The organism is Citrobacter sp. Ce119, assembly GCF_030334525.1.
GTDB classification, from domain to species: Bacteria; Pseudomonadota; Gammaproteobacteria; order Enterobacterales; family Enterobacteriaceae; genus Citrobacter; species Citrobacter europaeus.
In genome coordinates this window covers 1-115343 of the sequence record NZ_JAOWDR010000013.1, presented here as the reverse complement: position 1 = coordinate 115343, position 115343 = coordinate 1, and the positions used below count along the sequence as shown (strand labels likewise).

Below are 115343 nucleotides of genomic sequence, written 5' to 3'. Positions count from 1 at the left end.
GAATAGAGAACCTGCAGCTGGCGAGTGTGGGCAGCACGCCGCTGATGAAATTCCTCCATCCGGAAATTATCACCGTCGATCCAGGATACGCTGAAGCCGGACGACAAGCGGCCTCACAGCTGGTCGAGCAGATCAACGGCCGTAGCGAACCACGACAAATCGTTATACCTTCCGCCCTCTCCTGATCGCTTTCTGAGCGTTAATTTGTGATCTTCGCTGCGTTTCGGGAACGTTCCCATTTTTAAAATTTCATCGACGATATACTCTGGCGCCAACAACGAGAGAGTTGCCGAATGACGACGCTACAGCGTCTTTTCCGGTCTACGGGGAACACACATCATCATGAGCAAAATAAAACAAGCAGACATCGACCGGCTGATTGAGCTGGTAGGCGGGCGCGACAATATCGCCACGGTGAGTCACTGCATTACTCGCCTGCGTTTTGTGCTGAATCAGCCTGCGAATGCCAGGCCGAAAGAGATCGAACAATTGCCGATGGTCAAAGGCTGCTTCACCAACGCCGGACAGTTTCAGGTGGTGATTGGCACCGAGGTGGGCGACTACTACCAGGCGCTGTTGGCGACAACCGGGCAGGCCAGCGCCGACAAAGAGCAGGCGAAAAAGGCCGCGCGACAGAATATGAAATGGCACGAACAGCTCATTTCTCATTTTGCGGAGATCTTCTTCCCGCTGCTGCCTGCGCTGATTAGCGGCGGCCTGATCTTAGGTTTCCGTAACGTGATCGGCGATCTGCCCATGAGCAACGGGCAGACGCTGGCGCAGATGCATCCTTCGCTGAAAACCCTTTATGACTTCCTGTGGCTGATTGGCGAAGCGATCTTCTTCTATCTGCCGGTCGGGATCTGCTGGTCGGCGGTGAAAAAAATGGGCGGTACGCCGATCCTCGGAATTGTACTGGGCGTGACCCTGGTTTCTCCGCAGTTAATGAACGCCTATCTGCTCGGCCAGCAGGTGCCTGAAGTGTGGAACTTCGGCCTGTTCAGCATTGAGAAAGTCGGCTATCAGGCGCAGGTTATTCCGGCACTGCTGGCCGGACTGGCGCTCGGATTTATTGAAACGCGCATGAAACGCATCGTGCCGGATTATCTGTATCTGGTGATCGTCCCGGTGTGCTCGCTGATCCTTGCGGTATTCCTTGCGCACGCCTTTATCGGTCCGTTTGGCCGCATGATCGGCGACGGTGTCGCGTTTGCGGTCCGGCATCTGTTGACCGGCAGCTTTGCCCCGATCGGCGCGGCGCTGTTCGGCTTCCTGTACGCACCGCTGGTGATCACCGGCGTGCATCAGACCACGCTGGCTATCGACATGCAGATGATTCAGAGCATGAGCGGTACGCCGGTATGGCCGCTGATCGCACTGTCGAATATCGCCCAGGCCTCTGCGGTGGTCGGGATCATTATCTCCAGTCGTAAACACAACGAACGTGAAATCTCCGTTCCTGCCGCAATCTCCGCTTATCTCGGGGTAACTGAACCGGCAATGTACGGGATCAACCTGAAATACCGCTTCCCGATGCTGTGCGCGATGATCGGCTCCGGTCTCGCCGGACTGCTGTGCGGCCTGAACGGTGTGTTGGCGAATGGGATTGGCGTCGGCGGCTTGCCGGGCATCCTCTCCATTCAGCCGACCTACTGGCAGGTCTTTGGTATGGCGATGGTCATTGCGATTGTTATCCCAATGGTACTGACCTCATTCGTTTACCAGCGTAAATACCGTCTGGGTACATTACAAATTGTCTAACTTTTCTTCGGGGCGCAGTTGCGCCCCAGCGTATTTCCAGGAAACAACCATGAATATTCCCCACTGGTGGCAAAACGGCGTTATCTATCAGGTTTACCCCAAGAGTTTTCAGGACACCACCGGCAGCGGCACCGGCGATTTACGCGGCGTAACGCAGCGTCTCGACTATCTGCAAAAGCTGGGGGTCGATGCCATCTGGCTGACGCCGTTCTATATTTCGCCGCAGGTTGATAACGGCTACGACGTCGCGGATTACATGTCTGTCGATCCGTCCTACGGTACGCTTGCAGACTTTGACGAACTGGTAGCGCAGGCAAAAGCGCGCGGTATCCGTATTATTCTTGATATGGTGTTTAACCACACCTCAACTCAGCACGCCTGGTTTCGTGAAGCGCTGGATAAAGACAGCCCGTATCGTCAGTTTTATCTCTGGCGCGACGGCACGCCAGACAGCCCGCCGAATAACTGGCGTTCCAAATTTGGCGGCAACGCCTGGGGTTGGCACGCCGAAAGCGAGCAGTACTATCTGCACCTCTTTGCTCCGGAGCAGGCCGACCTTAACTGGGAGAACCCGGCGGTCCGTGCCGAGCTTAAGAAAGTGTGCGAGTTCTGGGCCGATCGCGGCGTGGACGGGCTGCGTCTCGACGTGGTCAATCTTATCTCCAAAGATCAGGACTTCCCGAACGATCCTGACGGCGATGGCCGCCGTTTTTATACCGATGGTCCGCGCGCGCATGAATTTTTACGCGAGATGAATCGCGACGTCTTCACACCCCGCAACCTGATGACGGTCGGGGAAATGTCGTCCACCACGCTGGAAAACTGCCAGCAGTACGCCGCACTCGATGGCAGCGAACTGTCGATGACCTTTAACTTCCACCACCTGAAAGTGGATTACCCTAACGGCGAAAAGTGGTCGTTAGCAAAACCCGACTATGTGGCGCTCAAAACCCTGTTCCGCCACTGGCAGCAGGGCATGCACAATCAGGCCTGGAATGCGCTGTTCTGGTGTAACCACGATCAGCCGCGCATCGTGTCGCGTTTTGGCGATGAAGGGAAATACCGCGTTCCGTCGGCCAAAATGCTGGCGATGGTGCTGCATGGCATGCAGGGCACCCCCTACATCTACCAGGGGGAAGAGATTGGCATGACCAACCCGCATTTCCGCCAGATTACCGATTATCGCGATGTGGAAAGCCATAACATGTTTGCCACCCTGAACGGCCAGGGACGCGATGCGCAAGAGCTGCTGGCGATCCTCGCCAGCAAATCCCGCGATAACAGCCGCACGCCGATGCAATGGGATGCCAGCAAACACGCGGGCTTCACCGCGGGTCAGCCGTGGATCGATCTGTGTGACAACGCGGCGGATATCAACGTAGCGGCAGCGCTGAGTGATACCGACTCGGTGTTCTATACCTATCAGAAGCTGATCGCCTTACGCAAAGCGGAGCCAGTTATCACCTGGGGCGACTACCAGGATCTGCTGCCGGACAGCCCGCATCTGTGGTGCTATCAACGAGAGTGGCAAGGCCAACGGCTGCTGGTGATTGCTAATTTGAGCGATACCGTCCAGAACTGGCAGCCGACCCAAACCGACGGAAACTGGCAGGTGCTAATGCACAACTATGCCGAAGTCGCCAGCCAACCTGCAGACATGACGCTACGTCCTTTTGAAGCCGTCTGGTGGGTGCAAAAATAGCTTGCAATTATGTTCTGGCCCGGTACGCATAGCGCTGCCGGGCTTTGTTACATACGCTTAGCTTACCCTTCTGTTTTTGCTGAATAAATAATCAGAATTTTCTACCTACAATTTACAATCGGCTGTACTGCCCGTCATCTGTACGCTCCGATTTTTACTTTGCGCTACATCAAAAAAATCGTAAACATCCTTGATGCAAATCACTACATATAGAACTTAAAATGCACGCCGACCCAATATGTTGTATTAATCGACTACAATTGCTACAACTACAGTGCACCGCTTGACGGTGGAATTGTGGATAAAGTGGGTCAGGATTGCGGGAAGTCATTGGCAATAGAGATGAATAAAGCCATGGCCGCTTCCCCAACCTCTGTGGATAACCTGTTCTTATAAATATGGAGTGATCATGACACCGCATGTGATGAAACGAGATGGCTGTAAAGTGCCGTTTAAATCAGAGCGCATCAAAGAAGCCATTCTGCGTGCAGCTAAAGCAGCGGGAGTCGATGACGCAGATTACTGTGCCACCGTCGCAGAAGTCGTTAGTAGCCAGATGAATGAGCGCAGCAAGGTCGATATCAACGAGATCCAGACAGCGGTAGAAAACCAGCTGATGTCTGGCCCGTATAAACAACTCGCCCGTGCGTACATCGAATATCGCCACGACCGTGATATACAGCGTGAAAAACGTGGCCGTCTGAACCAGGAAATTCGTGGTCTGGTTGAGCAAACCAACTCTGCTCTGCTGAATGAAAACGCCAACAAAGACAGCAAAGTGATCCCGACCCAGCGCGACCTGCTGGCCGGTATCGTTGCCAAACACTACGCACGTCAGCACCTGCTGCCGCGTGATGTCGTCCAGGCGCACGAGCGTGGTGATATTCACTATCACGACCTCGACTACTCTCCGTTCTTCCCAATGTTTAACTGCATGCTGATCGACCTGAAAGGCATGCTGACGCAGGGTTTTAAAATGGGTAACGCGGAGATTGAACCGCCAAAATCCATCTCTACCGCGACCGCCGTCACCGCGCAAATCATCGCGCAGGTTGCCAGCCATATTTATGGCGGCACCACCATTAACCGTATTGACGAAGTTCTCGCACCGTTCGTGACCGAGAGCTTTAACAAGCATCGCAAAACCGCTGAAGAGTGGCAGATCCCGGACGCCGACGGCTATGCGCATTCCCGTACCGAGAAAGAGTGCTACGACGCCTTCCAGTCGCTCGAGTATGAAGTGAATACCCTGCATACCGCCAACGGTCAGACGCCGTTTGTTACCTTCGGTTTTGGTCTGGGAACCAGTTGGGAATCGCGTTTGATCCAGCAGTCCATTCTGCGTAACCGCATTGCTGGCCTGGGTAAAAACCGTAAAACTGCGGTCTTCCCGAAACTGGTGTTCGCAATTCGTGACGGTCTGAACCACAAGTTTGGCGATCCGAACTACGACATCAAACAGCTGGCGCTGGAGTGCGCGAGCAAGCGTATGTATCCGGACATCCTGAACTACGATCAGGTAGTCAAAGTCACCGGTTCGTTCAAAACGCCAATGGGCTGTCGCAGCTTCCTCGGCGTGTGGGAAAACGAGAACGGCGAACAGGTTCACGATGGCCGTAACAACCTCGGCGTTATCAGCCTCAACCTGCCGCGTATCGCGCTGGAAGCCCATGGCGATGAAGCCACCTTCTGGAAACTGCTCGACGATCGTCTGGTGCTGGCGCGTAAAGCGCTGATGACCCGTATTGCGCGTCTGGAAGGCGTGAAAGCTCGCGTTGCGCCGATTCTGTATATGGAAGGTGCCTGCGGCGTGCGTCTGAAAGCGGACGATGACGTGTCAGAAATCTTTAAAAACGGTCGCGCGTCCATCTCTCTGGGCTACATCGGCATTCACGAGACCATCAACGCGCTGTTTGGCGACAAGCACCTGTACGACAGTGAGCAGCTTCGCGCCAAAGGTATCGCCATTGTGGAACGCCTGCGTCAGGCGGTCGATCAGTGGAAAGACGAGACCGGTTACGGCTTTAGCCTGTACAGCACGCCAAGTGAAAACCTGTGCGATCGTTTCTGCCGCCTGGATACCGCCGAGTTTGGCGTAGTGCCGGGTGTCACCGACAAAGGTTACTACACCAACAGCTTCCACCTCGACGTAGAGAAGAAGGTAAACCCGTACGACAAGATCGATTTCGAAGCGCCGTACCCGCCGCTGGCAAGCGGAGGCTTCATTTGCTACGGCGAATACCCAAATATTCAGCACAACCTGAAAGCGCTGGAAGACGTCTGGGATTACAGCTATCAGCACGTGCCGTATTACGGGACTAACACGCCAATCGATGAATGCTACGAGTGCGGCTTTACCGGCGAGTTCGAATGCACCAGCAAAGGCTTCACCTGCCCGAAATGTGGTAACCACGACGCGGCCCGCGTGTCGGTCACCCGCCGCGTATGCGGTTATTTAGGCAGCCCGGACGCGCGTCCGTTTAACGCTGGTAAGCAGGAAGAAGTGAAGCGCCGCGTTAAGCATTTAGGCAATGGGCAGATAGGTTAATTTCCGTTTGCAAAGGCCGTAGGCCTGATAAGACGCAATAGCGTCGCCATCAGGCATCACAATGTTGCCGGATGCGGTGCAAGCACCTTATCCGGCCTACATGCTTTCTGGACATCCTCTATGCAATACCACCAATATTACCCCGTCGATATCGTCAATGGCCCCGGAACCCGCTGCACCCTGTTTGTCTCCGGGTGCGTGCACGAATGCCCCGGTTGCTATAACAAAAGCACCTGGCGGCTCAATTCCGGCGAACCGTTTACCAAAGAGATGGAAGATAAGATCATTGCCGATCTGAACGACACGCGCATTCACCGTCAGGGGATTTCGCTGTCCGGCGGCGATCCGCTGCATCCGCAAAACGTGCCGGATATTCTGCAACTGGTACAGCGTATTCGCGCTGAGTGTCCGGGAAAAGATATCTGGGTGTGGACCGGCTATAAGCTTGACGAACTCAACGCTGCGCAAATGCAGGTGGTGGATCTCATCAACGTGCTGGTCGACGGCAAATTTGTGCAGGATCTGAAAGACCCGGCGTTGATCTGGCGCGGCAGCAGCAACCAGGTGGTACATCATTTGCGTTAACACGCGATCTGGAGAGGCTTTTTCACAGCCTCTCCGTCCATTTGCTCATTCGCGACTGTGCTTTTCCCGTGGCATCAATGGCGCGCCCATCCGGCAACCAGCGTTGCGCCTCACCTTTCATTATCCCCTTTTCATAAGATAAACGCTGGGCAAGCGTGCCGTCCGGGTAAAACTGTTCGCTGAGAGCGTGGCGCAGCCCTTGCTGCCACTGTTCACGTAGCTGCAACTGCCCGAAAGGATAAAAGCTGCGGCATTCGCCGTGCAGTTGACCGTTAAGCCACTGCTCTTCTCGCAGCAATCCTCCGTCTTCAGTGAAGTAGCGGGCAATACCGTCCGGCTTGCCCTCACGATACGCCTGCTGCATGGCAAGCTGGCCGTTAGGATGCCAGCGCTCCATCATCCCGTTCAGCGCACCCTGCTGGTAACGCAGAACCGCCAGCAGGCGTCCGTTTTCTTCAATTCGCGTTTCACCGTTAAGCTGGTCGTTTGCGAAATTTGCCCGCAGCAGGGTGCTATCCTGCCGATACTCCAGCGTATCGCTCATCAGTTGATCTTCACCATCCCGCCCTTAATCATCAGCATCCCGCCGCCATCCACAGTCTGAGTGGCGCTGGCTTTGCTGGTGAGCGTGGCCTTCGCTTCGTGGGTTATCGTCGCGGCCTTTTGAGTCAGCGAGGCTTTCGCTTCACTGGCGATGTTGGTGGCATCCAGCTTCATACTGCCCGATGCGCTGGCGTTAAGACCCGCCCCGCTCTTGATGTCCAACGTTTTGCCGCTCTCCAGGGTTAGCGTACCGCTGACCTTAATCGTCAGGTTGCCGTCGACGTTCAGCGTGTAGTTGCCCTTTACCTTATGCGTCTGGTTGCCGTCGATGGCGTGTTCCTGATCGCCCTTCACCGTGACGCTGCGCTTCTCTTTTACCTCCAGCGTGTCGCTGCCTTTTTCAATTTTCACCGTCCGGTTGCCCTTTTTCAGGTTGACGGTTTCGCTGCCCTCTTCAACGGTACGCGTGCAGTCATTTTTGACGCTGTGGATTTCATCGTGGCTAATGGTGGTTTTGCTGTCGTTGAGCACGGTGAGCTGGAAGTCTTTCTGCGCCTGCATCGCCAGCAGTTCGGCGTCTTTTTTGTCGTCGAAGCGCAGTTCGTTAAAACCTTTTTCACTGTGGGTTTTTATCCCGGACTGGGTTTGATTCGCTGGCAGCGCGTACGGCAACGCATTCGCGCCGTTATACACACAGCCGGTAATGAGCGGTTTATCCGGGTCGCCGTCGATAAAGCTCACCACCACTTCCTGACCGATGCGCGGGATAAACTGCGCGCCAAAACCGTTGCCGCTCCAGGCGGTGGCGACCCGCAGCCAGCAGGAGCTGGTTTCGTCGTTTTTACCCTCTCTGTCCCACGGGAACTGCACCTTCACCCGACCAAGCTTATCGGTCCAGATCTCTTCTCCCGACTTGCCAACCACCGTCGCCGTCTGGGTATGCATAAACGGTACTGGCGTGCTGCTCTGCGGGCGGTATAGCGTGGCTTTTGGAATGGCGGTAAAGCGGTTGCGATAATGTTCACCGTCGTACTCGTGGCTGACGGCGGTGATTAGCCAGTCGATGTTTAGCGCCTTGTCGTCGTGCTCGGTTAAGGTGAACCAGTGCCCGGCCATCAGCGCCGCGCGGTCGCTTTCACCGACCAGCTGTTTGGCCTGCGCCTTCAGGGCATTAACCTTCCACGCCGCCAGCGCGTCGCCTTCGGCTTTAACGCTAAAACGCCCCGGATGCTGATACTGCATCCCGCCCTTCTTCTCCCCGGCCTGTGCAAACAGCGCGGCTTTTGGCTGCTCGTAGTTATAGTCGCTGCTCTGGAAGCCCTGCGCGGTGGCCTGCAGACGCAGCTGTGCTGAACGAATCGCCCCGGTTTCACGTGCGCCGCTTGCTGCGGCCTGATACTTGACCTTTTTATCGCCAGTAATCGGCGGGAAGGCGCTGTTATCATCCGCCAGCACCAGCGTGTGCTTGCCTGCTGCGTGGGTAAAGAACCAGAAAATTCCCTCCTGCTCCAGCAGCCGCGAGACAAAATTAAAGTCGCTCTCGTTATATTGCAGGCAGTATTCACGCTTCGCCGGTTTGCTTTTCAGTTGAAATTTGTAGTCGGTAAACCCGGCGTCTTTAAACACCTTTTCGACGATCTCCTGAACGCTGAGGTTCTGAAACACACGGTTGTTACTGGCAAGCGTCAGCCACCACAGCCACGGACGCAGCACAAACTGGTAGCGATCGGCGTTGCTGGTCGCCGGAAGCTGGTGCGCTTCGGCAATCAGCCCGTCGTAGTCGGCGTTGTTGATGGTGGCGGTCAGATGGGTCGCCAGCGCGGCATCGAGGGTTAGCGGCGCGGAGGTGGTTCCTGCGATGGTGGCGGTGGTCAGGCCGTTAAGCTGTGATTCGTTGTACGCGGTGGCGGCGGTAAGACCGGTTAGCGCCGGGGCGGTGAGTTTGATGATGGTGGAATCTGACATGGGAAATTCCTTTTATATTTGTAGAGTACGTAATGCCCGGTGGCGCTACGCTTACGCGGGCCTACAGCTCGCGCATATGCTGAAGTGAAGTGGTTTGTAGATCGGGTAAGGCGAAGCCGCCACCCGGCAAAACCGCGTCAAAATAGCCTGATTACAGCTCATCTAAGGATATCTTTATCCGCTTTCCGCCTTCGCGTTCATCAGCGATTCGGTTAAGTTCAGCGTCTTCTTCCAACTTAGTCGCCAACACGATCGGTCGGGAATCAGTTTGTACAGTCACAGCCGTGAGATCGGTTAGCGTCGGATTAGTGAATTCTATAATAGCGGTATCGGGCATGGGAAATTCCTTACTCACTCAAAAAAGATAGACTGCACAGAAATAATAAAACACGAAAAATTAACTACACATTTCGATGACTCTTCTCCTTACTTCACTTGCAAAGGCTTTTTCATGCCCGACCTGCAATCCAATATCATTAGGGGTTTGCATATTTACATTTACTACCAATAGCAATCCGTTACCACTAAAAATACTATATCTGCAATTTACACCAATATGTGTTTCACGAATAACGGAGCAGATAATATTCACTGTAAGATTAAACACTCCGCCAAGTGATAACAAAGCATCTTCGACTGCAATCTGCAAGGAATTGGCATTTCTTGTACCTGCAACTAAATTTGATATACTCTGTTCGCCACCATGACTATGGGCCTGTAAGTGACACCACTCATAACCAACATGAATACCTACGTATTTTTTATTCATGTGATCATTCGCACTCTCTCCCATGACGCTATTCTGACCAGTATGTCTGAAAGAACTAAACGCAGACTTTGGCACACAATAAAAAACAGATTTTACATACGTATAACCTGCCTCCCCAGAAGTAAATTCCGGTGAATCAAATGAGATATACGATTTTAAAGCATCTATCTTTGTACTTATGCGCGTTCGTCCCGCTATACCAGAAACACAGCGAGCCCTATGGTAGATATGTGGATTGTCTTTATATCGGTAAATTTTGCTAATTGAAAAATCGACATCCCTACTGGATATATTAAAAAGAATATTTTTTTGAACATAAACTCGGTAAAGAAAAAGGTTTAGACCTATCGTATAACAACCCCTATGAGTAGAATTATGTGGCGAATATATTCCTTTCCGCTCTTTAGCACTCTTGCGGCCAATCATTTTTATTTCAGCAATTTGTTTTTCCAATCGCCTTTTGCTGGCTATTAATTCAACAAGCTCACTTTCAATAACTTTATACTCTGCAGAAAACTTAAATACAGGACACCACATATTCTCTTCCTCAATAATTCATTAATTCCCCATCACTTCCCCAACCACCAGATTCTCAACATCCCTGGCCCCGACTCCCTTACACTTCTCCATCACCCTTTCTACCAGCCCATCCTCCATATTCAACCTCTCTCCCGTCGCCACTAAATATCTCTGTGCTAAATTCTCCAGCTTCGCCAGCACAATTCCCTTCAATATCTCCTCATCCAGTGTGCGATACGCCACCGTGGTCATCCTTGCTAAAAACGCCGGGCGGAAATGGGTTAATAGTTCCTCGCGCAGCGCCTCGTTGAACCGCTCGCTGTTTAATTCCCCCGCAGGCGTGTCGAGAATTAATTCCGCGCCGACGTTGCTGGTCGCCAGCATCACCGTATTTTTGAAATCGACAATCAACCCGGTGCCGTCCTCCATTACGCCTTTGTCGAAGACGTTATAGAACGCCTCCAGCACGTCCGGGTGCGCCTTTTCGATTTCATCGAGCAGCACCACCGAATAGGGGCGGCGGCGCACGGCTTCGGTTAACGCCCCACCGCTGCCGTAGCCCACGTAGCCCGGCGGCGCGCCTTTCAACTGGCTGACGGTGTGCGCCTCCTGGTACTCAGAAAGATTAATAGTGATCAGATTGCGTTCACCGCCGTACAGGGCGTCGGCCAGCGCATACGCGGTTTCGGTTTTGCCCACGCCGGTTGGTCCCACCAGCAGAAACACGCCGACCGGTTTTTGCGGGTCGGTCAGACCACTGCGATAGGCGCGCAGACGTTGGGCGATGGTCTCCAGCGCCGCCTGCTGACCCATTACCCGAGCACTCATCCGTTCAACCAGCGTACGCAGGGCGTGGGCTTCGTCGGTGAGCATCTGCCCAAGCGGAATGCCCGTCCAGCCGCCGATCACCGCCGCCACCGTGGCGGGATCGACACAATCCGGCACCAGCGGCACCTCGTCACGCAGCTGGGCGGCGGCGGTTTCCAGCTTGCCAATCAGCGCCGCGCACTCCACCAGCTCTTGCTCCAGTTCCTCGTCATCGTCCAGCCGCCCGCTGAGATCCAGCATCCGCTGACGCGTCGCCAGTAGTTCGCCGACCCGCTGACGCTCATCCTGCCAGCGCCCTTCCACTTCTCTCGCCTGCAAGCGTAATTTCTCTGCCTGTGCTTCCAGCTCGCACAGCCTGTCGTGATGATCGACGCCCACCAGCAACTCGCGGTTGAGGCGTTCACTCTCTTCTTCGATGGCCGCCTGCTGCTGACGGATCTCCTCAAGCAGGGGCGGCACGTCATGCTGCGCCAGCGCCACTCTTGCACAGGCGGTGTCGAGCACGCTGATGGCTTTGTCCGGCAGTTGGCGCCCGGAGATATAGCGCTGCGACAGACGCACCGCCTCGCGGATGGCGGTATCGAGGATCTGCACGCCGTGGTGTGCCTCGAGCTTGTCGGCCACCGCCCGCAGCATCACCACCGCGCTGTTCTCGTCCGGTTCCTCGATCTGGATACGCTGAAAACGCCGGTCCAGCGCCGGATCCTTTTCGAAATATTTTTTGTACTCCTGCCAGGTGGTCGCGGCGATGGTGCGCAGTTCCCCACGCGCCAGCGCCGGTTTCAGCAGGTTGGCGGCGTCGCTGCCGCCCTCGGCGCCGCCCGCGCCAATCAGCGTGTGGGCTTCGTCGATAAATAAAATGATCGGTTGCGGGGATTTTTTTACCGCGTCAATCACCCCTTTCAGCCGCTGTTCAAATTCACCTTTCACGCCCGCGCCCGCCTGCAACAGGCCGAGATCCAGCGACAGCAGAGCGACATCGCGCAGCGGCGGCGGCACACTTCCTTCGGCAATGCGTCGCGCCAGCCCTTCAGCGACGGCGGTTTTGCCCACCCCCGGCGCGCCAACCAGAATCGGGTTGTTTTGCCTGCGGCGCAGCAGGATGTCGATACACTGGCGGATCTCCGCGTCGCGCCCGATGATCGGATCGATCAGCCCTTCCCGCGCATCACGGGTCAGATCGTGGGTGTATTGATCCAGCACGCCGCCTTCACGCTCCGGGTTTTCTCCCGTATGCGTGTCGCTTAATTCTTCAACGGAGCCACGACACCAGCTCTGCCACTGGCTTTCCATCACCCCCGCCGGAAGCTGCAACAGCAGCGGCATTCCCTGCGCTAGCTGGGCGCGCAGACGTTCTCGGGTGAGTAAGGCTTGCAGCAACAACGCAGAACGGACCTTCAACAGGCGCTGGAAAGCCGCCAACAAAACCGCCCCTTCCAGCAGTTCCACCAGTTGCACGGAAAACACCGGCATCCGCGTGCAGCCCGATTTAAACTGCGCCTGGGCGCTATGGATCTCTTCGCGCAGCGTGTCGACGGAAATCGCCGCGCCGCTCAGGCAATACGCGAGATCACAGTGTTCATCATCGAGTAATGCCAGCAGCAGATGCTCCGGCTCAACAAACCAGTGTCCCTGCGCCCGGCTGCGTTCGGCGGCCTGCTCCAGCGCACGAAAGCAAACCGGATTCAGTCGTTGTACCAGCGCTTTTAAGTCCATGCGTTGTTCTCCTCAAGTTGCTGTTGGCAGTGAAACACGGCGGGTTTACGCCCTGCCAGTTGAGCGGTATAGCCCAAACGCGGCGGCGTATCGCGGCTCAGGCAGTGGTCAAGATTTAGCGTCCCGCGCATCATCAGTTGCAGCGTTATCCCTGGGCCAAACCAGATTTGCCCCAGTTTGCTGAGCTGAAGAAAGGCTTGCCCATCGGATAAAAACGCCCGCCACCGGGTGGGGCTTTCAGCATGCAGGTGCACCCGCAGCGCCGCATGCTGATTCCAGATCCGTCGCCCGGCGACGCTGTTGCGCCCCAGCCGACACCCCGTCCGGCTTATGGATGCCTGCGGCAAAGGCTGCCAGCGGCCGACAAACTCTTCGACATGCACGGTGACGTTCAGTACGGCCTCGACCAGCGCCACAAATCCAGCCGTAGAACGCCTGCGATTCGTCAGGCTGCCGCATTGCATCAGCAGGCTCTGCACCTGCGCAGACTCATGCTTTTCCATAGCATCAAGCCTGAAACCACACAGTGCCCGCATCACCGACAGCCCCGGCGCATTCTCGCGGCGCGCGTAGGGCGTAGCCAGCCGATACAGGCTCAGGCTTCGGGAGTGATGCTGAATAAAACGCTGTTGAAACATAAAGATAAAATCTTGCGGTGCGCTGTTTTTATCCTGCGTCACCTGCTGCAGCCATTCCAGCCAGCCGTAGGGCAGTACGCCATCCGCACCTCCCGGCCCGAGGCTACGCACATGGAGAACGTCGTTGTTCAGCGCGCCGAGTTCCGCAGGCGCAAACGCCAGCCCCAGCTCGCCCCGCAGTTCGGGCGTGTCGCCGCTCGCCTGTAAAATCCTGAGGCACTGCTCCAGCGAAAAGCGCCACGGCTCGCCCTTAAGTTGCGCCATTACGCTATCAGCGCGGTCTGTTCGACGTCTGTCCATAGCGACAGCTCCTCCCCTTCATCCAGCAACACCGTACGTACAAAGCAGTTAGCGGTCGCGTTACGCGCCAGAAAACGGGCGACAATCCCCGCAAACAACAGCCGACTGTTGCCCGTAAATGCCTGTGGGTCGAGGGTCAGCGTCAGCCGAATACCGTTATGCCAGCCGCGCCAGGCATCGCCTCCGCGGTGCTCGCTAACCCGCTGGCAACACATCTCGCGGATGCCATTTATCTGTTGCCAGACGGCGGGTGACGCAGAGGAAGGGGCATACAGCGCCAGCAGCTCTTTGAGCGAGTCCAGAGCCCTCTCTCCCTCGGTCAATGAAAGGTGATTGAGCGCCAGCGAAGAAAGCAGTTTCCAACGCGCATCTCGCTGCAAGGCGGGCGCAGAAGGCGTGGTCGGCGTTCCCAATAAATGCACCTGCGCAACCGGGCCAGGGACTTCAAAGGTCAGAGGCGTTCCCGCACAAAGCTGTGCAGCCTTGTTACCGTTACTGCACCAGAGCGTCGCCGTCAGGCTTGTCTCTTCGTCCGGAGCAAACGGGTCGAAGCGGCTGTCCACCAGGGTTAACCACAGCGCATTGCCCTGCTGGGGGTTGCGCCGCGCATGCCAGAACCAGCGGGACTCGCTATGCCTGCGGGCTGAGTAATATGCAGGCACGCGCCAGGCCTCCTCACGGCGGCTCATCCACAGCGTCTGTACACGGTAGATCTGTACATGGTGATCGTGATGATCGGCCACCAGCCGATGCTCGCTGCGGGTATGCCCGGCGATCAGCGGCTCAGAGGTCCGGGTGAAAAGGTTAACGATTGGCACACAGCCCAGACGAATATCACCCGAGTGAATATGCTGTGCCCCCGGCGGAGCGCGATCGAAAGGAATGCACAAGGTCATGCCTTCGCCATCCTTCGTCGGCGGCAGCGGCAAATCAAAATACATCAGCGCCTGCGGACAGTTCATCCAGGCACTGAGCGCCAGCACGCTGGACTCTACGCCCGGTTCGCAGGGCAAAATCTTTTCGGCATTCAGCAGGCCAATAGGATGTGGGCGCAGCGGCCCGATGACATGGGCGTACAACAAATCAAACAGCGTGGCGTTGGTTTGCGGCGAGCCGCTGAGATGAATGCGCAACTGTGTTACCGCCAACGTTGAAAACTGATGTGGCGGCAGGCAACGTAGCTGAATCCGCAACGCGCCGCGCGCCCGCATCAGCCCGGTTAACTGCCGGGCCTGGGCCGCATCACACCAGCTAACATCTTCAATCTCAATAGGCCACAGCGTTTGCGCCAGCGCGGTACGCCACCAGACCGTCTTACCGCTCTGTGATAAGGCGTACAGCGACGTTCCGGCTGGAAGGGCGTAACCCCGACTCAAATCGCCTGCCAGCGGATCCGCAGTAAAACTGGCGGTAGCAGAGGAAGGAAACGGTCGTATGGCATGGGGAGAAAGCTGCTCCAGTAGCGATTCGCACAGCTCGCCAAAGCCGTCGTCAAGACGCTGATGCAGCCTGGCGCTTTGCAGGGCAAAGCCCTCCAGCAACCGCTCAACGTGGGGATCCGGGCAGTCAAACTCACTCAGCCGCAGCCGGGAGGCTACGTGCGGGTGCCGATGGGCGAACTCCCCGCTGGCTTTTCGCAACCATCGCAATTCCTGCAGATAATTTTCCAGCAATCGATCGTCCATTGATCTCCCCCTTTCGCGGGTTATTGCCAACTGCCGTTTTGATACGCCAGACTCAGCGTCAACGGGTCGTCATCGTTCCACAGCATCGCTTCAATGCGTAGCGCCAGCGTCTGATGATGCGCATCCTTCACACTGATAGTTAGCGCCTGGATCCGCGGCTCGTTGCGTAAAATGGCTGCGCGTAGCCGGCGACAATACCAGCTAAGCACTCGTTCATCGCCCGCGTTCAGTCCATGCCATTCCGGGACGCCCCAGGCAAGCAGCAGCGGCAACGCGTCATCATCCGCAGGAGCGCGGGAGTTGAACAATCGCCTCAGCTCCCGGCACACCGACTCGCGCGGCGTAACACCTTCATCCATCAGTCTGTCGAACAATGCAACCGGGATGGATGATTTCATCATCAACCACCATTTTTATTCATCGCCATATCCCAGGTCGACGCCGCCGCACCTTTCTCCGCCCCTTCTAATTTTTGGGCCTTCAATTCCCATTTAATTTTGCTGAAGTTTAGGGATAGCGTTTCAACAGGTTTACCGCCCGAGCCGCCGCTGACGCTGATATGTGAAATCAATACGTTGTCGAGGGTATAGACAATAAACGGCAGCACCGAATCGCCATCATTGCGACATAGCGTTAAAACAGCCTGCGTAATCATTTTCCCGGAACAACAGTAAAGATTAAGTTCAGGAGTGGAAATATCGACAAATTTGGTCAGTGACATCTCCCCCACATGCGCCCGACCAGACGTACGGTTGGTGTTACTCACATCATTAGTAACCTGCATCGCAACATTATGGCTGAAGGACATAATTTCAATTTGGTCTACATATCCATCAACGTTGCTGTCACCTTTGATCGGATCAATCTTTAAAAAAATAGCATCCATAGAATCTTCCCTTATGTAATTAAGCCGATACAGGCGGTGGCAATTCCGCCACCAGGCGGATAGATGTGGTCAATTCTTCCAGTTGGAAATGAGGGCGCAGGAATACCACCGCGCGATAGACACCAGGTTTGCCGGGAACATCCAGTACGTCTATCCGTGCTTCGCGCAACGGATATTGCGCCTTGATTTCCTGCGGTGCTGTGTCGCTGAGTAGCACGTAACTGGCAATCCAGTTATTGAGGAATCGCTCAACATCTTCGCGACTCAAAAAACTGCCGACTTTGTCGCGCATAATGACTTTCAGGTAGTGCGCAAAGCGGGAGGCGGCAAGGACGTACGGCAGCATCGCCGAGATCCGCGCATTCGCGTTGGCTTCAGGCGTGTTGTAGATTTTTGCCTGGTTGGTGGTTTGCCCGCCAAAAAACGCGGCGGTATTCGTATTCTTTTTATGACACAGCGCGATGAACCCAAGATCGTTCAACTCTTTTTCACGGCGATCGGTAATGGCTACCTCCGTCGGACAGCGCAGACTGATATCACCAGATGGCGTAGAGAAAGTATGCGCCGGGAGACCTTCCACCAGTCCGCCACCTTCTGCGCCACGAATCGCAGCGCACCAGCCATATAAAGCAAACGCCTCGGTAATGCGATTGGCCAGTACCCAGGCGGCATTCCCCCACAGGTATTTGCTGGCATCCAGGCCGTTAACGTCCTCGATAAAGTTTACCCCGTCTACCGGCACCGTATCCGGCCCGTAGGGCAGACGCTGTAAAACGTGCGGCAGCACCAGCGAGACATAGCGCGAGTCGTCGCTTTCACGGAATGCTCGCCATTTGATCATCTCGGTGCTTTCGAAGATCTTCGCCAGATCGCGTGGCACGCTCAGCTCAGCGAACGATCCCATATCAAACAAGCGCGGGCTGGCAGCGGCAATAAACGGCGCATGAGCGGCCGCCGCAACCTGAGATATTTTCTCCAGTAGCGCCACGTCCTGCGGATGACGGCCAAACTCAAAATCCCCCACCAGCACGCTGTAAGGGATACCGCCAAAGGTGCCGTACTCATCTTCGTACAGCTTTTTGAACAGCGTGCTCTGATCGAACTCAACCGCTTTTTCCAGATCGTCCTGCAACTCTTTGCGCGAGACATTCAGCAGTCGTAACTTCAATCGCGTACTGGTTTCAGTGTTCATTACAAACTGATGCAACCCGCGCCAGGAAGACTCCAGCTTCTGGGTATCCGGATGATGCAACACCTCATTCAACTGGGTGCTGATAAGCTCATCGATCTGCGCAATACGGTGGTTGATCATCGCCACAGTGTCGCTTCCGATCGCCATTCCTTCATCGAGGATTTGCGTCGCCAGCTCTTCCAGCATGTCCCGCGCATAGGTTTGTTGCAGCTCATCACGAGCCATCCGTCCTTCCTGAATAATGCGGTCCAGTACGCTCAGCGTAACGGTCTGTCCACCCGTTTCAGTTTGTTCTTGCACATTCTCCATTGCTCTTCTCCTTTTCCGTTACGCGTTTTCAGCTGGTTTTTCTTCAGCAGCAGGTCTTAACGCCTGAAGTTCTGCGTTATCGTTTACCACCTGCTGTAACAACGCATCCAAATCGTCGTTACCATCCAGTTTGGTGAGGAGGTCGCGCAAGCGTTGGCGGGCGAGGAAAAGACGCTGGAGGGGTTTAACCTGATTGATAATATTGAGCGGCGAAAAGTCGTCGAACTCGTTAAAGCGCAGCTCAACGTTCAATTTGCTGCCATCATTAGCCAGACGATTTTCTACCTGAACCGCCAGACGAGGTGAGATGGAGGAAAGCACATCATCGAAATTATCACGATCGATTTCGACGAACCGGCGCTCACGTAATTTAGCGGGTGGGGATGCTGGATGCCCGGATAAATCAGCCAGAATACCAACAACCAAGGGAAGTTCTTTTTTCTCAATCGCCCCACCCGTTTCCACATCATACGTTATTTGTACGCGCGGCGGCCTAATACGGTTGAGTTTATGCTGTATGCTCTCGGCCATATTTAATCCTTTTTTATTGCAATAGTATCCCTGGTACGATATTTGCCGCACCATTATTCGAAAAGTGATATTCATGAATAACTACCTGCAATATAAAAAACATAACAAAAAATAAATATCAACTTAATTTTTTGTTTTTTACACAAAAATAAAACATTTGATAAAAATCAATTAACTTAAAATCAACCAATAAAAATCAACAAGTTACATGAAAAGTTAATTAAAAATAATACTTTGCGCGGGAAATATAAATCACATGAATATTTAAATGTTAACGAATTTTATTACTTCAGATTCGTCCAATAATGATTTAAGTCAAAAACAGAACCGTTGCTATTAATTACCTTCTTAAGGAAGATATAAAAGGATTTTATATGACAAACGGCCTACGCCATCCAGCCAGCATAATATTATTCAGTATTTTAATTTTACTGAGTAGCGGCTGTTCATTGTGGCAAAACCGTGTGGCATTTAATGATGTGGTCATTGAAACCGTAGCAGATGCAAACGATAACACGCCAGTCGCAGTGGATATTGTCGCGGTTGCCGATAACGCGTTGCTGCCAACCGTACAAACGCTTAGTGCAACACAATGGTTTAACGCCAAATCACAACTGCTGCGCGATAGCCCTGACGGGCTGCACGTTTGGTCGCTGGAGCTGGTGCCGAATTCGCGTTTTGTGACCAAAAGCTCCCCTCTGCAGGGCGTTAAGGCAGAAGCAATTCTGCTGTTTGCCCGCTACAGCAGCGCAGGAGAACACCGCTTAAGACTGGATAAAGCAGATTCATTGCATCTGCTGCTAATGACGGATGAAGCAGTCCTGGCCCCCTGAACAAGGAAAGTACTATGAGCACAATTCCGGCAATGGTTTGCTGGTATGAAGGGATGGCAATGCTACCTCAACATTTCCAGTTGCAGGCATTGCGCAATGAAACGCTTTGCGCAGCGCTCACCGGGTGCGCTAATCCGTGGTTTTGGGGCGTCAACCGGCTACAGATTGACGAAGCGGCGCTGTGTGCAGGAACGCTACGTATTTTGCGCCTGGAAGCAATTATGCCCGACGGCACGCCGGTCAATTATGACATTAGCGACGATTTATCACTGGAGTTTGACTGCGCCCGTTTGCTGCCTGCCGCGCCGGACAGTGAGCATATCCTCTGGCTGGCGCTGCCGCCGCTAAACCGTGCCGGACAGTGGCAGTTGATGAATAGCCGCTGTCGATCAGTCAACAGCCCCCCGCTGCCTGACCTGAGTAGCGGTGAATTTCCCGAGAGCATTTCGCAATGGCAGCCCGAACCGCGTCTGGTTTGCCAGCACGATCGCGCCGATTTCGTCTGTCTGCCGCTGCTGCAGGTTGTGTATAGCGAAGGCGGATTTCGTCAGAGCGAGTGGTTTCCCCCCTCTCCTACCGTCAACGAAGAGAGTTACCTGGCGCGCCACACCCGACAACTCTGTCTACAGGCAAGAGAAAAAATTCTGTTTCTGAGCCGGGAAATGCAGTTGGCGCAACACGGGCAGCGTACCAACGACTGGCTATGGCTTACGCTGTCGCTGCAGAGTATCCAGGGCGCATTGCCGCTGGTGGAAAGCTTGATTAGCAGCGGGCGGCCGCACCCACAGGATCTTTACCGCGCGCTGAGTCTCTTTATCGGGCAAACGGCAATACTGACTCAGGATAAAACGCTGCCCCTGCTGCCAGCTTTTGATTATCAGAACATGATGCCCGCATTTGCATCTCTTTTCACCGTACTGAAAAACCAGTTGGCACATATTCATCGCCGCTATCAGCGGCTAAATTTCAGCAAACTGGATAACGCTTTTTCACTGCAACTTCCGCCGGATCTCCACGCCGGAGAGCAGGTGGTGATAGGTCTGCTGATGCCCGGAGGCAACGCCGCCAAAGCAGAAAAATGGTTACAAATGAGCCTTATCACCAGCCATCCCTTTGTACCCGTCCTGCGTCGTCAGCGGATGCATGGAATGACGTTCTCTCCGCTGGCTGCAGAGCAGCGCAGTGACTGGGAAATCGACGGCAATGTGGCCCTGTTTACCCTAACCCTTACCCTCCAGTGGTTCGAAAAAGGGACGCCGCTGGTTATTGCCCCATTGCATGAAACAGAGGATATGCCGCAGCAGATCATGCTCTACCGTCAGGAGGTAAGCCATGACGCCCGCGCATCCTGATATGCCTGCCAGCCATCTGTTTGATGAGATTTACACCCGCTGGCTGGCGCAGTTCGAACGCTGGAAAAGCACTCCGCTACCGCCAGATGAGCTGCATAATCAGGCCGTTGTATATGCCAGTCAGGTGGTAGAAGAGTACAACCGACGTCTGACCCGCGAACTGGGTTCGCCCTTTCAGCAGCAGATTGACGCTGCCGTTTATGCCCTGGTCGCGCTGATTGATGAGTCCGTACTCTACGGCGACTGGCCCGCGCTCTCCCTGTGGCAGTCCTGCCCGCTGGAGTATCATCTGTGGCAAACCCATAGCGCAGGGGATCAGATCCCCCGCAAGATCGCTGCCCTGCTCAATGAACGTAGCCCAGGTAAACGAGATTTAGCCGCGCTGTATTTGCGCTGCCTGACGCTGGGGTTTGGTTCCCGACGTAGCGATTTTAATCTGCAGAATCATCAGGAAACCTGCCGCCTGCTGTGGCATTTTGCCTTTCAGCGTGACGCTCAGCTCAGCGATATAGCCGAACGTATGGAATCGACCGCGCTGGGCACCCCTTTACAGCTTCCGGCGCATCGCCGCCTGCCAGACAATTCGCGCCTGCATCTTATCGCCCTCGTCATACTGTTGGCGCTATTGCTGCTGAGTCAGCGATTGTGGCTGAGTATTGAAGATGCCATTGGCGTAAATACGCTGCCAGATTTTCCGGTAACCCAGTCTTGCCAGGGAGATGATAAGTGACGCAACCCTGGCTTACGCTACTGATTATTATGCTGGTGCTATTGGCGATTACTCTCTGGTGCGTCTGGTGGCAGTGGGAATACCGAAACGATACGTTCAACCGTGCGCAAAAGGAGATCCAGCGAGCCTGCACAGGCCAGGATCCTTACGACAGTATGCGAATCCTGATGCTTGGCGATGAAGAGGATAATCGTCTGCTTTGCCGCAGTTGGTCACTCACCGACGGCCAGGAATACTGGTTCGGGCAATGGTGGTTTAATCCTCAGTGCAGCCTTCTGTGCCTGCCGAAAACGCTACAAACCGTTGGCAAAAAGCGGCTAATTCGCCAGAACGACTGGCAGAAGACGCTGTCTGCACTGGTGAAAAGCCGCCCACAGCGACCGCTGGACGCACTGATTATCACCCTTTCATTAGAGACGCTGTACGACGATGATACCGTCCGCGCCAGCTTGTTGCATAACTGTCAGCAGTTGCAGCAGGTGTGCGGACTGAGTCTGCCAATTTACCTGATCATCAGCGGCATGGAATCACTGGAAGGCACCACCTCTTTACTGGAGCTATTGCCAGAGGATGCTCGCCGCAGTCCTGTTGGCAGCACGATTCCGGTCGCCAGAGAAGCCATCTGGAAACCGCAGTGGATCGACAATGCCCTGGACAATACCCGAACTTCGCTGCGGATGTCCATAACCGAGCTTGGCGCGCTGCGAGGCAACACGCCGGAGCAATTATTCCGCCTGCCAGAAAACTTCCCGCCGCTTGCCGCACCGTTGCATGACGCTTTTGACGGCCTGTTTAACAGTCATGCCCGCGATGAGCCGCCGCAGCTGCGCGGGATCTGGTTTGTTGCACGAACGATGGCGGAGGGCAAACCGCAGATGCAGTTTTGTCAGTCGCTGCTGAGCGGGAAAATTACCGCTGAGCGCGGTCTCGCGCTTCCGGTTCGCCGCCTGCTGCGCCTGAACCTGCGCCGCCATTTCATAACCCTCGCCTGCTATAGCTGCCTTTGCGTTCTCTGGCTTGCCGCCATGACCTGGAGCTGGCGATACCAGCACACCAACGCCGTACTATTGCACGATCGTCTGCAGGTCCTCGCCACAGCCGCCCGAGCCGATATCACGGGTGAGCGTTCCACCACGCTGTACTGGCGGGTTCTCAACGGCATTCCACAGTGGCAGTTTCGTTCCATCGTCTGGCCCGGCTCGCTGTTCAGCCGTACCGATACAAAATTGCGCGAGACGTTTAGCAACGTTACCCTGGTTAGCCTGCTGGTGCCCGCCACCAACAGTATCTGCCTGCAAAATCAACATGAAAGGGGCTTTGAGCAGGACGATCTGCTACCCGAAGAGCGTTACCGGCAAATTCAGCACTTGCTCACTCAGGCAAAACAAATGGAGTCGCGCTATTTGCCGTTGCTGCAATTGATGCAGATGAAGCAACCTACTGTGCAGACGTTGGCAAACGTCAGCGCCAGCGTTTGGGGCGTGACCGTTGACACCGACTCTTTGCCCTCACAGGAAAAGCTCAACGAAATGTTTGCCACGCTCAATCTCTCGCGACTGAAATTACCCGACGCCAGCGAGTTGACTCAGCGCAACAGCGTACTTTTTTCTCACGAAACCATGCGCTGGCTGGAGCAAAACTATGGCAATACCAGCCTGGATAACAACGAAGAGCAACTCGAACAACTGCTGGCGCTATTTGGCAACGGCTCCGGGGTTACCCCGTTGTTCGTCCGCTCGCTTATCCGCCAGGTCAGCCGCTTACAGGCAACGCTGACAACCATCAATAACCTGAGTCGTGACGCAACAAATTCGCCAATCAGACTGCCACTGGATGAGCTGCTCACGCAGGCACGGACCCTTAGGCTTATCGACAACGGCGTGGTTCAGGAGCTGCTTCGCCACGAAACCCTACTTCGCCAACGCTTTCTGGCGCAGGTTGATGGCTCCAGGCTGCACTTCTCCTCACTAACCGAGCAATCCGCGGAAGGGCAATTCAGCGTATCGCCGGATCTTCTGGCATTACAAAAAAGCTTGCGTGATTTACTTAACCAGCCCTTCTGGCAGCAGGGAGCAAGTCAGCCCACCGGGGACCCTGTCGGTTATCCCGGCAATCTGCAACTCCAGCAGGCGCAGGCGCTGTATGGCGGATTTGAGCGCTTTACACAGCAGCTTCCAGACAGCATCTGGCGACCCAAAATCACCATGCTGGCGCGACAGGCGGTGGAAAACGCCATCCGTCAGGCGCTATACGCAGGGACAGCCGGAACCCCAGACAACAGCAATGTCAGCACCGCCAGCGCGGATCAGATCATTGAGGCTTTCAACCAGCTCAATCGTCCTCAGCTTGCTATAGCATTGCGCCAACAAACCGCAGCCCAGGTGATTAGCCGGGTACGTCAGGACGGCGGCGCGTTACTTCCGTCGATTAACCCTCCGGCGGTCAATTACGCTACCACAGAACAGGCTCAGGCTAGCGGGCAGAAAATTGCCGGGTGGGCTAGCGCACAAGCAGAGCAAATCTCTGGCGTCCTGGTCCGCTATCAGCAGGATATTGACTGGCTCGACAAGCAGCGCCCATGGCTAACGGCAATGGATAACCAGCTTATCGTTCGCTGGAGTAGTTCACTGGCGGCCATGCAACGACTGCAACAACAGGATCCTGGCAGTCCGCCGATGCAGATGGCGACCCTTGCCGCCGCGCTGCCGACGCTCTCCGCACAGAACTGCCAGAGTGAATTGGCGCAGTTTCGCAGCGCGGGCAGTAACGATTTTTACGGTCAATCGCTCAACGCGCTGGTAAACGCATCATTGCAAAAATGTCAGCAATTACGCCAACAGGCCAGCATCGGCGCGGTACAGAAGATCTTCAATCTGTACAACACCTGGCTTGCAGGGCGCTTCCCCTTTACCGCCGTGCCAAACGCGCCGGATGCTGATGTCGATCGGGTGCGCGAACTGACCGTTTTGCTCACGCAACTCCCCGCCGAAACGTTATCCGAACAGCCGCCACTGATTCAGCAACTGGCAGCAGCACAACCGCTACTTTCGGCGTTGGTCAGCCCTGAAGGCGTGACGTTACGGGTTATCTGGCGCACCTCACGCAACCATGAGGCTGGCGCGGATCAGATTGCCGACTGGCGACTCGTCGGCAATCAACAATCGATCAGCTACCCCGACGGCTCAACTGACCTGCACTGGCGCAGCGGCGATAGTCTGAACTTTAGTCTGCGCTGGGCAACCAATTCCGCCTGGCGTCCAATGCCAGGCCTGTCACAGACAGGCGTAACGGTAAGCGGCGATACTGGGCGTTGGCGCTGGCAGGGAGCGTGGTCGCTGCTCAGGATGATTGAACAACAGCGCGTCGGTGGCGCGTTGACGCAACCGCTGCCGCTGCGCTTTTCGCTCCCCGTAGGCGATGGTCAGAAGCCATTGCAGTCGACGGTATTTTGGCAGGTCACATTGTTAGATGTCCAAAACAAAGCGCCGCTACCATGGATACCGCTCACCGAGCAGGGATTATCAGGAGGAAAATGATGGAACATATTCAGGCATTACTGGCCCCCATTCAGGCGGATAATCCGTGCGGGGACTCTATCCGTTATTCACCAGAATTCGACCAGTTGGTCGCCGCCCGCCAGCAGGATGACGAAACGCTGCCCACCGGCGTCTGGCAAAGTACGCCGCGCCGTGCCGACTGGGATGAAGTCGCCAAAATCGCCACCGTGCTGACGAAAACGCTCAGCAAAGACCTGGTCATTATGAGCTGGTTGGGCGAAGCATGGATGAGAGCTCGCGGCTTAGCGGCCCTGCCCGATGCGCTGGCATTAGTGACTCTGGCGCTGGAGCATTATCCCGAGGAATTGCATCCCCAAATTAAAGAAGGTGACTATGACTATCGCGCCGCACCGCTCAGTTGGATGGCGCAACACTACGCCACTCTGGTCGCTGAAGCCCCGCTGTTTATCGCTCATGGGGAAACCGTCTCACTGACCCAGTGGCAGCAGGGAAAATTTTCTGATGTTCCGCTGCCAGGCGCAGACGAGTCCACCATAAAATCCCTGACATCCAGCATGGCGTGGCTCACACGTCTCAATGCCGTCTGTCAGAACTGGCCTGCAGCATCTGCACCTTCATTTAATGCACTGGAACAAAAGATCAAAACCGGCCTGCAGGCGTTAGGAGGCAGCGTATTGCCGGTGCAGCCGCAATCTGTCAGCGAGGAAAGCTCCCCAACACTCAGCTATAACGCCACATTTGCCCATCGGGAGGAGGCATATCTGATGATTAAACAGGCCGCAGACTACCTGGCGCGCACCGAACCGCATAGCCCGGTACCCTATTTACTGTATCGCGCCTATGCCTGGGGGCACACGCCACTGCCGGAACTACTCAATGAGCTGATCACCAGCGACGAATCCGCTCGCCGACTGTGGCGGCAATTGGGGGTACTACCATGAGTTGTCCCGGAGTTTGTACCGGCGCATTGCTTCAGTGTTCCTTTGGCATCGCGCCAGGTACGTTGAACGTGCTGCCCACCAGCCGAACAATCGTCGGTAACATGCCGATGGCGAATATTATGGATAACAAACCGTTGGTGAACATTTTGCCGTTCGGCATGTGCAACAGCCTCGCCAACCCGACCGTTGCAGCCGCAACCGCCGCAGCGCTCGGCGTGCTGACGCCAATGCCGTGCATCCCCGCCACACCAGCCCCCTGGATGCCGGGATCACCCACAGTATTGGTGGGAAATATGCCCGCTCTCACCGCTCAGTCGCAGTTGATCTGCATGTGGGGCGGCGTGATCCAGATTAGCTTTCCTGGGCAGCTAACGACTGTTGTGGCGTGATGTTATGCCCTTGAAATTAAGGGTAACGACTGCAGGAGACTACGCTGCAAGGTAATTGCAGCGTCTTTAAAAACGGCTCACGCACTCCATGGCGACCGTTTTGAACTCGGTGAAATTCCGGCATGCGCAGAGCCGCGTCATCGCACGTTCGCGCAGGAAGGTGACGAAAATATCGTAAATGGCCATCGCCTCTTCGTATTCGCTTTTGCTGATGGCGAGCAAGAAGATCACGTGCGCGGTTTCATCGCCCCAGGCGATACCCTGCGGGGCGAGGATGGTGTAGACCACCGTTTTCTTTGCCAGCAGGCCGAGGGCGTGCGGCAGGGCAATGCTGTCACCCAGCATAGTGCTGACGATAGCCTCACGCTCAACCACCGAATCAAGAAACTCCGCATCGACAAAACCTTCATCCTGCAACTGGCGACATAAGACGTTGAACAATGTTTGTTGATCCATTGGCTCATCGATCACACGAAAATGGGCGGCATCGAAGAATTTGTTCAGCATCCATGGACGGGTTCTGTCGACCAGCACCAGTTTGCCAATTTGTTCCAGTTGATAATCGGTAGGGAACGGCGCAATCATCACCACAGGCTTATCTTTTTCACCCACCCGCGCGGTAGAGATGACAAAATCTTCGCTAATGCTTTCCCGCTGTTCGTAGTCGCGCAGCGTTACGGTATCGACGATCTCTATCTGCGGATACTTACGCGCCAGCACCGCTTCAATCATCCGCGCCATCGCATTTCCGGCATCGCATACCAGCAGAACCTTCGGCTGCCTCTGGTAACCAATGTTGTAACTACGTTCCAGCCCAACACCAATATGCAGCACGAGGAAGCCAATCTCATTTTCACTGATGGTGTACGGCGTATATTTTCCCCATCCCGAGACGGCGGCCAGCGTCATGTCCCACGCCATGGGGTAGTGCTGTTTAATATTTTCCAGCAGCGGATTAGGGATCATTATCTGGTAACGCACCCGGGTGATCATCGTCTTAATATGCGTCAGCAGGTCAGCATGCAACTGTTTGTCATTCAACAGGTTGTAGTTGTACTGGCTGTTGATAAACCGCAGGATGTAATTGACCAGCGCTTCGTCATCATCCGCATTAATGGCGCTGGGGGCGATCTCTTGTACCTGGCGGGCGGCGATATGCACCTGCAGCCAGTTTTCTTCAGAAACGGAAAGCGGTTTGTCCGCCAGCCGGTGCAGTACCGTTGTGATTTCTCGCGTGGCCAGGCACACCGATTGCTCGGCTTCTTCTGCGGCAAACTCCGGGAGGGGATAACCTTCGCTAATCCGCCGGACTGCCACCGCGCAGTACAAGCGTAAAAACAGCTCGCCCTCATCGGTCAGGCGAATATGAAAACGGGCGAAAATGTCCTGCAGAACGGGTTGAAGCTGTTCAGGGATCCCGGCATTCAGCGCCTCTTGCGTCACTAACGGATGCTGTGGATCCTGCTGCGCCAGCGTCCATAGCAGATCGGTCAAACAGGCGCGAATCGCCATCTCGCTGCCGAACAGCTTCATGCCGTGACGGGGACGCGTTTCCAGCGTCAGATGATAACGTTGCAGATGCTCGCGCACCTCAGCCATATCGTTTTGCAACGTCGCACGGCTGATAAACCATTCATCAGCCAAATCTTCAAGCTTCAGCGAAAAGGCCGACGTCAGAAAACGAACCACCAGCCAGTATACCCGTTCCTGGCTGGTGCGTGGGATGCGCAGCAACGCGTCGGGCCGCTGCGTTTGCAGGGTGTGATAGCTTGCCGGATCGTCAATCTTGAGTTGATAACCGTTCCCACGGCTGAGGACAAACTGCGCGCCGTACTGGGTGAGCAGCGCGTTAAGCGCGGTGATATCCGCCCGTACGGTGCGTGTGGAAACCGACAACCGCTGCGCCAGCTCGTCCTGTGGAAGCGCTTCGTTTTGCAGCATGCCAAACAGCTGCGCTAAACGTTGGTTGGGGAATCGCACGTCAGTTTCCTCATCTTTCAGTTAGCCTACGCAGGCCCGGGTCATCGCCATCAGTTGGCGTACGTCGTCCGGGCGGGTGTTACCACTCACCTTATCAATAATCGAACTATAGATGTGAGGAATGATTTTGCTCACTCCGGCATCGAGGGCGATCTGCAGGATTTCAGAGAAATTATCCAAATCGATCCCGCCGGTTGGCTCCAGCCAGAAGTCATGACGGGCACAGGCCTGCGCAACCGCGATGTACTCGTCACGGCATTGCAGGCCGCCCATCGGGAAGTATTTAATTGAGCTACCGCCCATGTCTTTGAGCAACGCAATCGCGGTTTCTATCGGTACAATGCCGTCTGGCGTCTGGCTGCTTAGCGGACCGGTGGAGATTTTCACCCTGCCCGAGGTGCCGGTTGGCGAGACCAGACCGTTGACCACTGTCTCCTGCTGGCCCAGCAGCGCGCGACTGGTCGCCACGCCGGTAAAGACCTGATTAACATGCTGGGGCTGCACCTGACGGGAGATTTCACTGACCATCGCCGACTGGTTTGGATCGCCCGCCCCCAGCCCCACGGAGAGCGCATTGTCGATAAGGGCCGCGTATTCACGCATATCCGCTACCGCACTTGCGACATCAGGGTAATTTTTTGACAACACGCCAACCAGAACGTGTCCTTCCGCCGCCGCGTAAATATCCCGGGCATTTTCTTTGGAGCCGGCCAGCACGTTCAGGCAGACGCGGTCGCGATAAAAGTTAGGGGTCAGTTTCATGCGTTTTTCTCCTGCGAAATCACTTCGCCAATTCGACGGGCCACAATCTCCAGCTGCGCGCGATCGACGCTGCGCACGTCGGCTTCGATAATGCCTTCGTTGGCTTTGTAACCACGGAAGTAAATCGCGTATTCCCCCTGCTTCAGCGCATCAACCAGTTCGCCGGTGGCGATCCCGGTTACCGCTTCGTCAAATTTAATTTCCGTGCGCGCTATGTCACGCCCTGCGCTGTCCCACACCACGCGGGCGCTCACGCCGTGAAGCTGGTTTAACGCGTTAATGAACGGCGTCATTTTCTCGACCATCTCCGCACCGCTTTCTTTCTGCGCGTTCAGATACAGTTCAATGGCGCAGGTCAAGCCAAGAATCCCCTCTTTGCCCACCTTCATCGCCCTGCCAATTCCCGCCGTCTGGCGTTTCACCCACTCAACGTACTGGGTTTTACCTATCACCAGACCGCTGGTGGGTCCTTCAATCGCCTTCGCGCCGCTATAAATCACCAGATCCGCACCAACCCGGTAGTAGCACTGCAAATCCTCTTCCGCCGCCGCATCCACGATCAGCGGCAGATTATGCGTACGCGCAACCACCGCAGCCTGCTCCACGCTAAGCATACTTTTCTGTACGCAGTGGTGAGATTTGATATACAGAATGGCCGCCGTACGTGGCGTAATAGCTGCTGCCAGCTGCGCCGCGGAACATTCGTTGGCATAACCTGCCTCCACTAACTTGCCGCCGCCAAGCGCCACCATGGTGCCCACCGGCGCGCCAAAGTTGACGTTGTGACCTCTGGGCAACACGATTTCGTTGTTCTCAATGGGCGCAACGTGCAGATTCTCCAGCAGCCAGTCGCTGTCTTTAACCAGCACGCCAGCCACCGACAGGGCGATTCCGGCCGAGGCGCAGGAGACGACGGTTGCCCCTTCCACTTCCAGCAATTTCGCGATGTAGTCACCGGTTTTATTCACCAGGTCTTTCATCTCAAAGTATTGATTCATCCCGGCCATTGCAGCCTCAACCACCTCTGGTCGCGGCGTGGAAACGCCGAGCGCCGTCATGCGGCCTGATGTGTTAATCACCTGTTTTAGATTGTATTTCTCAAAAATCGAAGGCATGTTCCGCGCTCCCTTGTTCGGTCATATAGCCCTTGCCCGCACGTATTGCGGCAAGCGGCACCAGCAGTTGCTCAGCCTGCAGGCTGTCGTTTTCTGCATCTACCAGCACGGTTGGCTGGCGCTTAAGCGTAAAGAGGGTTAAATCGGCATCCAGACCGACCTGCAGTCGCCCCTTGTGTTTCAGGCGCAGACCATCGGCGGCATTGGCGGTAACGCACTCAATGACCTGCGGAAGCGACATCCCAATAGCGAGAAATTTCGACATCACATTCGCCAGGGAATGTACCGGGCCGCTGATACGGTTGCGGCAATAAATATCGGAGCTGATGGTGTGCGGCAAAATGCCCAGGCCGATCGCGCGTTTTGCCACCGCAAAGCTCAGGCTGGCAGTGCCATGCCCAACGTCCAGACGCACGCCACGTGAAATCGCCCGGGTCACTGACGCCCGTAGCTCGCCTTGCGGCGTCAGAATGCGATTCGGCTTACCGTTGTAGCAGTGGGTAATGATGTCGCCTGTGCTCAGGCGTTCAGCGATATCATCGAGATTCGGCGGGTTGTTGCCGATATGCACCATCAGCGGCAGGTTGCCGTTCTGCGCTTGCATCGCTTTGGCACGCTCCAGCGGCGTGATGCCGTTTTCACCGACTACGCTGCTGCTCATGCGCGCCTTCAGGCCGACGATAAAATCAGGGTAGCGCTTCACCGCCTGGCGCACCGCATCGGCGTCAATATTGGCCATGTTAGCCAGCTCGTTCTGGGCGATAAGCCCAACGCGGGAGATGTTCAGCAGCGCATACACTTCGGTGGCCGCTTCCCGGGTCAGGGTGTAAAAATCGTCGATGTCATCCGCCCCGGTACTGCCCGCATCCACCACCGTGGTCACGCCGGTAGCAATACCGACGCTGTCCGGCTGGTCGTGGTAAATCGGGGATTTCGGGTAGCAGTGAACGTGAGAATCAATCCAGCCTGCGCTGACGTAGCACTCACCGCCCAGCTCGATAGTTTTCAGCGCCGGGCCATCAACGTCGCCCAACGCCGCGATTTTGCCGTCTTTGAGCGCAATATCGCTCAGCGTATCGTCAACGAGGCGCGCACGGCGCAGGAGTAAATCAAACATCGCTCTCTCCTTTGCCGGATGGCGGCGCAACCGCCTTATCCGGCCTGCAAATCAACAGTTAGCTAATGGCAATCGGGAAGAGGGAACCGAGGATCATTGCCCCGAGGATCGCCCCGCCGGTAATCGGTTTTTGCCACAGGTAAAACAGCAGCGCACCCACCAGAGAACCGATTCCGATAGGAATAGAAGCCGTCATCGCGCTGAGGATAATCAACGGTCCGAGGAAGCGGCCGGAGGCGTTACCAGCCCCCATCATGACGTCCGCACCGTAGGTTGAGTCGCTCTGGTTGATGGTGAACTTACGCGCCAGAATGATGATGTAGCCAATCGCCAGGCCAATCACCAGACCGGTAACCAGCGAAGCTGCGAAATTGGCGACCGGGAAGATAATGCCCGCGCCCAATAACAGCGCCGGAACACCTAACCCGACCCCGGTCTGAATCGCCCCGCCAATGTCCAAAATCCCTACCAGCGAACCTTCAATGATGCGGGCAAACAGGAAACTTGCGCCAAATGCCGCCACCGCCCCGTAGGAGCCGGTGTCCATTCCCGCCTTCAGCATCGCCACAAAAGCCACTTCGTTAAATGCGCCAATACCGTACAGGTAGTACATGTGCGTTCCGGCAAACACGCCGGATGAGAGCAGGCCAACGAAGATCGGGAACGACCAGTCAGCGAACCAAAAACCTTTATTCTGTTCCATGATGGCCTCCGTTATTTGCCGCTGAGCGAGTTGTGGATAAGTTCGAGCCAGTTAGGCACGGTCAGATGGAAGGATTCGATCATCTTCATGTCGAAGCCGCGGAAGAAGCCGCTCAGGACAAACAGCGCGACGATAGCCACCATCATCACTTTTGTGACGTGGTTCCAGCCGCTCTCTTCAACGCCTTTACCGATCAGAATACCGAGGACCAGCCCCGGGACGGCGTTGCCCATGATCAGCTGCGCCGCACCGCCAAAGACGGTGGCCCAGAAACCGGATTTCTTACCGGCATCAATCGCCGCCAGCCAGAAAATCACCGGCATCACGGTGTTAACCAGCAGGTTAGCCGCAGGCACCAGCACCTTGACGGCGGTAACTTGCAACGCTTCCGGTACCGATGACGCCGTGAGGTTCAGGAAGGTCACGACAATCATCCCGATAACGCCACAGGCAATCGCCATGCGCTTAGGATCGTGCAGCGTTTCACCGACGTTGCGATTTTTAATCATCAGCGCGGCGGCGCCCCAGTTGGGGATGATGCGATGGTCGACGTCCTGCGTGAACGCCCCTGCCGCAACGGAGGAAGCCCAGGCGTTAAAGAAGAAGCCCAGGCCGAACGAGAAGTGAGAAGCCGGATCCCCTTCGCAGGAATTCAGTTCTCCCAGAGTACGAAACGCGCCCATCCCTTGAGTGGTAGGCGCATGAAACATGCGTGCAGCCCCAGCGCCGACACCGACGCCAACCAGGCCACCGATGATGAGCGATTTTATTAATATTATCAGGAACATAATTATGCCTTTTAATAAAGAATCAGCGTTGCGTAACGAAATCCACCTTGTCGAGATTGATGGCAGTCACGTTGACGGTCACGTCCAGCTCCACGCTGAAGGTGCGTCTTTCCCGGCGTAAAAAGAGGAACAGAAACGCCTCTTTGCGCACCGATTCACGCGCTTGAACAACCTGCACATCCTGTGGCTCAATACGCAGTAAGATATGCGGCGACGCTTTCATCACCGCCGCCTGAACGTGGTTCAGGGCATCGGCAAAGGCGCGCGCTTTGGCCTCGCCCTTGCCAGTGACTCTCACCGTGGTGGTGAATTGTTCTTTCATACTTAAGCGCCGTGTTTCTTTTGCCACGCCTGCACCAGGCGCTCACCGAGCTCTTCTTTGTCCATAAAGCCGAATCCCAGTACGTTGCACCCTTCGTTGATGGCGGTTACCCCTTCATCGACCGAGCGCATGCCGTATTTCGCCTTGTAGCCGTATTTGGTCTGCGCGGTAATCGCACCCGCACCACCGCTGCCGCAAAACGAGATACCAAAGGTGGCGTTTTCCGCTTTCATCACGTCACCCAGCTTCATATCTGCTGCAACGCCCGGCACCACAACCGCACGGCCGCCCGCTTTCTCAACGCCTGCCGCCACTTTCTGGCCTTTACCCAGACGATCGCCAATCACTACGGTAATCTGTTCCATCTTTTGCTCCTTAAAGGTTGTCTTTCGCGACTTCGAAATGCACCGACAGCAGCCAGGCCTCTTCCTCGGGAAGATTGCCAAACTCGGCGACCACGTCGCGGGCAAGCGCCATTGATTCGGCAGAAATTTCATCAAACAAGCTGGCATCGACTTCTGGTAAGGGTTCACCCGTTACCGAGCGGTGCGCCATGGCGCGAACATGCGATGTCAGCATCTGTTCCTGTACGGCGTTGGGAATAATGTGGCGTTCACGCAGCAAGGCATACACCTGCGCCAGCATGCGGTCGGCCAGTTCCACCGATTCCCCCATGTCATTCATTACAGCTCCGTTATTCACTCGTCTTACCCCACTAATGGCTCTGAGGGTAAATTAACGGTGGGGGTTAAAAGTTTGTAGCGAGTTGTTTTCCACTTCGAAGTGGAAAGGCGCGCAGCGATAGTGATCCGTGCCGCAAAAAGGGCCGTGACCACGATTTATCACTGGAAGAATGTGATTGAGATCGCAAGAGTGAGCAGAAAAATGGAAGGAAATGCGAATAATGAATGGACGATAAAAATGAAAAAATGTGATGGGGATAGCGTTTACTTATGGGAGGCAGTAGCGTGATGGCTTGTCCGGCCTACGGTTATGCAGGCCGGAAAGCGCAGATTAGCGGAACTTCTTGTGGTTTTCGTTGCGCGTGGTTTTCAGCTCTTCCGCAACGGCTTTCGCCTCTTTGACTTTACCTTCGTTAGCCAGCTTCAGCGCGCCGTCAATCTGGCCGATCAGCGTGTCAAAACCGTGACGGAAATCCTTCATCTCCGGGCTGTCCGGGGATTTGTTTTCCAGCTTCGGCGGCGTGCCTTTTTGCGCGTCCAGCGCGGCTGCGCGCATTTTGGTTAACGCGTCTTTCAGTTCAGTCGCATTATCCGTTTTTTCGACGATCTTCAGGTTATCGTTGAGGATCCCCATGTCATCTTCGAGATCGGCTGCAAACGCTGAAGAGCCAAAAACCAGCGTTGAAGCCGCGACGATCGCTAACAGGTGTTTACGCATTGCTCACTTCCTTTTTTATTATTAAAAAATAAACAAACGCCAGATACCCTCAATAATTCACACAGCTTGAAGTATGACGAGTATCACTGCCCGGCGATTTTCATCTCCGGTAACAAGACCGAACCACACTGGATATTACTACGCGTTTCAATATCGTTCCCCACGGTCACAATATTACGCCACATCTCTTTTAAGTTACCGGCGATGGTAATTTCACTCACCGGGTACTGAATTTCGCCGTTTTCGACCCAGAAGCCCGCCGCGCCGCGCGAGTAATCGCCGGTAATGCCGCTTACGCCCTGTCCCATCAGCTCGGTAACCACCAGGCCTGTGCCCATCTCTTTGAGCAACTGCTCGAAGCTTAGACCCTGTCCCGGAATTCGCCAGTTGTGGATCCCACCTGCATGACCGGTGCTCTTCAGCCCCAGCTTACGTGCGGAATAGTTGGTCAGCAGCCATTGGGTCAACACGCCGTCTTTAATAATGTCGCGGCGTTCGGTCCGTACGCCTTCGCTGTCGAATGGTGAAGACGCCAGCCCTTTGCGCAGGTGCGGATGTTCTTCAATGGTCAGCCATTCCGGCAGAATTTGTTTGCCCAGCGAGCCGAGCAGGAAGGTGGATTTACGGTACACCGAACCACCGGCGATCGCGCCAACCAGGTGTCCGAACAGTCCAGTCGCCACTTCATTGGCGAAAATCACCGGCGCTTTCATGGTGGACAGCTTACGCGGAGACAGGCGAGATAAGGTACGGCGAGCACAATCTGCCCCCACCCATTCCGGCGTTTGCAGATCGCCCATCGCCCGGCCAATGGTGTAGGCGTAATCACGCTCCATATCGCCATTTTCTTCCGCGATCACACAGCTGGAAAGGGAATGACGCGTGGAGCAGTAGCCCTGCAGCATGCCGTGGCTGTTGCCAAACACTTTGATGCCATAGTGGCTGTTAAAGCTGCCGCCTTCGGTGTTAGTGATACGCTTATCGGCCTGCAGCGCCGCCTGTTCAGCGCGGGCAGCCAGTTCGATAGCTTCGTCAGGGGACACTTCCGCCGGGTGGAACAGGTCTAGATCAGGCGCATCAAAGGCCAGCAGGTCTTTATCTGCCACGCCCGCGCACGGGTCCGGCGAAGTGTAACGTGCAATGTCCAGCGCGGCCTGCACGGTACGGGCAATCGCCTGCGGACTTAAATCGGTGGACGATGCGCTGCCCTTACGGTTCTGGTGATAAACCGTAATCCCCAACGCGCCATCGCTATTGAATTCTACGTTCTCCACTTCACCATAACGGGTGCTGACGCTAATACCCGTGGTCTTGCTTACAGCGACTTCCGCGCCATCCGACTTACCTGACGCTAATTCCAGTGCCGTCGAGACCGCTTCTTCCAGAATCTTACGCTGCGCTTCAACTTGTGAGATTACTTTCATCGCAAATGCCATAATGTAGAGAGAGTTTCTCTGAAGTCTAACAGAGAACCGTTTTTCAGTGCGCATCTTAACTGGTAACATTAGCCTCTTTTTTTAAGGAGCCTGACATGACTAAGCAGCCCGAAGACTGGCTCGACGACGTTCCCGGTGATGACATCGAAGACGAAGACGATGAAATTATCTGGGTCAGTAAAAGTGAAATAAAACGTGACGCCGAGGAGTTAAAACACCTGGGTGTGGAACTGGTAAAACTGGGGAAAAACGCGCTGGATAAAATCCCGCTTGATGCGGATTTACGTGCCGCGATTGAGCTGGCCCAGCGTATTAAGATGGAAGGTCGCCGCCGTCAGCTGCAGCTGATTGGCAAAATGTTGCGCCAGCGCGATGTTGATCCTATCCGTCAGGCGCTGGATAAGCTGAAAAACCGCCACAACCAACAGGTCGTTGTCTTCCATAAGCTGGAGCAACTGCGTGACCGTATGGTTGACGGTAACGATGAAGCTATCGAAGAAGTGATGAACCTGTGGCCTGACGCCGACCGTCAGCAACTGCGTTCGCTGGTGCGTAACGCCAGGAAAGAAAAAGCGGGCAACAAGCCGCCAAAATCTTCCCGCCAGATCTTCCAGTATCTGCGCGAACTGGCGGAAAACGAGGCCTAACCTCTTCGTCTGCCGAAAGTGCCGGATGGCGGTGCAAATACCTTATCCGGCCTACGATCCTTTGTAGGCCCGGTAAGCGTAGCGCCACCGGGCATTTTTTTACTCTTCTTCTGCCTGAGCTTTCTTCGCCAGACCATCCAGCAGTTTTTGATGGATGCCGCCAAATCCGCCGTTGCTCATCACCAGAATGTGATCGCCAGGCTGTGCGGTTTTCACCACCATATCTGCCAGTGCATCCACATCGCCACTCCAGTGTGCCGGCTGAACGCAGGCTTCAGCGACTTCTGCTACCTGCCAGGGAATGTGCGGCGGTTGCAGCAGGAACACTTCGTCCGCACGCCCTAACGACGGCGCGAGGTCATCTTTGCACAGCCCCATTTTCATGGTGTTCGAGCGAGGTTCCAGCACCGCGATGATGCGCGCCGTGCCACCCACTTTACCGCGCAGCGCCGCAAGCGTTGCCAGAATGGCCGTCGGGTGATGGGCAAAATCGTCATACACCGTCACGCCATTGGCTTCGCCGCGAAGCTCAAGACGACGACGGGCGTTGATGAACGAGCCCAGCGCATTGGCCGCATCCGCAGGCACAACGCCAACATGACGCGCGGCTGCAATCGCCATCAAACCGTTGTGCATGTTGTGCTCGCCCACAAGGCCCCACTTCACTTCGCCGACTTTTTCACCGTCCAGCCACACTTCCCACTCGGAGGCATCGGTAGTGAGCTTTTTCGCCTGCCAGTGACCTTGTTCGCCCACCAGCTCTTGTTCGCTCCAGCAGCCCATCGCCATCGTCTGTTTCAGATTGATGTCGTTTTCCGGGTAGATGATGCGTCCCTGGCCCGGCACGATGCGCACCAGGTGATGGAACTGTTTCTGAATAGCTTTCAGATCGTCAAAGATGTCCGCGTGATCGAACTCAAGATTGTTGAGGATCAGCGTGCGCGGGCAGTAATGCACGAATTTAGAACGCTTATCGAAGAACGCGCAGTCGTACTCATCCGCTTCAATCACGAAGAAGTCGCTTTCGCCCAGACGCGCGGAAACCTCAAAGTTGCCCGGAACGCCGCCGATCACAAAGCCAGGCTTATAGCCGCACGCTTCGAGGATCCAGGTCGCCATTCCTGCGGTGGTGGTTTTGCCGTGCGTCCCCGCAACCGCCAGAACCCAGCGATCGCGCAATACAAAGTCATGCAGCCACTGCGGGCCAGACATGTACGGAATGTTCTTTTCCAGCACCGCTTCCACGCACGGATTACCACGGGTCATGGCATTACCGATGATCACCAGGTCCGGCTGCGGGTCGAGCTGGCTGGCGTCATAACCCTGAATTAAATCAATGCCTTGCTTCTCAAGTAAGGTACTCATCGGCGGATACACATTGGCGTCCGAACCGGTTACTTCATGACCGAGCGAGCGCGCCAGCATCGCCAGACCGCCCATGAAAGTGCCACAAATTCCCAAAATATGAATGCGCATACGTCACTATCCTTTTTTAATCTGGGGGCCATTTTACGCACATGTCCGGCAAGTGAGAAACGCATTTCAGGATATTCCGTAGTTTGCTGGCGCGATTCACCTAAGCGCAACAATGGAAATATTTGTTAATATTGTTGCGGTCGCTTTACTCCACATAAATTGCAGGGAAAGTGTTATGAAAACGTTAGGTGAATTTATTGTCGAAAAGCAGCACGAGTTTTCTCATGCTACCGGTGAGCTCACTGCTTTGTTGTCGGCAATAAAGCTGGGCGCCAAGATCATCCACCGCGATATCAACAAGGCCGGTCTGGTCGATATCCTGGGTGCCAGCGGTGCTGAGAACGTGCAGGGAGAGGTTCAGCAAAAACTCGATCTGTTCGCGAACGAAAAACTGAAAGCTGCACTGAAGGCGCGCGACATTGTGGCGGGCATTGCCTCGGAAGAAGAAGATGAAATCGTCGTCTTCGAAGGCTGTGAACACGCAAAATATGTTGTGCTGATGGATCCGCTGGATGGCTCATCCAACATCGATGTTAACGTCTCTGTGGGTACGATTTTCTCTATTTATCGCCGCGTAACCCCAGTCGGCACGCCGGTCACGGAAGAGGATTTCCTGCAGCCGGGCAACAAGCAGGTTGCTGCGGGCTACGTTGTTTATGGTTCTTCCACCATGCTGGTGTATACCACCGGCTGTGGTGTACACGCCTTCACCTACGATCCTTCTCTGGGCGTATTCTGCCTCAGCCAGGAACGTATGCGCTTCCCGGCGAAAGGCAGCACGTACTCCATTAACGAAGGCAACTACATCAAATTCCCGAACGGTGTGAAGAAGTACATTAAATTCTGTCAGGAAGAAGATAAGTCAACCCAGCGCCCGTACACCTCGCGCTACATTGGCTCTCTGGTTGCGGATTTCCATCGCAATCTGCTCAAAGGCGGGATCTACCTGTACCCAAGCACCGCCAGCCACCCGCAAGGCAAGCTGCGTCTGCTGTACGAATGCAACCCGATGGCCTTCCTGGCCGAACAGGCGGGCGGCAAAGCCAGCGATGGTAAAGAACGCATTCTGGATATCACCCCGGAGAGCCTGCACCAGCGCCGCTCCTTCTTCGTGGGTAACGACCACATGGTTGAAGATGTAGAACGCTTTATCCGCGAGTTCCCGGACGCGTAAACGCCATATCCCGGTCTACTGCACGTTGTAGGCCGGATAAGCGAAGCGCCATCCGGCACGATGCGGTGATATTGCCGGATGGCGGCGTAAACGCCTTTATCCGGCCTACAAAATCCATCGTTCGGTTAGGCTGTTTGTAGTTTAAATACGGCCATGGCTTCGATTAGCGCTGAAGACTGCTCTTCCAGCGAACGGGTAGCCGCAGAAGACTGCTGTACCAGCGCCGCATTTTGCTGCGCCGTTTCATCCATCTGAATTACCGCAATATTTACCTGCTCAATACCGCGACTCTGTTCCTGGGAGGCGCTGGCAATTTCACGCATCAGTTTGGTCATGCACATCACTTCATTGGCGATCTCATCCATGGTTTCCCCCGCCTGCTGCGCCAGCTCGCTGCCTTCCCCCACGTGGGTGTGCGAATCGCTGATTAACGTGCGGATCTCTTTGGCCGCCTCGGCGCTGCGGCTGGCCAGATTACGTACTTCACCAGCAACGACCGCAAAGCCCCGCCCCTGCTCGCCGGCGCGCGCCGCTTCAACGGAAGCATTGAGCGCCAGGATATTGGTCTGGAAAGCAATACCGTCGATTACGCTGAGGATGTCGGCGATTCGGCTGGAACTACCGGAAATATCGCGCATTTTCTCGATCACATAACACACCATTTCGCTACCGCGATCGGCGGTATCCGACACCGATTTTGCCAGCTGATGCGCCTGTTCCGCGTTCTGCGCATTCTGTTTCACGGTCGCTGTGAGTTCTTCCATACTGGCGGCGGTTTGCTCCAGCGAAGTGGCTGTCGATTCAGTGCGTTGTGCCAGATGCTGGTTCCCGGCCGTCAGTTCACGACTGCCAATATCAATTTGCGAGCTGGCATCACGTACGCGTTGTACCGAGTCGGCCAGCGCATGGCGCATTTCATCCATCGCTGCGTTCAGGCGGTTGAATTCGGCGCTGGCCGACAGCGCAGCAACCGACGATAAATCTCCCATCGCCAGACGTTCCAGTTGCTCAACTATGTTATCCAGCGGTTTGAGGAACTTATTTCGCAGCATAAACCAAATAACCGCCAGCAATGCGATAGCCGCCAGCATCGCTGCGCTCATAATACCTTGGTAAATCAATGAAGTAATGACACGAGTAGAGGCATATAGCCCCATTCCGCCGGTCAGTAACAGAAGGAACGTCAGCAGAGACAATAACACCAACAAACTTGATCGAATTGAAAGGGATTTTGGCATTGTTATATTTCCGGTTGTAGGGTTAAAACAGACCTGTACAGAACCTATCGACTACAACCGGAAAAAGTTTAGATATTTAAATGTTTTGTGAAAAATCAGGATGTTACTTTGGTGTTGCCGCCGTACCTACTCGGGTAACTGGCGAGCTTTGACGATTTTCCCAAAGCACCGTCAGGCCGCGCTGTAAGGCAATAAAAATAAACAACAAAATACCAATCGCGATCTTCGTCCACCAGGAACTTAATGTGCCGTCAAAATTAATGTAGGTCTGAATCAGTCCTTGAATGGCGACGCCAAACAACGTGCCTAATACCGTCCCGACCCCGCCGCTCAGCAGCGTTCCGCCAATCACCACCGAGGCAATCGCATCCAGCTCGACGCCAACGCCCGCCAGCGCATAGCCCGCCTGGGTATAAATGGAAAAAACAATGCCGGCAAGTGTGGCAAGCCCGGTAGACAGCATATAGATACGAATGGTGGTGCTGCGGGTTGAGATGCCCATCAGGTTGGCAGAGGTGGCGTTGCCGCCAATCGCGTAAACCTGATTACCAAAGCGCGTACGGTGCGCCAGGAATATGCCAATGACGACAACCGCCAGCATCAGCAATCCCATCGCGCTCAGGCGACCACCGCCGGGAATTTTCCATGCCAGGCTTGAGAGCGTGTCATAAACCGGATGGTTAATCGGGATGGATTCTTCTGAGACCAGATAACTGACGCCGCGCAGGAAGAACATTCCCGCCAGAGTAATGATGAATGCTGGGATCTTCAGCGCATCAATCAGTAACCCCATAAACGCGCCAAACGCGCAGCCCATCAGCAAAACCAAAGGGAACGCCAGCAGCGGGGAAATGCCCCAGTAGCCGATGGCTTTCGCCAGAAATACGCCGGTAAACGCGATCACCGAGCCAACGGAAAGGTCGATCCCGCCAGAGAGAATCACGAAGGTCATGCCGACGGCGATAATGCCTAAAAAAGCGTTATCGGTCAGAATATTGCAGATTACCCGGGTGGAAGCAAAAGCGGGAAACTGCGTCAGGCAGTAAAGGTAGCCCAGCACAAACACGCCGAGGGTGATCATCAGCGGTAAATTACGTTTTATCATGACCACGCACTCCTTTTATCAGGCTGATAAAGCGTTGTGATTGCACAATCAGCACACACAACACCACCACGGCTTTGACCACCTGATTCAGTTCCGGCTGGAAGCCCGACAGTAAAATCCCGGTGTTCATGCCCTGAATAATCAACGCGCCGATCACCGACAGCAGCAGATTAAAGCGCCCGCCCATCAGCGAGCCGCCGCCGATAACCACCGCGAGAATGGCATCCAGCTCCAGCCACAATCCGGCGTTATTGGCGTCTGCCCCGCGGATATCCGCCGTGACGATAATGCCAGCGATAGCCGCGCACAGGCCGCTCAGCACATAGGTGAGCATCACGATAATGCGAGTGTTCACCCCGGCATTTTTTGCCGCACGAATGTTGATGCCCACCGCTTCTATAAACATACCCAGCGCCGTTTTCCGCGTCAGCAGCCAGAACACCACCAGCGTGAGCAGTGCAATAATTACCGGCGTGGGGAACAGTAACAGCGAGCCGCTGCCAAACCATGAAAGTTCTGGCGAGTTGAAGGTGACGATCTGCCCGGAAGTGATGAGCTGCGCCACTCCACGCCCGGCCACCATCAGAATAAGCGTAGCGACGAAGGGTTGGATCTTGAGGATGGCCACCAGAATTCCGTTCCACAATCCCGCCAGAATGCCGGAGCCTAAGGCGGCAAGCAGCACCACAGGTAGACTGTGCCCGGCCACCGTCATCGCCGCAGTCGTCGCGCCGGCAATAGCCATGACGGCGCCCACGGAAAGGTCGATACCGCCGGTGGCAATCACCAGCGTCATACCAATCGCCAACAGCGCCACGGGCGCGGCGCGGTTGAGAATATCAATCGGGCTGCCGAACAGCCGACCATCCTGCAAAATCACCTGGTAGAAGTGCGGCGCGACCAGGCTATCCACCAGCAGCACCAGCAGCAACGCCACCAGTTGCGGCATCCCCTTTGGCCAACGGAACCGCCGTTTAGGTGGATTGGATTGAGGGAGAGATTGAGGCATCACCATAGTCTCCTTAGGCCGCAATGGCATTCATGATCGCCGGTACGGACAGTTCAGCCAGTGGGATCTCAGCCACCTGTTTGCGATCGCGCATAATAATGACCCGATCGGCATAACCCACTAACTCTTCCAGTTCGGATGAAATCACCAGCAGCGCCAGACCATCCGCGCACAGCGTTTCGATCAGGCGGATGATCTCCGCATGTGCGCCAACGTCGATCCCGCGCGTGGGTTCATCGAGGATCAGGAACTGCGGTTTGGTCAATAACCAGCGCGAGAGCAATACTTTTTGCTGATTGCCGCCGGAGAGAAATTCGATCGGCTGTTCAGCGTTGGGGGTGCGAATACCAAGCTGGCGAATAAAACGCTCGGCAATCTCGTTTTGTTCTTTCCGTGATACAGGTCGCAGCCAGCCGCGCTGCGCCTGCAACGCCAGAATGATGTTTTCCCGCACCGAAGCGGCGGCGATAATGCCATCCGTTTTGCGATCCTCCGGACAGAAACCGATCCCCAGACACGAAGCCTGATGCGGCGATCGTAAGGTCTGTGGTTTGCCTTTGATCAGCGCAGTGCCGCTGTCGGCGGGTTTAATACCGAAGATCACCTCCGCCGTTTCCGTTCGCCCGGATCCCAGTAGTCCGGCGAGACCGACGATCTCACCGGGACGCACCTGCAAATCAAACGGCGCGATGGTGCCTTTCTTGCCAAAGCCGCTAAATGCCGCCACCGGTTTATCACTCAGCAAGGTGCGTCCCGCACGCTGTAGCGCATGGGTGTCCAGTTCGCGGCCCAGCATCATTTTGACCAGTTCGATTTGCGGTAATTCCCGGGTTTCACGGCAGCCAACGAAGCCGCCGTTACGCAGAACGGTAATGCGATCGCTGACCTGATAAACCTGATCGAGGAAGTGGGTGACGAAGATCAGACTGACGCCCCGATCGCGCAGATGTCGCATCAGGCCGAACAGCATTTCAACTTCCTGGGTATCGAGGCTGGCGGTAGGTTCATCGAGGATCAGCACTTTCGCGGAGAGATCGATCGCCCGACAGATGGCGACGATCTGTTGCATCGCCACGGAAAAACGGTTCAGCGGTTCGCGTACGTCGAGGGAAAAACCGTATGACGCCATCAGCTCCGTCGCGCGTTTTTCCATCTGCTTGCACTGAAGCAGGCCAAAACGCCGCGGCTCACGGCCAATAAATAAGTTATCCGCTACCGACATATTGGGCAGCAGGTTCACTTCCTGGTACACGGTGCCAATCCCCAGTTGCTGGGCATGGGCGGTGTTTTTGGGGGAGATCGGTTGGCCTTCGAGCCAGATAGTACCGCGATCGGCATGGTAAACACCGGTCAGCGCTTTGATGAGCGTCGATTTGCCGGCTCCGTTTTCTCCCAGCAGCGCCATAATCTCGCCACGACGCAAGCTGAAATCCACGTTATCCAACGCTTTGACGCCGGGAAAGAATTTGCTTAATCCTTCGGTGCGGAGGATTTCCTGATATTGGTCGGTGGTCATGGTTCCCCCTGCATCACGCCGGATGGCGCTACGCTTATCCGGCCTACAAAAGAGCGTAATGTAGGCCGGGCAAGCGCAGCGCACCCGGCATTTTCATGAAGGCTTAGTAGCCCATGTTTTTCTTCTTCTCTAACTCTTCTTTCGCCGTATCCGGCAGATAGAGGATCGACTTGGTAATGGTCAGCTTCTCAGGCATCGTGCCGTCTTTTTTGAATTTCTCCAGCGCGTCGAATGCCGGACCAGCCATATTCGGCGTCAGCTCGACGCTGGCGTTGGCTTCGCCGTCAATCATCGCTTTGTAGATATCCGGTACGCCATCGATGGAACCGGTGAGAATATCTTTGCCAGGTTTCAGGCCCGCTTCTTTGATCGCCTGAATCGCACCGATCACCATGTCATCATTGTGGGCGTAAACCATGCAGATGTTCTTGCCGTTGTTTTCCGCTTTGATAAAGCTCTCCATCACTTCTTTCCCTTTACTGCGGGTAAAGTCGCCGGACTGAGAGCGGATAATTTTGATGTTTGGCGCATTAGCGATAGCTTCAGCAAATCCTTTTTTACGATCGATAGCCACGCTGGCCCCGACGGTCCCTTGCAGCTCAACGACGTTACACGGCTTGCCGTCCACTTGTTTAATCAGCCAGTCACCGATCAATTTACCTTCCAGCACGTTGTCGGCGGTGACGGTGGTCATATAGAGAGATTTGTCTTTTACATCGATGGAACGATCGAGCAAAAAGACCGGAATGTCGGCATCTTTAGCTTCTTTTAAAACCGGCTCCCAACCCGTTGCCACGACCGGCGCAATAAAGATGGCGTCGACGCCCTGCGCAACAAATGAGCGGACTGCTTTAATCTGGTTTTCCTGCTTTTGCTGGCCGTCAGCGATTTTCAGAGTAATACCACGCTTTTCGGCCTCGCTTTTCGCGACGTTGGTTTCTGCGGCGCGCCAGCCGGATTCAGAGCCAACCTGCGAAAATCCTACGGTTAAAGGGGCTGCCATTGCCATAGACGACATGGCTGCCGAAACTGCTGTGACTAAAAGTAAGCGCTTCCACATAAGTGCGTCCTCGTAGGGTGATTATTGTTGGTTAATTAACCGTTGCGAAAAAACTATAGACAATTGAGCATGTAACGGATTGCGTTACATCACACTTCAAAAAAGTAAATAAAACGTTAATCACAACTTTGTAATCGCTTTCATCTAGCTATGAAAAATGCGGCTGAAGATATGGATTTTTCTGTCACTACAGAGAAGTAAAAAGAAGAAAATGCGCGCAGAGAAAGCGAAAACAAGCGGAGACATTCAGCGCGAGTTGGCTATAATACCCGCCACTTGTTTGCCATAGCTTATTTAAAGGAAACAGACATGAGCTTACTCAACGTCCCTGCTGGTAAAGACCTGCCGGAAGATATCTACGTTGTTATCGAGATCCCTGCCAACGCAGATCCGATCAAATACGAAGTTGACAAAGAGAGCGGCGCCCTGTTCGTTGACCGCTTCATGTCCACCGCGATGTTCTATCCGTGCAACTACGGTTACATCAACCACACCCTGTCTCTGGACGGTGACCCGGTTGACGTTCTGGTCCCGACTCCGTACCCGCTGGAGCCAGGTTCAGTGATCCGCTGCCGTCCGGTTGGCGTACTGAAAATGACTGACGAATCCGGTGAAGATGCGAAACTGGTTGCGGTACCGCACACCAAGCTGAGCAAAGAATACGATCACATCAAAGATGTGAACGACCTGCCGGACCTGCTGAAAGCGCAGATCACCCACTTCTTTGAGCACTACAAAGATCTCGAAGCGGGCAAATGGGTAAAAGTTGACGGTTGGGACAACGCTGAAGCTGCTAAAGCTGAAATCGTTGCTTCCTTCGAGCGCGCGAAGAAGTAAGTTCGCGTTAGCGTATAGCCCTGAACGCCAGCCTCTGGTTAGTAAGGGTTTTTTAATTCCTACTTTCTTTTCACCTCCCCTTCGCTGTTTTCTTTTTGACCTACCAGAATGGGTAGTCACATTTCATTTATCTTAATTGCGAATGAGATTAGATCTCATTATCATCTTCGGCATGTAAATAAATGTGAATAAAAGTCAATGAACCTCCATAATGTGAAGTCCCTGAAACGCTATTCCTGTGTGGCGCTCGCCACAGCACTGTTATTTACCAGCCTGTCCAGTATGGCGCAGACGCTACCTGAGAAAGATTTTCTGACCCGCGACATCGGTAACGGCGTGTATGAACTGGCGGTTGATAGTCAGCAGAATGCGCTTTTTGCCGCCTCCTCGCCGTCGTTCGATAAAGATAAAACCCGCGGGCTTATCTACAAACTTGACCTGGAGAAGCTCACGACGACTGAAGTCATCGAAACCAGCCGTCGTGCCTTTGCCACTGCCCTGGATGAAGAAAGCCAGGTGCTGTACGTGGGCAACACGCTGGAAGGTTCAGTCACGCTAATCGACACCCGCAGCGGTAAAGAGCTGGCGATACTGCAACTGAGCGAAGCTGAAAATCCGAAAGATATTATCCATACCCGTGAAATGGTGCTCGATAAACAGCATCACCGCCTTTACGTTTCCGGCGTGGCTGAAAAGGGGATTGTCTGGGTAGTGGATACGCAAAAGCGTGAGAAAATCGCCACCCTTGAAAACATGGGCCAGTACCCGACAGGCATGGCCGTCGATGCAAATAAGAACCGCCTGTATGTCGTAAATGGCCGTAACGAACTTATTACACTGGATACCACCAACCATCAAATTATTAGCCGCTTTAGCATTGAGCCAGGCAAAAAACATTTTTTCCTGAATATTGCTTTGGATGCAAAAAATAATCGCGCATTCCTGACCGATCCTGATTTAGCGGATGTACTGGTTGTTGATATTAATAACGGTAAGGTTATTGCACCCATTAAAGTTATCAATTCGCTGGCGGTGATATATAACGAAAAACGCCAGGAAGTTTATATCACCCACCGTAATGCAAAGCGCATCAGCATTGTGGACAGCAAGACTTATCAGGTAAAACAAAGCATTGAAACCAATGCCCTACCTAACAGCCTGGCGCTCTCGGCTGATGCCAACACCCTGTATGTCAGCGTCAAACAGCCGGAAAAAATGACCGGAGTGAAGCCCGACTACGTACTGAAAATCGATCTCTCTAAATATTAATAATTAAAAACGCTTCTTACACCTTGCAGCTTTTCCGGGTTGCAAGGTGATGCTTTTATTTTTTTACTTTTCAGGTGTCTTATATTATGAAAACGCGTCAACTTATTACGCTGACAGGGATCGTTGCATTCTCAGGCGGTGTTATTTTCCCCACTCAGGCAGAAGAACTCACCGAAACCTCACGCAATAATGAAGATGAAATGGTGATCACCGCATCCGGGTTCTCGCAGCAAAAGCGCGAAGCGCCGGCCACCATTTCCGTTATCGATCGTAAAACGTTGGATATTCAGCCGGACCGTAGCATTGGTGAAGCGATTAAAAACCTTCCTGGCGTCTCGGTTACCAACAGCAGCGGCATGAACGCTGGCAGCATTATGATCCGCGGCATGGACCCTTCTTATACCGCTTTTATGGTCAACAGCGTCAAACAAAATACCGGTGAATCTCGTCCTTACGGACATGATATCGGTACTGAAGCCAACTTCTTACCGCCAATGGAGGCCATTGAGCGTATCGAAGTTATCCGCGGGCCAATGTCCTCGCTGTACGGCTCAGATGCCATCGGCGGTGTGGTCAACGTTATTACCAAAAAACCGTACGGCGCAAAAGAGTGGACAACGGCAATCGCCGCCAATACCTGGCTTCAGGAACACCAGTATTTGGGTAATACCAGCCAGATGAATCTGTTCACCATGGGGCCGATTGTGCCCGATGTTCTGGGCCTTAGCGTGGCGGCCGACTGGCTCGACCGTCGCGATGACGATCGCAATAACTATTTCGGCAAACACAACCGTAAATCCGTTGATATGACGCTGGGCCTGGCCGCCAGCGAAAATAACCTGTTTGATCTCAACGTGGTCACCGGTGAGCAGGAGAAAAACCGTACTCAGAAACGCGGCGCACCGTGGTCATGGCTGTTCGATCGTAATGCCGCCACTCTGACGCATACCGGCTGGTATGCAGACGACACCATCGCGACGACCAACTACATAAATTATGAAAAAGGCCGTTCGAAGTACGTTTATGACGGACAGTCGCCGCAGTATGTGCAGATGGAGAACTACGTCGCCAATTCGCAAACTACCTTCACGCTCGACAACCATAAACTGACCGTTGGGGCGAATTTTACCCGTGAAGAGCTGAATGACAGATTTGATGTGGCCAACAAAACGCTGCCCGGATCTGAGCCCGTGACCAAAATCAGCCGTAACGGTTGGGCATTGTTTGCTGAAGACGGCTGGAGCATTGACGATTTTATCCTGACCACTTCAGCCCGTATGGATCAGGATGATAACTTTGGCACGCATATCACGCCAAAAATGTACGGTAACTGGGCCTTCAGCAATGACTGGGCGCTGAAGGGCGGCGTTTCCGCAGGCTATAAAAAACCAGAGCTGCGTGCGACATCCAGTAACTTCGTCACCCCATATGGCTCGACCGTACCTTATCCCTTCCTGACAGTCGGTAACGACGACCTGAAACCTGAACAAAGCGTTAACTCTGAGCTGGGCCTCTACTGGACGGGGGATGCGCTGTCGCTGGATAGCACCGTCTTCTACACCCAGTTCAAAGACAAAATTGCCGAACAAACTATTTGCGAAACCACGTCGACGAATCAGTGCTCCGTGAATGGCTACAAAGCCGATTCCGTCAGTAAATACTTCAACGTTAGCAAGGCGGACGTTTACGGCATAGAACTTAATGCCGACTGGCAGATTAGCGCCGATGTGAAAGCCAACGCTAACTACACCTGGAACCACAGCGAACAGAAAAGCGGCGTGAACAAAGGCTACGCGCTCAATGATTATCCGCGCCATATGGCGAACCTGTCGCTGAACTGGGCGGCAACGCAGAGCCTGGACGTATGGAGTACGGTGAATTATCGCAGCAGTAACCGCAACAGCGGCAATAACTATAAGTACGATGACTACACGATGGTCGACGTAGGCGTACGTTATAAGCTCAATAAGCACACGCAACTGATGGCAGGGGTCTACAACGTGCTGGATGAGGATCCGAAACTGACAACCGCGTGGAATGAATCCGCGCAGGTAGAAGGACGCCGCTATAACCTCGGCGCGCGCGTGGAGTTTTAAGCCTTTAATAAACAACGCCACCCGAAGGCGGCGTTGTTTATTCTCGTAGGCGATATATCAGTACTGGTCTCTGTCTAACCAGTTACCGCTTTCAATCAGCGTTAAGCCATCAACCGGACGTTGGTACACGTACATCCATGCACTTCCGTACGGCGTTTGAATTAACTGGCGTGCGTATTCACCGCCGCGGGTACGCAGAGCGTCAAGCTCTGCCAGCGTGGCGTTATCAATACGATAAACTTCCCCGTGTACTGTCCCATTTCCCGGAACGGCGCCTGGATAGTGGCCCAGGCTGTACAACTGGTAGTTGTCGATACTGAAATTTCCCAGCAACAGGGCATTGGTCATCCAGTGGCTGTTGCCTTGTTTGGTTCGTAAACTGCCGTAGACAAATATTCGCATTGCTAAAACTCGAACTGATAGAGCAAATCAAGTGCCTGATCTACGCCAGACACTGCTTCCAGATATAGCTTAGGCATCAGGCGATAACGTAGCGTGAGTGTCGCTAAGGAGTCAAATATACCCACACCATATTTCACCTGCAGACCTGGCAGTACGTATCCGCTGACAACCACCTGAGATGAGTCGCCCACCCCTTGCGTGTCCAGTGCCAGATTGCTTACGCCAAATGTCTCCCCGATTTTACCCACAACCTGACCACTTTGTGCAACCCCCAGACCAATAAGCATTGAGGTCATCGCCGCGCTGTCGCTCTGTTCGCTATCAAGTCCTTGTCCGCGTAACAGGTAGGAAAGCGCCATTTGCTGCGACATTGCCGGGTCAGAGAAGATCTCCGCCTTCGGTTCATCGGCTGTACCGGTGACGCGAACGCCAGCGATCACGTCGTCTTCGGTGGCATCCGGGTTACGAATTGCCTCGATATTGAGTAACGGCTGATCCGGCGGACCGGAGAACAATAGCTCGCCCTTACGCACAATCAGATCCTGACCATAGGCATGGAAGCGCCCGCTCGGAATATTTATCTGTCCGTTCAGCCCCAGCCCTTGCTTATCCTGCACCACTTTCAGATCGCCCGTCAGACGCGCTTTCAGACCAAAGGCGTCAATACGCACGTTGTTGCCAACGTGGATGTTCAGGTTACTGTTGATCGGAATGCCGGCTGTCTGCGGTTTCTCCGGCTGCAGATTGTTGTTAAGCATGACCATATCGCTGGAAACCCCAACCGCGCTCTCCGGCAGGTCGTGTACGACGATACGCGCCCACGGCACATCCACGTTGCCATCGAGAGTAAACAGGCTTGGCGTGGCTTCAAAGACCACGTCCGGCGATACGTCCAGGCGGACCATCGGCGGTACGGTAATACGTACCCTGCTGCCTTTAGCCGCGACGCGCGCCCGCCAGTTGTCTATTTGACTCCAGTCGGCGTCACCGCTCAGATTGATTTCTCCCTGCTGCGTGCGCACCACGCCCGCCAGCGTGGAGCGTGTTCCGGTGAAGTTAACGGCTAACTGGCTTGGCTGCATGTCAAACGGCATAAAGTTACCGTCGATATCCAGACCGCTCAGTTGCAGCTGTCCGAGCAGTTGCGGGCTTTGCACATCGCCGCCCAGACGCAGGTTGGCGTTGATCGTCCCAGCCGCTTTTTCGCCGCGCGAGAAAATGGGGTTCACCATCGCCAGATTGAAGTTGCGGATATTGACGTTACCGCCCAGGCTACGACGTCCTTGCGGATCCGTTACCTGCACCTGACCGTCAAACTGCCCGTTGTTGGTCAGGCGAATCAGCCAGCCCAGCTCGGCACGGTTATTGTGCAGGTCGGCGGTCAGATTCAGCGTTTCAAACGCCACAGGGAGCGGCGCATCGTTTACGCTTTGCGTGACCTTCACGTTACGTCCGGAAAGCGTGACCTGCCCCTGTGGCAGCCCCTCTTTAGTGGTGTCCCAGCTCACATCAGCTTTGCCGGTGAACACGCCGCTGGCCTGGGTTGTATCCGGCATAAACGGTTTTAACATCGCCAGGTCGAAGCGGTTAAGGTTCACCACCGCGCGTCCCGATGCGCCGGCATCAATGGTTTGCGGTACGCACAGTTCCGCATTCGGGTTGTTCCAGCAGTGCGGCCCAATGCTGATTTTTTGCTCCTGATTGCGGTAATCCAACGCGACAGAACGGTTGAGCGACCACGGACCGACCGGCGTCTGGAAGCGAGTATTGCTTAACGCCCCTTTCCAGCGCTGTTCTTTGCGATCAAAACTCCCCGCAAGGTCCAGTTGACCGGAAACCGGCTCACCCTGAATGCGCAACTGCAGCTCATGCTGCTTTTCACTGCCTTTGGCGTTGAGCGTCACCAGACCAATATTCACGTCAGGTTGTACAATCCGCTCTACGCGAACGTTGAGATTACCCGCGATTTGCTCGGCCGATTTCACGTCGCCTTCGACACGTACCTGAGCGATGGAAAGCGCCTGCCAGCGCAGACCGCGGGCGGTGATATCCGCCAGCAGCTGTGGCGCTTCAACCGTACCGCGAACTTTTACCAGCCCTTTCGCCGTCCCGCCTAATCCCGGTAGCGCGTTATCCAGGCTCGGTGCATCAATCGTCGCGTCGAGATTGAGGTCTTTGACCCCCAGTTCCCCTTTCACGTCCGCACTGTTGCGTCCCAGTTCCAGATGCAGGCCAGGGATCGTCCACTGCAGGTAGCTGTTCCCCTTCAGCGAACCGTTCACATTGACCTTGTTCTGCTTCACGTTGCCGGTCAGCTTCAGCTCCGGAACCTCCATCTGCCAGCTTCCGCCGTACAGACTGCCGCGCGTTTTCACCAGGCCATTCAGTTTTGACGGCCAGTCCGGGATCGCTTTCGCGGTATTGATACCATCCAGCGTTAACTCGCCGCGCCAGCTGATCGCCTGCTGCCAGTCCACCAGCGCTTTCAGCTCGGTTTTTCCTTCCAGCGCCGCAATGCTGAGTTTGTCGAGATTGATCTGCTGTTCGTTGCCTTTGGCGTCCAGCGTGATGGTAGCCGGAGGAATATCCTGCCCTTTCACGGCGGTACGCATCGACAGCGTATAGTCTGTCATCTTGCCGGTTAGTTTGAGCTTGATGTCATCGGCCTGGAACTGTTTGTCGCCGGTAAACGGCCAGTAAACCTGCTTACTCACCACCTCAATGTTGAGCGGCAATCCGGCTTCTGCCAGACGCGTCTGCGCCCGCAGGTCCATATCCACCGGACCAGACAAATTGACGCCGACTTCCAGCTGTTCACGCAGCGCGCCGCCGACCTTCAGCTTCACCTTTTCACCTTTTAACGGGTCGATGTTGAGTGTGCTGGTTAACGTAATATCAACCGGCCATGTGTCGGTGAGTTGCGCCGTGCCGCTGGCTTTTACCGTTCCCTGATTCGAGTCGATATCCAGCGCATCAAGCTTCATGTTGCCGTCAATGCTGCTCACTTTCAGCAGCATGTTATGTACCGTTAAATCTGTATCCCCGGTCACGCGCAACTGCTCGCCACGAAACTCTTCAATGTTGAGATTGAGCGGCAGATGGACATCGGTCATTTCCGGCAGCACCGGTTTTGAGAACAGATCTTTTAGCGTTTCGCCGAGCGGTTTTTCATCCGGCTGCGGGTTTTGAATCTTCGGTTCGACGACCTCTTCCTGCGCCACTTCGGCCACTTTAGGCAGGGCAATCAGCAGCCCCTGTAATGACGTTGGCTTCAGCGTCAGCGTTTTTTCCTGCCAGTTCAGGCCGGAGGTAAAATCCAGCACCGAAACTGTGGTGTCATCGATTTTGATGTTGATGTTGTTCAGCGCCACGCGCGAAAGCGTAATTGGGTAAGGCGTGGAAAGGTTGAGCGGACCGCTCTCTTCTTCTTCAACCGGCGCTGAGGGCGGCATCTTTTTGCTGTCGATCGCCACGTTGATGTTTTTCAGCGCCAGATCGTTGACGCACAGGCTGCTGTCCCACAGGCAGTTAAGCCCCACGGCCAGATGCACTTCACCAGCATTCACCGCCACGCCAGGCTGGTCGTAACGAATATTTTTGAGCGATAGATCCCGCCAGCCGCCGGTGACCTGACCAATTTCCAGACCCGGAACCCAACGATTAGCCGCTTTGAAGATCAGATGCAGGCCCGAGGTGGTGCCAACGAGGAACGCCACCGTGCCTAACAGCAGCAGGATAAAAATCAGCACGCCGAGGCTTATCTTCTTCCATAAACTCATAATTCAGGCCCCAGACCGATGTAAAACTGTAAACCATGTTCATCTTTGTCGCCGACAGGAACGGCAAAGTCGAGCTTGATGGGACCGACCGGCGATTGCCAGCGTACGCCGACCCCGGCGCCGGTTTTGAAATCGCTTTTGCGGATATCGCTGACCGCTTCGCCGCTATCGACAAACATCGCCCCCCACCATTTTCCGGTCACGTTGTACTGATATTCCAGCGAGCCGGTCGCCAGCTTCGAGGCCCCTTTCAGCTTGCCGTCGCTGCCTTCAGGCGAAATAGATTTGTATTTGTAACCACGAATGCTGCGATCGCCCCCGGCGAAGAAACGCAGATCCGGCGGCACTTTGTCGAAGTCGCCGGTTTCAATCCAGCCGAGGTTGCCACGCATCACAAAGCGGTGCCTGTCGTACAGCGTGCGGATCCAGACGTTTTGCGCCTGGAAGACGGAGAAATCAACGTCTGAACCCCAGGCCGTGTTGGAGTAATCAATAGAATAACGCTGAGAATCGCCCCACACAGGCATCAGGCCACCGCGCGAGCGCGTCCGGCTAATCATCACGCCTGGATAGAGCAGCATGGTGGTATTGGTGACGTTACCCTGAGTAAAGTGGTCAAGGCTCCAGCGCAGGTTAATCGCTCGCTGCCAGCCGCTGGAGAGATCCCAGTAGCGGGAAACCGCAAGCGTCGTGGAGTCCTGCTCGGTATCGTTTAAATCGGTACGCTTAAAGCCGCCCTGCACCAGGTAATACTGCTCCAGCGGGTTCTTTAACAACGGCATTTTATAACTGAAATCAAGAACCTGCTCTGGCGCCGAGATACTGGCGCTGGTGGTCAGGCTGTGGCCGTAGGAGTTCATCCACGGCTTTTTCCACGAGGTTTTTACCCGTGGCCCGACGTCAGTTGAATAACCGACCCCGGTTTCGATGGTGTTTTCGGTTCGCGGCGAGACCACGCCTTTTAGCGGCAGTACTTTGGTTTTGCGGGCTTTATCAAATTCCGGCGCGACGACCACAGAATTAAACCAGCCGGTCGCCGACAGACGACGGTTCAGTTCGCCCAGATCTTTCGACTCGTACTCTTCACCTTCTTTAAAAGGCACCAGATTTTGCAGGTACTCGTCGCGAATTTGCGAACCTTCAAAGGTGACATGTCCAAAGCGATAGCGTTCGCCGCTGTTGTAATCGATATCCCAGAACGCCTGGCGGCGCTCAAGCGCTATGCCAAGCTGGCTTTTATTAAATTCACTGTCGAAATAGCCTTTGCGCAGCGCCACGCTGGTGAGTGACTTTTTGAAGTTGTCATAGTCCCCCTGATTCAGCACGGTGCCAATTGCCGGCCGCGTTTTCAGCAGATCGAGATAATCTTTGTCCGTACGCGCGCCACCGCGCAGAATCACCTCGGTGCCGCCAATCAGCACCGGCTCGCCAGCATTCACTTTGGCAATCAGCACCTGACGTCCTTTCGCCGGCGGCGGACGCAGTTCGAAATCAATGGTTGGCTCAAAGTAGCCCAGCGCCTTTAGCCCTTCGCGGATGGCATCATCAACGCGCGCACGAAAGCGTCGGTCCGGAGTGACTTCATCACTTTGAATCGTGGACAGCTGCGCACGGACGTTTTTCTCCAGCGGTCCTGATAATCCTTCGACCTGTAAGCGAACATTCGCGGCGGCGGCGGAGCCACTTAAGCACAGTAATCCCACCCAACATAACTGACGGATATGTGGCACATTTTCTCCTGAATATCCTTTTTTCCCACCCCTGGAAAAAAATACTATGCCGTTCCTCGGCTTAACAAAAAATCAACAATAAGAGTTGAAAAACAGACGACAACCCAAATATTTCTTATGTTTAACTCTAGACGTATTCACGCCGTTTATTGTGGGCAAAGACGCGTCTCGTTACAACCTTAACCCAAATGACTGATTTCGGGAGAACGGCCATGAGTTTATTTGATAGAAAGCATCTTGTTACTCAAGCAGATGCCCTACCTGGACGCAACACCCCGATGCCAGTGGCAACGCTGCATGCGGTTAACCAACATTCGATGACCAACGTGCCCGACGGTATGGAAATAGCGTATTTCGCCATGGGATGCTTCTGGGGCGTTGAACGTTTATTCTGGTCATTACCCGGGGTATACAGCACGGCAGCCGGATACACCGGCGGCTACACCCCTAATCCAACCTACCGCGAAGTCTGTTCCGGCGATACCGGGCACGCCGAAGCGGTACGCGTTGTCTATGACCCGCATGTTATCAGCTACGAACAACTGCTGCAGGTGTTCTGGGAAAATCACGACCCGGCGCAGGGCATGCGTCAGGGGAACGACCAGGGTACGCAGTATCGCTCCGCCATTTACCCGTTAACGCCAGAGCAAACCGCCGCGGCACAGGCGAGCCTTGCGCGTTTTCAGGCAGCAATGACCGCCGCAGGCGACGAGCGCGCCATTACAACGGAAATCACTACGGCAACCCCGTTCTACTATGCCGAGGACGATCACCAGCAGTACCTGCACAAAAATCCATATGGCTACTGTGGAATTGGTGGCATCGGCGTTTGCCTGCCGCCAGAACGTTAATCCGCAATTAACGAGCGACCGTCACCCGCGCGGCATGGCGCGTTGCGTGGGTGACGGTTCCCCGATCCGTCACCTTTCCCTTCAGCAACAGGTTAAATACCGGCGCAGAGGGGCGATTAAGACGGTTCTGCAGCAAATGCACCGCTTCCACGCCCAGCGCCCGACAGGGGATAGTGATACTGGTTACCGCGGCAACGATATGCGCGTCCAGTTCCTGAACATCCGTCGTCATCAGCGACAGCTCACCGGGTATCTCCACGCCAACGTTTTCCAGGATCCGCCGAATGCCCGTCGACATTGACGCCCCGGCGCAGAAAATCACCTCTGGCCATGCTTCACGCGGCGTTTCACGTAGCCAGTTGCCTATAGCCCGCTCTGATTCATCCTCAGAAAACCCTTCCGTCACCAGCAGATCGCGCCCGGTATCAAACGGTATCTGATACTGTCTGTAGACCTCCTTAATGCCCTCCAGACGCCAGTACATCGTTTCCCGGCGCAGGCTGGTGACATGGAGAATACGCCGATGCCCCTGATCAAAAAGGTATTGCACAGCACGGTTGCCAATCGCCCGATGATCGGGAGATACCGCATCCAGTAACCCTTCTTTGTCCTGCGAGTTAATCAACACGCAGGGTTTATCCAGCAGTTGCGCCAGTTTATGCACGGTCGGGTCATCAATGCCGATAAGAATAATGGCATTGATATTCTTATTGTTGGCCTTTTCCTGAAAGACCTTGATGTCCGCGCGTTGCTCATCCAGCCCGCAGTAACTCAGATAGACATCATGCGGCGCTATCGCCTCCGCAATTCCGCGCGTGACTTCAAGATAAAACGCATCGCCACGGGCGGTGAAAGTGCGCAACGGAGCGAAAACGGCAATGCCGTTGATCAACAGTCGTCCACTGGACAGCGAGTCCAGAACACCCAGCCTGCGCGCGCAGCTGACGATCGCCTCACGCGCTTTATCGCTGGTATATGACTTCCCGCTAAGCACCCTCGACACTGTACTCACCGAGTACCCCGTCAGGGCAGCAATTTCATCCATTTTTAGCTTGCCAGACATTCTGTGACCTCACTCGCAATCAATCTTTGCAATTTTTTGCAAACGTAGTTCATTGACTCTAAAACACTTTTTCAATGACCGGATGAACTTCTTTTTCATCCTGCAACCGTTCTCACAAAATCACATTGTCGATATTCCAGGCGTTTCTTATGTTCCGCATATCCCTTATTTCTCATGAAAAAGGTACGACATGAAAAAAATACGCTTTGGCATTATTGGGGTTGGCAACATTGGTACCGTCCATGCGCGCTACCTGCTGGCCGGAACGGTACACGAAGCAGTGCTCACCGCAGTGTGTGATAACAATCCTGATAAACATGCGGCTATCCAACGGCTGGTCGGTGAAGAAGTGACGTTATTCAGCGACGCGCGTGAGATGCTGGAAAGTGGGCTTATTGACGCCGTTATCGTCGCCACTCCGCACTATGACCATCCGGGTTTATCGATGATGGCCATGCGCCTTGGCATCCATACGCTGTGCGAGAAGCCTGCCGGGGTCTATACCGCGCAGGTACAAGAGATGAATGCCTGCGCGCGCGAATGCGATGTGGTGTTCAGCATGATGTACAACCAGCGCCCCAATCCGCTGTATCAGAAAGTTAAAGATCTGATCGACAGCGGCGAACTCGGCGAACTGCGTCGCTCTAACTGGATCATTACCAACTGGTATCGTTCGCAGAGCTATTACAACTCCGGCGGCTGGCGCGCGACCTGGAAAGGTGAAGGCGGCGGCGTGCTGCTTAATCAGGATCCGCACCAGCTCGATTTATGGCAATGGCTGGTCGGCATGCCGGTACGCTTGCGCGCTTTTTGCCAGTTTGGCAAGCACCGCCAGATTGAAGTTGAAGATGACGTCACGGCCTACGCGGAATACGCCAACGGTGCGACCGGCGTGTTTATCACCACCGTCGCCGAAACGCCCGGCACAAACCGCCTGGAAATTGTCGGCAGTCGGGGAAAAGTCGTGGTGGAAGAAGGCCGATTGCGCTTCTGGAGACTACGGGAATCCGAAACCGACTTTAATGCGCGCTGGCAAAACGGTTTTGGTGAGCCGGAATGCTGGGAGGTGATAATCCCTACCGAACCAGAATGCAGCGAGCACTATGTCATTACCCGCAATTTCACCGCCGCAATTCTGCACGGCGAACCGCTGATCGCCCCCGGTCTGGAAGGCATTCGCGGCCTGACGCTTTCCAATGCGATGCACCTTTCTACCTGGACCGATGACTGGGTTGAGCTACCAATCGATGAGCAGCGCTACTTTCAGTTGCTCCAGCAACGTATCGCCTCCTCAGTTGAAAAAACCGCGACCAGCCGCACGCTGGACGCTTCCGGTAGCTGGTAACGCGCAGGAGAAAATCATGCTCAACATTGCCATTGTCGGAACCGGGAATATCTCCCACAACCACATTCAGGGGTATTTACAGTTTGCCGATCGTTGCCGGATTGTCGCGTTGGTTGATATCTACCCGGAGAAAGCGGAAGAAAAGAAATCACGCTACGGCCTGAGCGAAGCGCGAGTCTACCGCAGTCATCAGGCGATGCTGGACGCGGACATTGAGATCGATGTGGTAGATGTCTGCACTCCGCCGTACGTGCACGCAACCATCAGCATTGATGCGCTGCAGGCCGGAAAACATGTGTTGTGCGAAAAACCAATGGCCTCTTCGCTCGAAGAGTGCGATGCGATGATCGCCGCGCAAAAGGCCAGCGGGAAAACCTTATCGATCATCGCGCAAAACCGCTTTACCGATGCCTTCTGGCGGCTGAAAACCGTTGTTGATTCCGGGCTGGCGGGCAAGATTTGCCATGCACAGGTGGATTCATTCTGGTGGCGCGGACACTGCTATTACGATCTATGGTGGCGCGGCACGTGGCAGAAAGAAGGCGGCGGCTGCACGCTGAATCACGCGGTACACCACATTGACGCCATTCAATGGATGCTGGGTTTCCCAACTGAAGTGGTGGCGATGATGACCAACGTCGCCCATGACAACGCCGAAGTCGAGGATCTTAGCGCGGCTATCTTCAAATTCCCGAACGGGGCACTGACGCAGTTGACCGCCTCCGTGGTGCATCACGGTGAAGATCAAAAGATTGTCATTCAGGGTGAAAAAGCGCGTATTTCCGCGCCGTGGCAGGTTCATGCCAGCCAGTCGGCGGATAACGGCTTCCCGCAAACTGACAATAACGGCGAGCTGGAACAGCATCTGGAGACACTTTTTCGCACTACGCCACCGCTGCAATGGACGCTACATACTGGGCAAATCGATAACCTGCTTAATGCCATCGAACAACAGCTCCGTCCCCTGATCGATGGCGAACAGGGCAAGCGCTCGCTGGAGTTGATTACCGCTATCTATAAATCCGCCATCACCCGCACGGTGGTGACGCTGCCCATTCACCACACCGATGCGTTTTATCGCACCGGCGGCCTGATTGACATCGCCCCGCATTTCTATGAGAAATCCGCCTCCGTAAGCAATTTCACGGAAGTGGGCGCCATCCCTCTGGGTAAAGACTTAGATTCAGGAGTTAAAGAATGAACAAGCAAGATGGAATGCACTACGCCCCTACCGGGAAGCCTCAGCCGGTCGTGAAACCTGGCGAGTTTGTCATTGCCGCGGCCTCACTCGATCATGGTCATATCTACGGCATGTGTAACGGGTTGATTGAAGCAGGCGCCACGCTGAAATGGGTTTACGATCCCGACCCGCACAAAATCGATCAATTTCTGCAGCAGTATCCGCAGGCGCAGGTGGCCGATTCGCTGGAGACAATCCTCAACGATCGCGAGGTCCAACTGGTTGCCGGAGCGGCAATTCCTTCCGAGCGCTGTCCGCTGGGACTAAAGGTCATGGCGGCCGGAAAAGACTACTTCACCGACAAGGCTCCGTTAACCACCCTCGCACAGCTTGAAGACGCCAAAGCGATGGTGGCGAAAACCGGGCGCAAATACGCAGTCTATTACAGCGAGCGTCTGCACGTTGAAAGCGCTGTTTTTGCCGGTCAGCTTGTCCACCAGGGGGCAATTGGGCGCGTGATGCAAACCCTCGGCACCGGTCCGCACCGCGAAGGTCACGGGCGCCCGGACTGGTTTTATGACAAACGCTATTTTGGCGGCATTCTGTGCGACATCGGCAGCCATCAAATCGAACAATTTCTGTTTTATACCGGCAACAGCGAGGCGCATATCGTCGCCAGCCAGGTGCGTAACGTCAATCATCCACAGTACCCGCAGTTCGAAGACTTTGGCGATGCCATGCTGGCGGGCGATAACGGGGCGACCGGCTATTTCCGCTGCGACTGGTTCACGCCGCAGGGGCTCAGTAGCTGGGGGGATGGACGCCTGACGTTGCTGGGTACCGAAGGTTACATTGAGATCCGCAAGTATGTGGATATCACCCGGGGTGAACAGGACGTGGTGTATCTGGTGAATAAAGACGGGGAATTCCGCTACCCGGTTGCGGGCAAAGTCGGCTTTCCTTTCTTCGGCGAATTCATTCTCGATTGTCTGAATCGCACGGAAAACGCCATGACTCAGGCCCACGCCTTTAAAGCCGCAGAACTGTGCGTGAAGGCGCAAATGCTGGCGAATGCCCGCGCATAACCGGAGGTGACATGACAACGCTAAATGCCGCCATCATCGGCGCGGGCGCTATTCACCGCAGTCACGTTAACGCCCTCCGGCTTTTGCCGGGGGTCACGCTGCGTGCGCTGGTCGATATTGATAGCGCCACCGGTTTGCAACAGGCCATGGCTTATAACTGCCGCTATTACCAGAATTACCGTGAGATGCTGCTGGATAATGACATCGACGTCGTCCATATATGCACGCCTCATTTCGAACACAAAAACATGATTACCGCCGCGCTTGCCGCAGGGAAACATGTGTTTTGCGAAAAACCGGTGGGCTTGAATTGCACAGAGGTGGCAGACATCGCTAACGCAGCGGCGTCCGCCCAGGGCCTTCTGGGCGTGTGCTATCAAAACCGGCTTAATCCAACCAGTTTACGAATCCGCGATGAACTGGCGAAAAATACGCTTGGCAAAATGCTAAGCGTTAAAGCTGTTTTGACCTGGTCACGCTCCAGGGCTTATTACAGCGAAAGCCCGTGGCGCGGGCGTTTCGCCAGCGAAGGCGGCAGTTTACTGATCAACCAGGCTATTCATACTCTCGATCTGATGCAGTGGTTCGCCGGCGGCGTGACGCGTTTGAAAGGCGTGGTGGACAGCGGTGAACTGGCAGATGTCACCGAAGCCGAAGACAGCGCGATGGCGACCCTGCACTTTGCCAACGGCGCTCGCGGTCTGTTTTACGCCAGCAACTGCAACACCCTCGATTCACCGCTGCTGCTGGAGATCCATTGTGAGCAAGGCATGCTCCAGCTCACGGACAATACCCTGTGGCGCGTTACAGCGGACCGACGCCTGAAACTGGACTGCGATGGTTCACCGGACGGTCACGCCAAAAGTTACTGGGGTCTGGGCCACCAGCAGGCTATTCGTCAGTTTTATCATGCAATTACTCATGGAGGTCAGACAGAATATATCAACATTAATGAAGCCCGCAAATCACTGGCGATGGTTGAGGCTATTTATCACTCATCTAAAACCCGACAATGGATAACCATTAATAATTAAAATTAATTTAACGCTGCAGAATTAAATAACACCAGCCGGATAATACCGGAATACGCATACCCTACATACTGGAAAAATATTATGGTCAAACCAACTGAACGCAGAGTCAGTTATGGTGTAGCGATCGGCTATGGCATTACTGATTTATTTGGCGGCGGTGCTTTCGCCATTATCGGAACATGGCTTTTATTTTTTTACACCACCTACTGCGGTTTAAGCGTGCTGGAAGCAGGCTCAATATTTGCCATTGCCCGCGTGATTGATGCTGTACTTAGCCCAATTATGGGTTATATCACCGATAACTTTGGCGACACGTGGCTGGGCCGCAGATTTGGCCGTCGCCGCTTCTTTTTATTACTCAGTTCTCCTTTAATGTTTCTCTATGCCCTGCTGTGGCTGACCGACATGGGTTACTGGTATTACCTGGGAACCTATTTGTCGATTGAGCTGCTTTCAGCGATGGTGCTGGTGCCGTGGGAAACCCTGGCCGCAGAAATGACTAACCGCTACGAAGAGCGCAGCCGCCTCTCCGGCGTGCGCATGATCTGCTCGCAGCTGGGCGGATTTCTGGCCGTATCGGTACCCGGCATCCTGATGCAGTTTACCGGCAAAGATAATCCGTTTACCTATACGCTAACCGGGCTTATCTTTTCCGTCGTGTTTTGCATCGCGGTGTTCATAACCTGGCGCTGCACGTGGGAGGCTAAAGACGTTCAGGAAGAGACATTCCAGGCTGACCTGCAACGCAATAGCGGGATACTGAATCACCTTAAATATTTGATACTCGATCTGTTCTCGTCTTTCAGGATCCGGGCATTTCGCCTGCATATTATTATTTATATTTTCTCTTTTACCGCTATGGATGTATTCGGTTCAGTATTTACCTATTACGTGGTTTATTGTTTGAGCCAGGATGCCGCCTCCGTTTCTGGCTGGTTAAGCATTGCCGCTTTTGCTTCAGTTTTTGGCACCTATGGATTTATGCTATTACTGAATAAACTCAATATAACCCCATCAGCAGCATTACGCCTCTCTTACACTTGTATATTTAGCGTATTGGTATTTTTATTTGTTATTTATTATACCGAAACTCAGGTATCCAATATTCTGTTCTCTGCGATCTTTATTCTGCTCGGCATGGCGCGTTCTGGCCTTTACTATATCCCATGGAATATCTATAGCTTTATTCCTGATATTGATGAAATGGTAACCCAGCAGCGCCGCGAAGGGATTTTTGCCGGCGTTATGGTACTCACGCGTAAAAGTACGGTGGCAATCGCTATTTTGCTTATCGGCATGGTGCTGGAAGAATCAGGCTTTGTAAAAGGCAGCGGCGCGCAGCCGGAAAGCGCGCTCCACGCTATTATCGGATTGATGATCTTTGCTACCGCGGCGCTGCTGGCGGTGAGTTTTTACGCCACCTACAAATTCAAACTGACTCGCGAAACCCACAAAATCCTGCTCAAAGAGATCGCCCGCCGCAAACTGGGTGGCAACTATCGCGACTGCGATGAAGAAACCCGGGTGGTGATCAAACAGCTCACCGGCTACGAGTACGATGAGGTTTGGGGTGGCAGCGCCACGCAGCGTGCAACGGGACGCGTCAGTCTCTCAGATGCAGAATAAGGAGCGCATCATGTATAACCCATGGAGCAAAGCACGGGCGCAAAGCTGGTATCAACAGCAAGCCTGGGGCTGCGGTTTTAACTACTTGCCGCGCACCGCGGTTAACTGGCTCGAAATGTGGCAAGCAGAGAGTTTCGATAGCAGCACTATCGATCAGGAACTCGGCTGGGCCAGCCAGTATGGCTATAACCAGTTGCGAACAAATTTACCGTTTACCGTCTGGCAGCATGATCGCGATGGGCTGCTCGAGCGCATCGACCTCTTCCTGAGCATTGCCCATAGCCACGGCATAAAAGTGATGCTGACGCTGCTCGACGACTGCGCGTTTTCCGGTGATGAACCCGTTATCGGTCAGCAAAAATCCCCGGTTCCAGGGGTTCACAACAGCCAGGCTGCGGGTAGCCCAGGCCGTGCCTGCGTGCTGGACCGACGCGGTTGGCCGCAAATTGAAGCCTACGTCAGAGATATCATCCGTTACTTTCGCCATGACTCGCGCATCAGCGTCTGGGATTTATATAATGAGCCAGGCAACGGCGGGATTTTTTGTCATACCGGCGAATTTGCCCGCTATGACGACAGACTGGAAATTTACGCCTTAACCCTGATGACCCACCTGTTTAGCTGGGCGCGGCAGGAGTCACCATCTCAACCGTTGACCGTAGCGGCCTGGCATATTGACGATCGCGCGGCATGCGAGAATGCGTTTACGCATCCTGTTGATATAGCCGCGCTGCGGCTTTCCGACGTGATTAGCTACCATGCGTATGTCGATACCCCTGGCCAGTTGTCTCTTCTGTCGCAGTTGGCTGAATTTGGCAGGCCGCTCTTTTGTACCGAGTGGCTGGCACGCCATGTCGATAGCCGAATAGAAGAACAACTGCCGCTGTTTAGCGCCCAGCGCGTTTCCAGCTTTCACTGGGGATTGGTGCAGGGGAAAACGCAAACCTGGCTGCCGTGGCCGGATATCCCGCTTGACGAAACGACGGCGCAACTATGGTTTCATGATGTGCTAAAGCCAGATGGTTCGCCCTATAGCGAAAAAGAGATGCAGATGGTGCGCAGGCTGAATCCCACAGAATAAGGCCAAAAAAGCTCCTCTGGCGACTTTACAGTACCTTACGCTATACTAGCTTCTGAATTTACCGGCTCAACTCCACGAGCCGGTTTTCGCATGGATTTATCAATTTCTCCCTTCCGAGGATCTGGCACAGCGCCGGATAAGATATGTTAAACAGTATTTTAGTCATTCTCTGCCTGATCGCCGTGAGTGCGTTTTTCTCGATATCCGAGATCTCGCTTGCTGCATCACGCAAAATAAAACTTAAACTGCTTGCCGATGAAGGCAACGTAAACGCACAACGAGTTTTGAAGATGCAGGAAAACCCCGGCATGTTTTTTACCGTCGTGCAAATCGGCCTTAACGCGGTCGCCATTCTCGGCGGTATCGTCGGTGATGCAGCATTCTCCCCGGCGTTTTACAGCCTTTTCTCGAAGTACTTCGCTCCAGAGCTCTCTGAACAGTTAAGCTTTATTTTGTCGTTCTCACTGGTTACTGGCCTGTTCATCCTGTTCGCGGATTTAACCCCGAAACGCATCGGTATGATTGCGCCAGAAGCTGTCGCTTTGCGTATCATCAACCCGATGCGCTTCTGCCTGCTGGTCTTCCGCCCGCTGGTGTGGTTCTTTAACGGTCTGGCAAACAACATTTTCCGTCTGTTTAAGATCCCAATGGTACGTAAAGACGACATCACCTCGGACGACATTTACGCCGTGGTCGAAGCCGGTGCGCTGGCGGGGGTTCTGCGTAAGCAGGAGCATGAGCTGATTGAAAATGTGTTCGAACTGGAATCGCGGACCGTACCGTCTTCAATGACCTCGCGCGAGAATATTATCTGGTTCGATCTCCACGAAGATGAGCAAAGCCTGAAGAATAAGGTGGCGGAACATCCCCACTCCAAGTTCCTGGTGTGTAACGAAGATATCGACCACATCATTGGCTATGTCGATTCAAAGGATCTCCTCAACCGCGTACTGGCAAACCAAAGTATGGCGTTGAACAGCGGCGTACAGATCCGCAATACGCTGATCGTCCCGGACACGCTGACGCTCTCTGAAGCGCTGGAAAGCTTCAAAACCGCAGGCGAAGACTTTGCCGTCATCATGAACGAGTACGCGCTGGTGGTGGGGATTATCACGCTCAACGACGTTATGACGACGCTGATGGGCGATCTGGTAGGCCAGGGTCTGGAAGAGCAGATTGTGGCGCGCGATGAAAACTCATGGTTGGTCGACGGCGGTACACCGATTGATGACGTAATGCGCGTCCTGGATATCGACGAGTTCCCGCAGTCCGGCAACTATGAAACCATCGGCGGCTTTATGATGTTCATGCTGCGTAAAATCCCGAAACGCACCGACTCGGTGAAGTATTCAGGCTATAAATTTGAAGTAGTGGATATCGATAACTACAAGATCGATCAGCTGCTGGTGACGCGTCTGGACAGTAAACCTACCGTTCTGGTACCAAAGCTGCCAGATGCAAAAGAAGAGGCAAAGGCGTCGTAACGCCTTACAGAAACATCAACGGCTCCTGTCCAGGAGCCGTTTTTTAACTACCGCATAGCACTTGATCAAGCCATCTCAGTTTGCAGACGCAAGACCTGACGGTTAACTTCGGACATCACAGAAAAATGCAGCTTGTCCTTCACTTTTGGGATAAGAATCTTACCCTTATCAAATTCAAAAGCGCCTACATCCTTGATATATAACCGTCCACGAAACAGGATCTTCACGTACTTCGCCACCTGCAGCGGGTTGTATCGTTGGAAAATTTTCATTGTTGTCTCCTGCTGAGTATTACGCCTTTGCGGTACCACAATCGGTCCGACAATCCTCAGGCGCAAATTTTAATGCCCTATGACTATAGACTATCTCGTTGATGTTTCCAGCGTGTATAAGTTTATTTACCTTCAGGTTACAATTATTCAGAATTATCTTTTCAACGCTTCGCTGTCTTCAGTATAAGCCTTCAATTTTCGCAGGATTTGTGCGCCCGTCCGCAAACTGGCATCGCGCTTGCGGGAAAAAGCAGCAATCGCACATATGATTAAACTCCAGACCCAAGTGGTCGGATCACCTGCAAAATAAAGAAAGAAGGAAAACCTATGACCTTACAAAAACTGCTGGCGCTGTCGTGTCTGCTGCTGCCGATGATTGCTTCCGCTCATAAGTTTGAGACTAACCAGCGCGTACCGCCGGTGGGGATCGCCGATCGCGGCGAACTGATTCTCGATAACGATAAGTTTAGCTACAAAAGCTGGAATAGCGCGCAGTTGCCGGGGAAAGTGCGAATTGTGCAACACATTGCCGGGCGCACCTCCGCCAAAGAGAAAAATGCAACGCTGATCGAGGCAATCAAGACGGCCAAGCTGCCGCATGACAAATACCAGACCACCACTATCGTCAACACGGATGACGCCATTCCCGGTTCCGGTATGTTTGTGCGTAGCAGTCTGGAGAGCAATAAGAAGCTCTACCCGTGGTCACAATTTATTGTCGACAGCAATGGCGTTGCGCGTAAGGCCTGGCAACTGGATGAAGAGAGCTCCGCTATTGCCGTACTCGACAAAGACGGACGCGTTCAGTGGGCAAAAGATGGGGCGTTAACGCAGGAAGAAGTGCAGCAGGTGATTGCCCTGCTGCACAAATTGCTCAATAAATAGAGACGCGGAAGCCGGGGTTGAGGAACGATTCACGTGGGGTGTAATCCAGCGTTTTCCCCTGCCAGTCGTGAACGTGCGCTCCGGCTGCGGCGGCAACGGCGTGGCCCGCGGCGGTATCCCAGACGTTAGTTGGCCCAAAACGCGGATACAGTTGCGCATGCCCTTCCGCCACCAGGCAGAACTTCAGCGATGAGCCAATCGAGGTGGTCTGGTGATCGCCCAACTGTTGCAGATACTCTTTTAACTCATTGTCGGCATGCGAGCGGCTAATCACCACCAGCGGCGGACGCGCGTCACGAACCTGGATTTGTTTGCGCACGCCGCACTCTTCTTTCCACGCTTTACCTTCAGCCGCGCTGTACATCACTTTCATTACCGGCGCGTAAACCACGCCCAGTACCGGTTTTCCCTTCTCGATCAGCGCAATATTGACGGTGAATTCACCGTTACGCTTAATGAACTCTTTGGTACCGTCCAGCGGGTCTACCAGCCAGTAGCGCTGCCAGTGCTGGCGAACATCCCAGCCAGGAGGCGCTTCTTCAGACAGGACTGGAATATCCGGCGTCAGCGCCAGTAATCCTTCGAGGATCACCGTATGCGCGGCGATATCCGCCGCCGTGACCGGAGAATCGTCCTGCTTGCTGGTAATCTCCATCGGTTTGATTCCATCGTAGACCTGCATAATGGCATCGCCCGCGTTCCGTGCAAGCTGGCATACATGTTCTAACATTCTCCACCTCGTTTATATCAGTGGTGTTAACTCGTTGTTTTACTTATACCCGATCGTCAGGGGATCCGCCAACTGTGATAGCGTCTGCGGTTTTAAACGCTATATTCATGTCATGATTCACAGTTCTGTAAGCAAGAAGATTTATATACATTTTCTTTTGTGGCTTAGATCTTAAAAGGATGCCCCTGATGATTAAGTTTAGTGCAACGCTTCTGGCAACGCTGATTGCAGCCAGCGTCAATGCCGCGACCGTCGATCTGCGTATAATGGAAACCACTGATTTACATAGTAATATGATGGATTTCGATTATTACAAAGATACACCAACAGAAAAATTCGGTCTGGTACGTACGGCAAGTCTGATCAACGCTGCGCGAGGTGAAGTCAAAAACAGCGTGCTGGTTGATAATGGCGATCTGATTCAGGGCAGCCCGCTCGGGGATTACATGGCGGCCAAAGGGCTGAAAGCGGGCGAAACTCACCCGGTATATAAGGCGCTGAATACCCTGGATTACGCGGTGGGTAACCTCGGCAACCATGAATTCAACTACGGTCTGGAGTATCTGCACAACGCGCTGGCCGGGGCGAAATTCCCTTACGTTAACGCCAATATCATCGACGTTAAGACCAAAAAGCCGCTGTTTACGCCTTATTTGATCAAAGATACAGAGGTGGTCGACCAGCAAGGGAACAAGCAGACGCTGAAGATTGGCTATATCGGCTTTGTGCCACCACAGATTATGACCTGGGATAAAGCCAACCTCAGCGGCAAAGTAACGGTGAACGACATTACGGAAACTGCACGCAAATACGTTCCGGAAATGCGAGAAAAAGGCGCCGATGTCGTGGTGGTGGTTGCTCACTCCGGACTTTCTGCCGACCCGTATCAGACGATGGCGGAAAACTCCGTTTATTACCTCAGTGAAATACCGGGCGTGGATGCCATTATGTTTGGTCACGCTCACGCCGTCTTCCCGGGTAAAGACTTTGCCAATATTAAAGGCGCAGATATCACAAAAGGTACGCTGAACGGGGTTCCTGCAGTGATGCCGGGTATGTGGGGCGATCACCTGGGCGTGGTGGATCTTGTGTTGAATAATGACAGCGGTAAATGGCAGGTCACTCAGGCGAAAGCCGAGGCGCGCCCAATTTATGACGCCGCGGGCAAAAAATCACTGGCAGCAGAAGACAAAAAAATCGTTGAGATCCTGAAAGCCGATCACGACGCCACGCGTGAGTTTGTCAGCAAACCAATCGGTAAATCCGCCGACAACATGTACAGCTATCTGGCGCTGGTACAGGATGATCCGACCGTACAGGTGGTGAACAACGCGCAGAAAGCCTATGTGGAACACTTTATTCAGGGCGATCCGGATCTGGCAAAACTACCGGTACTTTCCGCCGCCGCGCCGTTTAAGGTCGGTGGACGCAAAAACGATCCGGCAAGCTTCGTAGAAGTCGAAAAAGGTCAGTTAACCTTCCGGAACGCCGCTGATTTGTATCTCTACCCCAACACTCTGGTGGTGGTGAAAGCCAGCGGTAAAGAGGTGAAGGAGTGGCTGGAATGTTCCGCCGGACAGTTCAATCAGATTGACATCCACAGCAGCAAACCGCAGTCGTTGATTAACTGGGATGGTTTCCGTACCTATAACTTCGACGTGATTGACGGCGTGAATTATCAGATTGATGTTTCACAACCCGCCCGCTACGACGGGGAATGTCAGACCATTAACCCGAAAGCGGAGCGTATTAAAAATCTGACCTTTAACGGCAAGCCTGTCGATCCGAATGCTACCTTCCTCGTCGCGACCAACAACTACCGCGCCTACGGCGGTAAATTTGCCGGAACCGGCGACAGCCACATCGCGTTTGCATCTCCCGATGAAAACCGCTCGGTGCTGGCGGCCTGGATTGGTGCACAGACGAAGCGTGCCGGTGAAATTCACCCGGCGGCAGATAACAACTGGCGTCTGGCGCCGATTCACAGCGAGACACCTCTGGATATTCGCTTTGAAACCTCACCGTCTGAAAAAGCCGCTGTATTTATCAAAGAGAAAGGCCAGTATCCGCTGAAGAAAGTCGCGACCGATGACATTGGTTTTGCCATTTATCAGTTGGATTTAAGTAAGTAACTTTAGTGCCGGATGTGACGCGCTCGCGTCTTATCCGGCCTACAAAATACGTCGCCAACCCATCACGCCGCCCGCTCGTCCCGCTGCGCCAAAACCTGCGGCAAATTCAGTTCTATCCAGTCCGCCAGCGCGGCGACTTTATCGCTCACCTGCTCACCCAACGGCGTCAGGCTATACTCCACGTGCGGCGGCACCACCGGATACGACACCCGATTGATAAACCCGTCCTGCTCTAACGCCTGCAGGGATTGCGCCAACATTTTTTCACTGACGCCGCCCATCTTACGGCGCAAATCGCTGAAACGGTGCGTACCGTCGCGCAGCGCCACCAGAATCAACACGCCCCAGCGGCTGGTGACGTGCTTTAACACCTCGCGGGAGGGGCACTGTTCGGCAAACAGGTTGCCATCGCGTAATTGCTGGGAAAGCGTCGTAGCTGTCATTTTCATACTAACCTTTTTGTACGTACTTACTAAAAGTTAGTTTAGGTGTTAGCGTGATTAAACACAAGACCAATACCAAGGAGTCACCCATGATCGCGATTACCGGCGCCACCGGCCAACTGGGACAACACGTTATAGAATCTCTGCTGAAAACCGTTCCTGCCAGCCAGATTGTAGCTATTGTGCGTAATCCCGCGAAAGCGACGACGCTTAGCCAGCAGGGCATTACCGTTCGTCAGGCGGATTACAGCGATGAAGCCGCCTTGACGACTGCCTTACAGGGTATCGACAAGCTACTGCTGATCTCCTCCAGCGAAGTGGGACAACGCGCCCCGCAGCATCGCAATGTGATTAACGCGGCACAGGCGGCCCACGTGAAATTTATCGCCTACACCAGCCTGCTGCACGCCGACACCTCCCCGCTGGGGCTGGCTGATGAGCATGTCGCAACCGAGAAGATGCTGGCTGAATCCGGTATCGCGTACGCGCTGCTGCGTAACGGCTGGTACACAGAGAACTATCTCGCCAGCGCACCGGCTGCACTGGAACATGGCGTGTTTATCGGGGCTGCTGGTGAAGGCACAATCGCCTCAGCGACCCGCGCCGACTATGCCGCTGCCGCCGCGCGCGTCATCAGTGAAGACGGTCATGCCGGTAAAACCTATGAGCTTGCGGGCGACGCAGGCTGGACTCTGAGCCAGTTGGCTGCCGAACTGGCAAAACAGAGCGGTAAAAAAGTGGTGTATCAGAACCTGAGCGAAGCTGATTTTGCCGCCGCGCTAAAAGGTGTGGGCCTGCCTGCCGGACTGGCGGACATGCTGGCTGACTCAGACACTGGCGCCTCCAAAGGCGGCCTGTTCGACGACAGCCATACGCTGAGCAAACTGATTGGTCGCCCGACCACCTCGTTGGCTGACAGCGTCAAAGGCATCGTGTAAGTGTTAAAAATTAGTTAATTGTGGTGGCATCCCCGCGCATCCTCTCTGATAATGACAGGATGATGCGTGGGGAGACAAAACGTGCAAGGTGTACCTGAGCAGTTTATTGATGAGAAAGACAGCGCCCGCTTTCGCCATCTGGCGCAGGTGCCGGGCGTTGAGCTGTATCATGCGCACATCTCACGTTACGCCTTTGAACCACATACCCATGAAGCGTTTGGCATTGGCGCGATAGAAGCCGGAGCCGAACGTTTTCGCTATCGCGGCACGCAGTACGTGGCTCCCGCCCATTCTGTCGTCACCATGAATCCCGATGAGCTGCATACCGGCGAAGCCGAAACCGCCGACGGCTGGCGCTATCGGATGATTTATCTCGACCCCTCTCTTCTGGAAGAGGTCACCGGGATCCGCCACTGGTGGTTTCATGACGTAACGCGTCACGATCCGCTGCGCTCACGCCAGCTCTGCTCGCTGATCCACGGTCTGTGGAACACTGAGGATCCGCTGGCGCAAAAAGGACTCCTGCTCGATCTGATCGACACGTTCCAGCCGCTGGCCCGTCATGCGCCGATATTGCCGGAGGGCGCGCATCGCTTTGAACGGGTGCGCGAGTATCTGCATGATAATTATATGCATCCTGTCACGCTCGATGAACTGGCCCGGGTTGCATCGCTGAGTCCCTGGCATTTTCAGCGTCAGTTTAAGTCTCATTTCCACGTCACGCCGCACCAGATGCTGATGGCGATCCGCCTGTGGCGAGCCAAAGGTTTTCTCACTTACGGTATGCCCGCCGCAGAGGTCGCCGCCGCAACCGGCCTCACCGACCAGTCGCATCTTACCCGCGCGTTTACCCATCGCTACGGCATTACGCCAGTGCGTTATCAGAAACAAGTCGTCCGGCGTTGATCAGCAATCTCATACAATACGGCGGCATTTTTCCTGCCTACACTCGACTGATTGTTAAGCGATGTGGATGTCAAAAATGATTAGCGGCGTGTTGTATGCCCTGCTGGCCGGGCTGATGTGGGGATTAATTTTTGTTGGACCGCTGATCGTACCGGAATACCCAGCGGTATTGCAGTCGATGGGGCGCTATCTGGCGCTGGGGCTGATAGCGTTGCCGATTGCCTGGCTGGGGCGTGTGCGTCTGCGCCAGTTGGCGCGTAAAGACTGGATAACGGCGCTGGCGCTAACGATGATGGGTAATCTGATTTATTACGTCTGCCTGGCAAGCGCTATTCAACGCACCGGCGCACCGGTCTCCACAATGATTATTGGTACATTGCCGGTGGTGATCCCGGTTTTCGCCAACCTGCTCTACAGCCAGCGTGACGGCAAATTATCATGGTGGCGTCTGGCGCCTGCGCTGGTGGTGATTGGCATAGGTCTGCTGTGCGTGAATATCTCGGAGCTGAATCAGGGGTTACCTAACTTTAGCGGCTGGCGTTATGGCTCAGGTATCGTGCTGGCGCTTGTTTCGGTGGTGTGCTGGGCGTGGTATGCGCTGCGTAACGCCCGCTGGTTGCGCGAGAATCCGGATAAGCACCCGATGATGTGGGCGACGGCCCAGGCGCTGGTGACGCTGCCTGTTTCTCTGCTCGGTTATATTGCCGCCTGCCTCTGGCTGAACGGGCAAACGCCGGACTTCGCTCTGCCCTTCGGCCCGCGCCCTGGTGTGTTTATCGGCCTGATGATAGCCATTGCGGTATTGTGCTCATGGGTTGGCGCACTGTGCTGGAACGTCGCCAGCCAGAAGCTGCCGACGGTGATCCTCGGCCCGCTGATTGTCTTTGAAACACTGGCGGGCCTGCTATATACCTTTATCCTGCGTCAGGAATTTCCGCCGTTGCTGACGGTAAGCGGCATTGCGCTGCTGGTAATAGGCGTGGTAATTGCTGTGCGGTCAAAACCGCAGAAACCGGCGGTAGTGCCGGTTTCAGGGGATGCCTGATGGCGCTGCGCTTATCAGGCCTACAAGGACTGTACGATCTCATGTAGGCCGGATAAGGCGTTTACGCCGCCATCCGGCGCGACACTTTAAATACCGCCACGGTCTGATTCAGTCGTGCAGCCTGCTCTTCGAGCGCGGCGGCGGCGGAAGCGGACTCCTCCACCAGTGAGGCGTTTTGCTGCGTGACACGATCCATCTCGGCAACCGCCTGGCCTACCTGATCGATACCCCGACTCTGTTCATCAGAGGCCGAGGCAATCTCGCCCATGATATCGGTCACGCGAGTCACGGCGCTAACAATTTCCGCCATCGTTTCGCCCGCTTCATGCACCAGCGCCGTACCCGCATTGACCCGATTTCCCGAGTCATCAATCAGCGCCTTAATCTCTTTCGCCGCCTGAGCGCTACGCTGCGCCAGCGTACGAACCTCACCGGCGACCACGGCAAACCCGCGCCCCTGCTCGCCCGCCCGCGCCGCTTCCACCGCAGCGTTCAACGCCAGGATGTTGGTCTGGAAGGCAATGCCGTCAATAACATTGGTTATTTGCGCGATTTTGCTGGAACTGGTGGCGATTTCATCCATCGTACGTACCACGCCATCGACCACGTTTCCGCCTTTTTGCGCTGTTTGTGAAGCGTTTTTTGCCAGACTGGTCGCCTGACGCGCGTTATCCGCGTTCTGCTTCACGGTCGCGGTGAGTTGTTCCATGCTGGCTGCGGTCTCTTCCAGGGAGGCGGCCTGCTGTTCGGTACGTGAAGAGAGATCGTTACTGCCAGCGGCAATTTCACCCGCGCCGGTATAAATGGTGTCAGCCCCGTCACGCACCACGCTGACCGTGTTCGCCAACGCCCGCTGCATGTCGCGGACGTTGCCTGCCAGCAGCGCCATTTCATTACTGCCATCGGCGTTGATGCGGTGCGTCAGATCACCTGCGGCAATATGGCGAATATGTCCCATCACCTCATGCAGCGGCTTGAGCAGCACTCGTTGCATTGCCAGCCAGCTGGCGATAATCACGGTGACGACAATCAGCATCACCGCAGACAGCAGCCAGATTATCTTCTGATAATCACTCTCATTGTCCTGCACTCCAGCAGTGGCCAGCGCCGTTTGCGCGCTACGCCATTGCCGATAAACTTCCTGCATGGCCGTTTGCTTTTGCTCGGCATTCTGCTTGAACATCTCTTCCAGCTTTCCTTCAGCCAGCAGCGCGTTCATTTTTGCCAGCGTCGCAGAATAGATGCCATATTGCTCTTCCAGTCGATCGGCCAGATGCTCATCCAGCCCCGGCGTTTCCGGCAGAGCGTAGTATTTATCGTAATGCGCTTTCGACTCGGCCAACAGGCGATTTGCCGTGTTCACCAACTCCTTCAACTGACCGCCGTTAATATCGCTGGCCATCGTTCCCTGTAAACGCAGCATCCCACGGTTGAGCGTGACGCGAGCCTGGTTCAGGCTAATCCACGCATCGGTAAACTCGGCCACGTTCTGGCTGGAAAGCTTAGAAACGTTGAAGTTTTGCTTATCGTTATTGAGCGCGCCAATAAAGACGCCCGCGGAGATGAGCTGCATTGCGCCCAGGGCGAGTAACACGGTGATAAGTAAGGTTATCACTTTGATTCGTTTAAACATCTGTAGCCTTTAATTATGCAGGTATTGTCTGAGGTCTAACTATCGGCAGCGGCGTGCGCTTATTTAATCCTGTGACGCGGCTTTTTTCGCCGCCTCCCTCCTTTCCAATAAGATTCAGCACCTTAACGAAATAAGAAATTTTCGTGATGTTCATCACAAAACACCCCACCCCGAAAGGGTTATATCCTTCGCCATAAGTTGCATTTAAAATGCATCTTATATTATTGAGAATGAGGTAACGGTAATGTCTTATCGCGATCAACCTTTAGGTGAACTGGCGCTCTCTATTCCTCGCGCTTCGGCCCTGTTTCGTAAATACGATATGGATTACTGCTGCGGCGGTAAGCAAACGCTGGCACGCGCTGCCGCGCGTAAAGAGCTGGATTTAGACGTTATTGAGGCGCAGCTCGCGCAGCTGGCTGAACAACCGCTGGAGAAAGACTGGCGTACCGTGGCTCTGGCTGAAATCATCGACCATATCATCGTGCGTTATCACGACAGACACCGCGAACAGTTGCCGGAGTTGATCCTGCAGGCCACTAAAGTTGAACGCGTTCATGCAGACAAACCGAACGTACCGCGCGGTCTGGCGAAAAACCTGACCATGCTGCATGAAGAGCTGTCCAGCCACATGATGAAAGAAGAGCAGATCCTGTTCCCGATGATCAAACAGGGCATGGGTAGCCAGGCGATGGGGCCAATCAGCGTGATGGAAAGCGAACATGACGATGCGGGTGAACTGGTCGAAGTGATCAAACACATCACCCATAACGTGACGCCGCCGCCAGAAGCCTGCACCACCTGGAAAGCCATGTATAACGGCATCAACGAGATGATCGACGACCTGATGGAACACATCAGCCTGGAAAACAATGTGTTGTTCCCGCGTGCCCTCGCAGGTGAATAAAAAAGCCCGGTGGCGCTAGCGCTTACCGGGCCTACAACGACCTCGAACGTAGGCCTGATAAGGCGAAGCCGCATCAGGCAATCCCGCCAGCATAGTGCCGGATGCGGCGTAAACGCCTTATCCGGCCTACATCTCACGTCTTAGCGATTAACGCACGCCTGCCATACGTTTCTTACCGATAAACAACCAGCCCAGACCCAGTGCGATGAACCACAACGGCGTGACGATCAACGCCTGACGGGTATCATCTTCCAGCGTCAGCAGTACCAGTACGAAGACGAAGAACGCCATACATACCCAGCACATCAGCTTGCCCCACGGCATCTTGTAGATTGATTTTTCATGCAGGTGCGGACGTTGCTTGCGGTACACCAGGTACGAGCAAAGAATGATGGTCCAGACGAACATGAACAGAATCGCCGACACGGTGGTGATCATGGTGAACGCGCCAATCACGCTCGGATTCACGTACAGCATCACCACGCCGCCCAGCAGGCAGATACAGGAGAAGGTTAAACCCTTCGCCGGAACTGCGCGTTTTGAGAGTTTGGCAAACGCTTTAGGCGCAACGCCTTCCTGCGCCAGGCCGAACAGCATACGGCTGGTAGAGAACACGCCGCTGTTTGCAGAAGAGGCCGCTGAAGTCAGTACCACAAAGTTGATCAGGCTCGCCGCAGCAGGCAGACCAACCAGCACAAACAGTTCAACGAATGGGCTCTTGGTTGGTACTACCGAGCTCCATGGCGTTACGGACATAATCACGATCAGCGCAAAAACGTAGAACATGATGATACGGATCGGAATCGAGTTAATGGCGCGCGGCAGAGATTTCTCCGGGTCCTTGGTTTCCGCAGCGGTCGTACCCACCAGCTCAATACCCACAAACGCGAACACGGCTATCTGGAAGCCGGCAAAGAAGCCGCTCAGACCTTTCGGGAACCAGCCACCGTCATTCCACAGATGCGTGAACGATGCCTGAACGCCGGTTGGCGACTGGAAGTGCGTCAGCACCATCACCAGACCGACGACAATCAGGCCGATGATGGCGACGATTTTGATCATCGCAAACCAGAACTCCATCTCACCAAACATTTTTACAGTGGCAAGGTTGAGGCTCAGCAGCAGCACGATCACCGCCAGCGAGGCGACCCAGTCTGACAGTTCGGGGAACCAGAATTGCGCATACGCGGTAATCGCGACAACGTCTGCCATTCCGGTAACGACCCAGCAGAACCAGTAGGTCCAGCCGGTAAAATACCCGGCCCATGGCCCGAGCAGGTCGGAGGCGAAATCACTAAACGATTTGTACTCCAGATTCGAGAGCAGCAATTCCCCCATTGCCCGCATGACGAAAAACAGCATAAAACCGATGATCATATAAACAAAGATGATCGACGGTCCGGCGAGACTGATGGTTTTACCGGAGCCCATAAACAGGCCGGTGCCGATAGCGCCACCAATGGCAATAAGTTGAATATGACGGTTTGTGAGATTGCGCCGTAGCGACTGTTCAGACGACGCCTCTTCAGCGGCGTCGACTTTTACCTGATCTACCATGTTTTTTCTTCCTGTACCTGTCTGTGTTGTTCAGGCTCTACGGCCTTTAGTGTGTCTATGATACGACGATCCTGTTATCAGGACTCATCGATATTAGGTAAGAATTGGCGGGATGAATACTAAGATTTAGATATAATGTTAATTTAATGTTTAAAGTGAGTGTCATATCACTCTGATAGCGCGAATTAGCTCACAAAAATACACGCTAGCGCGGCATTTGCAAGATAATATATCGACAACGACGTAACTATAGCTTTTCTCGCTATTTTTTTGCTCCCCCCGGCCTCGGGGGGAACAGAAGTCACTGCTTACAGGATTTCAAGCAGCTCAACGTCGAACACCAGCGTGCTGAACGGAGGAATGGACGCGCCAGCGCCACGCTCGCCGTAAGCCAGTTCCTGAGGAATAGTCAGTTCCCATTTGGAACCTACTGGCATCAGGGTCAGCGCTTCAATCCAGCCAGGGATGACGCCGTTAACCGGGAATTCAGCCGGTTCGCCGCGTGCGACAGAGCTGTCAAACACGGTACCGTCGATCAGTTTACCGGTGTAATGCACGCGAACGCGGTCAGTACGCGCCGGAATAGCACCTTCGCCCTGAGTCAGAACACGGAACTGCAAACCGGATTCAGTGCTGTTCACACCCTCTTTCTCACGGTTTTCTTCCAGATATTTGACGCCATCAGCCGCCATAGCCTGGAAACGTTCGCGACGTACTGCATCAGCGCGTTCGTGGATTTCACGCAGCGCGCGATGCACAACATCAACCGGCACTGCCGGGTGTTTACCTTCCAGCGCGTCAGCGATACCCGCTACCAGCGCTTCAGGCAACAGTCCTTCCAGTCCGGATTCGCTCAGCTGTTGTCCTACCTGCAAACCAATGCCATAGCTTGCTTGCGCTTCGATAGTGTCAAAAGTCGGGTTAGCCATCATATTTCCTTTCATCGGATGTAAAGTAGCGGGCAGCATATCAGCCATGCCGCATCCGGTAAAACTTTGTCTCGGGAACAGATGACAAATCGCGAGGAAACATAAACAATAGGAATATCCCGCGTTGACGTCACGAAAGCGGGTAATATGACGAACATCATAGCGTTAGCCATCTATACTCTATGATCGAGGAACGAGACGCGGAGCAGGAGGAAAGCCATGCCCGGGCGCTTTGAATTAAAACCAACCCTGGCGAAAATCTGGCATGCACCGGACAATTTTCGCATTATGGATCCGCTACCGCCTATGCACCGCCGCGGCATTATTATTGCTGCTATCGTGCTGGTGATAGGTTTCCTGCTCCCTTCCAGTGACACCAGCGATGCCCCTGTGGTTACGCGTACTGCTCAGCTGGATTTACAGTCGCAGTCGCAGCCGCCGACCGAGGCTCAGTTGCAGGCACAGCTCGTCGCGCCGCAAAACGATCCAGGCCAGGTCGCTCCGGTTGCCCCGGAACCAATCCAGGAAGGAGAACCTGACGCGCAGCCTCAGGCTCAGCAATCTCAGCCGCAAACGCAGCCTTTCCAACAGGATAGCGGAATTGACCAGCAGTGGCGTTCCTATCGCGTTGATTCAGGCAAAACGCTGGCGCAGGTATTCCGTGACCATAACCTCCCGCCAACCGATGTATACGCGATGGCGCAGGTTGAAGGCGCCGGAAAACCGCTAAGTAACCTGAAAGACGGTCAGATGGTGCAGATCAGGCAGAATGCCAGCGGCGTGGTGACGGGATTAACCATTGATACCGGCAATGGCCAGCAGGTACTGTTTACCCGCCAGCCTAACGGCAGTTTTATTCGCGCCCGTTAACCGCCGTGGCCCGCGATTCCAGGCCTGATAAGCGATAGCACCATCAGGCATCAAGGTGAAGCGTCAACGCTTCACCTTGTTCACCCACCAGATCCCCGAGCAGACCAGCACCAGCGCCAGCGCATATTTCCATTCAAGAATGTTCTCGCCGAGGAAAATCGCCGACAGCACCGCCCCCGACACCGGGATCAGGAAGTTAAACGGCGCTACCATCCCCACGCGATTATGCTTGAGCAGAATACTCCACAAGGCAAAGGCGACCGAAGAGAGTAACGTCAGGTAACCCAGAATCGCCACCGAAGACGCGCCGTGAACGGTCAGCGTGCCGCCAAAAGCGTAACCGCCGATAACCAGCGCCAGACCGCCACCGCCCAGTTGATACCCTGTCATTACCGTCGGGTCCACCGTCTGAGAAATACGTTTACCGTATAACGTGGCGGCAGAGAGAATAAAGGCCGCCATCACTACTGAGCCATCCCCTAACAGGCTGAAGCTAAAATCCATTCCGCTGCTAAAGTTCACTACCATTACGCCGGTAAAGCCGAGGATACAACCCAGCGCTTTGTTGTAGCTCAGTTTGTCATTATGGTAGATGAAATGCGCCAGCAGTACGCTGAAGAAGGTCCCGGTCGCGTTCATGATGGACCCTTTCACCCCCGTCGTGAACGCCAGGCCAACATAGAAGAAGATGTATTGCAGCGAGGTTTGCGTCAGCCCCAACAGCGTGAGCTGACCATATTGACGCGGGCTTAACCGGCCAATCGGTTTACGTTGCGCCACCGCCAGCAGTAGCAGCAATAATCCTGCAAACAGGAAGCGATAGCCGGCAAAGACAATTTTTGAGGGAATGTCATCCGTGGCAATCTGGAAGATCTCATATCCGCTTTTGATCGCCGGATAGGCGCTCCCCCACAGCAGGCAGCAGAACGCCGCGCTCAGGTAGACAACATTTTTACGCGCAAACAGAGGTTGGTGCGTTGGTTCCATTCCATCACCACTTTGAAATAATGTTTTATTTTTGTGATTATCCCGAAAAGGATAAAGAATAGCCAGAGAGAAAAGCGGGGGAACAGAAAAGCAAAACGCCGGCACAGGGCCGGCGCTTTTACGCGGTCATCAGAATAAAAACTTATTCTGCAACTACGTTTACAGTCAGCTTAGCAAACACTTCGCTGTGAACCTGGAAGCTCACTTCGTGCTCGCCAGTGGTACGCAGAACGCCGTTCGGCAGACGAACTTCGCTCTTAGCTACTTCAACGCCAGCTGCAGTTACAGCGTCAGCGATGTCGCGAGTACCGATGGAACCGAACAGTTTACCTTCGTCGCCAGCTTTAGACGCGATGGTTACGGTTTCCAGTGCGTTGATTTTCTCAGCACGAGCTTCAGCAGCGGACAGAACGTCAGCCAGTTTAGCTTCCAGTTCAGCGCGACGCGCTTCGAAAAATTCAACGTTTTTCTTGGTAGCAGGAACAGCTTTACCCTGTGGTACCAGGAAGTTACGAGCGTAGCCCGCTTTAACGTTAACCTGATCACCCAGGCTACCCAGGTTTGCTACTTTATCAAGCAGAATAACTTGCATTACCTTATCCTCTCAAAGTCGTATTAATGGACCGTGACCGATTACTGATGACGATCAGTGTACGGCAGCAGGGACAGGTAGCGAGCGCGTTTGATAGCGCGAGCCAGCTGACGCTGGTATTTTGCACGGGTACCGGTGATACGGCTTGGGACAATCTTACCGCTTTCGGTGATGTAGTTTTTCAGCGTAGCGATATCTTTATAGTCGATCTCTTGAACGCCTTCCGCGGTGAAACGGCAGAACTTGCGACGACGGAAATAACGTGCCATATGGCTAGTCTCCAGAATCTATCAATTCAATCTGCTCGGCATGCAGAACCATTTTGCTCAGGCCGTTCTTTGCCTTGTGGCAAGAGATGAACCCCTGAACGGTCACTGCGCTACCGACCGTTATACTGTGAGTAATGGCCTGGTTTTCGTGTCCGCTAATAATAACGGGCATTTGGCACCACGCCTGCCGGTGAAATCCGGCTTCCTCCTGCACAGAACGATGCTCAAGCACGAACTGGCAATGAGGAATTCCTGATGGACTGACCTTTCGAAGGGGAGCCCTGCACACGGTGCCGGACAACGCCAGACGGTTGGTCATCAGAAATTACTCTTCAGAATCCCCAGCTTCAGCATCATCTGCGGTTTCGTTTGCGAAATCATCGCGACGCTCACGGCGCTCGTCTTTCGCTTTAACCATCGGAGATGCTTCGGTAACAGCGTGTTTAGTACGCATAACCATGCTGCGGATAACGGCATCGTTGAAGCGGAAGGTAGTTTCCAGCTCATCGATCACTTCCTGCGGCGCTTCAACGTTCATCAGAACGTAGTGAGCTTTGTGCAGTTTGTTGATCGGGTAAGCCAGCTGACGGCGGCCCCAGTCTTCCAGACGGTGGATCGTGCCTTCTGCACCAGTGATGGCAGCAGTGTAGCGTTCGATCATACCCGGAACCTGTTCGCTCTGGTCAGGATGGACCATAAAAACGATTTCGTAATGACGCATCGAATTGCTCCTTACGGATTATTCAGCCTCCTGTCTGGGTCAGCCGAGGCCCATGGAGGCAAGGAACGTGTTAAAGGTCGGCTGAAAAATGACGCGTCATAATACTGGGGTCAGCAGGTAAACTCAAGGTGATTGTACGATTATTTGCCATGCCGCCATTAATACATATCCAGCAGCATTTTGATACTGATGCAAATGGAGACAATGACAATCATCGGCCGGATAACTTTCTTGCCGCGCGTCAGTACGACCGTCGCGCCAAGACGTGCGCCGAGGGACTGCCCGGCAAACATCACCAGCCCCAGTGACCAGATCATTTTACCGCCGAAAATGAAAAACAAAATCGAAGCGATGTTCGACGCCAGGTTAATAAAATTCGAGTGGATTTGCGCCTTATCGATACTGTATCCCCATAGCAGGATATAGCTGAGCGTATAAAAGGAGCCAGCCCCGGCACCGAGAAATCCGTCATAAAAACCAATACATCCCCCGCCGATCAATGAGAAGAGAAACAGGGATACCTGCCGCTTTCTTTTCGGTTCGCTAAGATTTGGCGCAAAAATAAAGTAGATGGCGACCGCGATAATCAGGATTGGCAGCAGTTTCTTCAGCAGTTCCGGTTCAATAAACTGGATAAGCGTCGTTCCCAGCGCCGAACCGATAAAGGCAGATAAAAACACATACTTGTGCTCCTGCACGTTGATATGTCCCCGGCGTAAAAAGTAAATTCCGGAGGTCAGCGAGCTGCCCAACGCCTGAATTTTATTGGTTGCCAGCGCATTAGCCGGGGGTAAACCAGAAATTAATAGTGCGCCAATAGAGAGAAAACCGCCGCCGCCTGACACCACGTTAATAAAGCCTGCCACCAGCGCGACCATGAACATAATCACAAAGTAGCTGAAATCCATGAATGAAGTATCCATAACTTTTTGCCTTATTATCATAAAGTTATATTAATTATCCAGCTCACTATAAACGGCGTACTCAGCCGATTAAATTGACTATTTGGTAAGAGCTTATGCGCGAAAGACAGGTATTTTTCACCGCAGCGGTAAACACCAGCAGACTGTTAATTAAAGAAAAGATGGCTATGCGGTAATTTTTTGAACAACTGCATCAGAAATGGTCGCTATCGACTACGCCAGTAGCGGTTAAAATTACATCAGAAGCTAATCACTCACAGGAGAGAAGCAACCAGAGACCGCAGTCGAGGAGGTACATATGCGAGCCCGTGTTTTGACCCTTCTGGCTGTGCTTTTGCTCAGTGCAAATGCAACGGCAGCCATCAAAATTGACAATCATCAGGCCAGGAATATGGATGATGTGCAGAGCTTAGGCGTCATTTACATAAATCATAACTTCGCCACTGAAAGTGAAGCCACTCAGGCCCTGAATGAAGAGACAGATGCGCAAGGCGCAACCTACTACCATGTGATCCTCACCAGGGAACCCGGTAGTAACGGAAATATGCACGCCAGTGCAGATATTTATCGCTAGCTACCCGCAAATAACCAACGAGAACATTGCCACAGTTTGATTTGCCCCCTTCACCGGGGGCTTTTTTTGCAAAAAGTCCCGAAGCCAGATCGATAACATCCCCTGAATAGTTTGGCTCCAGGACTTAGCCGTTACTTCTGTCCGTAATAGGCGTTTGGACCGTGCTTACGCATGAAGTGCTTATTCATCAGATAACCGTCAATGGGGCTGAGAGCCGGATTAATGCCACGCGCGATCCATGCCATTTTTGCCACCTCCTCCATCACCACGGCGTTATGTACCGCGTCGTGAGCATCTTTGCCCCAGGCAAACGGACCATGCTGGTACACGACTACGCCAGGCGTATGTAAAGGTTCCACCTCCCCCAGCGTTTCAACAATCACCCTGCCGGTATTCAGCTCATATTCATCCTGAACTTCAGCTTCAGTTAAAGCCCGGGTACAGGGAATATCGCCAAAGAAGTAATCCGCATGCGTCGTACCAAGCGCAGGTATTGCCAGACCCGCCTGCGCCCATGCCGTCGCGTGGGTTGAGTGGGTGTGCACCACGCCGCCAAGCGATGAATAGCGGCGATACAGCGCCAGATGGGTGGCGGTATCGGAAGAAGGACGATAGCGTCCTTCCACCACGTTGCCGTGCAGATCCACAACCACCATGTCATCCACTGTCATTGTTTGGTAGTCGACGCCGCTGGGCTTAATCACCACCAACCCGCGTTCGCGGTCGATGGCGCTAACGTTACCCCAGGTAAACGTCACCAGCCCATAGCGCGGTAGATCCATGTTAGCCTCGAACACCTGCTGTTTACGTTTTTGCATTACACCGCCTCCACCAGACCCGCGCTGGCCATACGCGCTTTCACCCAGTCGCGCGCCTTCGCCACTTCACGTGCCGGGTCGTCCGACGTTTCACTCCACATCTCAATCAGATACGGTCCGCAATAACCACTCTGTTTGAGCGTTTCGAAACAACGTTCAAAATCGACAACCCCTTCACCAAACGGCACATTTTTGAATACGCCGGGTTTAGTATCCTTCACGTGTACGGCAACGATATGACCCATCCCCGCCTGCAGCTCCATCTGCACGTCGTTATCCCACGCCGACAAATTGCCAATATCGGGATACAGTTGGAACCACGGATTGTTGAGATAGTGGGCGTACCCCAACGCCTTGCTGATCGAGTTCATCAGTGGATAATCCATGATTTCCATCGCCAGCGTCACCTGCGCGCGGCTCGCCATCTCCACACTTTCTTTCAGCCCATCGCGAAACCGACGACGCGTTTCGTTATTTGCCTGCTGGTAATAGACGTCGTAACCCGCCAGTTGAATAACGCGAATACCGATATCCTGCGCAAACTGAATGGCTTTACGCATGATCTCCAGCCCCTGTTCGCGCACCGCATCATCTTCACTACCCAGCGGGAAACGACGATGAGCGCTCAGGCACATGGACGGTACTCGTATCCCTGTCTCGGCGATAGCGGCCACCAGCGCCAGACGCTGCTCGCGGTTCCAGTCAAGACGCGCCAGGCGAGCGTCGGTTTCATCAACCGACATTTCGACAAAGTCAAAGCCCAGTTCCTTCGCCAGTTGCAAGCGTTCCAGCCAGCACTCCCCGCCGGGGAGCGCTTTTTCATAAATACCGAGCGGGACCTGTTTCGACAACATAGTCGCTCCTTATCCCCACAGCTGGGCGATAGAACGTTTGAACTGACGGGCCGCTTCCACCGGAGAGGCGGCATCGCGAATACTGCGGCCGGCAATAAAGACGTGAATCGGAACTCCCTGGAATAGCGGCAGATCTTCCAGCGCCAGACCGCCGGTGACGGTGACTTTAAAGCCCATCTCGGACAGGCGTTTGATTGCGCTGATATCCGCTTCTCCCCACGCCACGCCCGCCGCCTGCGCATCACGACTGCGATGATATACAACTTGCCCAATCCCTGCGTCACGCCACTCCTGCGCCTGCTCCCAGGTCCAGTAACCGGTCAGTTCTATCTGCACGTCGCCGTTAAATTCTTTCGCTACCTCCAGCGCCCCCTTGGTAGTGTTGATATCCGCACAGCAGATGACGGTGACCCAGTCAGCGTTGGCTTCAAAACACATGCGGGAGAGGATTTTGCCCGCATCGGCAATTTTCGCATCCGCCAGCACAATTTTATGCGGGTAAAGCGCCTTCAGATCGCGTACGGCGCGTACGCCTTCTGCCACGCAAAGAATAGTGCCCACCTCAATGATATCGACCTCTTCGGCAATCAGACGCGTTGTTTCATATGCGGAAGACATTGATTGGTTATCCAGCGCAACCTGCAACATAGGTAATGACATTTTGGTATCCTTTTAAACAGCCGCCGCAGTGGCGTTATCAATTAAATCCAGCACTTCCTGCGCGGTGCGGCAGGCGCGTAAACGGTCGAAATTGGCTTCGTCGTCAAAGAGATTCACGATCTGCATGATGCCCACTTCCTGGTGCGTGTTAGCATCTACTGCCGCCATCGTTATCAGAATGTCGACCGGGTCGTTATCTTCGTGGTTAAACACCAGCGGTGTTTTCAGCGTCACCAGCGCAAAACCGGTTTTCTTGACCCCTTCCTCCGGACGGCCGTGCGGCATCGCCAGGCCGGGCGCAATGACAAAGTACGGGCCAAACTGTTCGACACCATCGAGGATGGCCTGGTAGTAGCGTGGCTCAACCACATCAGCCTTAACCAGCAGATCCACGCCCAGCTTTACCGCTTCCTGCCAGGTACTGGCTTCGGCTTGCAAAAGGATGGAATTATTGTCTGCCAGCGAATCACGTAATTTCATATGCCGCCTCCTTACTTCACATCCTGTGGGAAATGCGCCTTGATCACTTCCAGCAGTTTTGGTCCAAAATCGGCAGGGGACAGCATGTTGCGTACGCCAACAACATATTTATTGCCAGATACCGTAATCTCACCGGCGATATGGGTAGAAGCGATGATGATATCCGCGCCGCTCAGCTCACTTTTGTATTCACCTACTGCGCAGCTGTTCACCGTATGGTCAATATTTGACAGGGTTAAAAACTGATCCACCTTCATCTTCATGATCATGGAACTGCCCTGCCCATTGCCACACACAGCCAGAATACGTACGGTCATAATCGGAACTCCTTATTAAGCAGAGTGTTCTGCCAGTTGTTTTTCTGCGTCTTCCTCAGCGCGCAACGTGCGTCCTGCGAAAAACATATAAGCCAGTGCAATCAGAATAATGACGGCCATAAACACGATGCCGATGGAGGCAAAGCCCTGCATCATCGGTGGCGCCAGAATTGACCAATCCGCCATCCCCATCCAGGCGCTCATACCGGTAAGTTTCACCGCCCAGACGCAGCCGAAGATTTCAATCATCCCCATCACCAGACAAATCTTGAGCGCCGCGCGCCAGCCGCCAAAGTGGTTAGCAAACACGCCGATAGTGGCGTTCGAGAAGAACATCGGAATAAAGCCCGGGATAATCAGGATGGAAGAGCCGCAGCCCACCAGGATGCCCACCGCAATCAGTTGGCCGATGGTGCCCCACATAAAGCCCCAGACCACCGCATTGGGAGCAAAGCTATAAATCGCCGCGCAGTCGATAGCCAGTACCGCACCGGGAATCAGACGTTGAGAGATACCGTTGAACGCTTCTGAAAGTTCAGCGACGAACATACGTACGCCCTGGGTGATAATGAAGATAGCGACGGCGAAGGAGAAACCGGTCTGCAGGATATAGACCGTCCAGTGGGTTTTACCCGCCATTGCCTGAACCACATCAATGCCGAAAGAGAGCAGGATCGCGCCGAAAAAGATAGTCATAACAATCGCGGTTGAAACGATGTTGTCATGGAAGATATTCAGCCAGCCAGGCAACTTGAGATCTTCCACGCTCTCCTCTTTCTTACCCAGATACGGCGCGACTTTGTAAGCAATCCAGGAGGCGAACTGCTGCTGGTGACCGATGGAAAAACCGCAGCCGTCAGTCACTTCCTGTGTCGGCTTGTACATCATATTGGACGTAATGCCCCAGTAGAGCGACACCAGCACCGCAGTGCAGATGATCGTGGTCCACATTGGATAACCAAAGATGTAGAGAGAGACGGCAATCAGGCCAGCCTGCTGGAACATAATGTGCCCGGTCAGCATGATGGTGCGAATGCCGGTAATACGCCGTAGCAGTACGTAACAAATGTTCAGCGCCAGCGCCAACAGTACGGCGTACCCTACCCAACTGTAGGCATCACCCATGCGTTCGATGGTTGCCATCATGGAGGCATAGGTATCAGAGATCGCGCCATTGATACCGTAAACCTCAGACATCTTCGCCACCACCGGTTTAAACGTGCTGGTCAGAATGCCCGATCCCGCCTGCAGCAACATAAAACCGATAATCGTTTTGATCGTGCCTTTAATAATAACGCTGACGCTTTTACGCAGCAGGATATAACCAAGACAGGTCACAATACCCAACAGCAACGGTGCGTTGGTCATAACCTGATTAAAAAAGACGGTAAAGATGTTGTAGAGGATCTCCATAACGATCTCCAGTAGACGAAGTTGCTGAACATTCATTACAGATGCCCAGGATGTTGTGCTCTCACTCTAGTTTTCAAAAGTAATCACAACAAGATTGAATTTGATTAAATGTGATGCAGTACGCAAATAATTCTCTTACTTGCAGCGTGGATTTCCTTCGAATTCTTCAAATCCAAAATAAACCCCTTTAAAACAATAAAATACAAAAATACATTTCATGTAAACCATCTTGCCACACTGTAATTTGTTCACACTTTTCTATTCAACACCAAAAATCAGCGCATTGCCTTCTTGATAAAATGATGTCAGTATCAATCAAAACAAATCACAATTTGATTCAACTTGAACAAACATGAAGGTAATTGCGATGAGTAAAGTAAAAAGCATCACGCGTGAATCATGGATCCTGAGCACATTCCCGGAGTGGGGAAGCTGGCTGAATGAAGAGATCGAACAAGAACAGGTCGCACCTGGCACTTTCGCTATGTGGTGGCTTGGCTGTACCGGAATCTGGCTGAAGTCGGAAGGTGGGACTAACGTCTGCGTCGATTTCTGGTGCGGAACGGGTAAACAAAGTCACGGTAACCCGCTGATGAAAACCGGTCACCAGATGCAACGTATGGCGGGGGTGAAGAAACTGCAGCCTAACCTGCGCACCACGCCGTTTGTTCTTGATCCGTTTGCAATTCGACAGATCGATGCGGTGTTAGCGACACACGATCATAACGATCACATTGACGTCAATGTCGCAGCCGCCGTCATGCAGAACTGCGCCGATGACGTGCCATTTATCGGGCCGCAAACCTGTGTGGATCTATGGATCGGTTGGGGTGTGCCGAAAGAACGCTGTATCGTGGTAAAACCAGGCGATGTAGTGAAAGTGAAAGATATTGAAATTCATGCGCTTGACGCGTTTGATCGTACGGCATTGATTACGCTCCCTGCCGATCAAAAAGCGGCTGGCGTGCTGCCGGATGGTATGGATGCTCGCGCGGTAAACTACCTGTTCAAAACGCCGGGCGGTACGCTGTACCACAGCGGAGACTCGCACTATTCCAACTACTATGCAAAACATGGCAACGAGCACCAGATCGACGTCGCGCTCGGCTCGTACGGTGAGAACCCGCGTGGGATTACGGACAAAATGACCAGCTCCGACATGCTGCGAATGGCGGAAGCGCTGAATACAAAAGTGGTGATCCCTTTCCATCATGACATCTGGTCAAACTTCCAGGCCGACCCTCAGGAGATCCGTGTACTGTGGGAGATGAAAAAAGATCGGCTGAAGTATGGCTTTAAGCCGTTTATCTGGCAGGTAGGCGGCAAGTTCACCTGGCCGCTGGACAAAGAAAACTTTGAATATCACTATCCGCGCGGCTTTGATGACTGCTTCACGATTGAACCGGATTTACCGTTTAAATCCTTCTTGTGATCCTCACAAAATGCCGGGCCATCCCGGCATTTTTTTCCCATTTACTTTAGTATTTCCAGGCTATTTCAAATATCATCTTTTCAAATCAATTTGTATCGGAATAGCTCATGACTGAAGCACAAAGACATCAAATATTGCTGGATATGCTGGCGCAGTTGGGCTTTGTTACCGTTGAGAACGTAATTGAGCGCCTGGGGATTTCACCCGCCACAGCGCGCCGGGACATCAACAAGCTCGACGAAAGCGGCAAACTCAAGAAAGTCCGCAACGGCGCAGAAGCCATTACCCAACAGCGTCCGCGCTGGACGCCAATGAATCTGCACCAGGCACAGAACCACGATGAAAAAGTTCGTATTGCCAAGGCGGCCTCCCAGCTTGTGAATGCAGGTGAAAGCGTGGTGATCAACTGCGGATCGACCGCCTTTCTGCTGGGTCGCGAAATGTGCGGCAAGCCGGTGCAGATCATCACCAATTATCTGCCGCTGGCAAACTATCTGATCGACCAGGAGCATGACAGCGTGATCATCATGGGAGGGCAATATAACAAAAGTCAGTCCATCACACTCAGCCCGCAGGGCAGTGAAAATAGCCTGTACGCCGGACACTGGATGTTTACCAGCGGCAAAGGGTTAACCGCGGACGGACTGTATAAAACCGATATGCTGACCGCGATGGCCGAGCAAAAGATGCTTAACGTGGTGGGTAAACTGGTGGTGCTGGTCGATAGCAGCAAAGTCGGAGAACGCGCGGGGATGCTGTTCAGTCGCGCCGATCAAATCGATATGCTCATTACCGGTAAAAACGCAAACCCTGAGATTCTGCAACAGCTAGAAGCTCAGGGCGTAAGCATTATGCGCGTTTAAAGGTGCTGGCGGAAAAACGTTACCGCCGCAGCCAGCGCTTCTGGCGTGATGCGGTGGCGCACGCCCGCTTCCCACAGGCAGGTTAGATTGCTGTCCAGCCCTGCCTGAATCAGCGCCTGCTGTAAACGGAAGGTTTCAACGGCCGGCACCACATCATCATCCTGTCCATGCCACAGTAGTAACGGCCTGTCGGCCAGGCGCTGCAGTTGATGCGTAACGTCCCATTCGGCGAGCGGTGCGATGATGGCATCGAACTCCGCCTGCTGCTCTGGTGTCTGAACCCGTAAAGGCGGAAAAAGCGTCTGCGCAAGATGGGTAAAATAGCCCGAACCCATCAGGCTGGCTACACATTTAACCTCGGGATGGCGGGCCATAACGCCCAGTGCGGTCATTCCTCCCATCGACGCGCCTCCGACGGCAAGTCGTTCATCTGATAGCCAATTTTCTGCCACCAGCGCCGCACGTAACGTCGCAAACTCCTGCATACTTTGCTGCAAAATATGCCAGAAGCGGTACATTCTCCCCTGGGCGTCACTCGTGAAGCGCGCACCATGGTCGGGCGCATCAGGCATAACGACGCGGAATCCAGCCTGAGCCAGAGCAACGGCAAAATAGCTGTAGACCAGGCTTGAAGAGGTAAACCCGTGATAGAAAATAATACAAGGGAGTGAACATTCGCGTTTGCCAGCCGGAACGGCGTGCAGGACAGGGATACCCGCCAACTGTCGTGTTTCAATTTCGATCATTTGTCGCCTCTTTCTTTCTGGTATGCCATGCAGCAATACTTAACGCAAGCGAATGTGTTCGGCAATGATTCATAATGTTGAGAACTGGGTTACGCTTTCGCAACATTTTCATTCGAAAATCGCGTGAGAGATAACAATTCGGGAACATTCCCCTAAAGGGAAATTGATAAGGCACTACACTATGGCTATCAGGAAACGAGATAGAGTTATGCGTCGGTTTGCCTCTTTATTGCTGGTGATGTTTTTAAGCGCCTGTAGCGTGCTACAGGGAACGCCGCAACCTGCACCGCCCGTTGCCGACCACCCGCAGGAGATCCGCCGTGACCAAAGTAATGGGTTACAGCGATTAGGGACGGTTAGCGCACTGGTAAGAGGCTCTCCGGATGATGCGCTGGCAGAAATCCGTGCCAAAGCTGTCGCGGCTAAAGCTGATTACTACGTGGTTTTATTAGTGGATGAAACCATCGTGACAGGCCAATGGTATTCACAAGCTATTTTGTATCGTAAATAACATTGGGTTGAAATTTAGTCAGTTTTACATTGCTTTGCGCCCCTATGCGTTTACCTGTGCACAATAAACCAACAGCAGGAAGCTTGAGGTTTATTATCGCGATGGAATGCCCTGCCGTGTGTAGGGGTACGAATAATGGAGCTGACGATGAAACAATCACTTGCCTTATCCTCACTGCTGCTTTCTGCCGGACTGGTAGGTACTACGGCGCAGTCTGCCGAGTTCGCCAGTGCTGACTGCGTTACGGGCCTGAACGAAATTGGCCTGATATCTGTCAGTAACATTGCAGGAAATCCGCAGGATGTAGAACGAGTAGTCGCGTTAAAAGCGGATGAACAGGGTGCCTCATGGTATCGGATCATTCAGATGTACGAAGACCAGCAGCCCGACAACTGGCGCGTACAGGCCATACTCTATGCTTAACAGATTGCCGGATGGCGTAAACTTATCCGGCCTACATTGAACGTAGGCATGATAAGGCGCGCCAGCGTCGCCATCAGGCATATTATTACCGTAATCCCCCCGTTGCCCGCAGGAGCAAGTCGCTTAGCACCTGTTCAGACAATCGTAGTCCGCCACGCGTATCAAGCATTATTTGACACCAGGCCTGCGCCACTGGCGGAGAGGCATAGCGCAACATTTGCGCTCCGCAACCGAGCAGGAAAAGCTGTTGCGTAATCTCCCGTCCCATCTCCTCGCTGGGTTTGCGTAAACGCTGCTGTAGCTGACGTACCATTCGATCGTAATGTCGGTCTTGCCCTTTTACCTCCGCAAAGGCTTCGTTGAGCATATCGTATATGCCGGGTTGTTTTGTCAGTACCCGCAATACATCGAGACACATAATGTTGCCAGAGCCTTCCCAGATGCTGTTTACCGGCATCTCCCGATACAGGCGCGGCAGCTCACTCTCCTCGCAATAGCCAATCCCGCCCAGCACTTCCATCGCCTCTGCAACAAACGGCATCCCGCTTTTGCACACGGAGAATTTCGCCGCTGGCGTGAACAATCTGGCCCACAACGCTTCTTTGGTATCAGCGCGACGGTCCCAGGCCCTCGCCAGTCGAAACAGTAGCGCCGTCTGACCTTCCAGTTGGAGCGCCATCCGGCCTAATACCTGACGCATCATCGGCTGTTCAATCAATGGTTTGCCAAAAACTTGTCGCTGGTGCGCATGATAAATCGCGACGGAAAAAGCACGTCGCATCATGGCGTGACTGCCGAGCGCACAGTCAAAACGCGTCATCCCGCCCATTTTCAGGATATGGCGTATACCTTCCCCTTCGTCACCCAATAGCCAGCCAATCGCATCGTGGAATTCAACCTCGCAGCTGGCGTTGGAGCGGTTGCCTAACTTATCTTTCAGTCGCTCAAGACGAATAGCATTACGTTGCCCATCAGGTAAAAATCGCGGTACAAAAAAGCAGGATAATCCCCCCTTTGCCTGAGCCAGCACCAAATGGGCATCGCTTTGCGGCACGGAGAAAAACCACTTATGCCCCACCAGCCGATACGAGCCGTCTGCAAGACGTTCTGCCTGGGTGGTATTGCTCAGCACATCTGACCCACCCTGCTTCTCGGTCATTCCCATGCCGATCAGCAGCCCACGCTTTTGCCCACCGGGCAGTAAATGCGAGTCATAGCGGTCGCTAAGCAGCGGCGTCAGCCAGTCGTTAAAGGTTGCAGGCAACATCTGAAGTAACAGCGGCGTGGCGGCAAAGGTCATAGTAACCGGACACAACGTGCCCGCTTCTACCTGCGCATGCAGCATGAAACGCGCCGCCCGTGCAACAAATGTTCCCTGCCTCGCGTCTTCTTCCCAGGCCAGATTATGTACGCGGTTGGCGCATAATCCCTGCATCAGCAAATGCCAGGCAGGATGAAAACGCACATCATCCAGCCGCTGCCCCTGCGGGTCGTAGCGCAACAGCTCAGGTGGAAAAGCATTGGCCAGACGGCCCAGTTCGAGCGACTCGGCAGTCCCTAGCTGCTGACCAATACTGGCGAGAAGATCGCTATCCCATCCAGCGCCTTCACGGATAACCGCTTCGCACAGCGCGCCGTCGGACAGATATAAGTTGCTGTTATTGAGTGGTACAGGTTGGTTAAAAACGGTATGCGTTTGCCAGTGCATTGTGTCTCCCTCCGTCAATGGCCGTCGCCTTAAGTATGGCCAGAACCACATTATTCGCGACGGAGGAAGATCACAAAAGTACGGTTAGCCCGCAATATAGTGAGGAATAAAACGAGAAGTATCTTTAGTGATCAAGGTATTATCCTCGCGGATCCCCATACCACAGGCTTCATCATCCACGATCCAACTGCCGATCAGCGTGTAGCTGTCGCCAAAGCGCGGTAACGGCTGAAATGCCTGATAGATCATCGGTTCTTCGGCGTAGTCACCCTCAGCATGCTCCACAATCTGCTGCTGACCATCAAAAATGGTGACGTTTCCCCCCTCGCGGGAAAATATCGGTTTGCGTACATAGCTTTCCCCAGCCGCAACTTGTGGCGTTTCACCGTCAAACCAGGCGGGCAGCAGATTGGGATGGTTAGGAAAAAATCGCCACAGTAAAGGCATCAACCCTTTATTGCTGAGTACGCTCTTCCACAACGGCTCAACCCACTGTTCGCGGCGATAGCGCAGCAAGGGGCCATTCTCATCTCGCATCATCCACTCCAGAGGATAGAGCTTAAAGGCGCGACGAATGACGTTATCGTCATGGTCAGTGAGAACGCCGCCAACGCCAAGCCCCAGATCCTCCACGTAAATAAACCGTGATTCTTGCCCGGCCTGCTGCGCACAATCCTGCAAATACAACACCGTGGTACGATCTTCATCGGTATCTTCGCAGCAGCAGAAATAGAAAGGATCCGGACTATAAAGCTCAGCAAAACGGGAGATCAGCCGCTCCTGAATGGCGTTGTACTGGTCGGCGTCGCGTGGTATCACCCCACTGCGACGCGCATCTTCCAGCCATAACCACTGGAAATAGGCTGACTCATAGAGCGACGTTGGCGTATCCGCGTTGTACTCCAGCAGCTTGACCGGGGCGTTATTTCCGCACCAGACAAAATCCATGCGGCCATACAGGGAGGGATCGCGATGGCGCCAGCTTTCGGCAATAACATCCCAGTACAGCGGTGGGATCGCCAGTTGCTGCATAATCAGTTCGTCGTTAACTGCCCGTTCGACGACATCCAGACACATCTGGTGCAGTTCCGCAGTAGGTTTTTCGATCTGCTCTTCCACTTGCCGGAGCGTGAAGCGGTATGCCCGACTCTCATCCCAGTAAATTTCGTTATCGATAATATGAAAATCGAAGCCGTGATCGTAGGCGATCCTGTCCAGATCGGGGCGAACAGGGACATCATGTCGCAGCATCGTTAACCTCCCCAGTGCCCACGCGCGCTGGACGAACGTCCGTAGCCGCCGCGTGAAACCGTCGAGACTTTCTTCGTCGTATAGCTATGGCTGGTTGCGGTATCATTTTTTCCACTACCGGAACGCCAGCTGTAATCCCCGGAAGTCGTACGCCAGACCGGGCGCGAAACATAGGAAGAACCACCGCTGCTGTAAACATACTGTTCGTCGCGATCTTTACGAATGACGCGGCTGAGTAAAAAACCGGCGAATACCGGCACCCAGCTTTGATCGGTGCTATCGAGATAGCAGTCGCCAAACTGCGTCTGACAGCTCTGCTTGTTCATTTGCTTTGGCAGGCTGGAGTAGAACTCTGTTTTCGCATTGTTCCAGCCATCGGCACAAACGGTGGCGCTATTGCCATCGTCAATGCATTCACTCACCGCCGAGTAAAAAGTACCGTCACCATCGTTATCGGTATTGCCGTCACCAGCACATCCTTTGAGGACAAAAAATGCCGCTCCGCCCATAATGGCCAGCGTCAGGTATTTTCCGCTGTATCGGCTGCGTTTTTTTGCAAAGGGGTTCGCCAGGCGTCCAATTCGCGTGATGGCAGAATGCCCTGGCACCCTGTTTTTGTTTCCAGATTTACGTTTTCTTGCCATGATCGTCCATTACCATGTCATGCAGGCGGCGTTAAAAATGCCCCCCGCCAGGGCTGCAGTCCCCATAAATAATCCCGCTGCAGTATTATGATTAATAATTTTTTCACTCAGTGCCGGCATGTATAAACGCACACCGCCGTAAATGACGAGTTGTATCACCAGCGCGATGCCGCCCCAGGCGAAATAATCCGGGATGCTGACGGCGTTAATTGCCGCGCTGGATAATGGAATAACGTAGCCCAGCAACGTGCCGCTAAAGGCCAATGACGCTGCCGTATTATTATTTTTAATCAGTTGCCATTCGTTGTGCGGGGTGATTTTTGAGTAGATAAACAGAAAAACGATCACCATGGCCGCGCCAATAAAAAAATAGGCGCAAAAAGCCAGTAATGAATCCAGTATGTGCATTGTGTAACCTTCCCTGAAATTAACCAATTACATTAAGTGATGTTAATGGAATATCTACACCCAGCGCCCGTGAGAATACCCACTCTGGCTCTCCCTGCTCATTAAACGACTCTTCGCCGTTCAACAGCAGGTATTCCCATGTATCCTCTGTAACCTGTCGCTGAAAGCCCATGGTAAAATTATGTACATCCCATGTGGCATGCTGATGATTTTCTACTTTTTCCAGCATATAAACCGGCTCAATGTTCCCGGGTTCTTCCTCGTTAAAAAAGCGCTGCCAACGCTCTTCCTGCCAGCTCAGCGCCGGGGTCCCTATTGCAGAAGGGCTAATGGCAGACTGCCAGTGTTTTTTCTGCGAAATCCCGTAACTTTCCGCATAAACAAAGAATTTGATATCATCGATATCATCAATGTCTGAGCCGCCCGTGGTATTGATTTGCAGAAACTCTTCTCCGGACGTGTAGTAGCGAAAAATCTGGCTTCCGCCGCCTAAATCAATGTGGCTGGCGGCTGCAACGGTGTACTCCTCACCGGGTAATTCGATTAATAGAGACTCTTCAAGCAGACGAAATGCCAGCGTGTTAAGCGTAAATCCGGCATTCAGATGTAACCCCAACGGCCCGCGAGCCGGCGCAACAGCAGCGGCTTTACCAAATAAACGCTGGAAAAAACTCATCATCATTTTCCCTTTATGACCAGCCAACCTTCTTTCGAGGCTGACGCATTTCGCCGACGTTTACTCGCCTTGTTGACGCTGCAGTCGTGCCAGAACATCCTGAGCCGAACTTTTATTGCTCGCCCCAATGCCGGCTTCAGCCAGCTTCTCATCCAGGTCACGCCCATCCGCAACCTTTTCCAGCTGTGCAGCGGCATCCAGACGGGCCTGACGCTCTGCCTGTCGCGTTTGCAAACGCTTGAGCGACTCTGCGGCTGTAGACACGCTGGAAGACGCGCCGACGGTCGAGGTGGTCACTGCCTGCTGGGCGCGCTGCATCGCTTCCGTCGCCTTTACCACCTCAAGCTGCTGTTCAAACTGTGCAATCCGTTGTGCGGTTGCACTCACCGCTTTTTCAACGCCATCCCGCGACACTTCAAGGTTAGCGAGTACTTGCTCTTCTGCAGCAATGACATTCTCCAGGCGGGCAATTTCCTCTGCAACTTCGTTGATCAGTGACGGGTTAGCGTTTTTACTCAGCGCTTCCAGCACTCGTGTTTCCAGACTGGATTTACGCTCGCGCAGATCGCTCAACTTGTCATGGCTCAGCTTCACGCGCGCCAGCAGGTCTACTCGTGATTTTCCAGCTTTATCCAGCTCACCTTTCGCATCACGGATATGCTGTTCCAGCATGCGGACCCCCTGCGCTTCTTCAATTGACTCTTCCGCCTGAGAAAGTACGGACTTGCCGAGGGTAAACAGGCTTTTTAAAATTCCCATAAATAGCGTTCCTTGTTATTCGTGAGTGTATTCTTCTGTGATTTCAGCCAGATCCAACGCGTTATCCGCAAGCGTCGTCATCTCGAGCAGCACATCATTCAACGATGAATTAAGCGAAAGAGCCCCAAATGCGACGTAATATTCATCCTGCTGAACGCGGGAAATCCCTACGGAAGAGAGTGGAAGGAGTTTCTGATTACGTAATAAGAAAATATTAAATTCATCCTGCTGATGAATACTACTAACAGGACAAATAACTGTTTCAATAATAATCTGGCGAGAAGTAAACACAATATTGAGCGGTAAATCGCCATAATCATTCATTATAACGATTAATGATTGCTCATCATATTCAATATCTATATTTAATTCAGGGCGAGTTTGTAGTGCTTCAGCAAGTAACTGCGGTGTCCATGCCATATATTATCCATATATAATTTAAATAGTAATAAATAAAATGAATATCATTTTCTAGCCTTTATCATACTCGTTTAAAATAAAAAAAAGCCACCCGAATCCGAGTGGCTTTGTCTGAAAAGTAAGTTTAGCCGCGCTGGCGGACTGCTTCAAACAGGCAGATGCCCGTTGCAACCGAAACGTTCAGCGACGAAACGCTACCTGCCATCGGGATGCTGATCAGTTCGTCACAGTGTTCACGGGTCAGACGGCGCATGCCTTCGCCCTCTGCGCCCATCACCAGCGCCAGACGCCCGGTCATTTTGCTCTGGTAGAGAGTATGGTCGGCTTCACCTGCGGTTCCGACGATCCAAATATTCTCTTCCTGCAGCATACGCATAGTGCGCGCCAGGTTGGTCACACGGATCAGCGGTACGCTTTCTGCCGCCCCGCAGGCCACTTTTTTCGCCGTCGCATTCAACTGTGCAGAACGATCCTTCGGTACGATAACAGCATGTACGCCGGCAGCATCTGCGCTACGCAGGCACGCCCCCAGGTTATGTGGATCGGTGACGCCATCAAGGATCAAAAAGAAGGGTTGATCGAGCGTAGCAATCAGATCCGGCAGATCGTTTTCCTGATACTGACGACCCGGCTTCACGCGAGCAATAATTCCCTGATGTACCGCACCCTCGCTTTTCTCATCCAGGAACTGGCGATTAGCCAACTGAATGACAACACCCTGTGCTTCCAGTGCGTGGATCAGCGGCAGCAGGCGTTTATCTTCACGACCTTTGAGAATAAAGACGTCCTGGAAGCGCTCAGGCGCACGTTCCAGCAGAGCCTGCACCGCATGGATGCCGTAAATCATTTCACTCATGAATGTACTCGTTAATAGTTTATGCGTAACGCGGGCAACGCGAAGTTGCCCGGCTTACTGTTTATGGCTGTTACTGTGCGATTTTCTTTTTCGCCGCACGTTTAGCTTTGGTGGCGGCAGCGATTTTAAGCGTTTTAGCCGATGGCTTTTTCGCTTTTTTGTCGCCTTTCTTCTCAGTCGCATTCTTCTCCGGCTGAGGTTTGGCTCTGCCTTTCTTCTCGCCGCGGAAAGCGCTGTCCGGCTCGAAATTCACCTTTTTGCCCATCTGACGACGTTTACCGGTATTTTTACCTGCATCGCCTTTTTTCGCTTTTTCACGCGCGGTTTTACCTTCATTGCGCGGCGCACGTTCGCTGGAGATCAAACTGAAGTCGATTTTACGCTCGTCCATGTTAACCGCTTCCACGCGAACTTCCACGCGATCGCCCAGGCGATACATTTGACCGCTGGATTCCCCCGTCAGTCGCTGCCCAACCTGGTCAAAACGATAGTAGTCGTTATCCAGCGAGGAGACATGCACCAGACCGTCGATAAACAGCTCATCAAGACGGACAAAGAAGCCAAACCCGGTCACGCTGGCGATCACGCCTTTGAAGACATTCCCTACCTGATCCAGCATGAAGTCGCACTTCAGCCAATCAGAAACGTCGCGCGTCGCTTCGTCCGCACGGCGCTCGGCCATCGAACAGTGCTGACCCAGTTGCAGCATCTCTTCCATCGAATAATGGTAGCCACCGGTTTCCGTGGTGTTACCTTTATGGCCCTGCTCCTGCGCCAGCAGATACTTAATCGCCCGGTGCAAGGAGAGGTCCGGATAACGACGGATTGGTGAGGTAAAGTGCGCATAAGATTGCAGCGCCAGACCAAAGTGCCCGCGGTTTTCCGGATCGTAAATAGCCTGCTTCATCGAACGCAGCAGCATAGTCTGCAGCATTTCAGCGTCAGGGCGGTCAGCAATCGACTCAAGCAGTTCAGCATAATCACGCGGTTCAGGTTTATTGCCGCCAGGCAGCTCCAGTCCCAGTTCCGCCAGCACCGAACGGAACGAGTTAATCGCTTCGGTCGTCGGCTTATCATGAATACGGAACAGCGCCGGCTCCTTGGCTTTCTCAACGAATCGCGCCGCGGAGATGTTCGCCATGATCATGCACTCTTCAATCAGCTTGTGCGCGTCGTTACGCTGCGTCTGCTCGATACGCTCAATACGGCGTTCAGCATTGAAGATAAACTTCGCTTCCTCACTCTCAAACGAGATACCGCCGCGCTCTTCACGGGCTTTATCCAGTACTTTGTAGAGGTTATGCAGCTCTTCAATGTGTTTAACCAACGGCGCGTACTGTTCACGCAACTCCTGATCGCCTTGCAGCATATGCCAGACTTTGGTGTAAGTCAGACGCGCATGGGAGCTCATTACCGCTTCGTAGAATTTAAAGCCGGTTAAGCGGCCTTTCGACGAAATGGTCATTTCACAGACCATACACAACCTGTCCACCTGCGGGTTGAGCGAACACAATCCGTTAGACAGCACTTCCGGCAGCATTGGAACAACCTGCGACGGGAAATAAACAGATGTGCCACGGCTACGCGCTTCCTGATCCAGCGGAGTCGGCGGACGAACGTAATAGCTTACGTCAGCAATCGCTACCCATAAACGCCAGCCGCCGCCGCGTTTCTTCTCGCAGTAGACCGCATCGTCAAAGTCACGCGCATCTTCGCCATCGATAGTAACCAGCGGCAGGGAGCGCAGATCGACACGCCCGACTTTCGCCTCTTCCGGTACTTCTTCTTTCAGCCCGGCGACCTGCTTTTCAACCGCCTGAGGCCAGATATACGGGATTTCATGGGTACGCAGTGCCATATCCACGGCCATGCTGGTTCCCATGTTGTCGCCCAGCACTTCAACAATTTTACCCACCGCTTTGGTGCGACGAGTCGGACGCTGGGTCAGCTCAACCACGACCACAAAGCCCATGCGAGCGCCCATCACTTCTTCAGGTGGGATCAGGATATCGAAACTCAGGCGGCTGTCGTCAGGAACGACAAACCCGACGCCAGCGTCGGTGAAGTAGCGACCCACAATCTGGCTGGTTTTCGGCACCAGTACGCGCACAATACGCGCTTCGCGACGACCTTTACGGTCCGCGCCCAACGGCTGCGCCAGCACCTGATCGCCATGTATGCAGGTTTTCATCTGCTCACTGGACAGGTACAGGTCATCTTTGCGCCCTTCAACGCGCAGAAAGCCGTAGCCATCACGGTGGCCAATAACGGTACCTTTCAGCAGGTCGAGACGTTCCGGCAGCGCGTAGCACTGACGACGGGTGAAGACCAGTTGTCCGTCACGCTCCATCGCGCGCAGACGGCGACGCAGCGCTTCTTGCTGTTCTTCACCTTCAATGTTGAGTTCAGCGGCCAGCTCATCGCGGTTGGCCGGTTTTTCACGTTTAGTTAAATGTTCGAGGATAAATTCCCGGCTCGGGATAGGGTTCGCGTATTTTTCAGCTTCGCGTTCCTGGAAAGGATCTTGTGACATCGAGGTTCCTCCATTGTCATCTCTGATGGAATTCCTTCGTCTTTCACGACGCCTCTTTGTTGGCTGCCTTTGCTCCCCTCAGTCACTTACTTTTGTAAGCTCCTGGGGTCGCTCAGTTGCCGCCGCGATGCGACGCGAAATACTTTGGACTTCATTACTCCACCAGCAATAATTTATAAAGCGGTTGATTCTCTTCAACCAAATCAGCAAGTGTGTAGTTGTCCAGTTCCGTGAGAAAACTTTGCACTGCTTTAGAAAGCGCCTGTTTGAGTCGACAGGCCGGGGTAATGTGGCAAAACTCGCTGCTACAGTTGACCAACGATAAGGGTTCCAGCTCGCGAACCACATCACCAATACCAATATCCTTAGCGGGTTTACCCAGGCGGATACCGCCATTTTTTCCTCGAATAGCAGTAACAAAGCCCGCCCGGCTAAGTTGATTGATTATTTTGACCATATGATTACGGGACACGCCGTAGACTTCTGTCACCTCAGAAATACTGGTCATACGTCCTTCGGGAAGTGACGCCATGTAGATTAGCGCACGTAATCCGTAATCGGTGAAACTTGTTAACTGCACATCAACCTCAGGAAAAGGGATAAAACGGATAAACCTGGTGGTATTAATTACATTGATGATAAACCAGCCACCAGCCAGGTCGCTAATTTATTTCAGTTCGGGAAGGAAAAAAGCGAGGAACTTACGTGATTTTAAGCCGGATCCTGATGCAAAACGCCTCATCCGGCCTAAATTAGTGCAAGCGCAGCGCCGTTTGACGCTACGCTATAACCAGAATTATGCGTCGAACGGGTCGCGCAGGATCATGGTTTCAGTACGGTCTGGGCCAGTTGAGATAATATCAATCGGCACACCGGTCAGTTCTTCAATACGCTTGATGTAGTTCAGTGCTGCCTGCGGCAGACCGCTACGCTCCTTCACGCCGAAGGTAGATTCAGACCAGCCCGGCATGGTTTCGTAAATCGGCTCGATACCTTTCCAGTCGTCAGCTGCCAGCGGAGTAGTCGTTACTTCACGGCCATCCGGCATACGGTAAGCGACACAGATTTTCACCTCTTTCAAACCGTCCAGTACGTCCAGTTTGGTCAGGCAGAAGCCAGACAGGGAGTTAATCTGTACTGCACGGCGTACGGCCACGGAGTCCAGCCAACCGGTACGACGACGACGACCGGTGGTCGCGCCATACTCGTTACCTTGTTTGCACAGGAACTCGCCAACGTCATCAAACAGCTCAGTCGGGAATGGACCCGCACCGACACGAGTAGAGTAAGCTTTGATGATACCCAGAACGTAGTCCACATAACGCGGGCCCAGGCCGGAGCCGGTCGCCACGCCACCCGCGGTGGTGTTGGAAGACGTTACGTACGGATAGGTACCATGGTCGATATCCAGCAGGGTACCCTGCGCGCCTTCGAACATGACGAAATCGCCACGCTTACGCGCCTGGTCCAGCAGATCGGAAACATCAACAACCATAGCGGTCAGGATGTCGGCAATCGCCATTACATCATCCAGCACTTTCTGGTAGTCAACTGCTTCAACTTTATAGAAATTCACCAGCTGGAAGTTGTGATATTCCATCACTTCTTTCAGTTTTTCAGCGAAGGTTGCTTTATCAAACAGATCGCCAACGCGCAGACCGCGACGAGCTACTTTGTCTTCATAAGCCGGACCGATACCACGACCGGTAGTACCGATCGCTTTCTCGCCACGCGCTTTCTCACGAGCGTTATCTAACGCAACGTGATAATCAAGGATCAGCGGACAAGCTTCAGACAACAGCAGGCGCTCGCGAACCGGGATACCACGATCTTCCAGTCCTTTCATTTCTTTCATCAGCGCGGACGGAGACAGTACAACACCGTTACCGATGATGCTGATGACATTCTCGCGAAGAATACCTGATGGAATAAGATGGAGGACGGTTTTTTCACCGTTGATTACGAGAGTATGGCCTGCGTTGTGTCCACCCTGGTAGCGCACAACATATTTAGCCCGTTCAGTCAGAAGATCAACAATCTTCCCTTTACCTTCGTCACCCCATTGGGTGCCCAGTACGACGACGTTGTTACCCATTTTTCAAAATCACCGTTTGCTTAAAAATGGATTCTACCACCGCTTTTTCAGATATACAGCACTTTTTGCATGCGAAAATCCGCAAAATAGGCTACTTATTGATCAGCCAATCGTTTTCCTCAACATGTAGTAGACCACAACGCCCGCAACCACAAGACCTCCACCAAAACGACGCAAAGTATTTTCTGGAAGCTGGGCCATCGCGGAGATCATTTTCTTCCACGCATTGGGGTAAAGCATCGGACCCAGGCCTTCAAGGACCAAAACCAGCGCAAGCGCCAGCAAAATTGTTGAATTCATCCATCGCCCTTAAATAAAAAGAAAACCACCGCATCCCTGGAGATGCCGGTGGTTTTGCTGCTTTAAAACCGCTGGACTGCTCTTAGCGTGTTGCGGTATTCGGTGTCTTCATGTAGCGGAAGAAATCGCTGTCCGGGCTCATGACCATCACGTCCTGGTTGCCTTCGAAGCTCTTCTCGTAAGCACGCAGGCTACGGATGAAGGCGTAGAAGTCAGGATCCTGACTGAACGCATCGGCAAACAGTTTAGCCGCTTCCGCATCGCCTTCACCGCGCATGATGCGGCCTTGACGCTCAGATTCTGCCAGCGTTTTAGTCACTTCATAGTCCGCCGTTGCACGCAGTTTTTCCGCTTCTTCCTGACCTTGTGAACGATGGCGACGCGCTACCGCTTCACGCTCAGCGCGCATACGGTTGTAGATAGCCTCAGATACTTCAGCAGGCAGGTTGATTTGCTTAATACGCACGTCAACCACTTCGATGCCCAATGCCGCCATACTGTTCGGGTTGATGACCGGTACTTTACCGTTCGTTTCAGCCTGAACACGCTCAGCCGCTTCGGCAATCGCGCTATCTGCCGCCGGCGTCGCGACTTCATCTTCCGTGCCCGCAGAACCGGAGTTCAGCGCGTCACGCACTTCCAGGGTCAGACGACCGCGGGAGTCGGTAACGATGTCTTTGACGTCCAGACGACCAATTTCAGAACGCAGACGGTCAGAGAACTTACGTTTCAGCAGGACTTCAGCCTGAGAAACATCGCCACCGCCCGTTGCCAGGTAGTAACGGCTAAAGTCACTGATGCGCCACTTAATGTAGGAGTCAACGATCAGATCTTTCTTCTCTTTGGTAACAAAGCGATCGGCCTGGTTGTCCATGGTCTGAATACGCGCATCCAGCATCTTCACAGATTCAATAAACGGAATCTTGAAGTGCAGGCCTGGTGCAACGACCAGCGGCTTGTTTTCATCGTCACGCAGAACTTTACCAAAGCGCAGAGTAATCCCACGCTCGCCTTCTTTGACCACAAAGACGGACATGAACAGAACTACCAGAACGATGATGATAATCGCAATAACTGACTTACGCATCGTTATTCCCCCTGACGCTGGTAGTCGTTACGCTGCGCGTTCGCGCGGCGTTGGTCCATAATATCGCCCTGACTGGTGGACGAAGTGTTGCTTGCTCCAGAGCCGGAAGTCGTTGCTGGCGGCAAACGCAGCAGGTTTGAACTGCTGTCGCTCTTGGCTGCTGGCGCACTACCGCCTTTCAGCATTTGATCCAGCGGCAGAACCATCAGATTGCTACCCTTATCGTTAACCAGGACTTTGCGGGTATTGCTCAGCACTTTTTCCATGGTTTCGATATACAGACGCTCGCGAGTAATTTGCGGTGCGGCTTTATATTCCGGCAGAATTTTTGCGAAGCGAGCCACTTCACCCTGAGCTTCCAGGATGGTTTGCGTTTTGTAAGCGCGCGCTTCTTCCAGAATACGCTGCGCCTGACCGTTAGCACGCGGCTGAACTTCGTTGGTGTACGCTTCTGCTTCACGGATGTACTGCTGCTCGTTTTCACGTGCGGCAATGGCATCGTCAAACGCGGCTTTTACTTCTTCCGGCGGACGTGCTGCCTGGAAGTTGACGTCCAGCAGAGTGATCCCCATGTTGTACGGGCGGATCGTTTCTTCCAGTTCACGCTGGGTATCGCTACGAATAACGGTACGCCCTTCGGTCAGGATACGGTCCATGGTGTATTTACCGATAACCCCGCGCAGGGCGCTGTCGGTAGCCTGACGCAGACTGTCATCCGCGCTGGTTACGCTAAACAGGTAACGCTGCGGATCGGTCACGCGGTACTGCACGTTCATTTCAACACGCACGACGTTTTCGTCAGAGGTCAACATGACGCCGGATGCGGCAAGTTCACGCACGGCTTCCACGTTGACCGGAGTCACTTCGTCGATAAAGGTCGGTTTCCAGTTCAGACCCGGTTCAACCAAATGGCTGAATTTACCGAAGCGTGTCACCACGCCGCGTTCCGCTTCTTTAATGGTGTAGAAACCGCTGGCCGCCCAGATAATGACAATAGCTGCCGCTGCGATAGTAAAGACTCGACCACCCAGTTGCGGACGCGGACCTTGCGATGAACTACCGCCGCCGGAACCCGTACCTTTACCGCCACCCAGACCACCGAGTTTTTTACTCAGTTTACGGAAAATATCATCCAGATCGGGAGGTCCCTGATCGCGACCGCCTTTGTTTCCATTTCCCTCAGGGTTGCCGCCAGGTTTGCTGCTTCCCCACGGGTCGCGGTCTTGTCCGTTATTACCGGGCTGATTCCACGCCATGTTTGTGCTCCATATTTGTTATGCGATGCTATACCTGCGTCTTTTGCGCTGCAGATGCGTTGGCTATGTTCCTCACTCCCGTCACATAGTTGATTATGCTTCGGGATATTTCAGAACTTGCCGCCTTCCTGCCGCACAAAACCACAAGGAATAGAGGCGAAAAAATCTTCAGGCCATATCCGTCAGGTCAGACAACATAGTCTTCCAGTGCCGGTTCTTGTTTACAGAGGCGACGCCAGTCTACGATCGGCATACGTACTTGCAGACCTACGCTACCGTCTTCCTCCATCCACTCTTTTTCTATTGCCTGAAGTTGGTAAAACCGGCTTCTCAGACGCCCTTCCTGCGGCGGCAAACGCAACGTATGCTGCGCAACCTCACCGGAAAGACGCTCTGTCAAAGCCTGAAAAAGCTGTGGTATGCCAATACCCGTTTGCGCTGAAACCCAAACGCGAATGGGTTTATTCTCTTCATCTCTGTCAATACGCGGTTCAAAATCATCCAGCATATCGATTTTATTCATCACCAGCAGGGTCGGGATCTCGTGTGCATCGATCTCTTCGAGCACCGTGTCGACGGCCTCGATGTTTTCCTGCACACGAAAATCTGCAGCATCAATAACGTGCAGCAGCAATGTCGCCTGACGTGTTTCCTGCAGGGTGGCTTTAAATGCCGCCACCAGGTCGTGCGGCAAATGGCGGATAAACCCTACGGTATCCGCCAGCACGGTTTCACCAACGTCCGCTACGTCTATGCGGCGCAGCGTTGGATCCAGGGTCGCAAACAGCTGGTCCGCTGCGTAAACCCGGGCTTCGGTGATCTGGTTGAACAGGGTGGATTTTCCGGCGTTGGTATATCCCACCAATGATACGGTTGGGACATCCGCTTTCTTGCGCGACTGCCGCCCCTGCTCACGTTGCTTTTCAACTTTTTCCAGGCGCGACTGTATTTGCAAAATGCGATTACGCAGCAAACGACGGTCGGTTTCGAGCTGGGTTTCACCCGGACCGCGCAAACCAATCCCGCCCTTTTGCCTTTCAAGGTGGGTCCAGCCACGGACCAGACGCGTAGCCATATGGCGCAACTGCGCCAGCTCAACCTGCAATTTACCCTCATGGGTGCGCGCACGCTGGGCAAAAATATCTAAAATAAGACCGGTCCTGTCGATAACAAGACACTGGCATAATTGTTCCAGGTTACGTTCCTGGGCGGGGCTTAGAGCATGATCAAAAATCACCACCGCAGCGCCAGTCGCTTTTACGGCTTCGGCAATTTCGATTGCCTTACCTTCACCAACAAAATACTTCGGGTGCGGTGCTTTACGGCTCCCGGTAATCACCTGCATTGCTTCGACACCGGCGGAAGAAACCAGAGATTCAAACTCCTGGAGGTCTTCCATATCTTTGTCTTGCGAAAAATAGATGTGTACCAGTACCGCCTGCTCACCGGCATCATAACGGTCAAACAAGCGTCAACCCCTTAATATATATCAACGGGGAACGCAGGATCGCTGGCTCCCCGTGGGTAAAACAGCTAACAACCTTATTCGGTTTCTTCGCTGTCCTGTTGCGCAGATGAACCTTGCGCGTTGCTACCGTGATGGTAGTTGCTGCCAGTGCCGCCGGTGGCATTATTGCTGTGATGAGAAACCGGGCGAGACGGGACAACAGTAGAAATCGCGTGCTTATAAACCATCTGGCTGACCGTGTTTTTCAACAGGATCACGAACTGATCAAAAGACTCGATTTGACCTTGCAGCTTAATACCATTCACCAAATAAATAGAAACTGGAACACGTTCCCGACGCAGTGCGTTCAGGAACGGATCTTGTAAAGATTGCCCCTTAGCCATTCTCTCTTTTCCTTATATGCTTATTTGTACTTTGAACCTTTCGATTCTGAAAAATTGCGCACGATACGTTTCAATTGTACACATTCAGTTCGCGATAGCACCAACAACCTGTAATACTTCGTTTCGCGCCTGGTCAGGCTTTTCACTGTCAAGCCAGTGCACCCCTTCCCAACCACGCAACCAGGTTACCTGTCGCTTCGCCAACTGCCTCGTGGCGCAAACACCTCTATAAACCATTTCATCGTATGAAATTTCGCCTTCAATGTATGACCACATCTGGCGATACCCTACACAACGAATGGAAGGCAAATCCGTATGCAAATCTCCACGGGCAAAAAGCGCCCGGACTTCTGCTTCAAAACCTGAAGCCAACATCTGATGAAAACGCTGCTCAATTCGCTGATGGAGCAGTTCACGGCTCGCCGGGGCGATTGCAAACTGATGCACCTGATACGGCAAAGCATCTCCTGACGTTTGCGTCAGCTCCGTTAAAGTTTTACCCGAAATGAAAAAAACTTCCAGTGCCCGGGAAAGTCTTTGCGGATCATTTGGATGAATACGCGCCGCAGCCACCGGATCGATTTCCTGAAGCTGTCGGTGTAACGCGTCCCACCCGAGCTCTGCCGCCTGCTGCTCAATTCTGGCCCTGACTTGCGGGTCCGCCGACGGTAACGGCGACAGCCCTTCAAGCAAGGCTTTGAAATATAACATTGTGCCGCCCACCAGCAGCGGGATACGTCCCGCAGCGGTGATATCGGCCATCTCGGCTAACGCATCGCGGCGAAAATCAGCGGCGGAGTACGCTTGCGACGGATCGCGGATATCCAGCAATCGGTGCGGCGCGGCCTGTAATTCATCTGCATCAGGCTTGGCTGTACCGATATCCATCCCCTTGTAAATAAGGGCGGAATCAACGCTTATCAACTCTATGGGCAAAACTTTACGCAATTCAATTGCGAGAGCCGTTTTACCGGAGGCCGTTGGCCCCATCAAAAAAATCGCCTTTGGCAGGCTCGCCTTACGGGTATCACTCATGTTTCAGGGCATTCATTACCGAATGTAAATCAACAGATTGTAACAGACCACCCGGCGGTGCCTTCACGAGTTGTGGGCAGAGCCGCTCAACATCCGCTAACAGCGTAATCGCCTGAGCCATACTCCACTGCGGATGCTCGCTAATCAGGTTACGTGCAATCCACTGTGCAATATTGCCCGGTTCGAATACGGACTGCTGCGCCAGGTAGCCTATCAGTTCAGGAATCAAGATTTGTAAATTTTGTTGGCGTAAGGGTAAAGGCACCGCCCGGATGGTCACATGCTGCGCATCCAGTTGAAATTCAATGCCCAATTCAGCCAGTTGGCTCTGCCCTTTTTGCAGGGCCGCTTTTTCATCAGCGGTCACTTTTAGACGTAAAGGGATCAGCAACGGCTGGGCGCAAACGCCTCCCTCGCCCGGCGTTAACTGCGCCTGACGTAGCCAACGTTCCGCCACTGGTAATGCCAGCAACCGAATCTGGCCATCGCACTCAAGCAACGCGCAGTCCGTACCGACAATCGTTAACACTCGCCCAAAGCCCTGGCCGTTGCCACTCAGAGGTGCCGATGGCGTTTCAGTGGCCGGCGTTTTACGCGGCGGAACCGGCGTCTGCAGCAGTTGCTGATAAATCTCACCCTGCTGCTTTTGATATCCAGGTTGGGCATGAGGCCAACCGGCCCCCGCCTGACGCCCACCACTGCTGCCGCTTCCAGCGCCAGCGGATGCTGAGTACCGCGGTGTCGCAGGTTCACGCGCGGGAGCCGGATCGGCAAAATGGTTACGTCCGGCAGCAACGCGGTTTTCCGGGATGTGCCTTGGGGCGGGCTCGTCGTCGTCAGCCAACGACAGCGGCGTTTCAAGCTGCTGCTGCAGGACGCTCAACACGCCCTGGTAAATAAAATCGTGCACCAGGCGAGATTGATGAAAACGGACCTCATGTTTGGCGGGATGTACGTTAACATCCACCTGATGTGGGTCGATTTCCAGATACAGCACAAAAGCGGGCTGCTGATCGGCCCCCAGCTTATCTTCACAGGCCTGACGGATAGCATGGTTGATCAGGCGGTCGCGCATCATTCGACCATTCACATAGCAATACTGGATTTCCGCCAGCGCCGCCGTCGTATGATTAGGATCGGCCACCCAGCCGCGCAGCGTTAAATCGCCATGCTGCCATTCAATCGCCAGCGCATGTTCCAGAAACGGCGTACCGCAAATCGCGCCCAGTCGGCGCTCTTTCTGCCCATCCGCAGCCACTGCGCGATACTGGCGCACCGCTTTGCCGTTGTGGGACAAATTAATCGTCACATCAAAACGCGCCAGCGCGATGCGGCGGATAATCTCATCGATATGATTAAATTCGGTTTTCTCGGTGCGCATAAACTTGCGCCGTGCCGGGGTGTTGTAGAACAGATCTAACACCTCCAGCGTGGTTCCCACCGGATGCGCGGCAGGTTTGACCGTCACATCCATGTCGCGCCCTTCGGCATAGGCTTGCCAGGCTTCGGGTTGTTCTTGCGTCCGTGACGTCAGGGTTAAACGAGAAACGGAGCTGATACTGGCCAGCGCTTCGCCGCGAAACCCGAGGCTTACGATAGCCTCAAGATCGTCAAGCGAAGAAATTTTACTGGTGGCATGACGCGCCAGAGCCAGCGCCAGCTCGTCTTTTTTAATCCCGCAACCGTTGTCACGAATACGGATAAGCTTCGCGCCGCCGCGCTCAATATCAATATCAATGCGCGTCGCACCGGCATCGATACTGTTTTCCACCAGCTCTTTCACCACTGACGCAGGCCGTTCTACCACCTCGCCTGCGGCAATCTGGTTCGCCAACTGTGGCGGTAGAACCTGAATCGGCATGGCTAATCCTTAATTTGTTAACGTGTTACCAGGTGATACCGCACTAGCGGTTTGCGCCGGTGCGCCCTGCGGCCCGCTTTGCATCGGGTGCGCCTGGAAATAGTTACGCAATCCTTTGTAAATTGCCTCGGCCAGTTGCTGCTGGTAGTCATCACTCGCCAACAGACGCTCTTCGCTGTTGTTACTGATAAAACCGGTTTCGACCAGTACTGACGGGATATCAGGCGAACGTAATACCCCAAGGCTGGCGTGTTCCGGGCGACGCTTATGCATCGAGCCAATACGTTCTAACTGACCGATCATGCTGGTCGCCACATCATACCCGACGCGTTGCGAATGACCGAACTGCAGATCCAGAACGGCCTGGCTGAGATAAGGATCGGACTGGCTGTTTGCCAGCACATCGCCCGCCCCGCCCAACAGCTCCGATTGCTTCTCGTGCTGTTCCAGCCAGCCGGCCATCTCACTGTTTGCCCGACGGTTTGACAATACCCAGACGGAAGCGCCTGTGGCATCCCGGTTTGGCGCGGCATCCGCATGAATAGAGACCAGGAAATTAGCGTTTTGTTTACGCGCGACGTCTGAACGCCCCATCACCGAGATAAAGTAATCACCATCACGGGTGAGTACGCCTTTAAACATCGGATCATCATTGAGCAAACTGCGCAGTTTGCGCGCCACGGCAATCGTGACGTTTTTCTCACGCGTGCCGCCAGGACCAATAGCGCCAGGATCCTGTCCACCGTGACCGGCATCAATAGCGATAACCACTTTTTCGCCGCTACCTGTGCTGGCGCGCGCCGCAGGTCGTGTGGAGGTATTACTGTTGGTCACCACGGTAGTGCGATCGTTTTCCGCTTTAAACGGGTTACGCGCAGGCTCGGCAGGACGCGTGGCGATAACCGGCGCCTCAACACGCTTCGCAACCACTGGCGGTGGAGGCGGCGGCGGTGGCGCATCAGCCTTGATGGTAAACACGACGGTATAATTGCCGCCGTTCTGGCGTTTTACGGCATCGGCTTTGCCATTCTCGGTTAAATCCACCACCAGGCGCAGAGACTGCGCATCCTTTGGCGTGCCGGAACGGATAGATTTCACCAGATTATTGCCGCTAAACAGCAGCGGTAATCCCTGAATCACACCGGTTTGTTTAATATCCAGCGCGACGGTTCGTTTCCCGTCCTGCGAAACGGCGTATTCAGGATCGCCAATAAAGCTCAGCGTAATCCGCGCCTGTTGATCGCCATTAGATACCTGAAGATCGGAGAGGCTGGCAGCCCCTGCCTGCGCGCACAGCAGGACCAGGGTTGCCATCAGCCAGTTTCTGATGCGATAAATCATCCCGCCACCCTTAAGGTTAATCGGCTAAACACGCCAGCAATAAATCACCCGATGAGGAGACTGCGCTTACGCGCGCCTCTCGACCTTGCGCCTGGTATTCAATGTGTATTTCGACGTCCGGGTCTGGCAGTACACCTTTACCTTGTTGCGGCCATTCCACCAGGCAGATGGCATCATTGGCAAAATAATCGCGGATCCCCATAAACTCCAGCTCCTCCGGGTCCGCAAGTCGGTACAGATCGAAGTGATATACCATCAAGTTATCGAGCGAATAGGGTTCAACCAGCGTGTAAGTCGGGCTTTTTACATTACCTTTGTGACCTAACGCTTGCAGGAATCCCCGGCTGAAAGTGGTTTTACCCGCTCCCAGGTCGCCGTACAAATAAATTACCGTCGCGCCATCACAGGCTTTAGCTACCCGCAGTCCCAGGTCTAAAGTCGCCTGCTCATCAGGTAGTGGAATTACTCGATTCATCATGATAAACGTCAATCACATCAGGGTTAACAATACGCTGTAGCGTGGTAAAGAGATCTGTCGCCAGCATACCGCGCGTACCAAAACGCGCCGCCAGTACATCCGCCGCCGCACCGTGCGCAACACATCCCGCACATGCTGCATCATACGGGGTAAGCTTCTGTCCGAGCAATGCGCCAATAATACCGGAAAGCACATCACCCATTCCGCCGCTGGCCATTCCTGCATTGCCGGTATCAATAATACCCAACTCAGCCTGTTCAGCGGCAACAACCGTACCCGCGCCTTTCAGCACCACGACGCCTCCGTACCGTTTTACCAGACGTTGTGCACAAAGTAAGCGATCGTCTTCAATTTCTGCAATGGAACAGCCCAGCAGTCGCGCGGCTTCACCCGGATGCGGCGTGATCACGCGATTGTGACGTTTATCGGGATTGATTGCCAGCAGGTTCAGCGCATCCGCATCCCAGAGCATCGGTTTGCGAAAATTCTCGACCTTTTGCAGCGCTTTTTTACCCCACTCCTGCTGACCAAGCCCAGGCCCTATCACCACAACATCCGCCCAAGCCATGCTCTCTTCCAGAGTCTGCGGCGTCAGCGCATCAACCATCAGTTCCGGCCTGGCAGTCAGAATAGGCGCAATGTTTTCACTGCGGGTCAGCACTTTGACCAGCCCGGCTCCTGCACGCAGCGCCGCTTCACCGGCCATGCGTATTGCGCCTGCCGTACCGTGGTCACCGCCGATAATCACCAGCCGACCGTGGGAGCCTTTGTGCGAGGTGGGTCGACGCGGCGTTAGCCAGTGCGCAAGCTGTTGAGCATCAAAACGCTGCAGCGGCGCGTTCTGCCCCGCCAGCCAGTCATCCAGCCCGAGTGCGTTAACATGCAGGCATCCGGTGACATCGCGCGCTTTACCCGTTAGCAGACCTGGCTTGAGCGCAATAAAGGTGACGGTGTGCGCAGCGTTGATGACCGCTCCCGGCGTCGCCCCTGTTTGCGCCAGCAGACCGGATGGAATGTCTATCGCCACAACAGGAGCAGGATGACTATTGGCACGCTCGATCACTGCCGAAAGGGACTCTCGCGGCGCATGTTTTAAGCCAGTGCCTGACAGCGCATCAATAATGACGTCCACGCTATCTGGCCAGCTGATATCTACAGCATGAATGACGCCACCGGCGTTAAGCCAGGCGTCCTGGGCCTGCTGCGCCTCCCCGGGGAGCGGTTTATCGCTCTCCTGCGCCAGCAACGTAACATCAAGACCCTGCGCTTTGGCAAGCCTTGCCACTACGTATCCATCTCCGCCGTTGTTGCCATGACCACACAACACCAGCCAGTTTCGGGCGTTCGGATATGCCTCGCGGGTGACCTGAAACGCCGCCTCTCCCGCCCGTTGCATCAGTTCGTACAACGTCAGCCCTAAACTGTCTGCCGCCTCTCGCTCCATCCGCCTGATGTCATCGGCGTGCCAGATGGAGTGTGGTATACTTGCGGGGTTTTTCTTCATTGTATGGTCCGTCATGTCAGAGCCCCTCGATCTCAATCAGTTAGCGCAAAATATTAAGCAGTGGGGGCTGGAGCTTGGCTTTCAGCAGGTCGGTATTGCCGATACCGACCTCAGCGAAGCGGAACCCAAACTGCAGGCCTGGCTGGATAAACACTATCACGGCGAGATGGACTGGATGGCCCGTCACGGCATGATGCGCGCCCGACCTCACGAATTATTGCCCGGTACGCTACGAGTTATCAGCGTACGTATGAACTATCTTCCTGCCAAAGCGGCCTTTGCCAGTACGTTGAAAAACCCTTCGCTGGGTTACGTCAGCCGTTATGCGCTTGGCCGCGACTATCACAAGCTGCTGCGTAACCGCTTAAAAAAGCTGGGGGAGATGATTCAACAGCACTGCGTTTCGCTGAATTTTAGACCTTTTGTCGATTCTGCGCCCATTCTTGAGCGCCCGTTAGCGGAAAAAGCCGGGCTTGGCTGGACAGGTAAGCACTCACTTATCCTCAATCGTGAAGCCGGATCATTTTTCTTCCTCGGGGAATTACTGATCGATTTACCCTTGCCGGTCGACCAACCAGTAGAAGAAGGATGCGGGAAATGCGTCGCCTGCATGACCATCTGTCCCACCGGGGCCATCGTTGAACCCTACACGGTGGATGCGCGCCGCTGTATCTCTTATCTCACGATCGAACTGGAAGGTGCGATCCCGGAAGAATTTCGTCCCTTGATGGGGAATCGAATTTACGGCTGCGATGATTGCCAGCTTATTTGCCCGTGGAATCGCTATTCGCAGTTGACGGCAGAGGATGACTTCAGCCCGCGCAAGCAGCTTCATGCTCCAGAGTTAATAGAGCTGTTTAGCTGGAGCGAAGCGTGGTTTTTAAAAGTCACAGAGGGGTCTGCCATTCGTCGTATTGGCCACCTGCGTTGGCTGCGAAATATCGCCGTTGCGTTGGGTAATGCCCCCTGGGATGACGCTGTTATTCACGCGCTGGAAAGTCGCAGAGGTGAGTACACACTTCTCGACGAACACATAGACTGGGCGGTTGCTCAGCAAATCGAGAAGCGAAATGCCTGCGTAGTTGAGGTGCAGTTACCGAAGAAACAACGTTTGGTCAGGGTCATTGAAAAGGGTCTGCCGCGCGACGCTTAAGTCATCCACAGCTTGTGTATAAAAATAAAAACACATTGATATTCAAGAGGGAAAAAATCGTCAAGTGATCGCATTAACAATTTGAAATGATAATTAAACCAATAATTTCAAGCAGTTAAAATGATACTATTCACCCATCGAAGTTTTTTGCATTCCAGGAATAATACCCGAACCTGTGGATAAGTCTGTTTACAAGAGTATGTCAATGACAAAACAAAACGTCCCCAACGCGATTATTCGTTGTGGATATTTTTTATCGAGGTAAGAATTTGGAGCGGGAAACGAGACTCGAACTCGCGACCCCGACCTTGGCAAGGTCGTGCTCTACCAACTGAGCTATTCCCGC

109 protein-coding genes and 1 tRNA gene (1 of these 110 running past the window's edge) are annotated in these 115343 nt (G+C 53.9%); 37 read left to right on the top strand and 73 right to left on the bottom strand.

Annotated features, from left to right (window positions below):
- From treR to nrdG, 5 genes are all read left to right on the top strand, one after another.
- A protein-coding gene (gene treR, locus OGV80_RS01005) for a trehalose operon repressor TreR (protein ID WP_075145281.1) crosses the window boundary here: on the top strand, nucleotides 1-185 show its end. Its footprint begins 763 nt before the window's first position; the window shows 185 of its 948 coding nt (coding positions 764-948); its start codon lies off the left edge, out of view; the stop codon is at nucleotides 183-185.
- A 157-nt stretch (nucleotides 186-342) separates the two neighbouring features.
- On the top strand, nucleotides 343-1761 hold the full coding sequence (gene treB, locus OGV80_RS01000) for a PTS trehalose transporter subunit IIBC (RefSeq protein ID WP_286513274.1): 1419 nt from the start codon (nucleotides 343-345) through the stop codon (nucleotides 1759-1761).
- A 49-nt stretch (nucleotides 1762-1810) separates the two neighbouring features.
- On the top strand, nucleotides 1811-3463 hold the full coding sequence (gene treC / locus OGV80_RS00995; RefSeq protein WP_286513272.1) for an alpha,alpha-phosphotrehalase: 1653 nt from the start codon (nucleotides 1811-1813) through the stop codon (nucleotides 3461-3463).
- A 409-nt stretch (nucleotides 3464-3872) separates the two neighbouring features.
- On the top strand, nucleotides 3873-6011 hold the full coding sequence (nrdD, locus tag OGV80_RS00990) for an anaerobic ribonucleoside-triphosphate reductase (RefSeq protein ID WP_043018234.1): 2139 nt from the start codon (nucleotides 3873-3875) through the stop codon (nucleotides 6009-6011).
- Nucleotides 6012-6131: 120 nt separating this feature from the next.
- The gene (gene nrdG / locus OGV80_RS00985) at nucleotides 6132-6596 is read left to right on the top strand and encodes an anaerobic ribonucleoside-triphosphate reductase-activating protein (RefSeq protein WP_043018233.1); all 465 of its coding nucleotides are present in this window, start codon (nucleotides 6132-6134) and stop codon (nucleotides 6594-6596) included.
- A 22-nt stretch (nucleotides 6597-6618) separates the two neighbouring features.
- Here the strand turns inward: nrdG and OGV80_RS00980 are convergent, their stop codons facing one another.
- The 11 genes from OGV80_RS00980 to tssB form a co-directional block, all read right to left on the bottom strand.
- Nucleotides 6619-7140 (bottom strand): toxin-antitoxin system YwqK family antitoxin, encoded by a 522-nt coding sequence (locus OGV80_RS00980; protein WP_286513270.1) that lies wholly within the window; start codon nucleotides 7138-7140, stop codon nucleotides 6619-6621.
- Nucleotides 7140-9104 (bottom strand): type VI secretion system Vgr family protein, encoded by a 1965-nt coding sequence (locus OGV80_RS00975; protein WP_286513267.1) that lies wholly within the window; start codon nucleotides 9102-9104, stop codon nucleotides 7140-7142. The genes OGV80_RS00980 and OGV80_RS00975 overlap by 1 nt, the downstream gene beginning before the upstream one ends.
- 151 nt (nucleotides 9105-9255) lie before the next feature.
- Entirely contained in the window at nucleotides 9256-9441 is a 186-nt protein-coding gene (locus OGV80_RS00970; RefSeq protein ID WP_075145286.1) for a hypothetical protein, read from the bottom strand.
- Nucleotides 9442-9501: 60 nt separating this feature from the next.
- Entirely contained in the window at nucleotides 9502-10410 is a 909-nt protein-coding gene (locus OGV80_RS00965) for a hypothetical protein (RefSeq protein ID WP_075145287.1), read from the bottom strand.
- 21 nt (nucleotides 10411-10431) lie between these two features.
- Nucleotides 10432-12936, bottom strand: a complete 2505-nt coding sequence (tssH, locus tag OGV80_RS00960; RefSeq protein WP_286513262.1) for a type VI secretion system ATPase TssH — start codon at nucleotides 12934-12936, stop codon at nucleotides 10432-10434.
- Entirely contained in the window at nucleotides 12927-13874 is a 948-nt protein-coding gene (locus tag OGV80_RS00955) for a type VI secretion system baseplate subunit TssG (RefSeq protein WP_286513260.1), read from the bottom strand. The genes tssH and OGV80_RS00955 overlap by 10 nt, the downstream gene beginning before the upstream one ends.
- Nucleotides 13838-15559 (bottom strand): type VI secretion system baseplate subunit TssF, encoded by a 1722-nt coding sequence (tssF, locus tag OGV80_RS00950; protein ID WP_286513257.1) that lies wholly within the window; start codon nucleotides 15557-15559, stop codon nucleotides 13838-13840. Before tssF ends, OGV80_RS00955 begins: the two co-directional genes overlap by 37 nt.
- 20 nt (nucleotides 15560-15579) lie before the next feature.
- Entirely contained in the window at nucleotides 15580-15960 is a 381-nt protein-coding gene (gene tssE / locus OGV80_RS00945; protein ID WP_045447450.1) for a type VI secretion system baseplate subunit TssE, read from the bottom strand.
- Entirely contained in the window at nucleotides 15960-16445 is a 486-nt protein-coding gene (locus tag OGV80_RS00940; protein ID WP_043018228.1) for an Hcp family type VI secretion system effector, read from the bottom strand. Before OGV80_RS00940 ends, tssE begins: the two co-directional genes overlap by 1 nt.
- A 19-nt stretch (nucleotides 16446-16464) precedes the next feature.
- Entirely contained in the window at nucleotides 16465-17946 is a 1482-nt protein-coding gene (tssC, locus tag OGV80_RS00935) for a type VI secretion system contractile sheath large subunit (protein WP_286513255.1), read from the bottom strand.
- Nucleotides 17947-17964: 18 nt separating this feature from the next.
- Nucleotides 17965-18552: a type VI secretion system contractile sheath small subunit gene (gene tssB / locus OGV80_RS00930; protein WP_223306674.1), complete on the bottom strand. Its 588-nt coding sequence runs from the start codon at nucleotides 18550-18552 to the stop codon at nucleotides 17965-17967.
- Nucleotides 18553-18851: 299 nt separating this feature from the next.
- On the opposite strand from tssB, the gene OGV80_RS00925 reads away from it, so the two are divergent.
- Genes OGV80_RS00925 through OGV80_RS00900 form a run of 6 tightly spaced genes read left to right on the top strand, consistent with a single transcriptional unit; the run spans nucleotide 18852 to nucleotide 26240 of the window.
- Entirely contained in the window at nucleotides 18852-19310 is a 459-nt protein-coding gene (locus tag OGV80_RS00925) for a hypothetical protein (RefSeq protein WP_043018226.1), read from the top strand.
- A gap of 14 nt (nucleotides 19311-19324) precedes the next feature.
- Complete coding sequence (tssK, locus tag OGV80_RS00920) at nucleotides 19325-20662, top strand: type VI secretion system baseplate subunit TssK (protein WP_087051769.1); 1338 nt, start codon at nucleotides 19325-19327, stop codon at nucleotides 20660-20662.
- Nucleotides 20643-21392, top strand: coding sequence for a DotU family type IV/VI secretion system protein (locus OGV80_RS00915; protein ID WP_087051768.1), 750 nt, complete (start codon nucleotides 20643-20645; stop codon nucleotides 21390-21392). The genes tssK and OGV80_RS00915 overlap by 20 nt, the downstream gene beginning before the upstream one ends.
- A complete protein-coding gene (locus OGV80_RS00910) occupies nucleotides 21389-24928 on the top strand; it encodes a type VI secretion system protein (protein WP_286513251.1) in 3540 nt (1179 codons plus the stop codon). The genes OGV80_RS00915 and OGV80_RS00910 overlap by 4 nt, the downstream gene beginning before the upstream one ends.
- Nucleotides 24925-25851, top strand: coding sequence for a type VI secretion system protein TssA (locus tag OGV80_RS00905; protein WP_286513249.1), 927 nt, complete (start codon nucleotides 24925-24927; stop codon nucleotides 25849-25851). The genes OGV80_RS00910 and OGV80_RS00905 overlap by 4 nt, the downstream gene beginning before the upstream one ends.
- Nucleotides 25848-26240, top strand: a complete 393-nt coding sequence (locus OGV80_RS00900) for a DUF4280 domain-containing protein (protein WP_087052258.1) — start codon at nucleotides 25848-25850, stop codon at nucleotides 26238-26240. Before OGV80_RS00905 ends, OGV80_RS00900 begins: the two co-directional genes overlap by 4 nt.
- A 66-nt stretch (nucleotides 26241-26306) precedes the next feature.
- On the opposite strand, the gene OGV80_RS00895 is transcribed toward OGV80_RS00900, so the two are convergent.
- The 11 genes from OGV80_RS00895 to pmbA all read right to left on the bottom strand — a co-directional run bounded on the left by OGV80_RS00895 (nucleotide 26307) and on the right by pmbA (nucleotide 35864).
- Complete coding sequence (locus OGV80_RS00895) at nucleotides 26307-28220, bottom strand: BglG family transcription antiterminator (protein ID WP_087052259.1); 1914 nt, start codon at nucleotides 28218-28220, stop codon at nucleotides 26307-26309.
- Between the two features lie 21 nt (nucleotides 28221-28241).
- Complete coding sequence (gene dagF, locus OGV80_RS00890) at nucleotides 28242-28982, bottom strand: 2-dehydro-3-deoxy-phosphogluconate aldolase (RefSeq protein WP_286513245.1); 741 nt, start codon at nucleotides 28980-28982, stop codon at nucleotides 28242-28244.
- Nucleotides 28979-30097, bottom strand: a complete 1119-nt coding sequence (locus OGV80_RS00885) for a DgaE family pyridoxal phosphate-dependent ammonia lyase (protein WP_080625806.1) — start codon at nucleotides 30095-30097, stop codon at nucleotides 28979-28981. The genes dagF and OGV80_RS00885 overlap by 4 nt, the downstream gene beginning before the upstream one ends.
- Entirely contained in the window at nucleotides 30081-31214 is a 1134-nt protein-coding gene (locus OGV80_RS00880; RefSeq protein ID WP_100193876.1) for an amidohydrolase/deacetylase family metallohydrolase, read from the bottom strand. The genes OGV80_RS00885 and OGV80_RS00880 overlap by 17 nt, the downstream gene beginning before the upstream one ends.
- Before the next feature lie 58 nt (nucleotides 31215-31272).
- A complete protein-coding gene (locus OGV80_RS00875) occupies nucleotides 31273-31917 on the bottom strand; it encodes a DUF4310 family protein (protein WP_043018216.1) in 645 nt (214 codons plus the stop codon).
- An 11-nt stretch (nucleotides 31918-31928) separates the two neighbouring features.
- Nucleotides 31929-32705: a DUF4311 domain-containing protein gene (locus tag OGV80_RS00870; RefSeq protein ID WP_043018215.1), complete on the bottom strand. Its 777-nt coding sequence runs from the start codon at nucleotides 32703-32705 to the stop codon at nucleotides 31929-31931.
- 22 nt (nucleotides 32706-32727) lie between these two features.
- Nucleotides 32728-33027 carry a DUF4312 family protein gene (locus OGV80_RS00865; RefSeq protein ID WP_016151468.1) on the bottom strand — a complete coding sequence of 100 codons (300 nt, stop codon included), beginning with the start codon at nucleotides 33025-33027 and terminating at the stop codon, nucleotides 32728-32730.
- 2 nt (nucleotides 33028-33029) lie between these two features.
- On the bottom strand, nucleotides 33030-33392 hold the full coding sequence (locus OGV80_RS00860; RefSeq protein ID WP_003830384.1) for an SFCGS family glycine-rich protein: 363 nt from the start codon (nucleotides 33390-33392) through the stop codon (nucleotides 33030-33032).
- 10 nt (nucleotides 33393-33402) lie between these two features.
- Complete coding sequence (locus tag OGV80_RS00855) at nucleotides 33403-33711, bottom strand: PRD domain-containing protein (RefSeq protein ID WP_016151467.1); 309 nt, start codon at nucleotides 33709-33711, stop codon at nucleotides 33403-33405.
- A gap of 330 nt (nucleotides 33712-34041) precedes the next feature.
- Nucleotides 34042-34428, bottom strand: coding sequence for a cytochrome b562 (cybC, locus tag OGV80_RS00850; protein ID WP_043018214.1), 387 nt, complete (start codon nucleotides 34426-34428; stop codon nucleotides 34042-34044).
- Between the two features lie 83 nt (nucleotides 34429-34511).
- A complete protein-coding gene (gene pmbA / locus OGV80_RS00845; RefSeq protein ID WP_286513240.1) occupies nucleotides 34512-35864 on the bottom strand; it encodes a metalloprotease PmbA in 1353 nt (450 codons plus the stop codon).
- Between the two features lie 95 nt (nucleotides 35865-35959).
- Between pmbA and yjgA the strand changes: the two genes are divergently transcribed.
- Nucleotides 35960-36511, top strand: a complete 552-nt coding sequence (gene yjgA / locus OGV80_RS00840; protein ID WP_087051760.1) for a ribosome biogenesis factor YjgA — start codon at nucleotides 35960-35962, stop codon at nucleotides 36509-36511.
- A gap of 99 nt (nucleotides 36512-36610) precedes the next feature.
- Here the strand turns inward: yjgA and mpl are convergent, their stop codons facing one another.
- Nucleotides 36611-37987, bottom strand: a complete 1377-nt coding sequence (gene mpl, locus OGV80_RS00835) for a UDP-N-acetylmuramate:L-alanyl-gamma-D-glutamyl-meso-diaminopimelate ligase (protein ID WP_003830388.1) — start codon at nucleotides 37985-37987, stop codon at nucleotides 36611-36613.
- Nucleotides 37988-38162: 175 nt separating this feature from the next.
- On the opposite strand from mpl, the gene fbp reads away from it, so the two are divergent.
- Nucleotides 38163-39161: a class 1 fructose-bisphosphatase gene (gene fbp / locus OGV80_RS00830; protein WP_016155536.1), complete on the top strand. Its 999-nt coding sequence runs from the start codon at nucleotides 38163-38165 to the stop codon at nucleotides 39159-39161.
- Between the two features lie 125 nt (nucleotides 39162-39286).
- Here the strand turns inward: fbp and OGV80_RS00825 are convergent, their stop codons facing one another.
- The 5 genes from OGV80_RS00825 to ytfQ all read right to left on the bottom strand — a co-directional run bounded on the left by OGV80_RS00825 (nucleotide 39287) and on the right by ytfQ (nucleotide 45089).
- Nucleotides 39287-40399 carry a methyl-accepting chemotaxis protein gene (locus tag OGV80_RS00825; RefSeq protein WP_286513237.1) on the bottom strand — a complete coding sequence of 371 codons (1113 nt, stop codon included), beginning with the start codon at nucleotides 40397-40399 and terminating at the stop codon, nucleotides 39287-39289.
- A gap of 103 nt (nucleotides 40400-40502) precedes the next feature.
- Entirely contained in the window at nucleotides 40503-41504 is a 1002-nt protein-coding gene (yjfF, locus tag OGV80_RS00820; protein ID WP_008786036.1) for a galactofuranose ABC transporter, permease protein YjfF, read from the bottom strand.
- On the bottom strand, nucleotides 41491-42513 hold the full coding sequence (ytfT, locus tag OGV80_RS00815) for a galactofuranose ABC transporter, ATP-binding protein YtfT (RefSeq protein ID WP_087052317.1): 1023 nt from the start codon (nucleotides 42511-42513) through the stop codon (nucleotides 41491-41493). The genes yjfF and ytfT overlap by 14 nt, the downstream gene beginning before the upstream one ends.
- Nucleotides 42514-42526: 13 nt before the next feature.
- Nucleotides 42527-44029 (bottom strand): galactofuranose ABC transporter, ATP-binding protein YtfR, encoded by a 1503-nt coding sequence (gene ytfR / locus OGV80_RS00810; RefSeq protein WP_286513233.1) that lies wholly within the window; start codon nucleotides 44027-44029, stop codon nucleotides 42527-42529.
- 103 nt (nucleotides 44030-44132) lie between these two features.
- Nucleotides 44133-45089 (bottom strand): galactofuranose ABC transporter substrate-binding protein YtfQ, encoded by a 957-nt coding sequence (ytfQ, locus tag OGV80_RS00805; RefSeq protein ID WP_008786033.1) that lies wholly within the window; start codon nucleotides 45087-45089, stop codon nucleotides 44133-44135.
- 309 nt (nucleotides 45090-45398) lie between these two features.
- Between ytfQ and ppa the strand changes: the two genes are divergently transcribed.
- The 3 genes from ppa to OGV80_RS00790 all read left to right on the top strand — a co-directional run bounded on the left by ppa (nucleotide 45399) and on the right by OGV80_RS00790 (nucleotide 49291).
- The gene (gene ppa, locus OGV80_RS00800) at nucleotides 45399-45926 is read left to right on the top strand and encodes an inorganic diphosphatase (protein WP_005134479.1); all 528 of its coding nucleotides are present in this window, start codon (nucleotides 45399-45401) and stop codon (nucleotides 45924-45926) included.
- A 198-nt stretch (nucleotides 45927-46124) separates the two neighbouring features.
- Complete coding sequence (gene yncE, locus OGV80_RS00795; protein ID WP_286513231.1) at nucleotides 46125-47195, top strand: 7-bladed beta-propeller protein YncE; 1071 nt, start codon at nucleotides 46125-46127, stop codon at nucleotides 47193-47195.
- An 86-nt stretch (nucleotides 47196-47281) separates the two neighbouring features.
- Nucleotides 47282-49291 (top strand): TonB-dependent receptor domain-containing protein, encoded by a 2010-nt coding sequence (locus OGV80_RS00790; RefSeq protein WP_043018208.1) that lies wholly within the window; start codon nucleotides 47282-47284, stop codon nucleotides 49289-49291.
- Nucleotides 49292-49348: 57 nt separating this feature from the next.
- Here OGV80_RS00790 and OGV80_RS00785 read toward each other — a convergent pair whose 3' ends face one another.
- Genes OGV80_RS00785 through tamA form a run of 3 tightly spaced genes read right to left on the bottom strand, consistent with a single transcriptional unit; the run spans nucleotide 49349 to nucleotide 55202 of the window.
- Entirely contained in the window at nucleotides 49349-49693 is a 345-nt protein-coding gene (locus OGV80_RS00785) for a gamma-glutamylcyclotransferase family protein (protein WP_003025723.1), read from the bottom strand.
- A 2-nt stretch (nucleotides 49694-49695) separates the two neighbouring features.
- Nucleotides 49696-53472 (bottom strand): autotransporter assembly complex protein TamB, encoded by a 3777-nt coding sequence (tamB, locus tag OGV80_RS00780; RefSeq protein ID WP_286513227.1) that lies wholly within the window; start codon nucleotides 53470-53472, stop codon nucleotides 49696-49698.
- A complete protein-coding gene (tamA, locus tag OGV80_RS00775; RefSeq protein ID WP_043018206.1) occupies nucleotides 53469-55202 on the bottom strand; it encodes an autotransporter assembly complex protein TamA in 1734 nt (577 codons plus the stop codon). The genes tamB and tamA overlap by 4 nt, the downstream gene beginning before the upstream one ends.
- A 212-nt stretch (nucleotides 55203-55414) precedes the next feature.
- On the opposite strand from tamA, the gene msrA reads away from it, so the two are divergent.
- Entirely contained in the window at nucleotides 55415-56053 is a 639-nt protein-coding gene (gene msrA / locus OGV80_RS00770) for a peptide-methionine (S)-S-oxide reductase MsrA (RefSeq protein ID WP_043018205.1), read from the top strand.
- A 7-nt stretch (nucleotides 56054-56060) separates the two neighbouring features.
- Here msrA and OGV80_RS00765 read toward each other — a convergent pair whose 3' ends face one another.
- Nucleotides 56061-57116 (bottom strand): LacI family DNA-binding transcriptional regulator, encoded by a 1056-nt coding sequence (locus OGV80_RS00765; RefSeq protein ID WP_043018204.1) that lies wholly within the window; start codon nucleotides 57114-57116, stop codon nucleotides 56061-56063.
- A gap of 190 nt (nucleotides 57117-57306) precedes the next feature.
- Between OGV80_RS00765 and OGV80_RS00760 the strand changes: the two genes are divergently transcribed.
- From OGV80_RS00760 to paeA, 7 genes are all read left to right on the top strand, one after another.
- Complete coding sequence (locus OGV80_RS00760) at nucleotides 57307-58461, top strand: Gfo/Idh/MocA family protein (RefSeq protein ID WP_075145305.1); 1155 nt, start codon at nucleotides 57307-57309, stop codon at nucleotides 58459-58461.
- 16 nt (nucleotides 58462-58477) lie between these two features.
- Nucleotides 58478-59662 (top strand): Gfo/Idh/MocA family protein, encoded by a 1185-nt coding sequence (locus OGV80_RS00755; RefSeq protein WP_286513221.1) that lies wholly within the window; start codon nucleotides 58478-58480, stop codon nucleotides 59660-59662.
- Nucleotides 59659-60726 (top strand): Gfo/Idh/MocA family protein, encoded by a 1068-nt coding sequence (locus OGV80_RS00750; protein WP_047406681.1) that lies wholly within the window; start codon nucleotides 59659-59661, stop codon nucleotides 60724-60726. The genes OGV80_RS00755 and OGV80_RS00750 overlap by 4 nt, the downstream gene beginning before the upstream one ends.
- An 11-nt stretch (nucleotides 60727-60737) precedes the next feature.
- Nucleotides 60738-61760, top strand: a complete 1023-nt coding sequence (locus tag OGV80_RS00745) for a Gfo/Idh/MocA family protein (RefSeq protein ID WP_043018200.1) — start codon at nucleotides 60738-60740, stop codon at nucleotides 61758-61760.
- An 81-nt stretch (nucleotides 61761-61841) separates the two neighbouring features.
- Nucleotides 61842-63386: an MFS transporter gene (locus OGV80_RS00740; protein WP_080625814.1), complete on the top strand. Its 1545-nt coding sequence runs from the start codon at nucleotides 61842-61844 to the stop codon at nucleotides 63384-63386.
- Nucleotides 63387-63396: 10 nt separating this feature from the next.
- The gene (locus OGV80_RS00735; protein ID WP_043018198.1) at nucleotides 63397-64467 is read left to right on the top strand and encodes a glycoside hydrolase 5 family protein; all 1071 of its coding nucleotides are present in this window, start codon (nucleotides 63397-63399) and stop codon (nucleotides 64465-64467) included.
- Nucleotides 64468-64610: 143 nt separating this feature from the next.
- Nucleotides 64611-65951, top strand: coding sequence for a polyamine export protein PaeA (paeA, locus tag OGV80_RS00730; RefSeq protein WP_003025713.1), 1341 nt, complete (start codon nucleotides 64611-64613; stop codon nucleotides 65949-65951).
- A gap of 65 nt (nucleotides 65952-66016) precedes the next feature.
- Here the strand turns inward: paeA and OGV80_RS00725 are convergent, their stop codons facing one another.
- On the bottom strand, nucleotides 66017-66223 hold the full coding sequence (locus tag OGV80_RS00725; protein WP_003025710.1) for a DUF1107 domain-containing protein: 207 nt from the start codon (nucleotides 66221-66223) through the stop codon (nucleotides 66017-66019).
- Between the two features lie 327 nt (nucleotides 66224-66550).
- Between OGV80_RS00725 and OGV80_RS00720 the strand changes: the two genes are divergently transcribed.
- Complete coding sequence (locus OGV80_RS00720) at nucleotides 66551-67108, top strand: YtfJ family protein (protein ID WP_075145309.1); 558 nt, start codon at nucleotides 66551-66553, stop codon at nucleotides 67106-67108.
- Here OGV80_RS00720 and cysQ read toward each other — a convergent pair.
- Nucleotides 67098-67838 carry a 3'(2'),5'-bisphosphate nucleotidase CysQ gene (gene cysQ / locus OGV80_RS00715; RefSeq protein WP_043018196.1) on the bottom strand — a complete coding sequence of 247 codons (741 nt, stop codon included), beginning with the start codon at nucleotides 67836-67838 and terminating at the stop codon, nucleotides 67098-67100. The two genes, OGV80_RS00720 and cysQ, sit on opposite strands and share 11 nt — an antisense overlap.
- Nucleotides 67839-68026: 188 nt before the next feature.
- Between cysQ and cpdB the strand changes: the two genes are divergently transcribed.
- Nucleotides 68027-69970 carry a 2',3'-cyclic-nucleotide 2'-phosphodiesterase gene (cpdB, locus tag OGV80_RS00710; RefSeq protein WP_286513216.1) on the top strand — a complete coding sequence of 648 codons (1944 nt, stop codon included), beginning with the start codon at nucleotides 68027-68029 and terminating at the stop codon, nucleotides 69968-69970.
- Nucleotides 69971-70032: 62 nt separating this feature from the next.
- On the opposite strand, the gene OGV80_RS00705 is transcribed toward cpdB, so the two are convergent.
- Nucleotides 70033-70413 (bottom strand): winged helix-turn-helix transcriptional regulator, encoded by a 381-nt coding sequence (locus OGV80_RS00705; RefSeq protein WP_043018516.1) that lies wholly within the window; start codon nucleotides 70411-70413, stop codon nucleotides 70033-70035.
- Between the two features lie 89 nt (nucleotides 70414-70502).
- On the opposite strand from OGV80_RS00705, the gene OGV80_RS00700 reads away from it, so the two are divergent.
- From OGV80_RS00700 to OGV80_RS00690, 3 genes are all read left to right on the top strand, one after another.
- Complete coding sequence (locus OGV80_RS00700; protein ID WP_200001415.1) at nucleotides 70503-71351, top strand: SDR family oxidoreductase; 849 nt, start codon at nucleotides 70503-70505, stop codon at nucleotides 71349-71351.
- A gap of 81 nt (nucleotides 71352-71432) precedes the next feature.
- Nucleotides 71433-72257, top strand: a complete 825-nt coding sequence (locus OGV80_RS00695) for an AraC family transcriptional regulator (protein ID WP_286513212.1) — start codon at nucleotides 71433-71435, stop codon at nucleotides 72255-72257.
- A 76-nt stretch (nucleotides 72258-72333) separates the two neighbouring features.
- The gene (locus OGV80_RS00690) at nucleotides 72334-73302 is read left to right on the top strand and encodes a DMT family transporter (protein WP_286513403.1); all 969 of its coding nucleotides are present in this window, start codon (nucleotides 72334-72336) and stop codon (nucleotides 73300-73302) included.
- A 61-nt stretch (nucleotides 73303-73363) separates the two neighbouring features.
- Here OGV80_RS00690 and OGV80_RS00685 read toward each other — a convergent pair whose 3' ends face one another.
- Entirely contained in the window at nucleotides 73364-74935 is a 1572-nt protein-coding gene (locus tag OGV80_RS00685) for a methyl-accepting chemotaxis protein (protein ID WP_286513210.1), read from the bottom strand.
- Nucleotides 74936-75179: 244 nt separating this feature from the next.
- On the opposite strand from OGV80_RS00685, the gene ytfE reads away from it, so the two are divergent.
- Nucleotides 75180-75842: an iron-sulfur cluster repair protein YtfE gene (ytfE, locus tag OGV80_RS00680; RefSeq protein WP_003025690.1), complete on the top strand. Its 663-nt coding sequence runs from the start codon at nucleotides 75180-75182 to the stop codon at nucleotides 75840-75842.
- A 147-nt stretch (nucleotides 75843-75989) separates the two neighbouring features.
- Here ytfE and cycA read toward each other — a convergent pair whose 3' ends face one another.
- Both cycA and bamJ read right to left on the bottom strand, forming a co-directional pair.
- Nucleotides 75990-77399, bottom strand: a complete 1410-nt coding sequence (gene cycA, locus OGV80_RS00675) for a D-serine/D-alanine/glycine transporter (RefSeq protein ID WP_043018191.1) — start codon at nucleotides 77397-77399, stop codon at nucleotides 75990-75992.
- 308 nt (nucleotides 77400-77707) lie between these two features.
- On the bottom strand, nucleotides 77708-78328 hold the full coding sequence (bamJ, locus tag OGV80_RS00670) for a BamJ family beta-barrel-assembly machinery protein (protein ID WP_003025685.1): 621 nt from the start codon (nucleotides 78326-78328) through the stop codon (nucleotides 77708-77710).
- Nucleotides 78329-78547: 219 nt separating this feature from the next.
- On the opposite strand from bamJ, the gene OGV80_RS00665 reads away from it, so the two are divergent.
- Nucleotides 78548-79198, top strand: coding sequence for a LysM-like peptidoglycan-binding domain-containing protein (locus OGV80_RS00665; RefSeq protein ID WP_047406699.1), 651 nt, complete (start codon nucleotides 78548-78550; stop codon nucleotides 79196-79198).
- A gap of 63 nt (nucleotides 79199-79261) precedes the next feature.
- Here OGV80_RS00665 and OGV80_RS00660 read toward each other — a convergent pair whose 3' ends face one another.
- From OGV80_RS00660 to OGV80_RS00630, 6 genes are all read right to left on the bottom strand, one after another.
- Nucleotides 79262-80185 (bottom strand): DMT family transporter, encoded by a 924-nt coding sequence (locus tag OGV80_RS00660; protein ID WP_043018189.1) that lies wholly within the window; start codon nucleotides 80183-80185, stop codon nucleotides 79262-79264.
- Between the two features lie 142 nt (nucleotides 80186-80327).
- Complete coding sequence (gene rplI, locus OGV80_RS00655) at nucleotides 80328-80777, bottom strand: 50S ribosomal protein L9 (RefSeq protein ID WP_003025676.1); 450 nt, start codon at nucleotides 80775-80777, stop codon at nucleotides 80328-80330.
- Between the two features lie 41 nt (nucleotides 80778-80818).
- Nucleotides 80819-81046, bottom strand: coding sequence for a 30S ribosomal protein S18 (gene rpsR, locus OGV80_RS00650; protein WP_000135199.1), 228 nt, complete (start codon nucleotides 81044-81046; stop codon nucleotides 80819-80821).
- A 4-nt stretch (nucleotides 81047-81050) separates the two neighbouring features.
- The gene (priB, locus tag OGV80_RS00645) at nucleotides 81051-81365 is read right to left on the bottom strand and encodes a primosomal replication protein N (protein ID WP_003025674.1); all 315 of its coding nucleotides are present in this window, start codon (nucleotides 81363-81365) and stop codon (nucleotides 81051-81053) included.
- Between the two features lie 6 nt (nucleotides 81366-81371).
- Entirely contained in the window at nucleotides 81372-81767 is a 396-nt protein-coding gene (gene rpsF, locus OGV80_RS00640) for a 30S ribosomal protein S6 (RefSeq protein ID WP_003025672.1), read from the bottom strand.
- A gap of 158 nt (nucleotides 81768-81925) precedes the next feature.
- Entirely contained in the window at nucleotides 81926-82690 is a 765-nt protein-coding gene (locus OGV80_RS00630; RefSeq protein ID WP_043018187.1) for a TSUP family transporter, read from the bottom strand.
- 298 nt (nucleotides 82691-82988) lie between these two features.
- On the opposite strand from OGV80_RS00630, the gene yjfY reads away from it, so the two are divergent.
- On the top strand, nucleotides 82989-83264 hold the full coding sequence (gene yjfY, locus OGV80_RS00625) for a DUF1471 family protein YjfY (protein WP_003025668.1): 276 nt from the start codon (nucleotides 82989-82991) through the stop codon (nucleotides 83262-83264).
- 131 nt (nucleotides 83265-83395) lie between these two features.
- On the opposite strand, the gene OGV80_RS00620 is transcribed toward yjfY, so the two are convergent.
- Genes OGV80_RS00620 through ulaA form a run of 6 tightly spaced genes read right to left on the bottom strand, consistent with a single transcriptional unit; the run spans nucleotide 83396 to nucleotide 87806 of the window.
- The gene (locus OGV80_RS00620) at nucleotides 83396-84082 is read right to left on the bottom strand and encodes an L-ribulose-5-phosphate 4-epimerase (protein WP_043018186.1); all 687 of its coding nucleotides are present in this window, start codon (nucleotides 84080-84082) and stop codon (nucleotides 83396-83398) included.
- Nucleotides 84082-84936, bottom strand: coding sequence for an L-ribulose-5-phosphate 3-epimerase (locus OGV80_RS00615; protein WP_043018185.1), 855 nt, complete (start codon nucleotides 84934-84936; stop codon nucleotides 84082-84084). Before OGV80_RS00615 ends, OGV80_RS00620 begins: the two co-directional genes overlap by 1 nt.
- 9 nt (nucleotides 84937-84945) lie before the next feature.
- On the bottom strand, nucleotides 84946-85596 hold the full coding sequence (ulaD, locus tag OGV80_RS00610; RefSeq protein WP_286513205.1) for a 3-keto-L-gulonate-6-phosphate decarboxylase UlaD: 651 nt from the start codon (nucleotides 85594-85596) through the stop codon (nucleotides 84946-84948).
- A 12-nt stretch (nucleotides 85597-85608) separates the two neighbouring features.
- The gene (gene ulaC / locus OGV80_RS00605) at nucleotides 85609-86076 is read right to left on the bottom strand and encodes a PTS ascorbate transporter subunit IIA (RefSeq protein WP_006686330.1); all 468 of its coding nucleotides are present in this window, start codon (nucleotides 86074-86076) and stop codon (nucleotides 85609-85611) included.
- 11 nt (nucleotides 86077-86087) lie between these two features.
- A complete protein-coding gene (gene ulaB / locus OGV80_RS00600) occupies nucleotides 86088-86393 on the bottom strand; it encodes a PTS ascorbate transporter subunit IIB (RefSeq protein ID WP_286513203.1) in 306 nt (101 codons plus the stop codon).
- A gap of 15 nt (nucleotides 86394-86408) precedes the next feature.
- The gene (ulaA, locus tag OGV80_RS00595) at nucleotides 86409-87806 is read right to left on the bottom strand and encodes a PTS ascorbate transporter subunit IIC (RefSeq protein ID WP_043018184.1); all 1398 of its coding nucleotides are present in this window, start codon (nucleotides 87804-87806) and stop codon (nucleotides 86409-86411) included.
- A 367-nt stretch (nucleotides 87807-88173) separates the two neighbouring features.
- On the opposite strand from ulaA, the gene ulaG reads away from it, so the two are divergent.
- Nucleotides 88174-89238, top strand: coding sequence for an L-ascorbate 6-phosphate lactonase (ulaG, locus tag OGV80_RS00590; RefSeq protein ID WP_043018183.1), 1065 nt, complete (start codon nucleotides 88174-88176; stop codon nucleotides 89236-89238).
- 107 nt (nucleotides 89239-89345) lie between these two features.
- Nucleotides 89346-90101 (top strand): HTH-type transcriptional regulator UlaR, encoded by a 756-nt coding sequence (gene ulaR, locus OGV80_RS00585; protein WP_003025646.1) that lies wholly within the window; start codon nucleotides 89346-89348, stop codon nucleotides 90099-90101.
- On the opposite strand, the gene yjfP is transcribed toward ulaR, so the two are convergent.
- Nucleotides 90098-90847: an esterase gene (gene yjfP / locus OGV80_RS00580; protein ID WP_286513201.1), complete on the bottom strand. Its 750-nt coding sequence runs from the start codon at nucleotides 90845-90847 to the stop codon at nucleotides 90098-90100. The two genes, ulaR and yjfP, sit on opposite strands and share 4 nt — an antisense overlap.
- A gap of 181 nt (nucleotides 90848-91028) precedes the next feature.
- On the opposite strand from yjfP, the gene bsmA reads away from it, so the two are divergent.
- Nucleotides 91029-91358: a biofilm peroxide resistance protein BsmA gene (gene bsmA, locus OGV80_RS00575; RefSeq protein ID WP_003025640.1), complete on the top strand. Its 330-nt coding sequence runs from the start codon at nucleotides 91029-91031 to the stop codon at nucleotides 91356-91358.
- Nucleotides 91359-91505: 147 nt separating this feature from the next.
- Nucleotides 91506-91781 carry a DUF1471 family protease activator YjfN gene (gene yjfN, locus OGV80_RS00570; RefSeq protein WP_016151420.1) on the top strand — a complete coding sequence of 92 codons (276 nt, stop codon included), beginning with the start codon at nucleotides 91506-91508 and terminating at the stop codon, nucleotides 91779-91781.
- An 85-nt stretch (nucleotides 91782-91866) separates the two neighbouring features.
- Here yjfN and OGV80_RS00565 read toward each other — a convergent pair whose 3' ends face one another.
- The 21 genes from OGV80_RS00565 to nnr form a co-directional block, all read right to left on the bottom strand.
- Nucleotides 91867-93489, bottom strand: a complete 1623-nt coding sequence (locus tag OGV80_RS00565) for an isovaleryl-CoA dehydrogenase (protein WP_075145316.1) — start codon at nucleotides 93487-93489, stop codon at nucleotides 91867-91869.
- Between the two features lie 84 nt (nucleotides 93490-93573).
- Nucleotides 93574-94740, bottom strand: a complete 1167-nt coding sequence (locus OGV80_RS00560) for a glutathionylspermidine synthase family protein (protein WP_286513198.1) — start codon at nucleotides 94738-94740, stop codon at nucleotides 93574-93576.
- Between the two features lie 2 nt (nucleotides 94741-94742).
- Complete coding sequence (locus tag OGV80_RS00555) at nucleotides 94743-95384, bottom strand: DUF1190 domain-containing protein (protein ID WP_286513195.1); 642 nt, start codon at nucleotides 95382-95384, stop codon at nucleotides 94743-94745.
- A 9-nt stretch (nucleotides 95385-95393) separates the two neighbouring features.
- A complete protein-coding gene (locus OGV80_RS00550) occupies nucleotides 95394-95792 on the bottom strand; it encodes a DUF350 domain-containing protein (RefSeq protein ID WP_003830474.1) in 399 nt (132 codons plus the stop codon).
- A 19-nt stretch (nucleotides 95793-95811) separates the two neighbouring features.
- A complete protein-coding gene (locus OGV80_RS00545; protein ID WP_043018178.1) occupies nucleotides 95812-96471 on the bottom strand; it encodes a YjfK family protein in 660 nt (219 codons plus the stop codon).
- A gap of 57 nt (nucleotides 96472-96528) precedes the next feature.
- The gene (locus OGV80_RS00540; RefSeq protein ID WP_043018177.1) at nucleotides 96529-97227 is read right to left on the bottom strand and encodes a PspA/IM30 family protein; all 699 of its coding nucleotides are present in this window, start codon (nucleotides 97225-97227) and stop codon (nucleotides 96529-96531) included.
- Between the two features lie 15 nt (nucleotides 97228-97242).
- A complete protein-coding gene (locus OGV80_RS00535; protein ID WP_286513190.1) occupies nucleotides 97243-97647 on the bottom strand; it encodes a YjfI family protein in 405 nt (134 codons plus the stop codon).
- Nucleotides 97648-97771: 124 nt separating this feature from the next.
- Nucleotides 97772-98503, bottom strand: coding sequence for a 23S rRNA (guanosine(2251)-2'-O)-methyltransferase RlmB (rlmB, locus tag OGV80_RS00530; protein WP_003830482.1), 732 nt, complete (start codon nucleotides 98501-98503; stop codon nucleotides 97772-97774).
- Between the two features lie 70 nt (nucleotides 98504-98573).
- Nucleotides 98574-101036 (bottom strand): ribonuclease R, encoded by a 2463-nt coding sequence (rnr, locus tag OGV80_RS00525; protein WP_213733401.1) that lies wholly within the window; start codon nucleotides 101034-101036, stop codon nucleotides 98574-98576.
- A 154-nt stretch (nucleotides 101037-101190) separates the two neighbouring features.
- Nucleotides 101191-101616, bottom strand: coding sequence for a nitric oxide-sensing transcriptional repressor NsrR (gene nsrR / locus OGV80_RS00520; RefSeq protein WP_003025609.1), 426 nt, complete (start codon nucleotides 101614-101616; stop codon nucleotides 101191-101193).
- 216 nt (nucleotides 101617-101832) lie between these two features.
- Entirely contained in the window at nucleotides 101833-103131 is a 1299-nt protein-coding gene (gene purA, locus OGV80_RS00515; protein ID WP_043018174.1) for an adenylosuccinate synthase, read from the bottom strand.
- 102 nt (nucleotides 103132-103233) lie between these two features.
- Nucleotides 103234-103431, bottom strand: a complete 198-nt coding sequence (locus OGV80_RS00510) for a DUF2065 domain-containing protein (protein ID WP_043018173.1) — start codon at nucleotides 103429-103431, stop codon at nucleotides 103234-103236.
- Nucleotides 103432-103513: 82 nt separating this feature from the next.
- Nucleotides 103514-104518, bottom strand: a complete 1005-nt coding sequence (gene hflC / locus OGV80_RS00505; RefSeq protein ID WP_003830491.1) for a protease modulator HflC — start codon at nucleotides 104516-104518, stop codon at nucleotides 103514-103516.
- 2 nt (nucleotides 104519-104520) lie between these two features.
- Nucleotides 104521-105774: an FtsH protease activity modulator HflK gene (gene hflK / locus OGV80_RS00500; RefSeq protein WP_043018172.1), complete on the bottom strand. Its 1254-nt coding sequence runs from the start codon at nucleotides 105772-105774 to the stop codon at nucleotides 104521-104523.
- Nucleotides 105775-105961: 187 nt separating this feature from the next.
- On the bottom strand, nucleotides 105962-107242 hold the full coding sequence (hflX, locus tag OGV80_RS00495; RefSeq protein WP_003025589.1) for a ribosome rescue GTPase HflX: 1281 nt from the start codon (nucleotides 107240-107242) through the stop codon (nucleotides 105962-105964).
- A gap of 74 nt (nucleotides 107243-107316) precedes the next feature.
- A complete protein-coding gene (gene hfq, locus OGV80_RS00490) occupies nucleotides 107317-107625 on the bottom strand; it encodes an RNA chaperone Hfq (protein WP_003025584.1) in 309 nt (102 codons plus the stop codon).
- 84 nt (nucleotides 107626-107709) lie between these two features.
- Nucleotides 107710-108660: a tRNA (adenosine(37)-N6)-dimethylallyltransferase MiaA gene (gene miaA / locus OGV80_RS00485; protein ID WP_043018171.1), complete on the bottom strand. Its 951-nt coding sequence runs from the start codon at nucleotides 108658-108660 to the stop codon at nucleotides 107710-107712.
- Nucleotides 108653-110521 (bottom strand): DNA mismatch repair endonuclease MutL, encoded by a 1869-nt coding sequence (gene mutL / locus OGV80_RS00480; protein ID WP_043018170.1) that lies wholly within the window; start codon nucleotides 110519-110521, stop codon nucleotides 108653-108655. Before mutL ends, miaA begins: the two co-directional genes overlap by 8 nt.
- Nucleotides 110522-110530: 9 nt before the next feature.
- Nucleotides 110531-111862, bottom strand: a complete 1332-nt coding sequence (gene amiB / locus OGV80_RS00475; protein ID WP_047406733.1) for an N-acetylmuramoyl-L-alanine amidase AmiB — start codon at nucleotides 111860-111862, stop codon at nucleotides 110531-110533.
- Nucleotides 111863-111878: 16 nt separating this feature from the next.
- Complete coding sequence (gene tsaE, locus OGV80_RS00470) at nucleotides 111879-112340, bottom strand: tRNA (adenosine(37)-N6)-threonylcarbamoyltransferase complex ATPase subunit type 1 TsaE (protein ID WP_087052277.1); 462 nt, start codon at nucleotides 112338-112340, stop codon at nucleotides 111879-111881.
- Nucleotides 112312-113859 (bottom strand): bifunctional ADP-dependent NAD(P)H-hydrate dehydratase/NAD(P)H-hydrate epimerase, encoded by a 1548-nt coding sequence (gene nnr / locus OGV80_RS00465; protein WP_087052278.1) that lies wholly within the window; start codon nucleotides 113857-113859, stop codon nucleotides 112312-112314. Before nnr ends, tsaE begins: the two co-directional genes overlap by 29 nt.
- Here nnr and queG point away from each other — a divergent pair.
- On the top strand, nucleotides 113858-114997 hold the full coding sequence (gene queG, locus OGV80_RS00460; RefSeq protein ID WP_087052279.1) for a tRNA epoxyqueuosine(34) reductase QueG: 1140 nt from the start codon (nucleotides 113858-113860) through the stop codon (nucleotides 114995-114997). The genes nnr and queG overlap by 2 nt on opposite strands.
- Nucleotides 114998-115267: 270 nt before the next feature.
- On the opposite strand, the gene OGV80_RS00455 is transcribed toward queG, so the two are convergent.
- A tRNA-Gly gene (locus tag OGV80_RS00455) sits at nucleotides 115268-115343 on the bottom strand.

Coding starts and splice junctions, on each gene's coding strand:
- hflC (WP_003830491.1), bottom strand. CDS start 104,518: ATGCGTAAGTCAGTTATTGCGATTATCATCATCGTTCTGGTAGTTCTG.
- OGV80_RS00620 (WP_043018186.1), bottom strand. CDS start 84,082: ATGCAAAAACGTAAACAGCAGGTGTTCGAGGCTAACATGGATCTACCG.
- OGV80_RS00540 (WP_043018177.1), bottom strand. CDS start 97,227: ATGGGAATTTTAAAAAGCCTGTTTACCCTCGGCAAGTCCGTACTTTCT.
- OGV80_RS00535 (WP_286513190.1), bottom strand. CDS start 97,647: ATGGCATGGACACCGCAGTTACTTGCTGAAGCACTACAAACTCGCCCT.
- OGV80_RS00740 (WP_080625814.1), top strand. CDS start 61,842: ATGGTCAAACCAACTGAACGCAGAGTCAGTTATGGTGTAGCGATCGGC.
- cycA (WP_043018191.1), bottom strand. CDS start 77,399: ATGGTAGATCAGGTAAAAGTCGACGCCGCTGAAGAGGCGTCGTCTGAA.
- tssF (WP_286513257.1), bottom strand. CDS start 15,559: ATGGACGATCGATTGCTGGAAAATTATCTGCAGGAATTGCGATGGTTG.
- pmbA (WP_286513240.1), bottom strand. CDS start 35,864: ATGGCATTTGCGATGAAAGTAATCTCACAAGTTGAAGCGCAGCGTAAG.
- OGV80_RS00725 (WP_003025710.1), bottom strand. CDS start 66,223: ATGAAAATTTTCCAACGATACAACCCGCTGCAGGTGGCGAAGTACGTG.
- OGV80_RS00705 (WP_043018516.1), bottom strand. CDS start 70,413: ATGACAGCTACGACGCTTTCCCAGCAATTACGCGATGGCAACCTGTTT.
- OGV80_RS00905 (WP_286513249.1), top strand. CDS start 24,925: ATGATGGAACATATTCAGGCATTACTGGCCCCCATTCAGGCGGATAAT.
- ulaA (WP_043018184.1), bottom strand. CDS start 87,806: ATGGAGATCCTCTACAACATCTTTACCGTCTTTTTTAATCAGGTTATG.
- OGV80_RS00720 (WP_075145309.1), top strand. CDS start 66,551: ATGACCTTACAAAAACTGCTGGCGCTGTCGTGTCTGCTGCTGCCGATG.
- rnr (WP_213733401.1), bottom strand. CDS start 101,036: ATGTCACAAGATCCTTTCCAGGAACGCGAAGCTGAAAAATACGCGAAC.
- miaA (WP_043018171.1), bottom strand. CDS start 108,660: ATGAGTGATACCCGTAAGGCGAGCCTGCCAAAGGCGATTTTTTTGATG.
- OGV80_RS00975 (WP_286513267.1), bottom strand. CDS start 9,104: ATGTCAGATTCCACCATCATCAAACTCACCGCCCCGGCGCTAACCGGT.
- queG (WP_087052279.1), top strand. CDS start 113,858: ATGTCAGAGCCCCTCGATCTCAATCAGTTAGCGCAAAATATTAAGCAG.
- treC (WP_286513272.1), top strand. CDS start 1,811: ATGAATATTCCCCACTGGTGGCAAAACGGCGTTATCTATCAGGTTTAC.
- OGV80_RS00870 (WP_043018215.1), bottom strand. CDS start 32,705: ATGTTCCTGATAATATTAATAAAATCGCTCATCATCGGTGGCCTGGTT.
- rlmB (WP_003830482.1), bottom strand. CDS start 98,503: ATGAGTGAAATGATTTACGGCATCCATGCGGTGCAGGCTCTGCTGGAA.
- mpl (WP_003830388.1), bottom strand. CDS start 37,987: ATGCGCATTCATATTTTGGGAATTTGTGGCACTTTCATGGGCGGTCTG.
- dagF (WP_286513245.1), bottom strand. CDS start 28,982: ATGAAACTGACCCCTAACTTTTATCGCGACCGCGTCTGCCTGAACGTG.
- msrA (WP_043018205.1), top strand. CDS start 55,415: ATGAGTTTATTTGATAGAAAGCATCTTGTTACTCAAGCAGATGCCCTA.
- purA (WP_043018174.1), bottom strand. CDS start 103,131: ATGGGTAACAACGTCGTCGTACTGGGCACCCAATGGGGTGACGAAGGT.
- ppa (WP_005134479.1), top strand. CDS start 45,399: ATGAGCTTACTCAACGTCCCTGCTGGTAAAGACCTGCCGGAAGATATC.
- OGV80_RS00735 (WP_043018198.1), top strand. CDS start 63,397: ATGTATAACCCATGGAGCAAAGCACGGGCGCAAAGCTGGTATCAACAG.
- ulaD (WP_286513205.1), bottom strand. CDS start 85,596: ATGTCATTACCTATGTTGCAGGTTGCGCTGGATAACCAATCAATGTCT.
- hflK (WP_043018172.1), bottom strand. CDS start 105,774: ATGGCGTGGAATCAGCCCGGTAATAACGGACAAGACCGCGACCCGTGG.
- OGV80_RS00875 (WP_043018216.1), bottom strand. CDS start 31,917: ATGGAACAGAATAAAGGTTTTTGGTTCGCTGACTGGTCGTTCCCGATC.
- cysQ (WP_043018196.1), bottom strand. CDS start 67,838: ATGTTAGAACATGTATGCCAGCTTGCACGGAACGCGGGCGATGCCATT.
- OGV80_RS00860 (WP_003830384.1), bottom strand. CDS start 33,392: ATGGAACAGATTACCGTAGTGATTGGCGATCGTCTGGGTAAAGGCCAG.
- OGV80_RS00760 (WP_075145305.1), top strand. CDS start 57,307: ATGAAAAAAATACGCTTTGGCATTATTGGGGTTGGCAACATTGGTACC.
- OGV80_RS00510 (WP_043018173.1), bottom strand. CDS start 103,431: ATGAATTCAACAATTTTGCTGGCGCTTGCGCTGGTTTTGGTCCTTGAA.
- OGV80_RS00790 (WP_043018208.1), top strand. CDS start 47,282: ATGAAAACGCGTCAACTTATTACGCTGACAGGGATCGTTGCATTCTCA.
- tssH (WP_286513262.1), bottom strand. CDS start 12,936: ATGGACTTAAAAGCGCTGGTACAACGACTGAATCCGGTTTGCTTTCGT.
- OGV80_RS00755 (WP_286513221.1), top strand. CDS start 58,478: ATGCTCAACATTGCCATTGTCGGAACCGGGAATATCTCCCACAACCAC.
- yjfP (WP_286513201.1), bottom strand. CDS start 90,847: ATGATCGAAATTGAAACACGACAGTTGGCGGGTATCCCTGTCCTGCAC.
- OGV80_RS00880 (WP_100193876.1), bottom strand. CDS start 31,214: ATGTTTGATTTACTCCTGCGCCGTGCGCGCCTCGTTGACGATACGCTG.
- OGV80_RS00855 (WP_016151467.1), bottom strand. CDS start 33,711: ATGAATGACATGGGGGAATCGGTGGAACTGGCCGACCGCATGCTGGCG.
- yncE (WP_286513231.1), top strand. CDS start 46,125: ATGAACCTCCATAATGTGAAGTCCCTGAAACGCTATTCCTGTGTGGCG.
- ytfR (WP_286513233.1), bottom strand. CDS start 44,029: ATGACCACCGACCAATATCAGGAAATCCTCCGCACCGAAGGATTAAGC.
- OGV80_RS00865 (WP_016151468.1), bottom strand. CDS start 33,027: ATGAAAGAACAATTCACCACCACGGTGAGAGTCACTGGCAAGGGCGAG.
- OGV80_RS00615 (WP_043018185.1), bottom strand. CDS start 84,936: ATGTTGTCGAAACAGGTCCCGCTCGGTATTTATGAAAAAGCGCTCCCC.
- nnr (WP_087052278.1), bottom strand. CDS start 113,859: ATGACGGACCATACAATGAAGAAAAACCCCGCAAGTATACCACACTCC.
- OGV80_RS00970 (WP_075145286.1), bottom strand. CDS start 9,441: ATGCCCGATACCGCTATTATAGAATTCACTAATCCGACGCTAACCGAT.
- treB (WP_286513274.1), top strand. CDS start 343: ATGAGCAAAATAAAACAAGCAGACATCGACCGGCTGATTGAGCTGGTA.
- ulaB (WP_286513203.1), bottom strand. CDS start 86,393: ATGACCGTACGTATTCTGGCTGTGTGTGGCAATGGGCAGGGCAGTTCC.
- tssE (WP_045447450.1), bottom strand. CDS start 15,960: ATGATGAAATCATCCATCCCGGTTGCATTGTTCGACAGACTGATGGAT.
- fbp (WP_016155536.1), top strand. CDS start 38,163: ATGAAAACGTTAGGTGAATTTATTGTCGAAAAGCAGCACGAGTTTTCT.
- tsaE (WP_087052277.1), bottom strand. CDS start 112,340: ATGATGAATCGAGTAATTCCACTACCTGATGAGCAGGCGACTTTAGAC.
- nrdD (WP_043018234.1), top strand. CDS start 3,873: ATGACACCGCATGTGATGAAACGAGATGGCTGTAAAGTGCCGTTTAAA.
- yjfF (WP_008786036.1), bottom strand. CDS start 41,504: ATGATAAAACGTAATTTACCGCTGATGATCACCCTCGGCGTGTTTGTG.
- hfq (WP_003025584.1), bottom strand. CDS start 107,625: ATGGCTAAGGGGCAATCTTTACAAGATCCGTTCCTGAACGCACTGCGT.
- OGV80_RS00925 (WP_043018226.1), top strand. CDS start 18,852: ATGACAAACGGCCTACGCCATCCAGCCAGCATAATATTATTCAGTATT.
- ytfE (WP_003025690.1), top strand. CDS start 75,180: ATGTCTTATCGCGATCAACCTTTAGGTGAACTGGCGCTCTCTATTCCT.
- rpsF (WP_003025672.1), bottom strand. CDS start 81,767: ATGCGTCATTACGAAATCGTTTTTATGGTCCATCCTGACCAGAGCGAA.
- OGV80_RS00545 (WP_043018178.1), bottom strand. CDS start 96,471: ATGATGAGTTTTTTCCAGCGTTTATTTGGTAAAGCCGCTGCTGTTGCG.
- rpsR (WP_000135199.1), bottom strand. CDS start 81,046: ATGGCACGTTATTTCCGTCGTCGCAAGTTCTGCCGTTTCACCGCGGAA.
- OGV80_RS00550 (WP_003830474.1), bottom strand. CDS start 95,792: ATGCACATACTGGATTCATTACTGGCTTTTTGCGCCTATTTTTTTATT.
- cpdB (WP_286513216.1), top strand. CDS start 68,027: ATGATTAAGTTTAGTGCAACGCTTCTGGCAACGCTGATTGCAGCCAGC.
- OGV80_RS00630 (WP_043018187.1), bottom strand. CDS start 82,690: ATGGATACTTCATTCATGGATTTCAGCTACTTTGTGATTATGTTCATG.
- paeA (WP_003025713.1), top strand. CDS start 64,611: ATGTTAAACAGTATTTTAGTCATTCTCTGCCTGATCGCCGTGAGTGCG.
- yjfN (WP_016151420.1), top strand. CDS start 91,506: ATGAAACAATCACTTGCCTTATCCTCACTGCTGCTTTCTGCCGGACTG.
- OGV80_RS00750 (WP_047406681.1), top strand. CDS start 59,659: ATGAACAAGCAAGATGGAATGCACTACGCCCCTACCGGGAAGCCTCAG.
- tssK (WP_087051769.1), top strand. CDS start 19,325: ATGAGCACAATTCCGGCAATGGTTTGCTGGTATGAAGGGATGGCAATG.
- bamJ (WP_003025685.1), bottom strand. CDS start 78,328: ATGGCTAACCCGACTTTTGACACTATCGAAGCGCAAGCAAGCTATGGC.
- OGV80_RS00765 (WP_043018204.1), bottom strand. CDS start 57,116: ATGTCTGGCAAGCTAAAAATGGATGAAATTGCTGCCCTGACGGGGTAC.
- OGV80_RS00660 (WP_043018189.1), bottom strand. CDS start 80,185: ATGGAACCAACGCACCAACCTCTGTTTGCGCGTAAAAATGTTGTCTAC.
- nrdG (WP_043018233.1), top strand. CDS start 6,132: ATGCAATACCACCAATATTACCCCGTCGATATCGTCAATGGCCCCGGA.
- OGV80_RS00900 (WP_087052258.1), top strand. CDS start 25,848: ATGAGTTGTCCCGGAGTTTGTACCGGCGCATTGCTTCAGTGTTCCTTT.
- mutL (WP_043018170.1), bottom strand. CDS start 110,521: ATGCCGATTCAGGTTCTACCGCCACAGTTGGCGAACCAGATTGCCGCA.
- OGV80_RS00980 (WP_286513270.1), bottom strand. CDS start 7,140: ATGAGCGATACGCTGGAGTATCGGCAGGATAGCACCCTGCTGCGGGCA.
- yjgA (WP_087051760.1), top strand. CDS start 35,960: ATGACTAAGCAGCCCGAAGACTGGCTCGACGACGTTCCCGGTGATGAC.
- OGV80_RS00940 (WP_043018228.1), bottom strand. CDS start 16,445: ATGGATGCTATTTTTTTAAAGATTGATCCGATCAAAGGTGACAGCAAC.
- OGV80_RS00665 (WP_047406699.1), top strand. CDS start 78,548: ATGCCCGGGCGCTTTGAATTAAAACCAACCCTGGCGAAAATCTGGCAT.
- OGV80_RS00785 (WP_003025723.1), bottom strand. CDS start 49,693: ATGCGAATATTTGTCTACGGCAGTTTACGAACCAAACAAGGCAACAGC.
- OGV80_RS00825 (WP_286513237.1), bottom strand. CDS start 40,399: ATGCCAAAATCCCTTTCAATTCGATCAAGTTTGTTGGTGTTATTGTCT.
- tssB (WP_223306674.1), bottom strand. CDS start 18,552: ATGAATATCACTTTTCGAATAATGGTGCGGCAAATATCGTACCAGGGA.
- ulaR (WP_003025646.1), top strand. CDS start 89,346: ATGACTGAAGCACAAAGACATCAAATATTGCTGGATATGCTGGCGCAG.
- OGV80_RS00955 (WP_286513260.1), bottom strand. CDS start 13,874: ATGGACAGACGTCGAACAGACCGCGCTGATAGCGTAATGGCGCAACTT.
- tssC (WP_286513255.1), bottom strand. CDS start 17,946: ATGGAGAATGTGCAAGAACAAACTGAAACGGGTGGACAGACCGTTACG.
- cybC (WP_043018214.1), bottom strand. CDS start 34,428: ATGCGTAAACACCTGTTAGCGATCGTCGCGGCTTCAACGCTGGTTTTT.
- amiB (WP_047406733.1), bottom strand. CDS start 111,862: ATGATTTATCGCATCAGAAACTGGCTGATGGCAACCCTGGTCCTGCTG.
- tamB (WP_286513227.1), bottom strand. CDS start 53,472: ATGAGTTTATGGAAGAAGATAAGCCTCGGCGTGCTGATTTTTATCCTG.
- ytfQ (WP_008786033.1), bottom strand. CDS start 45,089: ATGTGGAAGCGCTTACTTTTAGTCACAGCAGTTTCGGCAGCCATGTCG.
- priB (WP_003025674.1), bottom strand. CDS start 81,365: ATGACCAACCGTCTGGCGTTGTCCGGCACCGTGTGCAGGGCTCCCCTT.
- ytfT (WP_087052317.1), bottom strand. CDS start 42,513: ATGCCTCAATCTCTCCCTCAATCCAATCCACCTAAACGGCGGTTCCGT.
- yjfY (WP_003025668.1), top strand. CDS start 82,989: ATGCGAGCCCGTGTTTTGACCCTTCTGGCTGTGCTTTTGCTCAGTGCA.
- OGV80_RS00685 (WP_286513210.1), bottom strand. CDS start 74,935: ATGTTTAAACGAATCAAAGTGATAACCTTACTTATCACCGTGTTACTC.
- OGV80_RS00560 (WP_286513198.1), bottom strand. CDS start 94,740: ATGCTGCGACATGATGTCCCTGTTCGCCCCGATCTGGACAGGATCGCC.
- OGV80_RS00555 (WP_286513195.1), bottom strand. CDS start 95,384: ATGGCAAGAAAACGTAAATCTGGAAACAAAAACAGGGTGCCAGGGCAT.
- ulaC (WP_006686330.1), bottom strand. CDS start 86,076: ATGAAATTACGTGATTCGCTGGCAGACAATAATTCCATCCTTTTGCAA.
- OGV80_RS00700 (WP_200001415.1), top strand. CDS start 70,503: ATGATCGCGATTACCGGCGCCACCGGCCAACTGGGACAACACGTTATA.
- OGV80_RS00745 (WP_043018200.1), top strand. CDS start 60,738: ATGACAACGCTAAATGCCGCCATCATCGGCGCGGGCGCTATTCACCGC.
- OGV80_RS00565 (WP_075145316.1), bottom strand. CDS start 93,489: ATGCACTGGCAAACGCATACCGTTTTTAACCAACCTGTACCACTCAAT.
- rplI (WP_003025676.1), bottom strand. CDS start 80,777: ATGCAAGTTATTCTGCTTGATAAAGTAGCAAACCTGGGTAGCCTGGGT.
- OGV80_RS00965 (WP_075145287.1), bottom strand. CDS start 10,410: ATGTGGTGTCCTGTATTTAAGTTTTCTGCAGAGTATAAAGTTATTGAA.
- OGV80_RS00915 (WP_087051768.1), top strand. CDS start 20,643: ATGACGCCCGCGCATCCTGATATGCCTGCCAGCCATCTGTTTGATGAG.
- OGV80_RS00690 (WP_286513403.1), top strand. CDS start 72,334: ATGATTAGCGGCGTGTTGTATGCCCTGCTGGCCGGGCTGATGTGGGGA.
- bsmA (WP_003025640.1), top strand. CDS start 91,029: ATGGCTATCAGGAAACGAGATAGAGTTATGCGTCGGTTTGCCTCTTTA.
- ulaG (WP_043018183.1), top strand. CDS start 88,174: ATGAGTAAAGTAAAAAGCATCACGCGTGAATCATGGATCCTGAGCACA.
- OGV80_RS00885 (WP_080625806.1), bottom strand. CDS start 30,097: ATGCCTTCGATTTTTGAGAAATACAATCTAAAACAGGTGATTAACACA.